Origin of the sequence: Guptibacillus hwajinpoensis, assembly GCF_020171785.1 — a bacterium.
GTDB lineage: Bacteria > Bacillota > Bacilli > Bacillales > Guptibacillaceae > Guptibacillus > Guptibacillus sedimenti.
Genome location: NZ_JAIVAE010000009.1, coordinates 1 through 115,343, shown reverse-complemented (window position 1 = coordinate 115,343; position 115,343 = coordinate 1). Strand labels below are relative to the sequence as shown.

At 39.8% G+C, this 115,343-nt stretch carries 116 protein-coding genes and 3 other annotated features (1 of these 119 running past the window's edge); of the genes, 22 read left to right on the top strand and 94 right to left on the bottom strand.

Translation table 11 applies throughout. The annotated features are described in order from the left end of the window. From rpmI to LCL91_RS14260, 21 genes are all read right to left on the bottom strand, one after another. Positions 1-48 carry the beginning of a 50S ribosomal protein L35 gene (gene rpmI / locus LCL91_RS14360; RefSeq protein WP_048312400.1) on the bottom strand. The gene continues 153 nt to the left of window position 1, outside the view, so the window shows 48 of its 201 coding nt (coding positions 1-48); its start codon is at positions 46-48; its stop codon lies off the left edge, out of view. 22 nt (positions 49-70) lie between these two features. After that, on the bottom strand, positions 71-574 hold the full coding sequence (infC, locus tag LCL91_RS14355; protein ID WP_159783652.1) for a translation initiation factor IF-3: 504 nt from the start codon (positions 572-574) through the stop codon (positions 71-73). 89 nt (positions 575-663) lie between these two features. Then, positions 664-784: a sequence feature (ribosomal protein L20 leader region), on the bottom strand. Positions 785-961: 177 nt separating this feature from the next. Then, on the bottom strand, positions 962-2,899 hold the full coding sequence (thrS, locus tag LCL91_RS14350) for a threonine--tRNA ligase (protein ID WP_224883385.1): 1,938 nt from the start codon (positions 2,897-2,899) through the stop codon (positions 962-964). A 42-nt stretch (positions 2,900-2,941) separates the two neighbouring features. Then, positions 2,942-3,156 (bottom strand) — a binding site (T-box leader). 56 nt (positions 3,157-3,212) lie between these two features. Beyond that, the gene (locus LCL91_RS14345) at positions 3,213-4,049 is read right to left on the bottom strand and encodes a putative sporulation protein YtxC (RefSeq protein ID WP_224883383.1); all 837 of its coding nucleotides are present in this window, start codon (positions 4,047-4,049) and stop codon (positions 3,213-3,215) included. 96 nt (positions 4,050-4,145) lie between these two features. Continuing rightward, positions 4,146-5,078, bottom strand: coding sequence for a primosomal protein DnaI (dnaI, locus tag LCL91_RS14340; RefSeq protein WP_224883380.1), 933 nt, complete (start codon positions 5,076-5,078; stop codon positions 4,146-4,148). 15 nt (positions 5,079-5,093) lie between these two features. Then, a complete protein-coding gene (locus LCL91_RS14335; protein ID WP_224883378.1) occupies positions 5,094-6,446 on the bottom strand; it encodes a replication initiation and membrane attachment family protein in 1,353 nt (450 codons plus the stop codon). A 132-nt stretch (positions 6,447-6,578) separates the two neighbouring features. Then, positions 6,579-7,037 (bottom strand): transcriptional regulator NrdR, encoded by a 459-nt coding sequence (gene nrdR / locus LCL91_RS14330; RefSeq protein WP_098444492.1) that lies wholly within the window; start codon positions 7,035-7,037, stop codon positions 6,579-6,581. 74 nt (positions 7,038-7,111) lie between these two features. Next, a complete protein-coding gene (locus tag LCL91_RS14325; protein ID WP_224883376.1) occupies positions 7,112-7,501 on the bottom strand; it encodes a cytosolic protein in 390 nt (129 codons plus the stop codon). A gap of 151 nt (positions 7,502-7,652) precedes the next feature. Beyond that, complete coding sequence (gene speD, locus LCL91_RS14320) at positions 7,653-8,042, bottom strand: adenosylmethionine decarboxylase (RefSeq protein WP_098444494.1); 390 nt, start codon at positions 8,040-8,042, stop codon at positions 7,653-7,655. Between the two features lie 360 nt (positions 8,043-8,402). Continuing rightward, positions 8,403-9,431, bottom strand: a complete 1,029-nt coding sequence (locus LCL91_RS14315) for a glyceraldehyde-3-phosphate dehydrogenase (protein ID WP_224883374.1) — start codon at positions 9,429-9,431, stop codon at positions 8,403-8,405. Between the two features lie 173 nt (positions 9,432-9,604). After that, entirely contained in the window at positions 9,605-10,198 is a 594-nt protein-coding gene (gene coaE / locus LCL91_RS14310; protein ID WP_224883372.1) for a dephospho-CoA kinase, read from the bottom strand. A 16-nt stretch (positions 10,199-10,214) separates the two neighbouring features. Beyond that, positions 10,215-10,847, bottom strand: coding sequence for a sporulation membrane protein YtaF (ytaF, locus tag LCL91_RS14305; protein ID WP_098444497.1), 633 nt, complete (start codon positions 10,845-10,847; stop codon positions 10,215-10,217). A gap of 65 nt (positions 10,848-10,912) precedes the next feature. Then, a complete protein-coding gene (mutM, locus tag LCL91_RS14300) occupies positions 10,913-11,743 on the bottom strand; it encodes a DNA-formamidopyrimidine glycosylase (RefSeq protein ID WP_224883370.1) in 831 nt (276 codons plus the stop codon). 20 nt (positions 11,744-11,763) lie between these two features. Further along, complete coding sequence (gene polA / locus LCL91_RS14295; RefSeq protein ID WP_224883368.1) at positions 11,764-14,391, bottom strand: DNA polymerase I; 2,628 nt, start codon at positions 14,389-14,391, stop codon at positions 11,764-11,766. A gap of 275 nt (positions 14,392-14,666) precedes the next feature. Then, a complete protein-coding gene (pnpS, locus tag LCL91_RS14290) occupies positions 14,667-16,085 on the bottom strand; it encodes a two-component system histidine kinase PnpS (RefSeq protein WP_224883366.1) in 1,419 nt (472 codons plus the stop codon). Next, complete coding sequence (locus LCL91_RS14285) at positions 16,082-16,801, bottom strand: response regulator transcription factor (protein ID WP_160918593.1); 720 nt, start codon at positions 16,799-16,801, stop codon at positions 16,082-16,084. The genes pnpS and LCL91_RS14285 overlap by 4 nt, the downstream gene beginning before the upstream one ends. A 193-nt stretch (positions 16,802-16,994) precedes the next feature. Further along, positions 16,995-17,474 carry a MaoC family dehydratase gene (locus LCL91_RS14280; RefSeq protein WP_224883364.1) on the bottom strand — a complete coding sequence of 160 codons (480 nt, stop codon included), beginning with the start codon at positions 17,472-17,474 and terminating at the stop codon, positions 16,995-16,997. A gap of 74 nt (positions 17,475-17,548) precedes the next feature. Next, positions 17,549-18,487 (bottom strand): malate dehydrogenase, encoded by a 939-nt coding sequence (gene mdh / locus LCL91_RS14275; RefSeq protein WP_098444503.1) that lies wholly within the window; start codon positions 18,485-18,487, stop codon positions 17,549-17,551. Between the two features lie 44 nt (positions 18,488-18,531). Next, a complete protein-coding gene (gene icd / locus LCL91_RS14270; RefSeq protein WP_224883362.1) occupies positions 18,532-19,803 on the bottom strand; it encodes an NADP-dependent isocitrate dehydrogenase in 1,272 nt (423 codons plus the stop codon). Positions 19,804-19,865: 62 nt separating this feature from the next. Further along, positions 19,866-20,981, bottom strand: coding sequence for a citrate synthase (citZ, locus tag LCL91_RS14265; protein ID WP_224883360.1), 1,116 nt, complete (start codon positions 20,979-20,981; stop codon positions 19,866-19,868). A 252-nt stretch (positions 20,982-21,233) separates the two neighbouring features. Next, positions 21,234-21,701, bottom strand: coding sequence for a DUF441 domain-containing protein (locus tag LCL91_RS14260; protein ID WP_255640046.1), 468 nt, complete (start codon positions 21,699-21,701; stop codon positions 21,234-21,236). Between the two features lie 140 nt (positions 21,702-21,841). On the opposite strand from LCL91_RS14260, the gene ytvI reads away from it, so the two are divergent. Beyond that, complete coding sequence (gene ytvI, locus LCL91_RS14255; protein ID WP_224883358.1) at positions 21,842-22,960, top strand: sporulation integral membrane protein YtvI; 1,119 nt, start codon at positions 21,842-21,844, stop codon at positions 22,958-22,960. A gap of 133 nt (positions 22,961-23,093) precedes the next feature. On the opposite strand, the gene LCL91_RS14250 is transcribed toward ytvI, so the two are convergent. The 11 genes from LCL91_RS14250 to LCL91_RS14200 all read right to left on the bottom strand — a co-directional run bounded on the left by LCL91_RS14250 (position 23,094) and on the right by LCL91_RS14200 (position 35,671). After that, entirely contained in the window at positions 23,094-23,390 is a 297-nt protein-coding gene (locus LCL91_RS14250; RefSeq protein WP_159783689.1) for a putative quinol monooxygenase, read from the bottom strand. Between the two features lie 27 nt (positions 23,391-23,417). Continuing rightward, positions 23,418-24,053, bottom strand: a complete 636-nt coding sequence (locus tag LCL91_RS14245) for a nitroreductase family protein (protein ID WP_224883356.1) — start codon at positions 24,051-24,053, stop codon at positions 23,418-23,420. 27 nt (positions 24,054-24,080) lie between these two features. Beyond that, positions 24,081-24,515: a MarR family winged helix-turn-helix transcriptional regulator gene (locus tag LCL91_RS14240; protein ID WP_224883354.1), complete on the bottom strand. Its 435-nt coding sequence runs from the start codon at positions 24,513-24,515 to the stop codon at positions 24,081-24,083. A 261-nt stretch (positions 24,516-24,776) separates the two neighbouring features. After that, the gene (locus LCL91_RS14235) at positions 24,777-25,169 is read right to left on the bottom strand and encodes an FxsA family protein (protein WP_098444509.1); all 393 of its coding nucleotides are present in this window, start codon (positions 25,167-25,169) and stop codon (positions 24,777-24,779) included. Between the two features lie 179 nt (positions 25,170-25,348). Beyond that, positions 25,349-27,103 carry a pyruvate kinase gene (gene pyk, locus LCL91_RS14230; RefSeq protein WP_098444510.1) on the bottom strand — a complete coding sequence of 585 codons (1,755 nt, stop codon included), beginning with the start codon at positions 27,101-27,103 and terminating at the stop codon, positions 25,349-25,351. Between the two features lie 118 nt (positions 27,104-27,221). Next, positions 27,222-28,181, bottom strand: a complete 960-nt coding sequence (gene pfkA, locus LCL91_RS14225) for a 6-phosphofructokinase (protein ID WP_098444511.1) — start codon at positions 28,179-28,181, stop codon at positions 27,222-27,224. A gap of 115 nt (positions 28,182-28,296) precedes the next feature. Beyond that, positions 28,297-29,274 carry an acetyl-CoA carboxylase carboxyl transferase subunit alpha gene (accA, locus tag LCL91_RS14220; protein ID WP_224883351.1) on the bottom strand — a complete coding sequence of 326 codons (978 nt, stop codon included), beginning with the start codon at positions 29,272-29,274 and terminating at the stop codon, positions 28,297-28,299. Further along, positions 29,274-30,131 (bottom strand): acetyl-CoA carboxylase, carboxyltransferase subunit beta, encoded by an 858-nt coding sequence (gene accD / locus LCL91_RS14215; RefSeq protein WP_165997077.1) that lies wholly within the window; start codon positions 30,129-30,131, stop codon positions 29,274-29,276. Before accD ends, accA begins: the two co-directional genes overlap by 1 nt. A gap of 31 nt (positions 30,132-30,162) precedes the next feature. Then, positions 30,163-30,810, bottom strand: coding sequence for a FadR/GntR family transcriptional regulator (locus LCL91_RS14210; RefSeq protein ID WP_224883349.1), 648 nt, complete (start codon positions 30,808-30,810; stop codon positions 30,163-30,165). Positions 30,811-30,950: 140 nt separating this feature from the next. Next, positions 30,951-32,189, bottom strand: coding sequence for an NAD(P)-dependent malic enzyme (locus tag LCL91_RS14205; RefSeq protein WP_425589686.1), 1,239 nt, complete (start codon positions 32,187-32,189; stop codon positions 30,951-30,953). Positions 32,190-32,320: 131 nt separating this feature from the next. Further along, complete coding sequence (locus LCL91_RS14200) at positions 32,321-35,671, bottom strand: DNA polymerase III subunit alpha (protein WP_224883345.1); 3,351 nt, start codon at positions 35,669-35,671, stop codon at positions 32,321-32,323. 176 nt (positions 35,672-35,847) lie between these two features. On the opposite strand from LCL91_RS14200, the gene LCL91_RS14195 reads away from it, so the two are divergent. From LCL91_RS14195 to LCL91_RS14185, 3 genes are all read left to right on the top strand, one after another. Next, positions 35,848-36,213 (top strand): YtrH family sporulation protein, encoded by a 366-nt coding sequence (locus LCL91_RS14195; protein ID WP_224883343.1) that lies wholly within the window; start codon positions 35,848-35,850, stop codon positions 36,211-36,213. Then, positions 36,210-36,716 (top strand): sporulation membrane protein YtrI, encoded by a 507-nt coding sequence (gene ytrI, locus LCL91_RS14190; protein WP_224883342.1) that lies wholly within the window; start codon positions 36,210-36,212, stop codon positions 36,714-36,716. The genes LCL91_RS14195 and ytrI overlap by 4 nt, the downstream gene beginning before the upstream one ends. A gap of 96 nt (positions 36,717-36,812) precedes the next feature. Further along, the gene (locus LCL91_RS14185) at positions 36,813-37,004 is read left to right on the top strand and encodes a hypothetical protein (protein ID WP_224883341.1); all 192 of its coding nucleotides are present in this window, start codon (positions 36,813-36,815) and stop codon (positions 37,002-37,004) included. 53 nt (positions 37,005-37,057) lie between these two features. On the opposite strand, the gene LCL91_RS14180 is transcribed toward LCL91_RS14185, so the two are convergent. After that, the gene (locus tag LCL91_RS14180) at positions 37,058-37,993 is read right to left on the bottom strand and encodes a DHH family phosphoesterase (RefSeq protein ID WP_224883340.1); all 936 of its coding nucleotides are present in this window, start codon (positions 37,991-37,993) and stop codon (positions 37,058-37,060) included. Between the two features lie 108 nt (positions 37,994-38,101). Here LCL91_RS14180 and LCL91_RS14175 point away from each other — a divergent pair, with 108 nt between their 5' ends. Beyond that, entirely contained in the window at positions 38,102-38,407 is a 306-nt protein-coding gene (locus tag LCL91_RS14175) for a YtpI family protein (protein ID WP_098444520.1), read from the top strand. A 50-nt stretch (positions 38,408-38,457) separates the two neighbouring features. Here LCL91_RS14175 and LCL91_RS14170 read toward each other — a convergent pair whose 3' ends face one another. The 13 genes from LCL91_RS14170 to LCL91_RS14110 form a co-directional block, all read right to left on the bottom strand. Continuing rightward, a complete protein-coding gene (locus LCL91_RS14170) occupies positions 38,458-39,768 on the bottom strand; it encodes a DRTGG domain-containing protein (RefSeq protein WP_098444521.1) in 1,311 nt (436 codons plus the stop codon). 107 nt (positions 39,769-39,875) lie between these two features. After that, positions 39,876-40,112 (bottom strand): hypothetical protein, encoded by a 237-nt coding sequence (locus tag LCL91_RS14165; RefSeq protein WP_224883339.1) that lies wholly within the window; start codon positions 40,110-40,112, stop codon positions 39,876-39,878. Positions 40,113-40,216: 104 nt separating this feature from the next. Next, on the bottom strand, positions 40,217-40,897 hold the full coding sequence (locus LCL91_RS14160) for a metal-dependent hydrolase (RefSeq protein ID WP_224883338.1): 681 nt from the start codon (positions 40,895-40,897) through the stop codon (positions 40,217-40,219). A 98-nt stretch (positions 40,898-40,995) separates the two neighbouring features. After that, on the bottom strand, positions 40,996-42,540 hold the full coding sequence (locus tag LCL91_RS14155; RefSeq protein WP_224883337.1) for a polyamine aminopropyltransferase: 1,545 nt from the start codon (positions 42,538-42,540) through the stop codon (positions 40,996-40,998). A gap of 30 nt (positions 42,541-42,570) precedes the next feature. Then, a complete protein-coding gene (locus LCL91_RS14150; RefSeq protein ID WP_224883336.1) occupies positions 42,571-42,966 on the bottom strand; it encodes a DUF350 domain-containing protein in 396 nt (131 codons plus the stop codon). Between the two features lie 19 nt (positions 42,967-42,985). Beyond that, a complete protein-coding gene (locus tag LCL91_RS14145; RefSeq protein WP_224883335.1) occupies positions 42,986-43,546 on the bottom strand; it encodes a DUF4247 domain-containing protein in 561 nt (186 codons plus the stop codon). A 26-nt stretch (positions 43,547-43,572) separates the two neighbouring features. Continuing rightward, positions 43,573-44,244, bottom strand: coding sequence for a PspA/IM30 family protein (locus tag LCL91_RS14140; RefSeq protein WP_224883333.1), 672 nt, complete (start codon positions 44,242-44,244; stop codon positions 43,573-43,575). Between the two features lie 14 nt (positions 44,245-44,258). Beyond that, positions 44,259-44,765, bottom strand: a complete 507-nt coding sequence (locus LCL91_RS14135; RefSeq protein WP_224883331.1) for a DUF4178 domain-containing protein — start codon at positions 44,763-44,765, stop codon at positions 44,259-44,261. Positions 44,766-44,820: 55 nt separating this feature from the next. Next, entirely contained in the window at positions 44,821-45,285 is a 465-nt protein-coding gene (locus LCL91_RS14130) for a DUF3939 domain-containing protein (RefSeq protein WP_224883329.1), read from the bottom strand. A gap of 132 nt (positions 45,286-45,417) precedes the next feature. Continuing rightward, complete coding sequence (ald, locus tag LCL91_RS14125; RefSeq protein ID WP_224883327.1) at positions 45,418-46,536, bottom strand: alanine dehydrogenase; 1,119 nt, start codon at positions 46,534-46,536, stop codon at positions 45,418-45,420. 123 nt (positions 46,537-46,659) lie between these two features. Then, entirely contained in the window at positions 46,660-46,998 is a 339-nt protein-coding gene (locus tag LCL91_RS14120) for a fluoride efflux transporter FluC (protein WP_224883325.1), read from the bottom strand. 2 nt (positions 46,999-47,000) lie between these two features. Then, the gene (locus tag LCL91_RS14115; protein ID WP_224883323.1) at positions 47,001-47,369 is read right to left on the bottom strand and encodes a fluoride efflux transporter FluC; all 369 of its coding nucleotides are present in this window, start codon (positions 47,367-47,369) and stop codon (positions 47,001-47,003) included. A gap of 56 nt (positions 47,370-47,425) precedes the next feature. Then, on the bottom strand, positions 47,426-47,800 hold the full coding sequence (locus tag LCL91_RS14110; RefSeq protein ID WP_098444533.1) for a hypothetical protein: 375 nt from the start codon (positions 47,798-47,800) through the stop codon (positions 47,426-47,428). A gap of 125 nt (positions 47,801-47,925) precedes the next feature. Between LCL91_RS14110 and LCL91_RS14105 the strand changes: the two genes are divergently transcribed. Beyond that, positions 47,926-49,254, top strand: coding sequence for a purine-cytosine permease family protein (locus LCL91_RS14105; protein WP_224883322.1), 1,329 nt, complete (start codon positions 47,926-47,928; stop codon positions 49,252-49,254). A 44-nt stretch (positions 49,255-49,298) separates the two neighbouring features. Here the strand turns inward: LCL91_RS14105 and LCL91_RS14100 are convergent, their stop codons facing one another. From LCL91_RS14100 to sppA, 10 genes are all read right to left on the bottom strand, one after another. Further along, positions 49,299-49,457, bottom strand: a complete 159-nt coding sequence (locus LCL91_RS14100) for a hypothetical protein (protein WP_179886258.1) — start codon at positions 49,455-49,457, stop codon at positions 49,299-49,301. Between the two features lie 157 nt (positions 49,458-49,614). Beyond that, on the bottom strand, positions 49,615-50,121 hold the full coding sequence (locus LCL91_RS14095; protein WP_224883321.1) for a MogA/MoaB family molybdenum cofactor biosynthesis protein: 507 nt from the start codon (positions 50,119-50,121) through the stop codon (positions 49,615-49,617). Beyond that, the gene (locus tag LCL91_RS14090) at positions 50,111-50,962 is read right to left on the bottom strand and encodes an EcsC family protein (protein WP_224883507.1); all 852 of its coding nucleotides are present in this window, start codon (positions 50,960-50,962) and stop codon (positions 50,111-50,113) included. The genes LCL91_RS14095 and LCL91_RS14090 overlap by 11 nt, the downstream gene beginning before the upstream one ends. A gap of 117 nt (positions 50,963-51,079) precedes the next feature. After that, a complete protein-coding gene (locus tag LCL91_RS14085; protein ID WP_224883320.1) occupies positions 51,080-52,267 on the bottom strand; it encodes an acetate kinase in 1,188 nt (395 codons plus the stop codon). Positions 52,268-52,442: 175 nt separating this feature from the next. Next, positions 52,443-53,435 (bottom strand): class I SAM-dependent methyltransferase, encoded by a 993-nt coding sequence (locus LCL91_RS14080; RefSeq protein ID WP_224883319.1) that lies wholly within the window; start codon positions 53,433-53,435, stop codon positions 52,443-52,445. A 174-nt stretch (positions 53,436-53,609) separates the two neighbouring features. Next, positions 53,610-54,107 carry a thiol peroxidase gene (gene tpx, locus LCL91_RS14075; protein ID WP_098444539.1) on the bottom strand — a complete coding sequence of 166 codons (498 nt, stop codon included), beginning with the start codon at positions 54,105-54,107 and terminating at the stop codon, positions 53,610-53,612. A 116-nt stretch (positions 54,108-54,223) separates the two neighbouring features. Then, complete coding sequence (gene ytfJ / locus LCL91_RS14070; protein WP_224883318.1) at positions 54,224-54,769, bottom strand: GerW family sporulation protein; 546 nt, start codon at positions 54,767-54,769, stop codon at positions 54,224-54,226. Between the two features lie 28 nt (positions 54,770-54,797). Next, a complete protein-coding gene (locus LCL91_RS14065; protein WP_224883317.1) occupies positions 54,798-55,397 on the bottom strand; it encodes a DUF2953 domain-containing protein in 600 nt (199 codons plus the stop codon). Positions 55,398-55,495: 98 nt separating this feature from the next. Beyond that, positions 55,496-55,969, bottom strand: coding sequence for an RDD family protein (locus LCL91_RS14060; RefSeq protein ID WP_224883316.1), 474 nt, complete (start codon positions 55,967-55,969; stop codon positions 55,496-55,498). Positions 55,970-55,982: 13 nt separating this feature from the next. Then, complete coding sequence (gene sppA / locus LCL91_RS14055; protein WP_224883315.1) at positions 55,983-56,978, bottom strand: signal peptide peptidase SppA; 996 nt, start codon at positions 56,976-56,978, stop codon at positions 55,983-55,985. Positions 56,979-57,261: 283 nt separating this feature from the next. Between sppA and LCL91_RS14050 the strand changes: the two genes are divergently transcribed. Continuing rightward, positions 57,262-58,059, top strand: coding sequence for an NAD kinase (locus LCL91_RS14050; protein WP_224883313.1), 798 nt, complete (start codon positions 57,262-57,264; stop codon positions 58,057-58,059). A gap of 59 nt (positions 58,060-58,118) precedes the next feature. Here the strand turns inward: LCL91_RS14050 and LCL91_RS14045 are convergent, their stop codons facing one another. Next, complete coding sequence (locus LCL91_RS14045; protein ID WP_224883310.1) at positions 58,119-59,711, bottom strand: amidohydrolase; 1,593 nt, start codon at positions 59,709-59,711, stop codon at positions 58,119-58,121. 166 nt (positions 59,712-59,877) lie between these two features. Between LCL91_RS14045 and LCL91_RS14040 the strand changes: the two genes are divergently transcribed. Next, positions 59,878-60,945: an undecaprenyldiphospho-muramoylpentapeptide beta-N-acetylglucosaminyltransferase gene (locus tag LCL91_RS14040; RefSeq protein ID WP_224883308.1), complete on the top strand. Its 1,068-nt coding sequence runs from the start codon at positions 59,878-59,880 to the stop codon at positions 60,943-60,945. A 63-nt stretch (positions 60,946-61,008) separates the two neighbouring features. Here LCL91_RS14040 and mbcS read toward each other — a convergent pair whose 3' ends face one another. The 4 genes from mbcS to LCL91_RS14020 all read right to left on the bottom strand — a co-directional run bounded on the left by mbcS (position 61,009) and on the right by LCL91_RS14020 (position 65,376). Further along, on the bottom strand, positions 61,009-62,586 hold the full coding sequence (gene mbcS, locus LCL91_RS14035; RefSeq protein WP_224883306.1) for an acyl-CoA synthetase MbcS: 1,578 nt from the start codon (positions 62,584-62,586) through the stop codon (positions 61,009-61,011). A 164-nt stretch (positions 62,587-62,750) separates the two neighbouring features. Then, positions 62,751-62,945 (bottom strand): alpha/beta-type small acid-soluble spore protein, encoded by a 195-nt coding sequence (locus LCL91_RS14030; RefSeq protein WP_224593098.1) that lies wholly within the window; start codon positions 62,943-62,945, stop codon positions 62,751-62,753. Positions 62,946-63,034: 89 nt separating this feature from the next. Then, complete coding sequence (gene thiI / locus LCL91_RS14025) at positions 63,035-64,231, bottom strand: tRNA uracil 4-sulfurtransferase ThiI (RefSeq protein ID WP_224883303.1); 1,197 nt, start codon at positions 64,229-64,231, stop codon at positions 63,035-63,037. Between the two features lie 5 nt (positions 64,232-64,236). Next, positions 64,237-65,376, bottom strand: coding sequence for a cysteine desulfurase family protein (locus tag LCL91_RS14020; protein WP_224883301.1), 1,140 nt, complete (start codon positions 65,374-65,376; stop codon positions 64,237-64,239). Positions 65,377-65,658: 282 nt separating this feature from the next. Between LCL91_RS14020 and brnQ the strand changes: the two genes are divergently transcribed. Next, the gene (brnQ, locus tag LCL91_RS14015) at positions 65,659-66,978 is read left to right on the top strand and encodes a branched-chain amino acid transport system II carrier protein (RefSeq protein ID WP_224883299.1); all 1,320 of its coding nucleotides are present in this window, start codon (positions 65,659-65,661) and stop codon (positions 66,976-66,978) included. Positions 66,979-67,091: 113 nt separating this feature from the next. Here the strand turns inward: brnQ and ezrA are convergent, their stop codons facing one another. Next, positions 67,092-68,789 carry a septation ring formation regulator EzrA gene (gene ezrA, locus LCL91_RS14010; protein ID WP_224883297.1) on the bottom strand — a complete coding sequence of 566 codons (1,698 nt, stop codon included), beginning with the start codon at positions 68,787-68,789 and terminating at the stop codon, positions 67,092-67,094. A 223-nt stretch (positions 68,790-69,012) separates the two neighbouring features. Between ezrA and hisJ the strand changes: the two genes are divergently transcribed. Continuing rightward, positions 69,013-69,846, top strand: coding sequence for a histidinol-phosphatase HisJ (hisJ, locus tag LCL91_RS14005; protein ID WP_224883293.1), 834 nt, complete (start codon positions 69,013-69,015; stop codon positions 69,844-69,846). On the opposite strand, the gene refZ is transcribed toward hisJ, so the two are convergent. Further along, positions 69,833-70,486, bottom strand: a complete 654-nt coding sequence (refZ, locus tag LCL91_RS14000; RefSeq protein ID WP_224883291.1) for a forespore capture DNA-binding protein RefZ — start codon at positions 70,484-70,486, stop codon at positions 69,833-69,835. The genes hisJ and refZ overlap by 14 nt on opposite strands. Before the next feature lie 150 nt (positions 70,487-70,636). Between refZ and LCL91_RS13995 the strand changes: the two genes are divergently transcribed. After that, positions 70,637-71,122: a GAF domain-containing protein gene (locus LCL91_RS13995; RefSeq protein ID WP_098444554.1), complete on the top strand. Its 486-nt coding sequence runs from the start codon at positions 70,637-70,639 to the stop codon at positions 71,120-71,122. An 80-nt stretch (positions 71,123-71,202) separates the two neighbouring features. Here the strand turns inward: LCL91_RS13995 and megL are convergent, their stop codons facing one another. Further along, the gene (gene megL, locus LCL91_RS13990; protein WP_224883289.1) at positions 71,203-72,384 is read right to left on the bottom strand and encodes a methionine gamma-lyase; all 1,182 of its coding nucleotides are present in this window, start codon (positions 72,382-72,384) and stop codon (positions 71,203-71,205) included. A gap of 345 nt (positions 72,385-72,729) precedes the next feature. Between megL and rpsD the strand changes: the two genes are divergently transcribed. Beyond that, positions 72,730-73,332, top strand: a complete 603-nt coding sequence (gene rpsD, locus LCL91_RS13985) for a 30S ribosomal protein S4 (RefSeq protein ID WP_136948553.1) — start codon at positions 72,730-72,732, stop codon at positions 73,330-73,332. A gap of 108 nt (positions 73,333-73,440) precedes the next feature. Here rpsD and tyrS read toward each other — a convergent pair whose 3' ends face one another. Next, positions 73,441-74,706, bottom strand: coding sequence for a tyrosine--tRNA ligase (tyrS, locus tag LCL91_RS13980; RefSeq protein ID WP_224883287.1), 1,266 nt, complete (start codon positions 74,704-74,706; stop codon positions 73,441-73,443). Positions 74,707-74,781: 75 nt separating this feature from the next. Beyond that, positions 74,782-75,004, bottom strand: a binding site (T-box leader). Between the two features lie 140 nt (positions 75,005-75,144). Between tyrS and LCL91_RS13975 the strand changes: the two genes are divergently transcribed. Next, positions 75,145-78,276 (top strand): transglycosylase domain-containing protein, encoded by a 3,132-nt coding sequence (locus tag LCL91_RS13975; RefSeq protein ID WP_224883285.1) that lies wholly within the window; start codon positions 75,145-75,147, stop codon positions 78,274-78,276. A 43-nt stretch (positions 78,277-78,319) separates the two neighbouring features. Here LCL91_RS13975 and acsA read toward each other — a convergent pair whose 3' ends face one another. Continuing rightward, positions 78,320-80,035 (bottom strand): acetate--CoA ligase, encoded by a 1,716-nt coding sequence (acsA, locus tag LCL91_RS13970; protein ID WP_224883282.1) that lies wholly within the window; start codon positions 80,033-80,035, stop codon positions 78,320-78,322. 165 nt (positions 80,036-80,200) lie between these two features. On the opposite strand from acsA, the gene LCL91_RS13965 reads away from it, so the two are divergent. Genes LCL91_RS13965 through LCL91_RS13955 form a run of 3 tightly spaced genes read left to right on the top strand, consistent with a single transcriptional unit; the run spans position 80,201 to position 82,651 of the window. Beyond that, positions 80,201-80,833, top strand: a complete 633-nt coding sequence (locus LCL91_RS13965) for a GNAT family N-acetyltransferase (RefSeq protein WP_224883280.1) — start codon at positions 80,201-80,203, stop codon at positions 80,831-80,833. A gap of 22 nt (positions 80,834-80,855) precedes the next feature. Continuing rightward, on the top strand, positions 80,856-81,503 hold the full coding sequence (locus tag LCL91_RS13960; RefSeq protein ID WP_224883278.1) for an acetoin utilization AcuB family protein: 648 nt from the start codon (positions 80,856-80,858) through the stop codon (positions 81,501-81,503). Beyond that, positions 81,500-82,651 (top strand): acetoin utilization protein AcuC, encoded by a 1,152-nt coding sequence (locus LCL91_RS13955; RefSeq protein WP_224883276.1) that lies wholly within the window; start codon positions 81,500-81,502, stop codon positions 82,649-82,651. The genes LCL91_RS13960 and LCL91_RS13955 overlap by 4 nt, the downstream gene beginning before the upstream one ends. 25 nt (positions 82,652-82,676) lie before the next feature. Here the strand turns inward: LCL91_RS13955 and ccpA are convergent, their stop codons facing one another. The 12 genes from ccpA to LCL91_RS13895 all read right to left on the bottom strand — a co-directional run bounded on the left by ccpA (position 82,677) and on the right by LCL91_RS13895 (position 95,394). Further along, a complete protein-coding gene (ccpA, locus tag LCL91_RS13950; RefSeq protein ID WP_224883274.1) occupies positions 82,677-83,687 on the bottom strand; it encodes a catabolite control protein A in 1,011 nt (336 codons plus the stop codon). A gap of 337 nt (positions 83,688-84,024) precedes the next feature. Continuing rightward, complete coding sequence (locus LCL91_RS13945; RefSeq protein ID WP_098444563.1) at positions 84,025-85,125, bottom strand: bifunctional 3-deoxy-7-phosphoheptulonate synthase/chorismate mutase; 1,101 nt, start codon at positions 85,123-85,125, stop codon at positions 84,025-84,027. A gap of 142 nt (positions 85,126-85,267) precedes the next feature. Further along, positions 85,268-85,603 (bottom strand): bacillithiol system redox-active protein YtxJ, encoded by a 336-nt coding sequence (gene ytxJ / locus LCL91_RS13940; protein WP_224883272.1) that lies wholly within the window; start codon positions 85,601-85,603, stop codon positions 85,268-85,270. Between the two features lie 104 nt (positions 85,604-85,707). Continuing rightward, entirely contained in the window at positions 85,708-86,124 is a 417-nt protein-coding gene (locus tag LCL91_RS13935) for a YtxH domain-containing protein (RefSeq protein WP_224883270.1), read from the bottom strand. A 12-nt stretch (positions 86,125-86,136) separates the two neighbouring features. Beyond that, positions 86,137-86,580, bottom strand: a complete 444-nt coding sequence (locus LCL91_RS13930; protein WP_098444566.1) for a DUF948 domain-containing protein — start codon at positions 86,578-86,580, stop codon at positions 86,137-86,139. Between the two features lie 234 nt (positions 86,581-86,814). Continuing rightward, positions 86,815-88,119, bottom strand: coding sequence for a UDP-N-acetylmuramate--L-alanine ligase (murC, locus tag LCL91_RS13925; protein WP_224883269.1), 1,305 nt, complete (start codon positions 88,117-88,119; stop codon positions 86,815-86,817). 195 nt (positions 88,120-88,314) lie between these two features. Beyond that, complete coding sequence (locus LCL91_RS13920) at positions 88,315-89,412, bottom strand: nicotinate phosphoribosyltransferase (protein WP_224883268.1); 1,098 nt, start codon at positions 89,410-89,412, stop codon at positions 88,315-88,317. 145 nt (positions 89,413-89,557) lie between these two features. Then, positions 89,558-92,317 (bottom strand): DNA translocase FtsK, encoded by a 2,760-nt coding sequence (locus tag LCL91_RS13915; RefSeq protein WP_224883267.1) that lies wholly within the window; start codon positions 92,315-92,317, stop codon positions 89,558-89,560. 195 nt (positions 92,318-92,512) lie between these two features. After that, on the bottom strand, positions 92,513-93,121 hold the full coding sequence (gene ytpR / locus LCL91_RS13910; RefSeq protein WP_224883266.1) for a YtpR family tRNA-binding protein: 609 nt from the start codon (positions 93,119-93,121) through the stop codon (positions 92,513-92,515). Between the two features lie 27 nt (positions 93,122-93,148). Continuing rightward, positions 93,149-93,946, bottom strand: a complete 798-nt coding sequence (locus LCL91_RS13905) for a DUF1444 domain-containing protein (RefSeq protein ID WP_224883265.1) — start codon at positions 93,944-93,946, stop codon at positions 93,149-93,151. Between the two features lie 103 nt (positions 93,947-94,049). Beyond that, positions 94,050-94,364, bottom strand: coding sequence for a thioredoxin family protein (locus LCL91_RS13900; RefSeq protein WP_160918542.1), 315 nt, complete (start codon positions 94,362-94,364; stop codon positions 94,050-94,052). 16 nt (positions 94,365-94,380) lie between these two features. Further along, a complete protein-coding gene (locus LCL91_RS13895; protein WP_224883263.1) occupies positions 94,381-95,394 on the bottom strand; it encodes a PTS transporter subunit IIC in 1,014 nt (337 codons plus the stop codon). A gap of 169 nt (positions 95,395-95,563) precedes the next feature. On the opposite strand from LCL91_RS13895, the gene LCL91_RS13890 reads away from it, so the two are divergent. Further along, a complete protein-coding gene (locus LCL91_RS13890) occupies positions 95,564-96,010 on the top strand; it encodes a YtoQ family protein (RefSeq protein ID WP_224883261.1) in 447 nt (148 codons plus the stop codon). On the opposite strand, the gene LCL91_RS13885 is transcribed toward LCL91_RS13890, so the two are convergent. Further along, positions 96,007-96,510: a DUF84 family protein gene (locus LCL91_RS13885; protein ID WP_224883259.1), complete on the bottom strand. Its 504-nt coding sequence runs from the start codon at positions 96,508-96,510 to the stop codon at positions 96,007-96,009. The two genes, LCL91_RS13890 and LCL91_RS13885, sit on opposite strands and share 4 nt — an antisense overlap. A gap of 67 nt (positions 96,511-96,577) precedes the next feature. Further along, positions 96,578-97,645, bottom strand: coding sequence for a M42 family metallopeptidase (locus tag LCL91_RS13880; RefSeq protein WP_224883257.1), 1,068 nt, complete (start codon positions 97,643-97,645; stop codon positions 96,578-96,580). A gap of 163 nt (positions 97,646-97,808) precedes the next feature. Between LCL91_RS13880 and LCL91_RS13875 the strand changes: the two genes are divergently transcribed. Beyond that, entirely contained in the window at positions 97,809-98,123 is a 315-nt protein-coding gene (locus LCL91_RS13875) for a PepSY domain-containing protein (protein ID WP_224883255.1), read from the top strand. 78 nt (positions 98,124-98,201) lie between these two features. Here the strand turns inward: LCL91_RS13875 and LCL91_RS13870 are convergent, their stop codons facing one another. From LCL91_RS13870 to trmB, 7 genes are all read right to left on the bottom strand, one after another. After that, a complete protein-coding gene (locus tag LCL91_RS13870) occupies positions 98,202-98,741 on the bottom strand; it encodes a hypothetical protein (RefSeq protein ID WP_224883253.1) in 540 nt (179 codons plus the stop codon). A gap of 192 nt (positions 98,742-98,933) precedes the next feature. Further along, a complete protein-coding gene (gene proC / locus LCL91_RS13865; protein WP_224883251.1) occupies positions 98,934-99,776 on the bottom strand; it encodes a pyrroline-5-carboxylate reductase in 843 nt (280 codons plus the stop codon). A gap of 316 nt (positions 99,777-100,092) precedes the next feature. Beyond that, a complete protein-coding gene (locus tag LCL91_RS13860; RefSeq protein WP_224883248.1) occupies positions 100,093-102,000 on the bottom strand; it encodes a PTS fructose transporter subunit IIABC in 1,908 nt (635 codons plus the stop codon). Next, on the bottom strand, positions 101,997-102,929 hold the full coding sequence (gene pfkB / locus LCL91_RS13855) for a 1-phosphofructokinase (protein ID WP_224883246.1): 933 nt from the start codon (positions 102,927-102,929) through the stop codon (positions 101,997-101,999). Before pfkB ends, LCL91_RS13860 begins: the two co-directional genes overlap by 4 nt. After that, complete coding sequence (locus LCL91_RS13850; protein ID WP_224883244.1) at positions 102,926-103,678, bottom strand: DeoR/GlpR family DNA-binding transcription regulator; 753 nt, start codon at positions 103,676-103,678, stop codon at positions 102,926-102,928. Before LCL91_RS13850 ends, pfkB begins: the two co-directional genes overlap by 4 nt. A 196-nt stretch (positions 103,679-103,874) precedes the next feature. Further along, entirely contained in the window at positions 103,875-104,717 is an 843-nt protein-coding gene (locus LCL91_RS13845; RefSeq protein WP_224883243.1) for a YtnP family quorum-quenching lactonase, read from the bottom strand. A 91-nt stretch (positions 104,718-104,808) separates the two neighbouring features. Continuing rightward, positions 104,809-105,450 carry a tRNA (guanosine(46)-N7)-methyltransferase TrmB gene (gene trmB, locus LCL91_RS13840; protein WP_224883242.1) on the bottom strand — a complete coding sequence of 214 codons (642 nt, stop codon included), beginning with the start codon at positions 105,448-105,450 and terminating at the stop codon, positions 104,809-104,811. Positions 105,451-105,625: 175 nt separating this feature from the next. Here trmB and cydS point away from each other — a divergent pair, with 175 nt between their 5' ends. Both cydS and LCL91_RS13835 read left to right on the top strand, forming a co-directional pair. Further along, complete coding sequence (gene cydS, locus LCL91_RS22335; RefSeq protein ID WP_373560766.1) at positions 105,626-105,721, top strand: cytochrome bd oxidase small subunit CydS; 96 nt, start codon at positions 105,626-105,628, stop codon at positions 105,719-105,721. 102 nt (positions 105,722-105,823) lie between these two features. Beyond that, positions 105,824-106,102, top strand: a complete 279-nt coding sequence (locus tag LCL91_RS13835) for a YtzH-like family protein (RefSeq protein WP_224883241.1) — start codon at positions 105,824-105,826, stop codon at positions 106,100-106,102. On the opposite strand, the gene LCL91_RS13830 is transcribed toward LCL91_RS13835, so the two are convergent. The 5 genes from LCL91_RS13830 to thpR form a co-directional block, all read right to left on the bottom strand. Beyond that, positions 106,083-106,883 carry a phosphotransferase family protein gene (locus LCL91_RS13830; protein ID WP_224883240.1) on the bottom strand — a complete coding sequence of 267 codons (801 nt, stop codon included), beginning with the start codon at positions 106,881-106,883 and terminating at the stop codon, positions 106,083-106,085. The two genes, LCL91_RS13835 and LCL91_RS13830, sit on opposite strands and share 20 nt — an antisense overlap. A gap of 133 nt (positions 106,884-107,016) precedes the next feature. Then, complete coding sequence (gene pulA / locus LCL91_RS13825) at positions 107,017-109,158, bottom strand: type I pullulanase (RefSeq protein WP_224883239.1); 2,142 nt, start codon at positions 109,156-109,158, stop codon at positions 107,017-107,019. 94 nt (positions 109,159-109,252) lie between these two features. Next, positions 109,253-109,939 (bottom strand): LrgB family protein, encoded by a 687-nt coding sequence (locus tag LCL91_RS13820; RefSeq protein ID WP_224883238.1) that lies wholly within the window; start codon positions 109,937-109,939, stop codon positions 109,253-109,255. Continuing rightward, on the bottom strand, positions 109,936-110,316 hold the full coding sequence (locus LCL91_RS13815; RefSeq protein ID WP_224883235.1) for a CidA/LrgA family protein: 381 nt from the start codon (positions 110,314-110,316) through the stop codon (positions 109,936-109,938). The genes LCL91_RS13820 and LCL91_RS13815 overlap by 4 nt, the downstream gene beginning before the upstream one ends. Continuing rightward, positions 110,300-110,845, bottom strand: a complete 546-nt coding sequence (gene thpR, locus LCL91_RS13810) for an RNA 2',3'-cyclic phosphodiesterase (protein WP_224883233.1) — start codon at positions 110,843-110,845, stop codon at positions 110,300-110,302. Before thpR ends, LCL91_RS13815 begins: the two co-directional genes overlap by 17 nt. 223 nt (positions 110,846-111,068) lie before the next feature. Between thpR and cysK the strand changes: the two genes are divergently transcribed. Further along, positions 111,069-111,998 carry a cysteine synthase A gene (gene cysK / locus LCL91_RS13805; RefSeq protein WP_224883231.1) on the top strand — a complete coding sequence of 310 codons (930 nt, stop codon included), beginning with the start codon at positions 111,069-111,071 and terminating at the stop codon, positions 111,996-111,998. Between the two features lie 74 nt (positions 111,999-112,072). Here the strand turns inward: cysK and pepV are convergent, their stop codons facing one another. Beyond that, positions 112,073-113,482: a dipeptidase PepV gene (pepV, locus tag LCL91_RS13800; RefSeq protein WP_224883228.1), complete on the bottom strand. Its 1,410-nt coding sequence runs from the start codon at positions 113,480-113,482 to the stop codon at positions 112,073-112,075. 1 nt (position 113,483) lies between these two features. Then, on the bottom strand, positions 113,484-114,494 hold the full coding sequence (locus LCL91_RS13795) for a potassium channel family protein (RefSeq protein WP_224883226.1): 1,011 nt from the start codon (positions 114,492-114,494) through the stop codon (positions 113,484-113,486). A gap of 411 nt (positions 114,495-114,905) precedes the next feature. Between LCL91_RS13795 and LCL91_RS13790 the strand changes: the two genes are divergently transcribed. Then, entirely contained in the window at positions 114,906-115,145 is a 240-nt protein-coding gene (locus LCL91_RS13790; protein WP_098444594.1) for a DeoR family transcriptional regulator, read from the top strand. The last annotated feature ends 198 nt before the right edge of the window (positions 115,146-115,343 follow it).

Sequence of the window (115,343 nt, the reverse complement as noted above, 5' to 3'; positions counted from 1 at the left end):
TTTCTTAAACCGTTTTGAAGCTCCACGGTGAGATTTCATTTTTGGCATGAGTGAGTTCCTCCTTCAAGAATTACTTTTCTGCGATAGGTGCCAAGATTAGGAACATGCTGCGTCCTTCCATTTTTGGTTTGGACTCAACAGTTGCAATATCTTTGCAATCTTCTGCTAGGTGCTCAAGCACCTTTTTACCGATATCAGAGTGTGTAATCATACGTCCGCGGAAACGGATCGATGCTTTCACTTTGTCACCTTTTTCAAGAAACTTGCGTGCATTACGAAGTTTCGTATTGAAGTCGTGTTCTTCAATATTCGGGCTCAAGCGAACTTCTTTAACGGTAATAATCTTTTGTTTCTTACGCGCTTCTTTCTCTTTCTTCTGCTGCTCATAGCGGAACTTTCCGTAGTCCATAATGCGACAAACAGGAGGTTTCGCGTTTGGAGCAACCATCACAAGATCAAGATTTGCATTACGAGCCATATCTAATGCCTCATTTTTGGATTTCACACCAATTTGGTTTCCGTCTGCACCAACTAGACGTACTTCCCGAGCACGAATGCCCTCATTGACGTTCATATCTCTACTAATAATCAGCCACCTCCATGGTTATTGTTCGATGATGATCATCTCACATGATGTCATTAAATGGTTTATATCCGGTTCAAAGCATAAAAAAAGCGTCGGCGCATACGACACCCACACATTACACAATTATAAGAACAGTGTACCTGCAAACTACCATTACGGCGTCAATCAGGTGAGAAGCGGGCGCTTCTGCTTGCTTTGTTTCCGATATTTAATTACCTAAGACAGTATACCATGCTGACCAAATTTATGTCAAGGTGATAAGATTCGTTCGAAGTGCACTTGATTATCATAACGAATCTTTTTCATTGTGACAAGTGTTTTTTGTGAATTTGTTTTATCTTATAAAATAAAGCCGGCATTTACGCCGGCTTTTCGTTACTTTTTGTCTTTAATTTCGTCTTCTATTCGAGCAGTAAATTCGTTTAGAGAAACAGTCTCAGAATCCTGCTGGCTGTAGCGACGAACATTAACCGCTTCACCTTCAACTTCTTTATCCCCTACTACGAGCATATAAGGGATTTTCTGCATTTGTGCTTCACGAATTTTGTACCCAATCTTTTCGTTGCGTTCGTCTACTTCCACTCGAATTCCAGCGCGTTGAAGTTTTTTCTGAACACTCTTCGCATATTCCAGGTGTACTTCCGAAACAGGAATAATTTCGGCCTGAATTGGAGCAAGCCATGTTGGAAACGCCCCTTTATATTCTTCAATCAAGAATGCTACAAAGCGTTCCATTGTAGAAACGACACCTCGGTGAATAACAACTGGACGATGATGGTTACCATCTTCACCGATGTAAGAAAGGTCAAATCGCTCTGGAAGTAGGAAGTCAAGTTGAACAGTCGAAAGAGTTTCCTCTTTACCTAGAGCTGTTTTCACCTGAACATCCAATTTTGGACCATAAAATGCCGCTTCACCTTCTGCTTCTATATATTCGACGTTAAGGTCATCCATTGCTTCTTTCAGCATTTTTTGTGCTTTTTCCCACATTTCGTCATTGTCAATATACTTTTTCTTATCAGCTGGGTCACGATAAGAAAGACGGAATGAATAATCACTAATATTGAAGTCTTTATAAACTTCCTGAATCAGCTCGACAACTTCAATAAATTCTTGCTTAATCTGATCTGGACGACAGAAAATATGAGCATCATTTAACGTCATTGAACGTACGCGCTGAAGTCCTGCTAGGGCACCAGACATTTCATAGCGATGCATTGTTCCTAGCTCAGCCACACGATACGGAAGACTGCGGTAGCTTTTCAGATCATTTTTGTAAATCATCATATGGTGGGGACAGTTCATTGGACGAAGAACCAATTCTTCTGTTTCATCCATTTTCATTGGTGGATACATATCGTCTTGGTAGTGATCCCAATGACCACTTGTTTTATAAAGCTCCACGTTCGCAAGGTGAGGTGTATAAACATGGTTATAACCAAGACGTTCCTCGAGATCAACAATGTATCGTTCAATCGTACGGCGAATCGTCGCTCCTCTTGGCAACCAGATTGGGAGCCCTTGTCCAACTTCTTGAGAAATCGTAAATAGCTTCAGCTCTTTACCAAGTTTACGGTGATCGCGCTCTTTCGCTTCTTCTAAAAGACGAAGGTACTCTTCAACCTGGGACTGCTTCGGAAATGCTGTACCATAAATGCGTTGTAGCATTTGATTTTCGCTATCTCCACGCCAGTACGCACCTGCAATCGATAGTAGTTTAAAGGCTTTGATCTTACTAGTTGAAGGAACATGTGGCCCACGACAAAGATCAAAGAATTCGCCTTGTTCATAAATTGTCACCTGTTCATCGTCAGGTATCGCTTCAAGCAATTCTAACTTAAGATCATCGCCAATTTCCTTAAACATTTTCTCTGCTTCAGCACGACTGACAACAATACGCTTCACTTCAAGATTTTCATTAATAATTTTTTTCATTTCTTTTTCGATTTTCGGAAGATCTTCAGGTGTAATGGATACAGGGCAATCAATATCGTAATAGAATCCACTATCAATGACTGGGCCAACGCCAAGTTTCACATCACTATAGAGACGTTTAATCGCTTGAGCCATTAAATGAGCCGTACTATGGCGAAGAACTTCCAGTCCGTCTTCACTTTCTTGTGTTACGATTTCAATCGATGCATCTTCTTCAATTTCACGACGCAAATCGAAAAGAACGCCATTCACCTTTCCTGCAAGAGCTTTTTTCTTTAAGCCCGGACTAATTGAGCTTGCAATCTCTTCAGTTGTTGTTCCTTTATTAAATTCTTTCACAGAACCATCTGGGAACGTAATCTTTACCATTTCAGCCATGCTTCTTCACTCCTTTTTGCATATAAAAAAACACTCATCCCAAAAAGGGACGAGTGTTTTATCTCGTGGTTCCACCCTGCTTCCCATATAGAGAAATCCTATACGGCTCAGATTGCTGTAACGTAGCAGAAACGCTACCCTATTTCCAGGGCAGAGTTCAAAGGTGGTAAGAATGCTTGTCTCGCTAGGAAGTTCACACCAATCCTTCCCTCTCTTAAAGCAGACAGAACATCTCATGTCCTTATCGTAACAATAACGTATATGCGTGTATGTAGGTATTATAAGTAGTGTACTTATGAAAATCAAGCTTATTTTAATGATTGCCAGAAAAAAAGTTTTTAACCCGTGACAACGAAAAAAAACATAGTCGTTCTTCAAAAACATTACGAATGGTTTGAGCCAACCCTTCTTCCGTGTCTTCTGTATATAAATAAATTTCTTTAGGAGCAAGAATCAGAAGCGGCAAAAGTATTTCAGAATCTATTTCTTCCAAAGAAAGTCCATTTGGAATGTTATCAAGTGTTTCATGAATCCCATTAAGCTTACGACCACTTAGATCATATAATTGGTAGCGACCATCAAAAACAAGCACAACTTTTTCTTGGAGAGCCTCTCTTGATTTAAGAAGAAGCCTTAATGCTTCAATAAAATTCTGATATTCTTGCTCAAGTTTATACTCGTCAATCGCTTCGCCAATTAGCTCAGTTAACAGAGCTCGATAAGGACCGGTTCGAAACCGTAAATAAGAGTCAAATAAGATCGTTCCGCCCTGTTCAATACAAGAAAACGTTGATCGATGCAATAAATCAACCCGCTTTGTGTAGCGATCAGAGCGAGGGAGTTCTTCTTTGTCTCCCTCTCCAATACTTTTTGCAATTGCTGTAATTTCGCCAATTTCATCTTTATCGTGATAGTAATATTTTGTTGTTAATATTTGTTTCATCCATCGCTTCTCATAGATGGTGCTAACACAGCGGACGATGCATTTGGAGATGTGATAACACAACTTGGCATTATATGGTTCCACTTGTACAGAGAGCGTTAATTCCTCTTCATTAACGGAGACTTTTTGTTGAACGTCCCTATCCTTTATCAAATGTTCATAAACAAATTGAAAATCTTCTTTTTGATCAAATGTTATTGAAACCAATATATTCCCCCCTGTCCACCTTCTTACTAAAATCTATATGGCTCCAGATTGGAAATGATGTATAGAACAATAAAAAAGCCTTCCCTGAGGAAGACTTTAGACTCGTCTATTTTTCCCCTGTAAAAAGACTGGGGTGGTAAAATGCTTTATTCTTTCCATGATTCGCTTCGCTTTTGTTTCTTCAATTCCACTTTTATGAGAGTAAGCGAGATGCTCCTCTAACAAGGAATAATCTAGATTAGAAGAATAAAGGGTTGGTAATCCTTCTGTCATGCGATATTGGAGCAGAGCACCAAGTATGTCATCCCGTACCCAACTCGAAATATTTTCAGCCCCAATATCATCAAGGATTAATAAAGGAGTCTCTTTTAAGTAATTTAGCTTTTCATCAATCGATTGATCTTGTATGGCACTCTTCATTTGTCGAAAGAAATCAGGCGTATAAATAAACTGCGAACGAACGCCTTTTTCCTTCGCTAACTGATTTGCAATTGCCCCTAGAATAAATGTTTTGCCAACACCAAAACCACCATGAATATAGAGCCCTTTCTTCGTTTCACCCGGAACAAAGTCCTCGACGTATTGAATAGCTGTGCCAATCGCTTCAATTCGCACAGGATCTTCATCATCCAAATCCGCAAATGTCGCTTCAAGAATTTCTTTTGGAATATAGTAGCTCTGAATCATTTCATTACGCTTCTTATTTTTATCTTCTTCAATCCTTGTTGGACAGCGGTTATAACGAATATCGATGACTGAACGGTTAAGAAATAACTCCGGCTCGTATCCTTGCATCATATTAATACAGTTGGAGAGCCCCGGGCACCCCTCACACCGTTTAGACTGAGTCGTAAATTCATACAACCTTGCAAGACTTCGATCAATCATTTTTTCATCGACTTCATCTTGTTCCTCAATAAATGCTTGAATATCTTTATCTGCCATGATCGCTTTTTTCATCTCTTGATATTGCTGTTGGAACTTCTTGTTACCCGGCATTTTATTAAACGATTCTTGGATGGACTCCATACGTTTCACCCCGCTTTATTTTTTGTATTTGCTTAGCATTTTTTTGAGCTGATCTTGTTTTTCTGAGCGTTCTTCATGAGACATATCCGGTTCTTTTTGATCCGATATCCATTCAGGAACTTTGTCTTTTCGAGCTGAAGAACTTCCTTTTCCTCGAGAGGCTGGACTCGCCTTTTTCTTGGGCTGCTGAAGTTCTTTTATGGCAAGATCCATCGCTTCTCTCACTGTCTTTACCCTGGCTCTTGCCCAGTGACTCGCAAATTTTTCAACGTAGTTTTTCGAGAGTTTTTTATCCTGTGTTTCAATAATAAAATCAAGAAGAACGTTCATTACACCAGGAGTTAGCTTTTGTTCATCCATAATGCGCTCGACAAGTTTCATATCTGCTTCTGATGGCTTACCGCCTTCTGCTGCACGTTGAAGAATATCATAAGGTGTCATTTGCTCATAACGCTGAGCGGCCTTCTCCTCTTCCGTTACAGGCGCTTTTGTATGGAATTCTTGCAGTGCAGCAGGCTGTCGCCTATATTGAAGCGCAGGTACCTTCCCTCGATTTTCAAGAGCAAACCAGCTGCTTACTTCTTTTCGGAGAAGATCATCTGATAGCTCATCGTGATGAATGGCCGCCTGTTCCACGATTCGCCCCATTTCATAAGGCTCAATCTTATAGACAAAAGCCAGTCGCTCAATTGTTTTCTTAACCGAATCAGTAAACATTTTCTCTGTTACAATCATATCAGAAATGTGCTGTTTCATCACATCAAAGTCAAATTCAGATGAAGTGAAAACAAGACCCTTATTATCATTTCGACTTGCGATCTCTCGAACATCATCTTCTTCCTCATAACTTGTCGTCATCTCAGAAGGATGCAGGGAATCGTAAACTTCGTTAAACGAAGCAGTCATATCCTTATACTCTGACAAATCTGGCTTTTCAACAGAGAAATACTTCTTTAAATCCTGGTATCGATTACGCCCTAATCGATTGAACAAATAAATATTTAAAACACCGTCATTAAAAAAACGATCAGGTGTTAGCGGTGGCTGAAGCTCGTAAGTAAAGTGTCTCGGATCTTCTCCGTTTTTGAGGAATGTTTTTAATAAGCCGATCCCCTCTAGCTTTCGTCGTTCTTCAAGTAGTTTTTTTGTATCCCATCTCATCATCAGTAATAAATGATGATGAGTCATTTTTGTAACAAGACTGTCCTGTTGCTCATGGGCGCTCCACATCGTCATATAGAGACTGTAGGCCCCCGCACCAATTAGAGGCTGGTATAACAGGGTAAGGACATTCCTATCATAATCATGCAATAACCCGAACGCCTCAATTTGAAGCGTGTCAACAGGAAGGAGTTCTTTCCAATGCATATGCTTCACCTTTATATTCCTTCATAGATTTTTCTAACTAACTGATAGCCTGAGACATAGCAAGGCCTTGACTCATCATGGCATTTGTCTTATTAACGTACAAAAAAAGAGCTTACACTAAGCTCCTTTTCCTTACTCTGCTCTGTTAATTAATTCTTTAAGCTCACGAATAAAAACATTGATATCTTTAAACTGACGATAAACGGAAGCAAATCGAACGTAAGCCACTTCGTCAACTTTTGCCAGTTGATCCATCACAAGCTCACCGACAGTATCACTACTGATCTCGGATGCTCCCTGATTACGAAGGTCCCGTTCTATTTCATTTACGATGGTTTCAAGTTTTTCAAGTGGCACGGGTCTTTTCTCGCAGGCTTTAATTAAACCTCTGAGAATTTTTTCCCGGCTAAACTCTTCCCTAGCTCCATCTTTTTTCACGACAATAAGCGGTATTTCTTCAACTGTTTCAAACGTTGTAAATCGATAGGTACACGATTCACATTCGCGGCGCCTGCGTATCGATCGGCCTTCATGAACCGGTCTGGAGTCAAGCACTCTTGTACCATTATGATTGCAGTTGGGACAGCGCATTAGATCATCTCCACTAAACGAACAAGATTTCTATCTCTTATTTTAGCATAAAATGTGCGACGACACACATCCTACTATATTTGCTCTGAAATGCCTGTTCCAATCAACGTTAGCTTTTTCTTCAAATCTGAATAAATCGTTTCAATTACTTTTTTGCTAAAACCGAAATCTACTGGTAAAGGAGTCTCAGTCGAAACGGAAAAATCTACCGCTGTTTTATAAGCGCGCACCGTTACGACGGTTACGACGATTAACGCTTTTTTAGGTCCCTTTACTTGAAATACAAACTCTCCACGTTCGGGTGAATTGGTCACGATTTCGCCTTTGTAGTGTTTTTGAAGAATTGCTTTCGCTTCTGTAAAAGCCTGTTCTTTTGTCGCTTTAAAATAATGCGTTTTCAATGCATCAATATGATGTCTTTCCCCTGTTTCAGAACGATTGCTGAAAAAATCTTTTATACCCACCCCAGGTCCTCCTCTATTTTTTTTAAGAATAGCAATAAATAACTGATAAATCAATGAGATCGACCGGTATTACATGGATGTGATGTCGACATCATCCCACAAAGAATATAAAAAAGGGTGCCAGAGGAGGCACCCTTCAATCGCTGTATTATTATGAAGTAAACGCAGACTGTTCTTCTCTCACTTTTGGTTTTACAGGTCCCATGCCTCGTGGAAGTTCGATGTTCTCACGCGTATCCGCTCCAAGTGCATCCGCAATGTAGTTTGCAGCTACGTTTGGATCAAGATCACCACAAGTATACACATCAATACTTGCGTAACCATGTTCCGGGAAACTGTGAATTGTTAAATGTGATTCAGAAATAATCACAACACCACTTACACCCTGAGGTGCAAATTTATGAAATGCTACTTCTCGAACCTCAGCACCAGACTTAAGAGCAGCTTCAACAAACGTTTCTTCAATAAATTTCATGTTGTTTAATTTTTCAGTGTCACAGCCCCATAGTTCAGCAATGACGTGACGTCCCATTGTATCCATAGCAAAATTCCCCCTTTATTTTTACTCATGCCTAAAGCATGCGGTATTGAAAATCCACCACGGGGGAAAGTTAGTCCGATGAGGTCCTAACCCTTTAAGTAGTTTTCAATGCCAAATTGCTATAAAAGAAGTTCACGAAAAATAGTATAAGGCTTTTATTTTTTTTTTGCAAGAATAAATTAAATGCTTATTTTGCTTTTGTATCCTCAACCTCAAAAATACAGTGTACTTGCTACTTATTCCGCGATAATTAAAACATGTCCAAAACTGTCGAGACTTATCCTTTATTTCAAAAGTTGTCATGAGTGATCCAAATCAAAAAAGAAGCGGGAGACGTTCTCCCACTTCTTTCCTTTTCACCTATACGCTTACTTTCAACCTTTCGGGAATTCTTTCCCCAACATACTTCGCCATGTCAACGACTCGACAAGAATATCCCCACTCATTGTCATACCAAGCAAGTACCTTTACTTTTTTATTTTCAACGACCATTGTCGATAGACCATCTACTATAGAAGAATGAGCATTACCATTGTAGTCAATTGAGACTAATGGTTCATCAGAGTAAGCAAGAATACCTCTTAGGGGCCCTTCAGAAGCAGCTTTTAAAGCATCATTAACTTCATCAATGGTCACTTCTTTCTTAAGATCAACCACAAGGTCGACTAATGACACATTTGGTGTCGGTACGCGAAGCGACATTCCGTTAAGTTTCCCTTCTAAATGAGGCAATACTTTTGAAATCGCTTTAGCTGCACCTGTCGACGTTGGGATAATTGATTGGCCACAGGCACGTGCTCTTCTTAAATCTTTATGCGGATTATCGATGTTTTTCTGATCATTCGTATATGCATGAACTGTTGTCATCATACCCGAAACAATTCCAAAGGACTTATCAAGCACTTGAACAACAGGAGCCAGACAATTGGTTGTACAAGATGCATTTGATAAAACATGATGTTTCTGATCATTGTATTCGCTTTCATTAATGCCCATCACAATTGTAAGATCTTCATTCTTACCAGGTGCTGTAATGATTACTTTCGTTGCTCCTGCATCAATATGATAACCAGCTTCTTCCTTCGTACGAAACTTGCCGGTAGCTTCAATCACAATGTCGATTCCCATCTCTTTCCATGGAAGAGTTTTTGGATCACGATTATTTAAAACAACCACTTTTTTATTGTTAATCTTTATCCCATTCTCAATTGGTGTAACCTCTCCATCAAATGTACCGTGAATGCTATCATATTTAATTAAATGGCTGAGCGTTTCTGGCGGATAGCTAGCATTAATTGCTACAACTTCCAAACTATCTTCCATTATTGCCTTTCTAAATACCATTCGCCCAATTCTTCCAAAGCCATTAATTGCTACTCTTGATTTCATTCAGCGTTCCTCCCGCCACATATGTGTTATACTTATTTCCCCTATCACAAAATTAGTATAACATATAATATGCAAATGAAAAGATTAATTTACACTATTTTTGTAGAACGTCTTTCTCTAAGCGCATGACGATTAAAAAACAAAAAACACGTCGTTTTCAGACGTGTTTTTGTTTATATTATTCCCCATTTTTTTAGAATGTTGGTAAGTTGTTCTTCCGTTTCTTCACGTGTTCCCGTGTTATCAATCACATCATCAGCCAGTTCTTTCTTTTCTTCAATAGGCATTTGCGATTGGATACGATCGAAAGCCTCTTCTTCCGAACTCCCATCCCTTTCAACTAATCTCGATAGCTGAGTTTTTGCATCGACATAAACGAGAAGGGTTTGATCAACCATATGAGTTAGCTGACTTTCGAATAAAAGCGGAATATCGAAAACAATATGCGCGCTTCCCTGTTCTTTTAGAGCTGCTGCTTGATCAAGCATTCCTTTCCGAATTGCAGGATGAAGAATACGATTTAATACTTTACGCTTTTCCTCATCTTTAAAAATGACAGCTCCTAACTTCTTCCGATCAAGCCCGCCATCTTCTGCTTTCATGTCATCTCCAAATAATCGAAAGATGTCTTGAAGTGCTGGCTCACCAGGTTCAACTACTTTTCTTGCCATGACGTCTGCATCAATGATTGGTAGGTCATAGCGGCGAATCATCTCTGCTACAGTACTTTTTCCACTAGCGATTCCACCGGTAAGTCCAATATCCATCGTTCTCCTCCTTTCACTACATTCTAAGGAATCCTAAGATAATGAGTAGGCATCCCGGTAAAAGTGATAGTTTATCCATCCATTTAATGTTTGAAGTAAGGTTTCCGAACTTTAATCCTAAGAGCAAAAACAGCGAACTCATACAAGCAATCAATAGTGACGTTTCAATAGGAGGAAAACCAACCATTGACGCACCTATGCCTGCTCCAAACGCATCAAGAGACAATGCAGCACCGAGCATAATTGCTTCAATACCTGTAATTGTACCAGAATCATCAAAGTCTGCCGTTGTCGGTTTTCTCAAAATGCTGATAACCACCCCAAGTGAGCGTATTTCATAATGAAGAAGAATTCGCTCAGAAACCGTTTTTTCAACCTCTTTGTTGTTACGAATCATTTGATATAATACCCATCCACCTAGCGCAATAAGAATGCCGCCACCAATTCGCTGAGCTACTATATCTGAAATCCATAACTGTAAAAGTGAGCCAAACCCCATTGCGATTAACATGGAGATCGCCGAACAAATCGAAATAATAAGAATCGACTTAAAAGGAATTTTCATCCTTCTGAGGCCATACGTTAAGCCAACTCCAAATCCATCTACACTTACGGCAAATGCTAAGAAAAAAAGAGAAACCCAGTACATAGGCGAGCTCCTTCCATACTAAAATCTTAAATAGTATATGAAAGGAGCCCATCCAACGCTACGAATCACTCATTTACTTGACAGGTTGGGCAAAATGTTGTTCCTCTTCCCCCTACAACAATTTTCTCTAGCTCACTTTGACAGTTTTTACATCCCTGGCCGACGCGTCCATAGACAAAGAGATTATCCTGATAAGTGCCTACTTTTCCCTGACTATTAACATAGGAACGGATTGTACTACCACCTTTATTCACAGCATCAGATAACGTATGAACGATCTGTTCTCTAAGTGTTTCAATTTCTCTGTTTGTAAGCGTCGACGCGATTCGCTCAGGGTGTATTCTAGCTTTAAACAGCGCTTCATCGACATAAATATTCCCCAGTCCAACAACGAGGGTTTGATCTAACAACACTGTTTTAACTTTTCGAGACGTTTTCTGAAACCCTGTTTGTAATACTTCAGAGGTAAATTGTTCTGAAAACGGTTCATGTCCCAGCTGCACGAGTGGCAACTCATTTTCTTCTAATCCAATAGGGAAAAGATGCATTGTACCAAACTTCCGCACATCATGATAACGAAGCTCCGTTCCATCTTCGAACGTAAAAAACACATGGGTATGATGATCAAATTCTTCATCGATAGCAGATAATTTATATTTTCCTTCCATACGAAGGTGAGAGACGATTACATCGTCTTCAAGTATCAGTTTTAAAAACTTTCCTCTTCTTTCAACACCTGTGAAAGTCTGACCAATCACTTTCATTTTGAAGGCTTCAACATCATCTGGTTTTTTAATGATTTTTGGCCACTTTACAACAACATTTGTGACCTTCTTCCCTACAACCAAACCTTCTAAAGTTCGTTTAACCGTTTCTACTTCTGGTAATTCAGGCATATTTCCCTCTCCTTTGATGCCTACTTCGCATCATACCAGGTGGAGCCATACTCATAATCAACTTTCAGTGGGACGTCCAGTTTGATTGCAGATTCCATTACTTCAGGTACGATACGTTTTAACGTTTCAATCTCATCTTGTGGTGCCTCAAAAATCAATTCATCATGTACTTGAAGCAACATACGTGTTTCTAACTTTTCTTCTTTTAAGCGTGTCTCCATTTGAACCATGGCGAGCTTAATAATATCCGCAGCCGTTCCCTGTATTGGTGTGTTCATCGCTGTTCTTTCAGCGAAACCGCGCTGATTGAAATTCCGTGAATTAATTTCGGGTAGATACCTTCTTCTCTGTAACATCGTTGAGACATATCCGTCTTCTTTCGCTTTTGTGACAACGTCTTCCATATAGTTTTTTACGCCTGGAAAGCTTTCTAAATAGCGGTCAATAAATTCACCCGCTTCTTTTCTCGAAACGTCGATACTTTGTGACAAGCCATAATCACTAATGCCATACACAATTCCAAAGTTAACAGCCTTTGCATGTCTGCGCATATTCGACGTAACATCTTCTTTGTCTACATTAAAAACGTTCATCGCTGTTTTTGTATGAATGTCTTCATCGTGCTGGAAAGCCTCAATCAAATTCTTATCTTGCGCGATATGTGCAAGAACGCGTAGCTCAATTTGAGAATAATCTGCTGCAAACATCACCCAGTCTTTTTGAGATGGAATAAATGCTTTTCTGATTTTGCGGCCTTCTTCAAGACGAATAGGGATATTCTGCAAATTTGGATCCGTTGAACTAAGTCTACCGGTTTGAGTAAGTGCTTGATTAAACCTTGTGTGTATTTTACCTGTATCTGAATAGATTACTTTTAACAAACCTTCAACGTAAGTCGAATTTAATTTCCCTAGCTGACGATAAAGAAGAATTTCAGGAATGATCTCGTGCTTACTTTCAAGCTTTTCTAACACGTCTGCAGAGGTGGAGTATCCCGTTTTTGTTTTCTTAATAACCGGAAGCTCCAACTTTTCAAACAGGACTTCACCAAGCTGTTTAGGCGAGTTAATATTAAATTCAGTTCCCGCGAGTTCAAAAACCTTTGCTTCGATCTTACTCAATTTTTCATTTAACTCTTCGCCCATTTTTTCTAGGAAGTTAGTATCCACAGAAACACCTTTTGTTTCCATTTCACCTAGCACAAGCGTCAGAGGCATTTCTAGGTCATGGAACAGTTCATACTGCTCATTGTGCTTCAACTGTTCTTCAAGCTTCTCTTTTAACTGATAGACGGCATAGGCTTTTCGAACAAGGTGATCCGAAAACTCTTCTACTTCAGGAAGTTTACGTTTCGCGCCTTTTCCATAGATGCTCTCATCAGAAGAAACAATAGAAAAGCCCTCTCGTCTCGAAATAGCAGATAGATCATGCGTCGATTCAGATGGGTTTAAGAGATAAGAAGCAATTACTAAATCAAACGTAATCCCTTCTAATGAAATGTCCTTCCAACCTAAAGCTACAACGGCTCTTTTCGCATCAAATACCCATTTTTTCTGAGTGCCATCTTCCAAAAAGTCGCGGAACAATTGAGACTGTAACGCTAAATCTGTTGGAATGAAATAATTTCCGTTTTCATTTACAAGTGAGATTCCTTGAATCTCTGCATTGTGGTAATTTTCTTCCATCACTTCGACAATCATCGCAGAAGGACTAACGAGATGCTTAGCTTCTATCTCGTTGATCGTCTCAAAATCTAAATCGTCGATTTTCTCGTCTTCTACTTCTGTCCCCCCGATTCGATTAAGTAGAGACTTAAATCCAAGTTCACTAAACAGTGTAGCGACTGCTTCATGATCATAACCGCTGTAGCCTAAATCAGTTATCCCTAGTTCAAGTGGCGTTTCTTTAAAAATTGTTACAAGCTCTTTGCTCATCATCGCCTGCTCTTGATTTTCTTCCAATTTTTCTTTTAGCTTTTTACCAGAAACATCGTCAAGCGATTCAAAAACGGCATCCACTGTGCCAAATTGTTTTAATAATTTAAGAGCCGTTTTCTCCCCAACACCAGGAACACCTGGAATATTGTCAGAGTTATCACCCATAAGCGCCTTCATATCAATAATTTGATCGGGGCTAAGGCCGTATTTTTCACGAAGAAAGGCCGGGTCATATGTATCGATGTCAGTTATTCCTTTTTTCGTTAAGGCTACATGAACGTTATCTGAAACAAGTTGGAGAAGATCCTTGTCTCCCGAATAGATTTTCACTTCCCAATCTTCTTTACTCGCAAGATCCGATACGGTTCCGATGATATCATCTGCTTCATAATTCTTAATTTCATATCGCTTAATTTGAAATGCGTCCAGCACTTCACGTATAACAGGGAACTGTTCGCTTAATTCTGAAGGGGTTTTCTGTCGCCCGCCTTTATACTCTGTATACGTTTTATGGCGAAACGTTGTTTTACCGGCATCAAACGCAACGAGCATATGTGTTGGCGACTCATTTTCTATAATTTTCAGCAACATCGTTGTAAATCCTAGTACGGCATTTGTATAGACACCTTTATCATTATTTAACAACGGCAATGCAAAAAACGCACGGTAGGCAATGCTGTTTCCATCAATTAAAACTAACTTGTTCTTCAATAGGAAGTCCTCCATTTCATTCATTATGCATTTTATCGATCACTGTACATCCCAAAAGACGCCTGCTCCATATATTTTACCACGATGGTAAAAAGAATGAAAAACAAGCGTCCAACTGATACATCCGGTTTTGCTAATGATATTGAAAGACAAAAAAAGAGAGACGAGAAAATCTCGTCTCTAAAATGTGCTCTCGTCATGATGAAGGGGTCAATTGTTACTTTACAGAAATAATTTAAAGAACATATAAACAGACTGTAAAGAAATCGTAAAGATTAATATTGCCTCTCTTTATTTAACGTGATAACAAAAGTTGTCCCTTCACCAGGTTGACTGTTAACTGCGATGTGACCCTGATGAGCTTCGACGAGGTGTTTCACTATAGCAAGTCCAAGACCAGTCCCACCAGAATTTCTACTTCTTGCACGATCTACTCTGTAAAAGCGTTCAAAGATTCGGGGAAGCTCTTCTTGTCGTATTCCAATACCATTATCCGATATCGTAAACTGAACAGCATCTTTTTCCTCGTTAACGAAAATCGTAACGCTCCCTTCTTCAGGAGTATACGTAATACTATTGGCAATTAAATTAAGAAACACCTGTTTTAAACGGTTTGCATCTCCTTTAATTTGAAGATCCCCATTATAGGTAATTTCAACTTCAATGCCTTTCTTATCTGCTTTACTTTTTGTCATTAAGAGACAATCATCAATCACTTCTCTTAAATCGACATCTTGCCAATTTAACGCAAAATGCTTTTGTTCCATCTTTGATAGGTCGAGAAGATCCTGAATGAGGCTCTGAAGACGATCACTTTCATTTAAAATTATTGTAAGAAAACGAGTGCGAAAAGCTTTATTTTCCATAGCTCCATCAAGTAATGTCTCTGCAAAGCCTTTCAACGAAGTGACAGGCGTCTTTAACTCATGAGATACATTTGCTACAAAATCCTTTCGCATTTGTTCGAGCTTTTTCAACTCTGTAATATCGTGGAAAACAAGAACAACACCTTTTAGCTTTTCATCATGGTTAAGGATCGGCGCACCTGAGACGTCAAAGTGACGCATTTCAATTCCAACCTGCAACTCAACTTGCTTCCGAACAGTTTGCTCAACAAGTAGCGTCTCTTCCACTAATCGAATGATTTCCCTATACGGAAGTGCTTCATAATAGAGCAAATCTAAGTATTCTTCGGTTTTGATATGAAACGTTTCTTTATAAAAACGATTAACAAGGTTAATATGACCTTTTGTATCAATCAAAATTAGGCCACTATCCATATTTTCAATTAATGTCATCAACCGGTTTTGCTGAATTTCATAAGAATTTGTCATGTTTTGTAAATTGCGTGCGAGAATGTTTAAGGCATGACTAAGTTGCCCCGTCTCATCCAGCTTATATTCATAAGTTCGTGCTTTAAAATTCCCAGAAGCAAGCTCATTGGCAACATTCAAGGCACCCTCTAAAGGTTTTGTTAACTGATTTGAGATGCGAAGACTAAGGTAAACATTAATGAAAAAAGCCCCTGTAAATGAAAGAATTAAGGTTAGCCACATATTTGACAAAGCCTCTTCACTAGCATTATCGAATAGAATGCCTTCAAATAAATTACCTATGAAAACAACTAAGATTGAAAAGACAAGAAAAAGAATAACGAATTGAGCATTCAGAAAACGTGAGCGGAACCGCTTCATTTAACAGAAGGCTCCTCTAACTTATAGCCAAGGCCTCTAATTGTTTTAATGTATTCAGGTTTACGCGTATTTTGTTCAATTTTTTCTCTTAAATGACTAACATGGACATCTACAATCCGGGTATCACCAACAAAATCATAATTCCAAACGGCACTCAAAAGCTGTTCTCTCGTAAGAACACGACCTTTATGACGTACAAGATACACTAATAATTCAAATTCTTTAGGAGTAACCTCCATTATTTCCCCCTGGAAAAATGATTCGTAATTATTTGGATAAACCTCTAATTCACCCACCTGGATTTTCTCTGATTCTTCCATCTGGTTAGCTACTTTCGATTCTTCAAGCTGTTTTACCCGCCTAAGAATCGCCTTAACACGCGCAACGACTTCTCTAGGACTAAACGGCTTTGTCATATAATCATCAGCACCCAGTTCGAGACCAAGTACTTTATCAAATTCATCATCTTTGGCAGTCAGCATTAAAACAGGCGTATGAATGTGGCGTTGTCTCAATTCTTTACACACCTCTAACCCATCCATTTCAGGTAGCATAAGATCAAGAATAATGCAATTTGGCTTCTCAGCCTCAACTACTTTCAATGCTTCTGCACCATCTTCAGCTGTCACAACATCATAACCAGCTTGTTCCAGATTAAATTGAAGCAATGTTAAAATCGACATTTCGTCGTCTACAACTAGTATCTTTTGAGCCATCGTAAAATCCCCCTAACGAATTTCCCCATTCATCAATGCCGATGCCAGGCTTTTCTTTTATTTTAGCCTGAATACCCTCATCATACTATTATTTTCATAAAGGCAAAAGAAAAACTTGACTTTTTTAGCAGTATGAAGCGCTTTTATCAAAAACAAATGTAAAATGTGAAAAAAAAAGAGCCTTATTCAGGCTCTAAAAATTCTCGAAGGATGTTGACTTTGTTAATGGTTTTGCAGGATATGGGGGGCAGACAGTAAACAAACCGTCTAAGATAGCTTCTCCTGATTCATTCATGCCCTTAACGTTTATTTCAACTTCATGTTCTTTTGTAAAGACATTCATAACTTCAAACTGAAAATGAAGTGTCTCATAATGATGGACGGGATTCTCGAAAATGACTTCCTGCTTTTTAATACTACTTCCAGGCCCAGGCAAATACTTAGATATAGCACCTGTTACGATAGCAAGAAGCATAATTTGCGGGACAATCGGTTTTTTGAAAGGTGTCATCGAAGCATAATCATGCTGAATGAAAAGAGGATTATTGTCATTTGACAGCCCGAGATATAAAAGAAGGTCCCGATCCTCTATTTTTTCTGTCACCTCAAGCTTTTCACCTACTGACATTTCATCGATCATTCGTCCAAGTTTACGTTTTTTTCCTAGTAACATCGCTAATCCTCCTTTTGAAAGCGTTTTCTTCTTGTTTTAAAAAGAGATCCGGTTCTCACACCGGATCTACGTTGTTACCCTAATACCGTCATTACTTTACGAACGGAATCAGCTGATTTATCTAGCTCTTTCTTCTCTTCATTTGTTAAATCAAGTTCAATGATTTCTTCAATACCGCCACCGCCAAGAATTGTCGGTACACCGAGGTAAAGCCCGTCATAACCATACTCGCCTTCGAGATAGGCGATTGTTGGAAGAACACGACGCTGATCTTTAAGGATCGCCTCTACCATCTCAACAAGTGATGCAGCAGGAGCATAGTATGCACTACCATTTCCTAGAAGACTTACAATTTCGCCGCCACCTTTGCGCGTTCGTTCTACAATTTCAGCAAGGCGTTCTTCAGAAATAAGGCTCTGAAGTGGAATACCACCAGCAAACGAATAGCGAACAAGTGGAACCATATCATCACCATGCCCACCGAGGACGAACCCTGTAATATCTTTAACGGAAAGGTTCAACTCTTCAGCAATAAATGAACGGAATCGGGCAGAATCGAGAATTCCCGACTGGCCAATGACGCGATTTTTAGGAAGCCCAGACTCCTTAAACACCGTATAAGTCATGGCATCAACAGGATTTGTTAACACAACAATGGTCGTTTCAGGAGAATATTTTACAATATCCTGAGTCACACTTTTCATAATTTTCGCATTTGTATTCACAAGATCGTCCCGGCTCATTCCTGGTTTTCTTGCAATACCAGCCGTAATCACAACAATATCTGAACCTGCTGTATCTTCATAATTTGATGTACCGGTTATTTTAGAATCAAAACCCTGAACGGGGCTTGCTTCAAACATATCAAGTGCTTTCCCTTTTGTTGGGCCCTCCTGATTTGGGATATCAACAAGTACAACGTCAGCAAGTTCTTTTTGGGCTAAAAGAAAAGCTGTTGTTGCCCCAGTAAAACCTGCACCAATTACGGAAACTTTTTTACGTTTCACTGTCATTTAAATGCCACTCCTTTCATACAAGGAAAAATAGTGATTTTATTTTAGTCCATATTATTGATGAGTTCATCACCAAATTCAGATGTTTTCACTTCTGTTGCACCCTCCATAAGACGTGCGAAGTCATAAGTAACAACTTTATTCGCAATTGTTTTTTCCATAGAATCAAGTACAAGCTTCGCAGCTTCATTCCATCCGATATGCTCAAGCATAAGGACTCCTGAAAGAATAACGGAGGAAGGGTTTACTTTATCAAGACCAGCGTATTTCGGCGCCGTTCCATGTGTTGCTTCAAAAATAGCGTGTCCAGTTTCGTAGTTAATGTTTGCTCCAGGAGCAATTCCAATTCCACCAACCTGAGCTGCTAGAGCATCAGAAACATAGTCACCGTTCAAGTTCATTGTAGCAACTACGTCAAACTCAGCTGGACGAGTTAGAATTTGTTGCAAGAAGATATCTGCAATGGCATCTTTAACAATTAGCTTGCCTTCGCTTTCTGCCTTGGACTGCGCTTCGTTCGCAGCATCTTTTCCTTTTTCTTCAACGATGCGATCGTATTCAGACCAAGTGAAAACTTTGTCTCCAAACTCTTGCTCTGCTACTTCGTAACCCCAGTTTTTGAAAGCTCCTTCAGTAAATTTCATAATATTCCCTTTATGAACGAGCGTTACATTTCTGCGCCCCTCATCAATTGCGTACTGAATAGCTGCACGAACCAAGCGCTTAGTACCTTCTTCTGAAACAGGCTTAATACCAATACCAGATGTTTCAGGGAAGCGGATATTTTTTGCACCCATTTCATCTTGAAGGAATGAAATGATTTTCTTGACTTCATCAGTACCCTTTTGGAATTCGATTCCTGCATAAATATCTTCTGTATTTTCGCGAAAAATAACCATATCGGTATCCTCAGGACGCTTTACAGGCGAAGGAACGCCTTTAAAATAACGAACTGGACGAAGACAAGTAAATAAATCTAGCTCTTGTCGTAGGGCAACATTCAGCGAACGAATGCCTCCCCCAACTGGTGTAGTGAGTGGTCCTTTGATTGCAATTATGTATTCACGAATCGCATCAAGCGTATCTGCAGGGAGCCATTCACCTGTTTTATCAAATGCTTTCTGACCTGCATATACTTCTTTCCATACGATTTTTTTCTTACCACCATAAGCTTTATCAACTGCGCCTTCTAATACTTTCGAAGCCGCCGCCCAAATATCAGGTCCCGTTCCGTCCCCTTCAATGTATGGAATAATTGCATGATCTGGAACGTTTAGTACACCATTATTTACGGTAATTTTCTCTCCATTAGCCATTTTATATTCCTCCTAGTGAATGATAAGCATTGAATAAAAGGGAAGAAACCTTCCCTTTTTTATTATCTATTTTCTACTTTTACATACGTTTGATTTGTGGCGCCTACGTATTCAGCACGCGGGCGGATTAAACGGTTATTGCTATACTGCTCAAGAATATGAGCAATCCAACCGGATACACGACTGACCGCAAATAGCGGTGTGAACAAATCGTGATCAATCCCAAGACTATGGTAAACAGAAGCCGAATAAAAATCGACATTAGGTGGGAGACCCTTTTCACTTGTCACGATTTCTTCCATTTTCGTCGACATCTCGTACCACTTTGTTTCTCCAGTAAGTTCTGTTAGCTTGCGAGACATTTCACGCAAATGCTTTGCACGAGGATCACCAGTTTTGTATACGCGATGTCCAAAGCCCATGATCTTTTCTTTGTTTTCAAACGCATTTTGCAAATATGGTTCTACGTTATCAACGCGATCGATTTCACTTAACATAGCCATAACGCGTTCGTTTGCTCCACCATGAAGTGGTCCTTTCAGTGCCCCAATTGCAGCTGTTACGCCTGAATACATATCTGAAAGTGTTGCAACACATACGCGGGCAGTAAATGTTGATGCATTTAGCTCATGATCGGCATGGAGCACTAGCGCTTTATTGATCGCTGTAACAGCAACTTCTTCTGGAAGTTCTCCTGTTAACGTATATAAGAAGTTTGCAGCAAAGCTAAGATCTTTCTTAGGCTCTACTGGAGCTTTCCCTTCACGAATACGTGAAAAAGCGGTTACAACAGTTGGGATTTTTGCTTGAAGACGGATCGCTTTACGGTAATTCGCCTCTTCGCTCATATCGTCTGCTTCCTCATCATACAGTGCAAGTGTAGAAACTGCGGTACGAAGAGCCGCCATCGGATGCACCTTATCAATTGGATACGATTTCATTTGATTCACAATCTCTTCAGGAATCGAAGCGTTACTAGCAAATTCTGCTGTAAATTCCTCAAGTTCATTCTTATTAGGAAGTTTATCGTTCCATAATAGATAGATTACTTCTTCAAAACTAGCATTTTCAGCGAGGTCATCGATATTATACCCTCTGTATGTTAAGACATCATTTACAATAGAACTAATCGATGATGTTGTTGCAACTACGCCTTCTAATCCGCGAGTAGTCGTCATACGTCTCCCTCTCCTTTTCCATATTATTGGCTCTAATATTTTCTAAAAATTCTGCTTTGATAACGCTTTTAAAACGCTCCAAAAAAATAAGAACCTATGTACAAGATGGTGCGTCAGTTCTCATTATAAACAATTCTCCGATATTTGTGAATGAATATGCATAATTTCGTCGATTCCTTTTTTTCTCAAATGTTTGAAAAATGATAATAAAGAAGCGAATCACGAAAACGTTATGCCCCTCTGAGCAGACGTTCAGGTGAAAAATTCAACAACCTTCATCGCCATATAAGCAATGCCCGCTCCAATCAATGGACCAACGGCAATTCCTTGAAAAACAGCTACAGCAAGAATTGTACCAAATACAAGCGCTGTCGTAATATGCGGATCATTTTGCAGTAAAATAATCCCTTTTGAAGCGATAATCGCAACAAAGATACCAGCTCCCATTGCAATCCATGCATAAGAAGATTTAACTGCTTCACCAAGTTGCTTAAAACCTATTTCTCCATTTGCAATTGGTACCAGCACTGCAATCGTAATGATTGTTACTCCCCAGGAGATTCCTTTTGATTGAAAGATCGGAAAGACTTTATCACCAAGTCCCACCGTTTTCACAATCACCAAGACCGCTACGGCAATAATGAGCGAGCTATTTTTCGCAATAAGCGCGATTGCAAGTAAAATAAGTAGAAAAATAGTAGGTTGAGAAAAAATTGACATAACGCTCCCTCTTTCACATTAGCAAGAACTCTTTTAGCATAACAAACTTTTGGAAAATAAGCACGAAACTGGTTTACTACAATTGCTTGTTTTAAAGCAAGCAGTGTAAAATATAGGAAAGGGATCCTAGGAGGGTTGAAATGAATTGGAAATATATACATAGAGTTTTACGGTTTTTCCTTGTAATCTTTCTTATTATTCTTTCCTTAATTGCCTTTTATTATATTTGGCATCTCGCTTACCCTTTTGTAATTGCTCTACTTCTTGCTTTTTTAATCAATCCAATGGTCGACTTACTAGAAAGAAGAGGAAAAATTCCAAGACCCTTTGCTGTAGCTCTCTCCATTTTATTTCTAATTGGGGTGCTAGCAGCTTTTATTGCCCTGCTCGTAAATGAGCTTGTCCAGGGCATCGTTTATATCGCTAGCGTATTACCAGGAAACTTTCAAGAAATCGTTCGTTTCGTAGAAGAACTCTTCGTGTCACATGTTATGCCGCTTTACAATCAATTAGAGGACTTGTTTAAAGATTTAAATAAAGATCAGCAAACAACTGTTCTTGACAATATTCAATCAATCGGAACAACTGTTACTACTGCTGTAACAGATATTCTTCAATCTCTCGTTGAAGGAATACGTTCGATTATCGTTAGTTTACCAACTATTTTAACTGTGCTTGTCTTCTCGATGTTGGCTACTTTTTTTATCAGTAAAGACTGGTATAAATTCATTAATTGGCTTAAAAAGAAAGTGCGTAGTGATATCCAAAGAAGTATTGGTACGGTCTATGTTGATTTAAGACGGGCTTTGTTTGGCTTTCTTAAGGCGCAGCTTACGCTGATCTCCATGACGGCTGTTATCGTCCTTATCGGTCTATTTATTTTGAGAGTTGATTATGCGATCACAATTGCGATTATTATTGGCCTAGTAGATCTCTTACCTTACCTTGGGACTGGAGCAATTTTTGTACCGTGGATGATCTATTCTTTTTTAACCGGCAATTATGCTCTAACAATTGGACTTTCTATTCTTTACGGAGTCGTCGTCATCCAACGCCAGGTTATGGAGCCAAAAGTCCTATCTTCTAATATAGGTCTTGATCCCCTCGCAACATTAATTGCGTTATTCGTAGGCTTTCAACTATTTGGATTCATCGGTCTGATTATCGGGCCAGTTCTTCTCGTTGTTCTTAAAACACTTTATCAAGCGAATGTTTTTAAAGATATTTGGGGTTATATAAAAGGGACATCCTGTAAATAGCGCAAACAAGGTTATAAATCAACAAAGCGTATTGAAGGCAAAAAGCATAAAAAAAACCATAGGAGCAACTGTTCATTTGTACGTTGCTCCTATGGTTTAATTTGTTACATCCTTGAACCTTTCAGCTCAACCATTATTTTTGTACTTCAGTAGCGTCATACACTTTAACGTCTAATGGGGCCACCAAATATTCTGGCGCTTTTCCAACAAATGCTTGGAAATGAGCACTTTGATTGTGCTTTTCAACTGCAGCCATGTCTTCATAAGCTTCAATCATTTTATAAGTGCTCTCTTTTTCAATTTCTTTCGTCAACGTATATGAAAGATTTCCTTCTTCTTTTCTAGCTTCTTCAATAAGAGTAGCTACTTCGTTAAGAAACGCTTCTTCCTTAGCCGGGTTAATTTGTAATCCTGCATGAATAATAATCATTTGTTACATCCTCTTTTCAATGTTTTTTTATTTCCACTCTGTAATTGATTCAACAGGTAAGCGAACAGATTTGTATCCTTCGTTTGCTGCTTTACCAATTGAAATCAGCATCACTGGATAGTAACGCTCTTTATCCATACCGTATGCTTCAGCGATCTGATCTTTCTCATATCCACCAATTGGATTTGTATCATATCCGTGTGCTCGAGCCGCTAACATCAATTGCATGGACACTAATCCACCGTCAATGATATTCATTTCTCTAAATTGCTCAGTTGACATACCTTCTAACAACCCTTTTATCGCTGGAAGTTGTTGATCTCTTACTTCTGCAGGCATATACCCTTTTTGTACAGCAGTGTCATAAATTTCATCAGCATAGTCGAGGCTGTTCATATCTACAAATACCGCAATAACAGCTGCAGACGTTTCAACTTGTGATTGATTAAATTTAGCAAGTGGGCCTAAAGTTGTTTTTCCCTCTTCGCTATCGATAACGACAAAACGCCATGGTTGAAGATTAACTGAAGATGGCGCCAACGTAGCTTCCGTTAATATTTCCGTCATCTCTTCTTTCGTAATTTTGACTGATGGATCGTAATGGCGAATTGAGCGTCGTCCTGTAATAATTTCATTAAAATCATTTATTTTGGTAGCATTCATCGTAAAATCTCCTTATGTCATTTCTTGTTAGTATTGAATTTCTTCAATGTTGTTTTGAATACGGCTTAGCATGTCCGATAATTCGGTTTGTTCCTTCTCACTAAAGTCTTTTAACACTTTCCGAATGAACTCTTCTTTCTCTATTCGAAAAGAAGCAATTTTCTCTCTACCTTCTTCTGTTAACCTTACAAAGGTAAAGCGGTTATCATCCGGACTCTTGCGTCGAGTAACCATTTCTTTTACCTCAAGCTGCTTTAAATGTCTTGTGACAGCAGCACTATCAATATTCACTTCTTTCTGCAAAGCTGTTTGGCTAATCTCCTCAACCTCAAACAATTTATGCAGGATCTCTAAGCGAGACTGACTGATGCCGGTACATCTTTCGAATTTCGGGCTCATTTGTTTGTATATATTATTTAACTGGTATAATATTTTACCTTCATCTGTGCAAGAAGCTTTCAACGCATCCTCTCCCTTCAATCAATTGATGGGTCAATCATTGACTCATCAACTAATATACTAGCTGTATTCCTGAATGTCAACTCGAAAACACTAACTATTGATAGATCAATCATTGACTACTCAATTAAATTAGCACACGAATGGTTTTTATATCAACTAACCGCTCACTACTCGCACTAAAACAGGAGCTTGAATGTAGACTCAAGCTCCTTAAAGACATGTTTTCTATGATGATTATATAAGGCATAGAGCACAATTTTCTTACCTTCTAATAAACATAAACTGTCCATTATTCATTCGACGTTCAAGGAATTTCTTAATCCATCTCTTAAATGGTTTTCTAGTTGCCGGTATAAGAAGCAAAAAGCCGACTGCATCTGTAATAAATCCCGGTGTGAGTAGAACGACACCACCTACAAGTATACACAAACCATCTAGAATAGCTTCACCGGGCATTTGACCAGTCTGCATTTGTCTGTTCACCTTCTGGATCGTCTCTGCTCCTTCTTTACGGGCAAGCCAGGCCCCGAGGATTCCGGTACCTATAATCAATAATACTGTTGGAATAAGCCCCAGTGTTCTTCCTGACAGAAGTAACAAAGCGATTTCTAGAGCCGGTACGATGATAATAAAAAGCAACAAAATACGAAACATGACATAGCTCCCTCAATTATAATCGGGAAAGTGTCCCGTTATCCCTATTATACGTGTTTTTCAATTTTTTTCGAACTCAATTGCCTCATTCGTTCATTATAAAGAATACCCACTAGAGGTTTTGGAGTATGGAAAAAGGCTGTCGATTTACTCGACAGCCTTTAAAGCTTACAACATACTTATAGGATACTTGCTTTCCCGTTGTAAATAATTCCTGTTGTTGCATCTAATGTTACTTGTTGACCCTCTTCAAATAGCTCAGTAGCATTCTCAAGACCAACGACTACCGGCAGCCCAAGACTTAAGCCGACAACAGCAGCATGGCACGTAAGACCGCCTTCTTCTGTAATAAGTCCAGCTGCTTTTTCTAATGCAGGAACCATATCTTTATCAGAAGCAATCGTCACAAGGATTGTGTTAGCATCTGCTTTTTGAATCGCTTCTTCAGCAGTTTTTGCAATCGCAATGCGTCCTGAAGTAGATGTTTTGCCAATACCCTGTGCTTTTGCAAGAATATCACCGATCACGTGAACTTTCATCAAGTTTGTTGTACCAGATTCTCCAACCGGTACACCCGCTGTAATAACAACAGTATCTCCGTGATTAACAATACCAGATTGGATTGAAGCGTCTACAGCCACTTCTAGCATTTCATCCGTAGTCGAGACTTTATGTCCTTCTTGTGCGTGAACGCCCCATACAAGAGCAAGCTTGCGGCATACGCTAGCAGTATTCGTTACAGCAACAATTGGTGCCTTCGGACGATATTTAGAAATCATACGAGCTGTATGACCGCTTTCTGTAGCTGTAATGATAGCAGGCACATTTAAGTTATAAGCTGTGTGTGCAACAGATTCACTGATCGCATTTGTAGTATTTGTTTCGGTTTCTTTACTTCTTACAGAAAGAAGATCACGGTAGTTTAGTGATTTTTCAGTGTATGATGCAATGTTATGCATCGTTTGTACAGCTTCGATTGGATATGATCCAGCTGCTGTTTCACCTGAAAGCATGATCGCATCTGTGCCATCTAGGATTGCATTGGCAACATCACTTGCTTCCGCACGTGTTGGGCGTGGATTACGCTGCATAGAATCAAGCATTTGTGTTGCTGTAATTACTGGTTTACCAAGTGCATTACATTTCTTAATAAGCTGTTTTTGTACTAGAGGCACTTCTTCAGCTGGAATTTCAACACCAAGATCACCACGTGCAACCATTAAGCCGTCAGAGATCTCAAGAATAGAATCGATATTATCGACACCTTCACGGTTCTCAATTTTAGGGATGATTTGAATATCAGTTGCTTTATGCTTCTCAAGAAGTTTACGAATGTCAAGAACATCGGATACACGACGAACGAATGACGCAGCAATAAAGTCTACACCTTGCTCAATACCGAATTCGATATCTGCAGCATCCTTATCCGTAATACCAGGAAGGTTAACACTTACGTTCGGTACGTTAACACCTTTTTTATTTTTCAACGTTCCATTATTTAGAACCTCAGTATAAAGTTCATTCTTTTCGATTTGTTTTACTTCGAGTTCAATTAATCCATCGTCAAGTAGAATTTTAGATCCTACGTGAACATCGTTAACAAGTTCGGGATACGTAACAGAAATCTTTTCTGTTGTACCTAGAACTTCTTCCATAGATACGATAAGCTGTTGACCTGCTTCAAGATCGATACCGCCATTTTCCATATTATTCGTACGGATTTCTGGGCCTTTCGTATCTAAAAGAATCGCTACGTTTTTACCTAGCTTCTCAGCCACTGAACGTATTGATTTAATACGGTTACCGTGTTCTTCGAAATCACCGTGTGAGAAATTCAAACGAGCAACGTTCATTCCTGCATTAATCAATTTCTCTAATGTTTGTTCATTTTCACTTGCTGGTCCTATCGTACAGACAATCTTAGTTTTGCGCATGGGTCTGTCTCCTCCTAAAAGCTATGCTTCAATTAGTTTTCTTCATAACAGAAATGTTATGTATTTTTTCAGGCATTACGATACACCCCTTACCTATGAAGGGGTGCCCCGCATATTGCTAAATGGATAGCTCTTTTGCAAGCTGACACATTTTCTGGTTCACTTCGTGTGGAAGTGCAAGAGCTTCGTTAATATCCAAATCAACAATTTGGTTGTTTTGAATGCCAACAGTTCTTCCTTCTGCTCCCTCAAGAAGAAGTTCGACTGCACGTGCTCCAAGACGACTTGCTAGAACACGGTCAGCTGCTGTTGGTGAACCACCACGCTGAACATGGCCAAGAACCGTTACACGCGTTTCCATGTTCATTTCTTCTTGAATTTGCTTTCCAATTTCTACGCCGCTTCCAACACCTTCCGCAACCACGATAATGCTGTGGCGCTTCCCTCGATCATGTCCACGCTTGAGACGACTTAGAATGTCCGACATCTCGAACTTCTCCTCAGGGATAAGAATTGATTCAGCTCCATCAGCAAGTCCTGACCATAAAGCGATATCCCCAGCGTCGCGTCCCATTACTTCAATCACATATGTACGCTCATGAGAAGTCGCCGTGTCACGGATTTTGTCAATTGCTTGAATAACAGTATTCAATGCCGTGTCAAAGCCGATTGTGAAATCCGTTCCAGGGATATCATTATCGATTGTTCCCGGAATTCCAATCGTTGGGAAACCATGACCAGTCAATTTCTGAGCACCTCGGTAAGAACCGTCTCCACCAATAACGACTAGTCCTTCAATACCAAACTTCTTTAAGTTTTCAACACCTTTAAGCTGTCCTTCAAGTGTCTTGAACTCTGGACAACGTGCAGAATAAAGCATCGTTCCTCCACGATGAATGATATCTGCTACAGAGCCGATTTCCATTTTCTCTATATTTCCATTCATTAACCCGGTATACCCGTGGTAGATCCCGTAAACTTCAATATCATGGTAAATTGCTTTTCGAACAACAGCACGAATAGCTGCGTTCATTCCTGGTGAGTCTCCTCCGCTGGTAAGTACACCAATACGTTTCATAACTGTTCACCTCATTAGTTCTTTGTGTTATTAAAATATCAAATACAGCCCCTTAATACAATAGCAAAGGTACATCGCAAAAAAGTGCTTTCTCTTTTGCGAGAAAGCACTTTCCTTATTTCAAGCCAATGGTATCGGTTACAAACGTATATTGTCCAATATTTCTGTATTTTTCATAGCGATGATCCACCAACTCTTCTTTGGTAAGTTGTGTCAATTCTTTGAGAGATTTAGTTAGTGCGCTCTGAATAGCTTTTGACTGTTCTTCCACATTACGATGCGCTCCACCTTTTACTTCAGGGATAATCTCATCAATGACATTTAACTCTTTCAAATCTGGTGCTGTAATCTTCATTGTATCTGCCGCTTGTTGTGCCAAACTTGAATCTTTCCACAAAAGAGCCGCAGCACCTTCAGGGGAAATAACGGAATACCACGAATTTTCGAGCATGTGCACATGGTTACCTACACCAATGGCAAGTGCTCCCCCACTCGCGCCTTCCCCAATAACAATGCAGATAATTGGAACTGTTAATCCAGCCATCTCAATCAGGTTCCTAGCAATCGCTTCACTCTGGCCCCGTTCTTCTGCAGCTTTACCAGGAAATGCCCCTTTCGTGTCTAGTAAGAAAATAACCGGACGCTGAAATTTTTCAGCTTGCTTCATCAATCGAAGCGCTTTCCGATACCCTTCCGGATGTGGCATCCCAAAGTTTCTTCTAAGATTTTCTTTTGTGTCTTTACCGCGCTGATGACCAATAACTGTTACAGGATTGCCTTCAAACGTAGCGATCCCCCCTACAATGGCTTCATCGTCTCCAAACAGACGGTCACCATGCAATTCAAGAAAATCATCAAAAATACGATCGATGTAATCTGATGTCGTTGGTCGCTCAGGGTGTCTTGCTAATTGAACACGGTTCCACGCGGTTAAATTCTCGTAAATTTCACTTTCCATTTTAGAAAGTCGTTTTTCAAGTCGTGAAACTTCATCAGTAAGGTCCACTTTCTTCTCTTCCATAAAAGAATGAAGCTCTTTGATTTTATCTTCTAACTCTTGAAGCGGTCGTTCAAAATCAAGCCTTTGCCCCATTATTTCTCACCTCTATTTCCATGAATCATTAAAACTTGGCTAAGTGTTTTCTTCATATCAGCTCTATGAATAACACGGTCCAATTGACCATGATGTAACAAAAACTCAGCTGTTTGAAAATCCTCTGGAAGATCTTCACGAATCGTTTGCTCAATAATTCTTCGCCCAGCAAATCCAATTAAAGCCTTAGGTTCAGCGAAATTAAAGTCACCTACAGAAGCAAAACTCGCAGAAACTCCGCCAGTTGTTGGATGCGTCATAATAGATATGAACAATCCACCATCGTTGCTAAAGCGTTTAAGAGCTACGCTGGATTTCGCCATTTGCATTAAACTAAGTACACCCTCCTGCATTCTAGCTCCCCCGGAGGCTGTAAAAATGATGAAAGGAATTTTTTCTTTATGTGCATGTTCAATCGCTCTTGTGATTTTTTCTCCTACCACAGACCCCATGCTACCCATTCGAAAACGTGCATCCATCACAGCAATAGCTGTTCGGTAACCATCAATCGTTCCTTCACCTGTTACCACCGCTTCGTTCAATGAAGATTTCTTTTGATCCTTTTCCAAGCGTTCAACATAACCAGGGAAAGAGAGAGGATTCTCAGAAATCATCTCTGCGTCCAGTTCTCTAAATGAACCTTGATCAAGTGTATTTTTTAAGCGTTCAGGAGCAGACATCTGGTGATGATAGCCACATTTCACGCAAACCTTATGGGATTTTTCAAGTTCTTTCGTATAAATAATACTTTTGCACCCTGGGCACTTTGTCATAATGCCTTCAGGGACATCTTGTTTTATTTTATCTGAAGGAACTGTCGCATACTTTTTTTTCTTGTTGAACAAATCCTTTAACAATGTTGACCATTCCTTTCACTTATCCTAATGGCTATTCTTCCGTTTTTTTCATTTCATACTTATCCAAAAGATTAATTGCTGCTTCTTGATTTCGAGAAGCGAGCGCTTGAATCATTGCCTCATAATAATGAGTTGGACGAAATGTCAATTGATGCCATATTGTCTGGTGATAATCCGCAAGCTCTGACCATAAGCGCATAAGCAAGTGATTATGTGTGGATGAAACAATGACACGGAAGAAGGCAGTATCAAACTCAGTCGAAAAAATGTCTCGATCTGAAGAGTTGTCCTTATGTTCCATCATAGTTCTTAATCGATCAATATATTCATCTGAAATCCGTTCACAAGCCACTCTTAGTATATCTTTTTCGATTAATTTCCTCGTTTCAAGCAAATCTTCTTTCGACTTGGTATCTTTTAAAATGAAAGATGCAATCACTTCTACAAGCCGATGATCTCTAGCATTGGCGATAAAAGTCCCTTCACCGCGTCGCGTTTCAATAAGACCTAGCATTTCCATTGATCTTAACGCTTCCCTTATAGAAGATCTTCCGGCATTTAAGCGATCAGAAAGCTCCCTTTCCGAAGGGAGCTTATCACCGGTTTGTAAACCATCATTATAGATAATCGCCTTTATCTTCTGAAGAATATTCTGATAGACTTTCCCCTGGGTTGTCATTGGAAGTCAACACCCTTTCTTAGCTCTAAGAACAGGAGAACGTTAGAATAACCCGGCTTTTCACCAGGTATTCTTACAATACAATCCGCACTCATACGTAAAATGCAAGAAAAAAGTGAGAAAGTCAAGCTCTTCCCCACTTATTCATTATCTGCTTCAATGATTGCAAGAGAACGCGTTTTTTCTTTCACAGCTTCCGGATCAACATTTATTCGAGCTACTCCGGTTTCCATAGCAGCTTTCGCTACGCTTGCAGCAACTGCAGGTGCCACACGCGGATCAAATGGAGCAGGAATCACGTAATCTGCATTTAGATCTTCCTCAGCAACTAACTCTGCAATGGCTTGTACAGCAGCTACTTTCATATCTTCGTTAATGTGAGTTGCGCGAACATCAAGAGCACCTCTAAAGATACCAGGAAATGCAAGCACGTTATTAATTTGATTTGGGAAATCTGAACGGCCTGTACCAATCACTTTAGCTCCCGCTTCTCTCGCATCGTCAGGCATGATTTCAGGATTTGGGTTCGCCATAGCAAAAATGGTAGGATCCTCATTCATTGACTCCACCATTTCTTTTGTCAATGCGCCTTCAACGGACACCCCAATAAAAACATCTGTATTCACAATCACTTCTTTCAGGGATCCTTCAGCTTTATCACGATTTGTATATTTAGCTACTTCCGCTTTTACATCATTCATTCCGTAAGAACGACCTTCGTAAATAGCCCCTTTTGAATCACACATAATAATGTCTTTTACGCCGAAACGATTTAAAAGTTTAATAATGGCAATGCCCGCTGCTCCTGCACCATTAATAACAACTTTAATTTCACTCATCTTTTTACCTGATAGTTTCAGAGCATTAACTAATCCCGCTACGGTTACAATTGCTGTACCATGTTGATCATCATGAAAGATCGGAATATTTGTTTCTTTTTTTAGTCTTTCTTCGATGACAAAGCAGTTTGGAGCAGCAATATCTTCGAGATTTATTCCACCAAAAGTAGGTTCCATTAACTTAACAGTTTGCACGATTTGATCGACATCTGTTGTGTTTAAGCAAATTGGAAAGGCATCAACCCCGGCAAAACTCTTGAAAAGAACCGCCTTTCCTTCCATTACGGGAAGAGCAGCTTCAGGGCCAATATTTCCAAGACCGAGTACGGCAGTACCGTCTGATACAACCGCCACCATGTTGCCTTTCATTGTATATTCATATACTTTATTCTTATCATCATAAATTTCTTTACACGGCTCTGCTACACCAGGTGAATAAGCCAGGCTTAAATCAGTGGCATTACGAACAGGTACTTTTGATTTTGATTCTAACTTTCCTTGCCTTACTCTGTGAATATGTAGGGCTTCTTCTCTTGTAATGGACAATCATTCCACTCTCCTTTTTTCAGAAGCATTAGACTATGTTTAACAATTTCCCTAGGACATTTGGGCAGTGGTCAGACCACTCTATTTTCCCCATTATAACAAATCACCATTTGCTGTAAAGATTTTCATCGCGGCTTTTTTACGACGTTGCGTTCACCAAGTAATTTTTTCAACGTGTGAACACAGTCTGGATCAGGGTTCACTAGCCATCCTTCACCTAATTTAACTGTTTTATCTGTTTTACTATAATATATAACAACCTCTGTATCACCTGAATGTTGATGAAGCACTTTCTTCACTTCACTTAAGACGCTTTCGTGATGCGGTTCAATTTTAAGAAACAAAGTTTGTTTTGCTTTTTTAGGCTTAATATCCGCTAACTTCATGACCCTTGATATAATGATATTCGTCTGATCATTTCTCTTTTGTCCCACCCCATCAACATATAGAAATTCTCCTTTAGTCAACAGGCCCTCCATTTTCTCCCAGACGTCAGGAAAGGCTACTCCTTCAATTTCTCCTGTTTCATCACCAAGTGTTAGAAAGGCCATCATTTGACCTTTTTTCGTTCGAATACTTCGCACCTTCAATACCTCTACGGCCAACCTAAGCGGGGCACGATCCTCAGCCTCTATCGCATCTTTCGTAACGTTCCTTACATAACCTTTTAATTTATCCAAATAAGGATCAAGCGGATGAGCGGTTAAGTAAAAACCAATCGCTTCTTTTTCAAAAGCGAGCATTTCCGCTTCATCAAAAGGGGGGACGCTTTCGTAAGCTGGTTCCGTTTCGCCATCTTGGAAGAAGCCTTCCTGACCCCTTTGTTCAGAACCGTAATTCATCGCCCCTTCTAATGATGCAAGCATAGAAGAACGACTTACCCCAAACTCATCCATTGCCCCTGCAAATATAAGTGATTCAAGAGCGCGCTTGTTCACCACTTTCAGCGAAATCCTCGTACATAGATCAAAAAGACTTTTGTAAGGATGCGTTCTTTTTTGCACGATCTCTTCAATCGCATTTCTTCCGACATTTTTTACCGGTAGAAGTCCGAATCGAATGGCATTCTTCTCCACCGTGAACGTTTCCTGACTACTATTAATCGATGGAGGTTGAACTATCATGCCTTTTTGTTTCGCTTCAGCTAAATACGTCGCAAGTCGATCCTGGTTTCCAACGGCAGAGTTCAGAAGACTTGAAAAGAAATAGCGCGAATAGTTTGCTTTTAAATAAGCGAGCTGGTAAGCAATGACACTATAAGCAACCGCATGACTTCTGTTAAAGCCATAATCTGCAAACCGAACAATGTACTCATATACTTTAAGAGCTGTATCTTTCGGATATCCCTTCTCAAGACATCCCCTCACAAAGTGCTCTCTTTCTGACTCAAGAACTTCACGCTTCTTTTTAGATACAGCTCTCCTCAATAGATCAGCTTCTCCCAGAGAAAAACCAGCTAACTTAGAAGCAATTTGCATAATTTGTTCTTGATACACAATAACCCCATACGTTGATTCAAGAATAGGCTCAAGGTCATGGTGGAGATATTCAATTGTCCTTTCTTTGTGCTTCCCAGAAATAAAAAGAGGAATATTCTCCATCGGTCCCGGACGATAAAGTGCATTAACTGCGACAATATCTTCAAACTCAGTTGGCTTTAGCTTTCTAAGTACTTGACGCATTCCATCAGATTCAAGTTGAAATACACCAGTCGTATCGGCTTTTTGTAGTAGAGAGAAAGTAGCTTCATCATCCATTGGTAGCGTTGAAAGAGAAGGCCTTTGACCCGTTTCGTCTTCAATGTCATTTAATATACCTTCAATTAAGGTTAAATTCCGAAGTCCCAGGAAATCCATCTTCAATAAACCAATCTCTTCTAAATCATTCATCGGAAATTGGGTTAAGTTAATGTGATGACCACCAAGCAAAGGAACATGATGCGTCAGAGGCTCTGCTGAAATCACCACTCCAGCAGCATGAGTGGACGTATGTCGTGGCAGCCCCTCAATTGTACTAGCTATCTCAAATACGCGTTTCCCTTCTTCGGATGAAGAGACGAGATTACTAAGAACCTTCGACTCTTTTTTCGCCTGATTTAACGTCAAACCGGGTCGTGAGGGGATTGCTTTAGACATGGCATCAAGAAGCTTGTTGTCTACCTCTAATACTCGTCCCACGTCTCGAATGGCAGCCTTTGCTGCAAGCGTTCCAAACGTAACTATTTGAGCGACTCGATCATGACCATATTTCTCATGTACATAATCAATCACTTCATCTCGTCTAACGTCAGGAAAATCTATATCAATATCAGGCATGGTGACGCGCTCTGGATTCAAGAATCGCTCAAATAAAAGATTGTGTTTAATAGGGTCCACATCTGTTATCTTCAATAAGTAAGCAACAAGAGAACCTGCTGCAGACCCTCGACCTGGACCAGTAATCATTTGATGCTCATGCGCGTATTTCATGAAGTCCCAAACAATTAGAAAATAATCATTGAAACCCATTTTGTTAATAACAGAAAGTTCGTAATTCAATCGTTCAGTGACGCGTTCATCCTCACATGAATAGCGCTCAGAAAGATTATCGAAACAAATTTTCTTTAAATAGTCAAAAGCCGTTCCTTCATCAGGTACCGGATAAAGAGGCAAATGTGTTTGATTAAAATTTAATTCGACATTGCACTTTGCCGCAATATCAGTTGTATTTATAAGAGCTGTCTCATACCCTCTAAATCGCTGCGTCATTTCTTCCGGAGGTGCTAAATAGTACTCATGGTTAGGTAGCGCAACGAGATTTTTGTCTTCAAACCGCTGCCCTGCGTCTATACACCTCAAACAATCATGCGCTTCTCCATCTTCCCGGTTAATATAATGCGCAGCATTTGTCACCGTTAAAGGAAGATTGACCTTGTTCGCAAACGTCGAGAGCAATAAGTTGAGTTGCCTTTCTTCTCGTAACGAATGATCTTGCATTTCAAGATAAAACCCTTCCTTGAAGATACGCTGATACTCCATCGCCATTTCAAATGCGGTCGTTTCTTCACCATGTAAAAGTTCCTGTCCGATCTTGCTTAAAATAGACCCTGAAAGAGCGATAAGCCCGCTTGCGTTTTTAACTAAATCTTCTTTTTCTATGTAAGGGATATTACCTGTTGCACACTGCATGTGTGTGCTGATCTTTAATAAATTATCGTACCCAACTTTATTAACAGCCAGTAAAACAAGATGGTCGAATTGATCGCGCGTATGAAGAGCAGTACGGTTTCCCACGCGGACATCCAGGCCAATGATCGGTTTTATGCCCTTTGCTTTACATGCTTTGTAGAAAGGGATTGTTCCAAACATGGTTCCTTTATCCGTTAGAGCAAGCGACTGATACCCTTTTTGTTTTGCTGATTCTATCAACGCTTCAATACGACTCGGACTGTCTAGAAGACTATATTCACTGTAGACACGAAGATGCACGAATTCCATAGTTTATCCCACTCTCAATTTGCTGTTATCCTCTATTATAGATACTTCAAGCTTCTCAAACAAACATTATCAAGCATAACATTCTCTCATGGTTGCATAGGCTGTACTAAATGCAATCATTTGCTCCGCTTTAAATACGCCAAGTTATTTTTCGTTCATTTATAAGAAGATCCTAAATGAAACTGATTAGAAAGAAGGAATCAAAAATGGAGAGAGTAACGCTCGTTACCTTGATTATTGCTTTTTTTGTAGCCTTTGGAGTGATTGTTGGAGGTTCTCTCATCGGAGGTATTGGAGCTTTTCTCTCTGGTGAACCTCCGCTACATTGGATGTTTATTGTGGCACAACGATTAAAAATCTGGGCGATCGCAGCAGCGATTGGAGGTACTTTCGACACAATCAATAATATGGAAAGAAGTTTTCTCAGCGGTTCACCAGACGAAATCATGCGTCAGTTTTTATGGATATTCTGTGCGCTCGGTGGCGCCCAAGCTGGAATGGAAATTATTAACTGGCTAACACAGGAACGCTCCACGTTATGAGAGTCCCCCCTCTTTATTCTAGAAAGGGCTGGCAGCGATTTCTAGCCGGTCTTTGTGTAGGGGTGATTTTTGGTTGGCTCTTCTTTCTTATGCTTTTTGGTATCATGTACGAAAAGCAGATTACGACAATCAAAGAGCAAAAAATTGAAATTTCTGATCTAAGCATGCAGAATCAAACCCTGCTCGACGATAAAGAAAATTACAATAGCACCGATATTGAGAAAACACTGCTTGTAAAAAAAATTGACGTAGCTTTTGAAAAAGATAAGGAATTACCGCTTAACTCCTTAACCCGCCATGAGCTCAAAAAAGAAATTCAAAGTGAATTGAATGATCTTCTCAACAAAGATCTTGGAGCGATATCGAGGACAAGAAGCTTTATCATCTCGTCCCTCGAAAATAAAACGTTAATCATTGATGACGTAAAATATGGATTTGAAGTAAAACAATTTATTCTCTGGACAACAGTCGAGGTAGAACTTGCAATCAAGCTCGTCCAATAGCGAAAATAGATCTATTTTGTGACCTTTTGTCAGACAAGTCGCAATTTTCACAAGCGTAGTATATGATAAGAGTATAGAAATTGTGGAGGTGGCGCGATGGTTATTGATCGCAAACAAATCGCGAGAGCAAAAATCGCTGATCTAATGAATGGACGATCCGCTTACGCAGAGTCCCATGAAATGACTGCCCTTATTAAAAAGGAGCTGCAATCACTTAACATCGACGTGCACGAAGACGTGACAAGCTTTGGTTCATGGTTTATTCCTAAATCACACGATCAGATGTAAACAAGGAAGACCGGAAATCCCTTTAAAAAGGAGATACCGGTCTTTTTTATGACTTACTCGTTGCACACCTTTTCAAGTTCAGCAAGAACCTCGTCCGCTTCTTCCCATGTATACACTGTGGCACCCGCAGCCATTGGATGTCCACCTCCGTTAAACTGTGCTGCGATTTGATTTACAACAGGACCTTTCGAACGAAGGCGAACGCGAATTTGGTCTGCCTCCTCAATAAAGAATACCCACGCTTTTAATCCCGCTACATTGGAGAAACTATTTACTAGCTGGGATGCTTCGCTAGCGGTTACTCCGTATGAAGCAACGGTTTCTTTTGTGATTTTCATCCATCCTGCACCCGTTTCTGATGTTTCAAAATGTTGCAGAACATAGCCATTTAAACGGGCAATATGCTGCTCTGTCCTGTATAGTTCTTTATAAAGAAAGCCCGTGTCAACACCAAACTTTAAAAGCTCTCCAGCATACATAAAGGTACGTTGAGTCGTATTAGAAAACATAAAACGCCCAGTATCCCCTACAATTCCTGCATACAGAAGAAAAGCTCCTTTTTCGGATAGCTCGTATCCTCGGTCCTTTGCTGTTAAATATAAATCAACAATCATTTCACTTACAGAACTTGAAGAGGTATCTACCCATAGAAGATCACCGTAAGGATCTTCGTTCGGATGATGATCAATTTTAATGAGAAGCTTGCCATTTCGATAGCGCTCATCACTTACACGCGGCTGGTTAGCCGTATCACAAACAATGACAAGGGCATCTTCATAAGTCTCATTTGATATCTTGTCCATTCGATTTAGAAATGTGAGTGAAGGTTCTTCTTCACCGACAGTATAGACCTTCTTCTTAGGAAAAGAAGTTCGAATAAGCTCAGCAAGACCGCCTTGTGATCCTAATGCATCAGGATCTGGACGCACGTGGCGATGAATAATAATCGTTTCATATTGTTCAATAGCATCTAGTATTTTTTCTTTCATGAAGCTTCTCCTTTCGACTGCGTTCCTAATTGTTATTGTTCTGACATAGATTTTCCCTATCATCTTCTATACAATAGAAAAGAACCTTGAATATGGAGGAAAGCAGCCATGCCTATCTTTGTTATTTTTATTGTTTTTTCAATTGTTTTCTATTTGTTCTACAAAGTGAAAGCTGTACGTCATAGCGGTGTAGCAACGACACAGTGGCTTCATTCAAAAGCAAGTATTGCATTAGGACTGTTCCTTATCTTTTTTGCGATTAATTCACTCACTGTTTCTTTATCAACTGTAACGTTTATCGTCGCTGCTGTCTTTATTTTACTCGGCCTTGCAAACGTTGTAGTCGGCTACAAAAAATACCGTCACTACCTTCCTTTTGCCATTGAAGAGGCAAATATGATGAAGCAAAATTAAGCACGATATGAATAATGAAAATGAAACCGCCACATTCGTTGGCGGTTTTTTTATCGATCGATAAGCTGCGCCATCATGAGCGCCTTGCCTACAACTGACCCTTCATGATAAATTTCAACATCGACCTTCCCAAATTTACGTGAGACCTCGAGTACTTTAGGAACAATTTCAATTGTATGATCGATTTGAACGGGTTTTATAAAATAAAGCGTAATATTTTCAACAACCAAATCACCTTTTTTGTATTTCTTTAATACTCGGCTACCAGCTTCGGTTACAAGGGTAGTCACTACCCCATATGATAAAGTTCCAAGTAGGCTTGTCATTTGTGGCGTTATTTCACAGCTGTACCGACTTTCTGATGGTGTTGACACATCTTTAATTTGACTCGTAATCAGGTCATCAAACGTTTCACCGATTTGAGGCTGTTGCTGAATCATTTGAAGCGCTTTTAACACATCTTGTCTACTAATAATCCCTATCAGTCGGTGGTATTGATCGAGAACGGGCAGCATTTCGATTCCTTCCCAAATCATTGTATGGGCAGCAGATGCAACCGATGTTTGTTCATTTACTGTCAAAGGATGTTTCGTCATTACTTTTGAGATTGGTGTTTCGTTACGCTCTCCAAGAATATCTTTTGAAGTCACAATACCCTGCACTTTCATATTGGGGTCCACAACAGGATAACGACTATGGAGCGTTTTCTCATTTAACTCGTGCCAGCGACCTACGTTTTCCGTCGTAACCAGAAAACTTGTTTTCGTAAGTGGCGTTAAGATATCACTAACTAAAGCAATTTCCTTTTTGATCAACCGGTCATATATCGCTCGATTAATCATGGTGGCTACTGTAAAGGAATCGTAGGATGTTGAAATAATCGGTAAATCATAGGCATCTGCCATTTTTTTCACATCGTCCTGCGCGTCAAATCCACCCGTAATCAAAACGGCGGCGCCTGCTTCAAGTGCAATTTTGTGAACATTGTCTCGATTACCTACGATGAGTAAACTCCCAGGATCAACATAGCGCATCATTGCTTCCAATTTCATCGCTCCGATAACGAACTTGTGAAGGGTTTTATGTAGGCCGTTTCTCCCTCCAAGCACTTGTCCATCCACTACGTTCACCACTTCAGCATAAGTGAGTTTTTCAATGTTTTCTTTTTCTTTTTTTGTAATTCGGATTGTGCCCACACGTTCAATTGTGCTGACCGTACCTTTATTTTCAGCATCCTTGATCGCTCGATAGGCTGTCCCTTCACTCACTTTCAGCTCTCTTGCAATTTGACGCACAGATATTTTACTTCCCACTTCTAGCGTCTCAATATATTCGAGAATCTGTTCATGTTTCGTTGTCAATTTCTTTCACCATACTTTCTACGTTCACATCTGTATCAGTAGATATGCTACTTCTGTTATAGTGGTGTTTGAATTGACTTCATTATACATAACTCATCCCTATAACTTCAACGACTGTATTGTTTTTTTCTTAAATCAACTGGTAAATCCTCTTCTGTTATAAACTGAGTTTCTCTTCTCCCAAAGAACAAGCCAGCAAGATTTCCACCAAGCGCCATGACAGCAAAGAGAAGCCAGAGACTAAAGAAAGCACCTTCAAGCGTTAAATCAATTTGAAAACGTGGTACAGCATCATACATTAAAAACAAAATACACAACACAGATAAAAACAATCGTTGTTTCACACCAATTCCCCCCTACAGCCTTTCTAAAAGGATATGTTTGAATTGGCTAATTTAATACGCTTATCCAACACAAAACCGATGCAGTGCATCGGTTTTGTGTTGGATTATAATTCGATTGTTTCGCCTGATTGTAAAACTTTACCTCTCGTTCCTTTAAGGCTATCTGCAAACGCCTCACCATCTTGTTCAATAAGTGGAAATGTATTGTAGTGAATTGGGACAGTTACATCTGCGTTAATCCATTTCGCAGCAACAGCAGCGTCCTCTGGTCCCATTGTAAAATTATCACCAATCGGTAAGAACGCAAGATCAATCGACTTCTCAGACAATAGCTTCATATCTGAAAAGAGTCCTGTATCACCAGCGTGATAAACCGTTTTTCCTTCTGCACTAAACAGAATACCTGATGGCATGCCCGTGTAAATAATTTGCTGATTTTCTTCTTCTGTATAGCTTGAGCCATGGAATGCTTGCGTTAACTTCACCTTACCAAATTCAAATTCGTGAGCGCCACCAATTGCCATAGGATGAGCATTAACCCCTTTAAATTCAAGGTATGTAGCCAATTCAAATGGAGCTACGACTAAAGCATCATTTCGTTTCGCAATATCAACTGTATCTCCGACGTGATCATTATGTCCGTGTGTCAATAAAATAACGTCGCACTTCACTTCGCTAGCGTCTAACTTACATTGTCCATTACCTGAAATAAAAGGATCAATTAAAATTTTTGCTTTTTCCGTAACAATCTCAACAACTGAATGACCATGAAATGTAACTTTCATTTGGTATCGCTCCTTTAACGGTTGGAATTTTCAACCTCCATGAAAAATATAGAAGGATTGACTCTAGTCAGTAAATTCCCTTTGAGTAATGATCTAAACTAGTAATACAACCATGCTCGTTCGTATTTTTCGATTAGATGAGGTTGAATAAGTGTATTCGGTTCAAATCGAACCTCTTTCCCTTCTTTCATCATCTGTTGATCTTCATCTTTCCCAAACACGCTAAGGGAAGGAATCATCTCACTTGATAGAAATTTGGTTTTTACAGTAAGCTTTAGCTTCTCTGGATCGACCGGCTCTCTTGTAGCCATCACAAAACCCCAGTCTCCGAAACTTGGGATATCGACGTGGTAATTGGAAGTGATTAAACCAGTCTCTGCGATCGTGCGATCAATTGTCCAATAAGCTTCTCTTGCAAACAATGGACTTGTTGCTTGTACCATTAACGCTCCGTTGATTTCCAAATGATTACGTAACAACGAATAGAATTCCCACGTATACAATTTGTTTAACGATTCATTATTTGGATCAGGAAGATCAGCAATAATTACATCAAACGTTTTTTGTTCTTCCTTAATGTATTGAAAAGCATCTTCATTACGTATTTGGACACGTTTATCTTCAAGTGCATGCTTATTTAATTCCGTCAATAAGTGATGTTCTTTCGCAAGTGTCACCATTTCAGGATCTAAATCCACTACTGTTATCGATTTCACGCGATCATATTTTAAAAGCTCTCGAACAGCTAGTCCATCTCCGCCTCCCAGTAATAATACATTTTCAGCATTTTGAACTGTCGCCATCGGGATGTGAACGAGCGTTTCATGGTATCGATGTTCATCACTTGAACTAAACTGAAGCTGTCCGTTCAAAAAAAGTCTAAGATCTCCCTGTTCCCTCGTTAAGGTGATTTTTTGATAAGAAGTTTCTTCCGAATAAATAATTGGATCTTTGTATAAACGCTGCTCAAAAGAGAAAGCCATTTCCTCACCGAAAATTGTACCGACAACCATTAGTAAGAACAAAAGGATTGCTATTCCAATATAAACAGCTTGATAAACGATCTCTTTTCGAAATGAATAAATCATCCAAAATGCCACAAGAATGTTCACGAGAGCGACAAGGAAAGCTGATTTTACAAGCCCAAATTCTGGTCGAAGGTAAAAGGCAAATAATAGCCCCCCTACAAGCCCTCCTGCATAGTCAGAAAAGAGCACTCTTGCTGTACTTTTATTCATTTCTACACCAATTTCATTCGCTTTTCGGATCAAAATTGGTAGTTCAAGGCCCGTTAATCCGCCTACAATAAGAATGGTCGTATAGAGTACAATAGTAGTTGCTTCTTCTCCTGCAATTGCCATAATTCCAAACACAGTAAAACTAGAAAATCCACCTATCACACCAATAAGAAGTTCTATCGCAATAAATCTTGTAATCAAGTTTTTTACAACTTTTTCACTCAGGGATGCGCCAATCCCCATTCCAGTCAGAAAGAGCGAAATGGTTAACGTATATTGCTTTACACCATCACCTAGTATGTATGATCCTAGAGCGCCGAACAGCACTTCAAAAATAATTCCGCAGATCGATACAATTCCTGAAGCCCAGTACAACTGACTGCTTTTACTAAACGTCCTGCTCATGACTTTCACCTTCAGCTGTTCATTTCTTTTTTACGTGATTGATGCTCCTACTACTAATGCTAGACCAATGGAAACGCACATGGAGAGTACACCTACTGATACAACACCTTCACTAAGCTTTTGTTCCACTGAGAAACGCCTTGTAAGAAAATCAAAGATATAATAAGCCACCAATTGAAGAACCACGCCATAAGCCCCCCATATGACTGTATCGAGAACATCTGAACTATGATAAATAGCGAAAGCTAAGATAAGACAAATTCCAATAATCTTACCACCTATGGATAGCGCAACTGCCGTATTTCCGTTTTCAACTTGTTCCCAATCCTTGTATTTTGTCGTAATCAATTCAAAAATTATTAATCCAACAACTACAACAACAATCGCTGCAATAAAATAAATAAATGTTAATAAAAATGGTCCCATTAAGATGATCCTCCTTCAATTATTTCCCTGTTCCCGGACCGCCACCGCGACTCGATCCTCGAAAAGACGGAATCGTTGTCGGTCCTTTATATGTACCACCCGTGGCGCCATATCCTCCATAACAATTCCCGGTTGCGTTCAAACAGCGGTTTTTTTGTTTTTTCCCCCAGTCATCTACATCTAGTATTTCATCTAGAATATAATAAGCTAGTAACCCATCAAAGAAATTAGGTTGGTAGTTATCTCGTACAAATCCAACTGTAGCGACTTCGACGAGGGTATTCGATGCGTCATCATTTTCTTGCAACGTTACGATATAGTCATCATAAACGAGAATTTGTTTGCCTTCTTTTAATTCACTGACTTCATTCGGCTTTATTTGTTCCTGTAAGTAGGAGGCAACAGTAGGGATATCTTCCTCAGCATTGTAAACCTTTGAGACATCGCTTGAATCCACGCTGCTTTCAACGACATCTTCAAGCTGATAGCGATCTTCGACGATTTCTTGAATATCCTTCGTAATCCCACATGCCGATAAGAGCAGAATGAATGCTGTCAGTAATCCAGTGAGCCATTTCATTCTTCCACCCCATTTAAGGGGAAAGCTTATTCTTTCCCCATTTTTTTCTTAAGCTCTGCCAATTCATCATCGATACCGTCATTTTTGTCAAGTGCATCAAGCTCATCATCAAGAGAGCGACTTTTCGAACGCATATCTTCACTTGTCTCAGCTTCAGCTTCGTACTGAAGAACTTTTTCCTCCATCCGTTCAAAACCACGTTTCGAATCATCACCGCCAATATCAGACATGGCACGATTTATCTTCGTTTTCGTTTTGGCTGACTCTGCACGAGCCTTTAGACTATCTTTCTTCAGCTGCATTTGACGATACTCTTCTTTCATCTCATCTAACTTTGAACGAAGAGAATCTGCATCAGTCTTGGCTCTTTCATAAGATGTCTTCAGTGTTTCCGCTTTTGCTTCATGATCTTTTTTGTCTTGAAGCGCTCTTCTGGCTAAATCATCATTGTCAGATTCCAATGCTTTCATCGCTTGATCCTGGCGCTTTGAAACCATTGCGTTCGCATCGTCCCATTTCTTTTTCAACATTTTCTCATTCGATATTTGTTTCGCTACTGCTGTTTCAGCATCTCGAATATCTGCTTCCATATCCCTCATAAACTGTTCTAGCATCTTTACCGGATCTTCCGCCTTATCTAGTGCAGCATTTAATTCAGAAGACATGATCGTTTTAACTCGTTTGAACATATTAAACATTTGCTATCATCCTCTCATTTACTTCCAGCAAGAATTTTAATCTCATATTCTTCAATAGCATACCCTTTGCTTACTTCTACTTCAGAACCCCAAATTTCTATTGATAGAAAGTTTGTTTCATCTTCATTTGAAAAATCGTGGTATTCTACTTCCTGCCCATTTAAATTACTACCACGCCCAGTCCCTAACACTTTTGCTCGACCATGTTCTTCTCTATAATACGTAACATCGTCTATGGTTAGCTTTTCTGGTATGGGTCTTGCCAGCTTTTCCTTCACATTACGATAAATGCCTAGCTCAAGTTCGTCATCCATTTCGGCACTTAGCCATACCGAGGATGCTCCCGATTTCAGCTGGTAGGCGTACCACTTATAGCCATTATCCTGATACGTCAGTGATCCCACAACTTCATAATCTTCTAGATCATAAGTGACGATATCACCAACTTGAATTGAAAAAACGGTCCTTTCTTTAATCGTGTTTTCTTCCTTCTTTCCGAATAATTTTGATAAAAAACTCATACCCTCGCCTCCCATCCTCAAAGCTTTATACGAATCATCGCTATAAAAGTTCCGGTTATTTTTCTGGTTTTCGATGAGAAACCATTCCCTCTTGCTCAGTATAATAGAAATCCAGTGGGGGTCGTTCTGTTAAGAGAGCTTTCTTTTCCAGTTTAAAAAAGCTGATTTTCTGAAAAGGATCTCCTTCGATGACTGGAGCTTCTTTCTCAGAATGAATGTATGAGTCCACAGCTCTCTGAACTGTATCAATCCAAAATGGAATATGGCGGTGTTGTTCTTCAAAAAGTTCAAACGTCTCTTTCGACATATAAAATGGTTTAGACGGAATACCTCCAAGGTGAGATATAAGAAAAGAAGCATCGAGTTCATTGTTATCTTTTACAAGAACTTTTAACGAAATACCATCACGTTTCTTTTCTGCGAATTTACCGACCGCCTGCCGTATTTCATGAAGGCTTGCTTCTATCATCGTAGGGTGATCCACTTTGCGGTTTTCATTCTTTTTCCTCCAAAATGCCATGTTTTCACCTCCCCATACACAGTTCCGTATTGAATGAAGAAAATCCTCTTCTATATTCACTCTTCTTATAATAACGAGCCGTCATTCAAGGCGTAAAAAAATAAAGCAGCTACTAGCTGCTTTATACTTCTTTTACTTTTCAAGAAGTGAACGCGCACTTTTATAATCAAGCTGCTGTGCTTCAGCTACTGCTTCATACGTTACAAAACCATGCATCGTGTTAATCCCCTTTAACAAAGGTTCATTTTCAAGACAGGCTTTCTTGTATCCTTTATTCGCAAGCTGAACCGCATAAGGAACAGTCACATTTGTTAAGGCAATCGTGGATGTACGTGGCACAGCGCCTGGCATATTGGCTACAGCGTAATGCACAACACCGTGCTTCGTATAGGTTGGATTATCATGAGTTGTGATGCGATCCGTTGTTTCGAATATACCTCCCTGATCAATTGCAACATCAACGATGACGGAACCGGGCTTCATTTCTTTAATCATCTCTTCCGTTACGAGTTTTGGCGCCTTTGCTCCTGGAATAAGAACAGCACCGATAACAAGATCTGATTCTTTCACCGCTTCTATTATATTTAGTGGATTGGACATCATCGTATTTATTTCAGTTCCAAAAATATCATCAAGCTGTCGCATTCTTTCTGGGCTTAAATCCATAATCGTTACGTCTGCTCCAAGTCCCATTGCAATTTTAGCTGCATTCGTTCCTACAACTCCGCCGCCAATGACAGTAACTTTCCCTCTCTTTACCCCCGGGACGCCACCTAATAGAATGCCAAGTCCACCTTTGGGTTTCTCAAGAAATTGAGCACCGATCTGTGCAGCCATCCGGCCGGCCACTTCACTCATAGGAGTTAGAAGAGGTAACGAGCCATTTGATAGCTGAACCGTTTCATACGCAATGCCAATCACTTTTTTTTCGACAAGCGCTCGTGTCAGCTCAGACTCCGCAGCTAGGTGTAAATATGTAAACAAAATTAGCCCCTCACGAAAATAGCCATATTCCTGAGGAAGCGGCTCTTTTACTTTCATAACCATTTCCTTCGACCACGCTTCTGCGGCCGTTTCAACAAGATGAGCGCCAGCTTCGAGATACTGCTCATCTCCAAAACCAGAACCCACCCCCGCCCCTTTTTCGATATATACTTCATGGCCGAAGTTCTTTAAACTTAATACGCCAGCAGGTGTCATCGCTACTCGGTTCTCATTGTTTTTCACTTCTACAGGAATGCCAATATGCATGCATACTCCTCCTTCGTCTCTCTTTGGTCCGTATAAAATCACCTAACCATTCTAAAAAGTTACCAAAATAATCCAAAAGACGATTCTCTATAACGCAACAACATAAGTCTATTTTCTTAATCTTCACACTATTATCATATACCCCACAGTGACCATTAACAACCCGCTAATTAAGCTAACAACGATGTAAACAACCGAGAGCCAAAGCTTAGTTGCAGCTAGCTCAAATGCTTCGTACATAAATGTCGAAAAGGTCGTAAACGCTCCGAGAAAACCTGTTGAGATCCCCGGCCCCCAATCTCCCGCTCCAAACGCCATCCCCATTAAGAAACTTCCTAATAGATTTACTAAAAGAGTTGCTAGTGGGAAATGAAATTGATTAAAGCGGTTTACGCCTAGTGCTGTGACATAACGAAGCCATGCCCCAACTCCGCCACCAATAGCAATCATTAACCAATCCATCCTTAGTCCCACCCCACTTTTTTCGCTAAGGAAACCCCTATGATGACGCTTAAGATTCCAGCTAGAATACTACCGCCACCATACAAAGCTAATCCCCAAAAGTGTCCATCTCTTATGTAAACGAACAAATCGAGAGAGTATGTGGAAAAGGTTGTAAATGATCCTAACAAACCAGTCGCAATAAATTTTTTCACTGAATCTGAAAGGCGAGGGTTCGTACTTACAAATTGATAGAAAAAACCTAGAAGAATGGAGCCGACGATATTGACAATAAAAGTAGCGATCGGACTGCCATTCATCACTGTACCAATCCCCCCTCTAACAGAGGCTCCAATGGCTCCACCAGCTATGACAGCAAAACTATTTTTCACTTGAATGCGGCTCCTTTCTCGTCTTTCCTCATCTTATCGAAACCGCTATTCAAAGTCTACTGATCGTTTTCATCCCATACCCAGGTGTATAACCTTCCGCTCGCATCCATCCACTTTAATTCAAATCTTTCTGCGTTTTGATAACCAAAGCTGTCCATTTTTTTCACAAGTTCTTCTACTCTTGCAATTTCGGTTACTTCTAGATGTTGAAACAAAGCTTCGACTTCCTTTTTTGCACGCTCTCCTTTTTCAACAACATTTCCGTTCTCAACTTCAAATTCATTCGGACTAGAGAACTCCCATTCATGTTCAATTCCATTAGAGACAACCATACATTTAAATGAAAAACTGTTCTGAAGTGTAGAAGCTTCCGCTCGAATTGTAAACAGGCATAAGTAAACAGCAAAAGTTATGATCGTAAGTTTCCTCATTATTCATCACCTCCTCCTTATGCTGACTGAAAGTGATGAATATTATTCCTAAACGTATGATTAGAATTGCTTCCGCTTAAAATCACAACTAAAATAAAACTATATTTGTTGTAAAAGGAGAGTCTATGAGCAGTTTACCGAAATCATCTAATTCTATTCAAATTGAACGATATGGACTTGAATCCGTTCCAGAAACGTCGCGTACGACTCGCTGGTACGAATATACTATGATTCAAATGGCTGTATCCGTGAATGCGGGGAATTTCCTTGTGCCTGCTCTTGCCGTTCTCGAAGGAGGACTTAGCTTCGTTTGGGCTGTGCTTGCAACCGTATTCGGAGCAACTGTCGCTTTTCTATTTGTCTCATTCCTATCCTTTCCAGGAGCAAGACGCGGAATCCCCTCTCAATATGCAGTGCGAGCATTTGTTGGTGTAAAAGGAGCCCAATACTTTGCTTCACCAGTTAGAACCATCACGTCACTATACTGGTTTTCCGTTCAAACCATAGGCGGTACTTATATGGTCGTTGAGTTAATGAAGCGCGCTTTTTCAATAAAGCTTCTGTTTCTGCCGACGTCACTGGTACTTGCTACTATAATGGCGTTACTTGCGTTAGTCGGTTTTGATGCGGTAAAAAAAGTAACCAAGTATTTTCTTCCCCTTTTATTTGCTGGAGGCGTTGCGATGTTCTTTGTTTATTTCACTACTTCTATAAACGGCAGCAGCTACTCATCCGTTATCTCATTTCATGAAGAACCAAACAGATCATTCTTTTTCTTCGCTAGCCTTGCATTTGTTCAGTATGTATCTGGAGTTAGCAGCTCTTCCGACATGGCAAGATACGCCAAATCTCCTCAGCATGCATTCTGGGGCATATTTTCTGGAAATACCTTCGGGTTTACATTAACCGCACTTCTCGGTGCCTATACCGCTACAGTAGCAGGAACGTGGAATCCTTTTTTAATCACAAGTCAACAGACGCAATCTACTCTTCTGTTAATCCTGATCTTTGCATCCGCACTCTGTTCAATGATCATGATCAACATCAGCAATGCGTACACAGGAGGATATAGCCTTCTAAACACGTTTCCGTCTCTCGGACGAGTGAAAAGTGCCCTTTTATTAGGTTTCGCCGCTGTAGCGTTAAGTGCATTTCCAGCCTTTGTGGATGAAGCGGAATCGTTTATTTCTTTGCTCGGTGCTTTTGTTATTCCTTTATCTGCCGTAATTGTGACTGATTTTATGGTAATAAAAAAAGGAAGCTTCACATCTGCCATGCTTGAGACTTTATCAGAAAGAACATTAAATCGATCAGGATTCCTCGCCATTTTATTGGGTGTTTTATTCTATCTTTTGCTACCTACTGATTATTCACCAGGATTTTTATCTTTTCTATTAACAAGCATACTGTACCTTTCGTTCCACCGTTTTAAGAAAAGAAGTTTCACTGAATAGTACCATAAAAAAGTTCATGCTCACGGCATGAACTTTTTTCCTTATTAATAATAACTTTTCCGATCAGCTTTACGAGGAAGCTTTTTTGCTTCTTTTTGTTCTTCCTCATCGATCACACCACTCTGATACGATTCACTTAACTGTTGGTGAACAGCCATTTCACCACTTTCATCATAAATCAATTCCTTCTTCTTATCAGTCATCACGTAGCCTCCTGTCGTTTCAGTCTTGCTTTCGTATTCTTTCCAACAACAGGACGGTTTACTTATTGATTGAGGATTAATTCAAAACAAGTGAGGAAATTTATAACAAAAGATATCTTATGTATCGAGTCTGAGTGCAATTAGAAGGAATAAGCAGTTATTTACGAAGCTCTCGCACAATGTGAGGAAGCTCTGGGATTAACAACTTAGACATCGCTAATTTCACAGCACCTGAAGAACCTGGCATAGCAAAGATGGCCGTTTCCTTCGTGACCCCTCCAATGGCTCTGCTTAGCATAGCTGGGGTGCCAATGTCATCTGTATAGCTAATCATACGAAACAGCTCACCAAACCCAGCTAGCTCCTTCTCAAGCACTCCTTCAACAACTTCATAGGTGACATCTCTTTTAGAAATGCCCGTTCCTCCATTTAATAAAACAGCATCCACATCACTAGCAGCAATCCCTCGCTGAATGGCCGTCCAAATTTCCTCTTGATCATCTTTTACAATGGTGCGCTCGATTACCTTATGACCTTTTTCTTCTAGTAGAGAGGAAATGATTTGTCCGCTTTTATCTGTTTCGTTTGTTCTTGTGTCACTGACAGTGATAATCAAACAATAAATAACTGCCGGCGCACTGGATTTATGTTCACTAAAGCTCATTTCCATACTCCTCTCTAAGTTCATTTAGAAAACGTTTCTCATAGAACTTATGAGCAATTTCACTGACAGACCGTGTAAATCGATAGTTCACGGCTGCTCCAATCGCTATGCCAAGAATCGGAATTCCTTGAATCATTTTTTTCCGTAACATCATTAGTACCGTACCTTTTATCATTTGCTTCATCGGACCCTGTAACCAGTTGGCATCAGCAATTCCTTCAGGACCTTCATAAAAATATGGATGTGCCTGCTCTTGCTTTACCTCCTGCTCTAATTCTCGCCAGGCTCGCTCTTGTAAACCTTTAGGAAGAGTAGCCATGTGGAAAACTTTAAGGGCTATCATCATTTCAGAAGGGTAATTGACAGGGTAACCATAAGTCATCGCGATAAGCTGTACCGTTCTTAGGTTAATGGCAAGCACCGCTGGTAAATCAAGACCTAATAATAAAAAACTTCCCGTACCAGCAAGTCCCCCTTGCGCAAATGAAACCATTCGCTGTCGCGCAATTTGTTGATCAGCAATATAGACAAGCTGATCAACAGACAAGTTCTTCATATCCTGGATTTGTTCGATCTCTGGATGAAACAAGCGTGCATCAGTTAAGAGTCGATGACTGGCATCGACCTGAGATTGTGAATTTTGTATAAGCGAATGCATATGAAAAAGCGCTGAGTCCATTACAGCATACAAACGAGTTTTAGCTTTAGAATCCAGCTGATTGAGCTGGTGGTTATACAACTTGTGAAATGTTCGCTCTATGTCAGTTGCTTCATGTGCAAAATGCTCTTCTTCCCATAAATGAATAACCGACATTCTTTTTTGTTCTCTTTTTGTCCACACCAATTGAAACCGCTCCCTTCAACCCCTTTCCTATATTGTATCTTTTCCCTTCAAAAACTTCCAACAAAGGTGAAAAAAGGACACACAAAAAAAAGCACCCTTTTCGGGTGCTTTGATTTATTTAGAAAGTCGAACAGTATCTCGCGCAATCACGACTTCTTCATTTGTTGGAATAATCATAACTTTTACAGGTGAGTGAGGATAGTTAATGAATGCTTCTTTCCCTTTCACCTTGTTTAAAGCTGGATCCCAATAAACGCCCATAAATTCAAGGCCACGTAACACACGTGCACGAACCGCATCACTATTTTCACCGATACCTGCTGTGAAAATAATAGCGTCTAGTCCTGACATGCGTGCTGCATAAGACCCAATGTATTTATGAATACGAGAAGTAAATACTTCTAGTGCTAATTCAGCACGTTCATTTCCAGCTTCTGCTTTACTAGTGATATCGCGAAGATCACTTGAGAAACCAGACACTCCAAGAAGACCACTTTTCTTATTCAATGTATTCATAACTTCTTCTGCTGTTTGACCAGTCTTGTCCATAATAAATGGAATCAAAGCAGGGTCAATGTTACCTGAACGAGTTCCCATTGTTACACCAGCTAGTGGAGTGAAGCCCATTGATGTATCAATTGACTTTCCGCCTTGAATAGCTGCAATACTCGCACCGTTACCAAGGTGGCAAGAAAGGAGACGCAATTGATCAAGCGGGCGACCAAGCATCTCTGCCGCTCTCTCTGATACATACTGGTGAGAAGTACCGTGGAAGCCGTACTTACGAATTCCATAATCTTTATAATAATCGTAAGGGAGACTATATAGGAACGACTGCTCAGGCATAGACTGATGGAAAGCTGTATCAAATACGGCTACAGATGGAACATCTGGTAGAATTTCACGGAATGCACGAATCCCAACAAGGTGAGCAGGGTTATGCAATGGAGCGAGTTCTGATACTTCTTCAATGCTAGCTAGTACATCATCCGTAATCAATGCAGAGTCATCAAATTTCTCACCACCATGAACCACACGGTGTCCAACACCTTCAATTTCATCGTAAGAAGAAATGATTGAGAAGCTAATCAGCTTATCTAGAAGCATTTTAACCGCAACTCCATGATCAGGAATATCAGTAATTTCTTCTTTCTTTTCACCGTTCACTTCTATTGTAAAAATGGCGTCATCAAGGCCGATTCTCTCCACGAGTCCTTTAGTGATAACAGTTTCTTCCGGCATATTTAATAGTTGAAACTTCAACGAAGAACTACCGGCGTTGATTGCGATTATTTTCGCCATATGTGACAGCTCCTTTAATTCAATAAAATTAGAATACGACACGAAAATAGAAGGGTAAGACCCTTCTATCTTTAGCACTCTTATTATTTAAACATCGACCATTACTTTATTCAAGATGAAAACCGCTTACATTCAAGTATTCCGCCAATTCAGATTTGTAAACGTTTCACTTCTGTTAAGAAAGCTGTGAAAACCAACCATTGATTTGTTGCATCATGTTCAGCATTGCTTCACGATTTGAGAACGACGGAAGTTTCGCCATCATCACTTGCTTAGGTTTTAACGTGTGTTCCCCTTTTTTCTGAGTAACCAGGATACTTTTTGCCTGTGATTCATTGGCAAACAAGCTAGTTGGCAACTGAATAATGCCATGAATAACAGACCGATCGTTGAGCAAATTTCTTACTTGCTTTGCACCATCATCTCCAAAGAGAAAGTTTGGGATCATAAAGAAAAGCATACCGGAGTCTTCCGTCATGTTTAAACTTTGTTCGATCAAGAGATGATGAACATAAGACATGCCCTCTTCCGCTTTCAACTCATATTTCGCAGCTGCCTCTTCGTGTGGGTAATATCCGACAGGTAAATCTGTCACTACAGTATTTACTTGAGGAATGTAGAGTGGCTTCACACTATCCTGATGAAGAAATTCCACCTGATGCTTTTGCAAGTTAGCATTAACAAATCCAAGGTGCAAGAGTAGATCGTCGGGTTCTACACCATACGCTTCTACGTTCTCTCCATCCAATTGATTGAGGACTGACGTTAGCAAATTCCCTGTACCAACAGCAGGATCAAGAATCTTCATATGATCAAGATTTAGAACCTCTTTATATTTTTTCACAAGATACCCAATTAAATGCGCCACGCTATCTGGTGTCATTGCATGGTGAGGTTGAATACCTTTTTTCATTCCTTTAAGCAGGGCCAGTTGAATACCTTTCCGCACTGTCTCCTGTTCCGCTCCATCAAGACTACAAGCGTCATACAGATTTTTAAGGCGTACAACCGTATCAGCATCTAGTTCTTCTTGAAGGACTTTATTTTCAAATATATTTAAACCTGTCTCGACCAGCGCTTCAAGATAAGACATCTCTAACTTATTTTGAATAACAAGTGTTGATTCATCTAACACGTTATATAAATTTTCTACAGTTAACTCAGACATTAATTGGCCTCCTATCAGTTCGTCCCTATTGTAAACAGTCTTGACTTCTTTCGCAACAATGATAGATGTGAAACCCACGTCTTCTCTGCATGAAACTAGCTAAAACGCGATCACCTAACGTGCAAAAAAGGACCTCGATGAAGTCATCGAAGTCCTTTATTCGTAGGAGATGTATTATTCCGCTTGTTTTGCAGCATTTAGAGCCGCATCATAATCAGGATGATTCGTAGCTTCACTCACGTACTCCGTGTGCACAACCTCACCGTTACGATTCACAACAAACACAGCTCTTGCTAGCAAACGCAGTTCCTGCATAGCTACGCCAAATGCTTTACCAAATGAAAGATCTCGATGATCTGATAAGGTAATCGCATCCTCAATACCAGCCGCACCACACCAGCGTTTTTGAGCAAATGGAAGATCGGCACTAATGGTTAATACTTTTACGTTGTTAAGTTTTGCGGCCTCTTCATTGAATTTACGTGTTTGAGCATCACAAACACCTGTATCAAGAGATGGTACAACACTAATAAGACGAGTACCTGGATAATCTTCAAGCGTCTTTTCAGATAGATCATTTGCAAGCACAGTAAAATCAGGAGCCTTGTCACCAACTTTTACTTCTTCACCTAAAAGCGTCATTGGCGTTTCTTTAAATGTAATGTTAGCCATGTTCATACCTCCTTTATAATTGGTCGTATGTACGACTAACTTCATCATATAGGTGTAACCAGTAGATTTCAAGAAATCAGCAGCTACAAAAAAAAGCTACCTCATAATAAAGTAGCTTAAAAATCGAGATCTTGCTTATTGTCATCTTGATGTCTTTGCTGTCCTCGGAAGAGATGTTTGGATTGAGAGCTTTGTCTTGATGATCCTGAACCGTTCTGATGACTTTGTTGACCTTGTTGATTCTTTTGGTGCTTATTTCCATTCGAGTTCTGATTCATATTTTGAAGGATGTTTTGTACCTTTTCAATAGCCTGTGGTGCAAGGTCAAGTAGTCTCTCGTAAAGATGTGTTGTATTGTCCAGATGAATCATTTTTATATCCCCTGCACGGACGATTAGAAAAGCAATAGGGGTAATGGAAACTCCTCCACCACTTCCGCCGCCAAATGGCTCCCCTTTACTTTGGCCCTGCTGGTTGGACTGTTGTTTCAACATGAATTCACTACCACCAGCAGCAAATCCAAATCCAACCTTTGAAACCGTCAAAATAACACTCCCATCTGGAGTTTCGACCGGATCACCAATAATGGTGTTTACATCAATCATATCTTTCAAATTTTCCATTGCCGTTTGCATTAATCCTTCAATTGGATGTTCAGACATGTGTTTTCCTCCTTCACTTACTAAACCGCTAAGCCTCCTGCAACTTTTTCTGAGACTTCATCAATTTAATTACCGCGATCATAGCATGCCCCAGTTTGAACGTAATCATGCATTTCATATATGTTTGAATTGTTTTATTTTCATAGATTGGCGTGACAATAAGTTGAGGAATTGTATGAAGGTTTGAGTAGTGAGATAGAAGCGTAAAAATTGCTACCTTCGCGTTCATTACAATTTCAGCAAAGACAGCTGTACTGGCAGCATTCCCCGCACCGAAATTGGTTTCCCATTGAACATTTTTAAAACGTACTCGTTTCAAGAAAAATAAGAACGACTTCCTGGCACGAAATGCTTTTTTTAATACCTGAACCAATTCCCTCGTTTCCCCTTTAAGCCCTTTTTCTTTCTTCTTCTTTTTGACAGTTTCTTCCCCCTCTTCAAATAACTCGATTAAGGGAATAGTCGTTTCATAGACGACAAGTCCAAAAAGCGCTCTCACAGCTATCTGAAGTTCCTCCACCGTTGAAGAATGTTCCATAATCACCGTTACTCTTACAGTCGAAAAAATAATAAGAGGTAAGGATGTGATGATTAAGAGTAAAAGAATAGCAGCGATCGCAATAATCACTAAACATCTCTCTCCTTTTATTTTTTTGTAAGAGACCAAAAAAATTAGAGTATAAAATAAACCTGCCCAAAATGGGCAGGTTTATTCAATAGGAGATTTTATTTTTCATGTACAACAGTCGTCTCAGCAAACAAATCATGAATGCCCTGTTTCTTTTTGGTGAAGGCCACGACAAGAAAACCTACAAATAAAATCGTCTTGCTTATAAATCGACCAATACCTTCTCTAAAAATAACCGTTCCCCAGGTTAACTTCGTCTTATTAAGGGACGCTACCTTTAATCCGAAAAGCATTTTCCCAAGTGTCTGAGACAAAAATTTTGTCATTAAAATAAAATACATATAATAAACAATTCCTGTTAGAATGGCCTGTAAAGGTAAAATGGCCGGTTCTGTTGCTGGTAAGTCAAATCCTCTGATTAGAGGTGTGATCAGAATGCCATTCAAACTTGCTACCACAATAACGTCAACTAAATATGCCCAAAAACGCATCCAGAAGCCCGCATAACGTGCGTGCCTCGCTTCTGTGTCTACCGATGCGGGAGGGGCAGTCATACTCATTGTTTCCTCCATTCTGCCTGCCTCCTTATTCAGAATATATATACATTAACTCAGGGGATTGCGGCGTTGATAGAAGCTGCTGAATGCCTAAAAGATCTTTGTCGGGCCCCATGAGTTTTGCAGCTGTCATTTCAAATAATGAATTAAAACCAAGGTTTTGCTTATATTGAACAACTTGTAGTTTGTTATCCCCAAGATCTTTCTTCATTCCTTCAATTGTATCTTCTAAATTACCAAGATCATCTACAAGGTTTACTTCTTTCGCTTGTCTTCCATCGTATATTCTACCGTCAGCAAGTTCACGGACTTTACTTTCATCTATTCCTCTACCTTCACTCACGACTCGAACAAACTGATCATATGAGTTATCAATCATTGATTGTAAAATCTCTCGCTCTTCTTCAGTCATTTCTCGGCTCGGTGACATGATATCTTTATGAGGACCGCTCTTAATCGTCTCCCACTTCACACCAACTTTTTCAGCTAATTCTGCATAATTCATTGATTGCATGATTACTCCAATTGAACCTGTAATTGTAGAAGGACTTGCTACAATTTTATCTGTCGGAGCAGAAATGTAATAACCTGCAGAAGCTGTCATACTTCCCATTGAAGCGTAGATCGGTTTATCCGTTTTTTCTTTGATCTCCAAAAGTTTATCGTGAATCTCTTCACTTTCTACAACACCACCGCCTGGCGTATTCAGCCTTAAGATAATTCCTTTGACGCTCTTATCTTCCGCAGCATGCTCTAACCGTTTCATAAATATATCGTGGTTGTATCCTGCCTGCGGTAGGAAGCTAGTATTCGTTCCTGTATCTTGAATAACACCTTCCACATTAAGAACGGCGATTTTATTCGAGCTGCTCCCTTCTTCAATAACTGTCTCAGCAAATTGGTCTGTCGTATTCATTTCTTCTTGCCACCCGCCAAATGCAAGACTTGAAACAAAATTAAAACCAAGTGATACGATGATGAGAACTACTGTAATACCTAATGCAATCCATCGTTTTCCATTCATAGTAAGCCTCCTCTATATCCTGATGCTATCTTATGTACGATGAGACCAAGTTATTGGTTTCATATTTTTGAGAATACCATACAAAATAAGGAAGCGCACTTCATAAATGTACGGAAACAGATTTAGTACAATTCGATTGGATAGAATAAGTACTGTTCTTCTCACACCATTTTAAAATCGTTCTAACGCCTTCTAAAGGGAATTAAATTCAATTTTTTCTTTTTTCTAAAAAGAGAGAGTGTTAAAGTAAAAAGGACTAACAGTTGGACAAGGAGGAATTCAAATGCCAAATCGACGTAATTTGTTTTTTTTCTACAAGCAGACAAAAGAAATCCTGGAAAAAGTAGAACCTTTGAAGGCACTTGCAGAAAAAAATGATTTTCATATTGTAGAAACTCCTGAAGAGGCGAGCATTATCGCTAGTATCGGGGGAGACGGAGCTTTTCTTCAAGCGGTTAGAAAAACAGGCTTTCGTGAAGATTGTCTCTATGTCGGTATTTCTACGGGTGAGCTAGGGTTTTATTGTGATTTCCATATCGACAACATCCAAAATATGGTGGATGACATTTTATCAGAAGGTATTGAAGTACGGCGTTATCCGACAATAGAAGTAATGGTAAACAACGAATCCTCTTTCTATTGCTTGAATGAATGCACCATTCGATCATCAATTATTAAAACACTTGCTATGGAAGTATACGTAGAAGATTTTCACTTTGAAACGTTTCGGGGAGATGGCCTCATTGTTTCCACTCCAACAGGAAGTACGGCATATAATAAATCCGTTAATGGTGCTGTGGTAGATCCTAAACTTGCTTGTATGCAAGTAAGCGAACTTGCATCACTTAACAATAATCATTACCGGACGCTTGGCTCTCCATTTTTATTAAGTGATGAGAGAACGCTTACGCTTCAAGTCATTCAAGATGGCAATGACTATCCAGTTATCGGTATCGATAATGAAGCGATGAGCATACAACATGCTAAAGAAATTCAAATCCATATCCCAGAAAAACGCATCAAAACTGTTAAGCTTAAGAACAATTCTTTTTGGCATAAAGTGCAAAGAAGTTTTCTTTAAGGAAAAGCGCCGCAAACTATGCGGCGCTTTTGTATTGGTTTAAAGGTGAATAAGACAAATTAGATTTTTTCATACACAACCGTTTCATCCACAACTGTCATGACCGGTTTTGTTTCAAGTATAAGGTCCGGCTCACAGTGAAAAATATCACGATCTAAAACTGTAAAATCCGCAACAAAGTTCTCTTTAATCATACCTCTCTCATGCTCTCTTCCAATAGCAAACGCACTACCTTTTGTAAAAAGAGAGACACTCTCAAACACCGACAATTTTTGTTCAGGATAATACCCACTATGAGATTCTTCAGGTCGTTTCCGTGTAACAGCTGCATGAATACCTAGTAATGGATTGACAGGTTCAATTGGCGCATCTGATCCACCTGCAATGGGAACTCCACTTTCAAGAAGGGTTTTCCACGCAAAGGACATTCCCATTCTATCTTCTCCAAGACGTTCAATTACCCACGGAAAGTCTGAAGCGACAAATCTTGGCTGGATATCGAGAATAACTGAAAGTTCTTTTAATCGCTTTAACAAATCTTCGCGCATTACTTGCGTATGAATTAGACGATCTCTCAACCCGAATGGAGCAGGGTACTGTTCAATGGCTTCAATGGCATATTCAAGAGCTAGATCACCAATGACATGAATGGCCACCGGCATGTCATGCGACCTCGCTTTCTTCACAAGTTCTGTCAGCCCTTCAATGCTGTGAATGGCAACTCCTGATGTGTCAGGGGAATCATTGTATGGATGGCTTAACAATGCCGTACGTCCTCCCAGCGCCCCATCAGCAAAGATCTTCATTGCACCAAGTTCAACATAGTTCGTTCCATCGCCAAAGCCCAGCCCCTGTTTTCGCATATCTTCGATAACTCCGTGATGAACGAGTAGATTCGCTCTGAATTTGCGCTGACCATTGATCACATTCAAAAAGGTTTCGTACGTACGCGTAAATCCACCGTAATAGTTTAAATCTTCACTATGACCACCTGTCACTCCTTGTGCAACAAGATCATCTACTGAACACGAGAGCGCTTTTTCGAGAAACTCGATGCTTGCCTCAGGCATCGCATTCTTAACTAATTCCTGTGCACGGTCAAGTAAATATCCAGTTGCTCTCCCGTTACTATCACGCATAATCACGCCACCTTCAGGGTCAGGCGTATCATCCGTAATCCCCGCAAGGTCGAGCGCAATAGAGTTAGCAAGAATTGCATGTCGACATACTCTTGTTAGCATCATCGGATGATTAGGCGCAATCTCATCCAATTCGTCACGATGAAAGATTTTTCGATCCTGAAAGTTGTTTTCATTCCAACCTTCTCCAATCACCCACTCAAATGAGGCAATTTCATCTACTTTTTTTTCAAGGAGACGTTTCATTTCTTCAGCAGAAAGAGCTTCCGATAAATCAAGGCGAAGAAGCTTTTCCCCGTGCCCAATCATATGAAGATGACTATCGACAAATCCAGGAATCATCACATTCCCTTTCAAATCATACTGTGCCGTCATTTCTTTTCCGAACATTGAGGTAAGTTCTGATTTAGACCCGACCTTTTTTATTCGGCCATTTTCTGTATAAACAGCTTCTACTGTTTCTTTTTCATGTTCAAGCGTATAGATCTTTCCACCAAACCAAAGCGTTCCCACTGATGTTCTCCCCTTTTATGCGATTTGTGAGCTTATTGTATCATTCCTATTATAAACTGTGAATCTTCTGGTTTTTCTTCAAACTCTTGGTTGATTTTTCAATCATGATACAATAAGAATATCTAAAAGAAAGTGCAAGACAATTGTTGAAGGTGAGGAAATCACGTTGAAGAAGAAGATTTTATTTACAGGCGGTGGATCAGCCGGACACGTTACCGTTAATTTAGCTCTTATCCCCCGTTTCTTAGAAGAAGATTGGGATATCCATTATATCGGATCTGAAAAAGGGATTGAACGTCAGCTTATTGAACCTGTTAAAGGCGTTACGTATCATCACGTTGCAACCGGAAAGTTAAGAAGATACTTTGACTGGAATAACTTTAAAGATCCTTTTAAAGTCATTAAAGGCGTCGGAGAAGCTTTCTCCATCATTAAACGAGAAAAACCATCTGTTATTTTCTCAAAAGGTGGATTTGTTTCTGTCCCTGTAGTCATTGCAGGAAAAATGAATGGCGTACCTGTCATTATTCATGAATCTGATTTAACTCCTGGGCTTGCTAACAAAGTAGCGATTCCTTTCGCCTCAAAAGTGTGCACCACTTTTCCGGAAACTGTAAAACATCTTCCTGAGAATAAAGCAGAATACATTGGGGCGGTTGTCCGAGATGAATTAAAAAGCGGGAACCGATCAAAAGGACTCTCGTTCGCTGAATTTAGTGGCACAAAACCAGTAATGCTTATTATGGGAGGTAGTCTAGGAGCAAAGCGGATCAACGAATCGGTTCGTAACCAGCTCGATCAGTTGCTACAAACTTTCGATATCCTTCACCTTACAGGTAAAGGGCAGGTTGATGAGTCACTTCAAATGAAAGGTTACAAACAATTTGAATATGTAACAGATGAACTTCCTGATCTATTAGCAATGGCCGACTTAATCGTTTCTAGGGCTGGATCGAATTCAATTTTTGAATTTCTTGCGCTTAAGAAACCAATGCTTCTCATTCCACTATCGAGAGCAGCGAGTAGAGGTGACCAAATCTTAAATGCTCAATCATTTCAAAAATCGGGCTATGCTAACGTTTTGTTAGAAGAAGATTTAACTGACGCTTCTTTCTTACGATTAGTACGCGAAACTTATGAGAAACGGTCAACTTACTTAAAAGCAATGGAGCAAGATAATGCCGGAGATCAAGCGAATAAAATCGAGTCATTGATTAAAAGCATCGCAAATTAAAAAGAAGAGGACCAAAAAAATGGTCCTCTTCTTTTATATACCTATAAGATCTGATGTCTTATTTTATGAAGCTCCCTGCGTTTCTTTTTGACGAAGTTCAATTCTTCTTATCTTTCCGGACGTTGTCTTTGGAAGTTCTTCAATAAATTCAATTTTTCGAGGGTATTTATACGGAGCCGTCAACTCTTTCACGTGATCTTGAAGCTCTCGAGTTAGCGCATCTCCTGCCTGACTCGCATCTTTTAATACAATGTAAGCTTTGACGATATTCCCTCTTACTTCATCTGGACTTGCCACAACAGCGCATTCTTGAACGGCTGGATGTTTCACGAGAGCATCTTCTACTTCAAAAGGTCCAATCGTATAGCCGGAACTAATGATGATGTCATCCCCTCTGCCCTCAAACCAGAAATAGCCATCTTCATCTTTAGATGCTTTATCCCCTGTTAAATAATAATCTCCTCTGTATGCCATTTGTGTGCGCTCTTGATCTTGATAGTACTTTTTGAAGAGAGCTGGCACATCTTTATGCACGGCAATATCGCCAACTTCCCCAATTTGAACCGGTTCTCCCTCTTCATTGATAATTTCTACCTGGTTGCCTGGGGTTGGTTTCCCCATCGATCCTGGTTTTACTTCCATTCCTTTTAAAATACCAACAAGCAACGTATTTTCCGTTTGACCATAGCCGTCTCTTACATCGATGTTAAAATACTTTCTGAACGTGTCAATCACTTCCCGGTTAAGTGGCTCTCCTGCTGAGACTGCACTTCGAAGAGCAGGTAACTGATAGCGATCCAAACCATCCACTTTGGCCATTAATCGGTATTCTGTTGGCGTACAACATAGCACATTAATATCATATTGAGAAAGAAAACCTAAATACGCTTCAGGATCAAATTTACCGCTGTATAAGAATCCTGTAGCTCCACTACCTAATGTAGCAACAAATGGACTCCAGATCCACTTTTGCCAGCCAGGCCCTGCAGTTGCCCATACTTGATCACCTTCCTGAATATCAAGCCAGGAGGAAGAAGATGTTCTTAGGTGAGCATAGGCCCACCCATGGCTATGCACCACACCTTTCGGGTTTCCAGTCGTACCTGAAGTATAGGAAAGAAATGCCATATCATCACGCATTGTTTTCACGCCTTCAAAAGAAGCGCTTTCATTTTCGGATTTTTGAAGTAGGGAAATCCAGCCTTCCTTCTCCTCTCCTACACTAAACTTCCATTTTAGTGAGGGTGCATCTGCCTCTACACCTGCAAACGCTTCAGTCAGTTGTGATTCACAGATAACCGCCTTCGCTTCTGAATGATTGATTCGATAAACCAAATCCTTCTTTCGCAGCATTTCCGAGGAGGGAATAACAACAAGACCTGCTTTTAAACAGGCAATGTAGACAGCGTATGTATCAATTAGTCTAGGCATCATAATAAGAACGCGATCCTGGGGTGCTAACCCTTCATTTGTTAAAGCGCCAGCAATGCGGTTCGCCATTTCAAATAAACGCTTATATGTGATTTCTTGCTCTTGACCTTGATCGCTTCGCCATTTTAAAGCAACCTTGTCTTCGTTAGAAATAAAGCGCTCCATTTCGCTTGTTAAATTATAATGATCTGGTGCAATTAAGTCTTGCATAGTGTGCCTCCTCTATTATGTAATAGTTATATTATACACAAAAATGAGAAAGTTTTGAATCTATTCACATATTACGGTAGCGACAATTATAACTTCACTGAGGATGAACCAACTAAAAAAAGAGGAAGATGCACACGCATCTTCCTCCAAGCCAATTTATTCAATTATTTGGAGTATCCTCCGAACTGCTGTTCAGACTGCTGTACAAGACGTTTTGTAATCTCGCCACCAACTGAACCATTTGAACGTGAAGTTGAGTCAGGTCCAAGATTTACACCAAATTCAGAAGCAATTTCATATTTCATTTGATCTAAAGCTTGTTGTACACCAGGTACCACAAGTTTGTTTGTGTTTGCCATAAGTTATTCACCTCCTTGCCCATATCATGTGATAGACAAGAAGGTGCTATTCTCAATAACTTATGGCATTGGGGTAAAATGTTGGAAGTCTAAAGCAATTCATCAAAAGAATCGTCTTTTTCTTTAATGAGGATCGTTTCAACACCATTTACCGCTTCCTCAACAAGTTCCTCAATTGGCAAGTATTGTTCAAATTTATTCGCATGCTCACGTTTCGGCTTTGTTTTTGGAGCTTCAGGCAAGAATACCGTACAACAGTCTTCGTAAGGGCGAATCGAGATGTCATACAAATCAATCGCTCTTGAAATTCTCATAATTTCAATTTTATCCATCGAAATAAGCGGTCTTAATACCGGGTAGTTTGTTACCTCGTTAATCGTATTCATACTCTGAATTGTTTGACTCGCAACCTGGCCAAGACTTTCTCCTGTTGCAATGGCCAAAGCATTATTTTTCTCAGCAAGTTTTTCTGTAATGCGCATCATCATTCTTCTCATAATCGTCATGCTATAGTTATCTGGCATTTCCTTTTGAATCGCTTTTTGCGTATTTGTAAACGGAACAATGTGAAGGCGAATATCTCCACCATAACGGGACAGAACTTTTACAAGATCCTCCACTTTTTGTCTCGAACGTTCACTTGTAAAAGGAGGACTGTGAAAATGAACAGCTTCAACTTTTACGCCTCGTTTCATAGTAAGATAGCCTGCAACAGGACTATCAATGCCCCCAGACAGCATTAGCATCACTTTATTGTCTTGTACAGTTGGCAATCCACCTGCGCCTTCGGAATTATTGCAGCTAAGATAAGCGCCATCTTGCTTCACTTCTACTTTCAATTCCATATCAGGATGGTGTACATCAACAGTCAATTTCTCTGTGTTACTTAAAACATATCCTCCAATATCGCGGTTCATATCCTGCGATCGGTGCGGAAACTGTTTGAATGGCCTTCTAACCGTTACCTTAAACGTCATACTTTCGTTGCCCATTTGATCTTTCACTAGCTGTAAGGCTTTTTCTTTAATCAAATCAATATCGTGGTCTGTCTTTATAGCCACACTTAAAGAATGAATCCCAAAAATTGTTTTAAGTTTCATTAAAATTGGTTCTGGGTCCTCGTCATTTAGTTTCACAATCATTCGATCAAAAGATTGATGTACTTCAATTGCCGGATAATCCGCCAATACTTGCTTCACTCTTTTTTTCAAAGATGTAATAAAGCCTTTTCTGTTTTTTCCTTTTAGAGAAATTTCACCGTAGCGAAGGATGATGTGATCATACATAGCTATTACCTCATTACTTGTTTTAGTTTTGGTACTTCAGTTTGCAGTTCGTTTAGAAATATATCAATTTGCTCTTTAGTCGTTTCAAAAGAAAGACTAATTCGAATAGCAGATCTTGCACGTATCGTAGTTAAACCAATTGCCGCTAATACATGGCTTATTTCAGCCGTTTTTGATGAACATGCGGAACGCGTAGAAACATAAATTTCTTTTTCCTCGAGCGCATGAATTAATACTTCAGGTTTAATACCAGGAACTGAAAAATTCACAATATGTGGAGCACCAGACATTGAACTATTTAGCTCAATTCCCTCGATTATTGATAGCTCTGCAAACACATGCGTTCTTAAAGTTTCGAGCATTCGTTTTTGTGTTTTTGCTCTATTTAAATACAAGCGGAGAGCCTTTGCCATCGCAACAATTCCCGGGCCATTTTCCGTACCGGAGCGAATTTCCCTTTCCTGTCCTCCACCAGAGAGGAGGGGAAGCAAAGTGATCTTCTCTCGTTTAATTAATAAACCATTTCCTTTAAGACCGTGAAATTTATGAGCTGAGTACGAAACCAAATCGGCCTGAACATCATTGAAATCAAGTGGTACTTTTCCAATCCCCTGGACATCATCAATATGAAAAAGAGCACGTGATTTCTGCTTAATCAGATGTCCGATTTCTTTAATAGGTTGAATTGAGCCCAGTTCATTATTCACATGCATAATGGAAACAAGAATGGTATCAGGAGTGAGTGCATTTTTTAGCTCATCTAAAGATACCTTCCCATCTTGATCAACTGACAAATAGGTTACTGAAAATCCTAATAATTCAAGTTGTCGAAATGCTTCTAAGGTAGAGGCATGTTCAATGCAACTAGTTATCAGATGCTTCCCCTGGTTCATGTACTGAAATGCTGTTCCTTTGATAGCGAGATTATTACTTTCTGTTCCACCTGAAGTAAATATAACTTCATTTATTTTAACGTGCAGTAACTCTGCAATGCTTGACCTTGCTTGCCGAAGCAACCTTTCAGCCTCTCCTCCTTTTCGGTGAAGAGAAGAAGGATTTGCAAAAAACTTTTCAGACGCTGTACGAAAAGCATCGAGCGCTTCGTTATACGGCTTCGTAGTAGCACTATTATCCAAATAAATCATATTATGACACCTTCAGTCATCTTTTATTTCCAACTAATAATCTTACCATAGGTTAATGTAATTACCAAATCAACTATTCTATCTTGATGAGAAGGAACAATCGGATTAAAACCTTTTCACCTATGGTTGATATTACCAAAGTCGTTTCATTCCATATGCGCACAGAAGGAAAATAGTCAGAATAATTAATCATTAAAAGAAACGTTATGATTCGTCGATTAATTGTGTTAATATGAAGTCCGAAAATTAGGACATGTTAAACAGTTGATTCAGGAGGCAATTATGAAACTTAAATTATCGAATAAAGACACATTGACGATCGGATTAATGCTATTTGCGCTCTTCTTAGGAGCCGGAAATATGATCTTTCCTCCAGCGCTTGGAAACTCTGCAGGTGAAAACATTTGGACCGCCACAGCTGGCTTCCTTATTACAGGTGTCGGCTTACCACTTCTTGGCGTAACTGCTATTGGATTAACAGGTGGAAGCTTAAGGGATATCGCATCGAAAGTACATCCGCTATTTGGACTTATTTTCACTGCCATTCTCTACCTTGCAATCGGCCCATTCTTCGGAATACCGCGCACGGGTACTGTAGCTTTCGAGATCGGCGTTGTGCCATTTCTAAATGACTCTACAAACGTAAATGGATTGCCTTTATTTCTCTATACTCTTATTTTCTTCGGGTTAACATTCTGGTTATCATTGAACCCGACAAGGTTAGTGGATCGAGTCGGCAAAATACTAACCCCACTTTTAATTTTAGTTTTAGGTAGTCTTATTATTGGAGCATTTACAAATCCTCCTGGACCTTTATCTACGCCTTCACCTGATTATAGGAGCGGCGTGTTCTTTAAAGGCTTTATCGAAGGATATCTTACAATGGACGCAATTGCTGCCCTTGTATTCGGAATCGTTGTGATACAAGCTGTCAACGATAAAGGTGTCTCTGATCGCAAAAATGTTTCAATTGCTGTACTAAAAGCGGGCATTCTTGCAGCGATTGGATTAACGGCCATTTATCTTTCATTAGCGTATATCGGTGCAACAAGCACGAACCTTGTTGGATCCGCAAATAACGGAGGAGCAATATTATCGAGTATTGCTAGCTACTTATTTGGCTCATTAGGAACACTTTTGCTTGGAGCTGCGATTACCTTCGCCTGCTTAACCACATCTGTAGGGCTCGTAACCGCCTGCGGAGAATATTTTTCTAAAACATATCCAAAGCTTTCCTACAAAACCGTTATTCTAGTCGTTACACTATTTAGTACATTCGTTGCGAATCTAGGTCTTACACAGCTTATTACGTTTACTTTACCAGTTTTAATCGCCATTTATCCGATCGCTATTGTTTTAATTTTTCTAACGTTTATTGATAATGCTTTTTCAATTCACCACTATGTTTATAGGGGAGCGATTATCTTAACAGTCTTCATTAGCGTGCCAAATGCTCTAGAAGGAGCGGGAATCACTTTGCCGGGTATGAGTGTCATGCAAACACTGCCGCTTTATAGCGAAGGCGTAGGATGGATTATCCCAGCCATTGGAGGCGCTGTGATTGGCCTCTTACTCTCCAGAACAACTAAACAAGCGTCGTAATTCAAGAACGCAGGCTATCCGCCTGCGTTCTTTCTCTTTTGTTAAATGATCATTCACTGAAATGAACCAAAAGGGAGATCTTTCCACAAAAAGAGCTCTCCTCGAAAGGAGAGCTACGATTTAACAGGTTCTCTTACATCATTTTTCAGAGTTTGAAGCACCTGTGGATCTACTTTTTCAATTGCAGCTTCAGCTGTAGATAGGGCATCATCATACTCATATTGTCTAAAGTGATCTTCTGCTTTTTGTAGCAATTCATCCACACTTCGATGCTTCCCACGATAACGATTCCCAAACTGGATCAAACGTTCTGTTAAGATAGCGTCATCGACAAGTTTCTTTGTAATTTCCGTGCTGTGCTCAACCGCACGTTCCGCGTCAGCTAACACTTCATTAATTTGATAGATATCAAGCGGTACGTCTGAAAGGCGTTCACTTAATTCGATAATAATGTCTTCAGCTAGTTCATAGCCATCAAGATAAGACTCAGGTATACCTGGTAAATTACTTAATTTCATCATTCTTCTAGATTCGATTAACTTCCGCTTCAGATCTTTAATTGTATCAAGTGCTTTAAGCTCATCTCGCCTAAGCATGTGCAAGTTTTCTTTTTGAATCTGCATTTCATGACCAATCGTTGCAAGGTCTTCTTTTAGAGAAAACACTGACTCAGCAAGACTCGTATACGCTTGTTGATTACCATCTACCGCTTCACGAACAGCATTAAAGCGAATATGCATATCTGAAATTTTCAGTTCGATATCTTTTATCATGTTTAGTTCTTGTTCTTCTAACCGATAGCTTAGTTGCACAACGTTCGTTTCTTCCTGTAAATCCTGAAGATAAGAATTTGTTTTGAACAATTCATGTTCAATCTCTTCTACTTTTTCAGTAACGAGGTGCCTTGCATCTACCTCTGCTTCTAATTGGTCATATAGTCCTTCAATACTTCTTCGTACCGAATCGATCTCAGTTTTCATTTCTTGAACTTCAGTCTTCTCGATGGCAGATTCAAAACGTACGAGGTCTGATTCTACCTGTTCGATGTGATCCTGAATTTCCAAATGATCCAGAACATAACCTTCAGATGCCATCGCAGAAGTACCATCTTCAAGCTCTTTCAATTGAGCAGGTATTTGCGTATGAACTAACGCGATTAATTCGGGTGTTACAGTAATTTTATCCTGAACAGCTGCTAACCGCTCTTGAATTTCCATAAGTACACTTCTTGCCTCAAGGTAATTCCCTTCTTCTGTCAGCTGTTCATAATGCTTAAGATTCTGCTTTAGCTCATCAAGCTCTGCATCAAGCGTTGGATAAGCCTTTCCAAGCGAACGGTTCTGAGATAATAGCCGTTGCTTAGCTTCCCTAAACACTTCTTGGACAGAAATAATGTCCGTTCGGTTTTGCTCTTCACTTGAAACAAGTTCATTGATATCTTCCAACATTAATTCAATTCGCTTTTCAATTTGCTCTAACCGTTCGCGCGTTTCAACGAGAGTCGAGTTCGCTTTTCGAAAGCGATACTTCTCCGCAGCTTCTTCTGTATCCATGAGCTGTTCTTCTAGATTAGGAAGTTTAACGGCAACAATTTCGTCCCATTCTTCACGCCACTTCTCAAATTTCTCTTCCGTTTGCCCTGACATTGTTAATCCCTTTACTTTCGAGATCTCATCAGTTACAGGTCTATTCAATATATCAATCTTCCATTCTTCTAGACGATCGATCTCATTGTATATTTTTCTTCTAGCAAAAGTGCCATATAATATGACGGCAACCAGTAAAATAATCGCAATGACAATATACTCCAACGGAAGCACCCCTTCTTCCACATCATCAATTTATATATACATGCTAATTAAGCAGGCTAAATCATCAGATATAGATCTTTTATAAACAAATATGTAGGAAATTCATTAATGTTTTTATGATACCATGTAATTACCTCTTTGACTAAATAAATTCAATATTCGACAGCTAAAATCCTTGATTATATTATAAACTTTTTCATTACTTGAAAGAAGGTGCTTTAGAATGAATATTTCATATGATGGACACATCCACTCTCCTTTTTGCCCACACGGCTCCAGTGATCAATTTGAAGAGTACGTAGAAGCAGCAATACAAGCAGGTTATAAAGGAATGACTTTTACAGAACACGCCCCCCTCCCTAACACCTTTACTGATCCTGTACCAGACAAAGACAGCGGGATGAAATGGGGAGACGTTCATCGTTACTTTAATTCCATTCAACAACTGAAAGAAAAGTATAAGGGTGTAATTGAAATTAATAGCGGACTTGAAGTTGATTATATTGAGGGTTATGAGGAAGAAACTAGACAATTACTTGATTCAGTTGGTCCACTTCTAGATGACGCCATTCTTTCCGTCCACTTTATTAAACACGGCGATTTCTATACATGCTTGGACTATAGCCCAGAAGCATTTAATGACTTGATCCAAGCGTTAGGTTCGGTTGAAATGGTTCATAAAAAATATTATGAAACTGTGCTAAAGTCCGTTAAATCCGAATTAGGAACTTACAAGCCTACTCGTATTGGCCATATGACACTTGCAAATAAATTCCAGAAAAAATATCCAGTTAAAAATGATTTTCAAAGCGAAATAGCTACTATTCTTATTGCGATTAAAGATCACAACTATTCTCTTGATTACAATGGTGCTGGTACAGTGAAACCACTTTGCGAAGAACCCTATCCAAGCGATCAAGTCGTCAAAGAAGCGCTAAAACGAGAAATCCCTCTCGTCTATGGCTCAGATGCCCATAGTGCAAAAGGGATTGGTCAGGGAGCAGATCGGCTGATCACTCATGTGCTCCAAAAGCCAAATAGAATCAACCATTCATAACAAGCGGGCGCTCGCCCCACTTCTTCTCTTTACAAACAGTTAACTGAATCCACTGATATAACTGCTTGTTATATTTTTCAATAAAATAACGTTCATTCGGTTGAATATGATGCACTTCGAGAATATATTGTGGGTGTAAAAAAGGCATCGAAAGCATCCCTTTCATTTGCATCACAATATAATCAATGGGTTGAGGGCGAAACTCTTTTCTCGCAAAACCCACTTCTAAAATCCTAGTGAAATAATACTTTTCTTTCGCCAGATAAGTGGTCATAATTTCACGAACAAGAACAGAATCGAATGTGATCTCTCGGTGAACAAATCGAGCTAACTGTCTATTCAAATACTGATATTCCATCACACGCTCAATTGCTTCAATAAGACATGTTTTTGCTGAGTGCCCTTCAAGCTGTTGATATGCAGCTTCAATCTCTTTTACATATCCTTCAAGAAAAGAAGTCATTAAAAACTCAGCTAATCCTTTTTTACCGTTAAAGTAATAAGAGATTAGCGCAACGTTCACCTCTGCTTTACTCGCAATATCACGAACTGAAGTACCGTGGAATCCTTTGGTGTTAAAGAGTTGAATGGCGGCCTGGATGACACTTCGCTTCGATCCTGTATCTCGCTCCTGTTTCACTAGGAACCACCTCCAATTAGTTCGTTCTTAGTAACTCATTCGTTAATTGGTCCTCCATTCCTTTAATAATCGTGCGACAAAATATGTGTGTTCCTCAACAAGATTTGATATGATTATCATAATTTCGAGTTAAGGAAGAGGTGTTTTGACATGTTTGAGGTCGAATCCTATTCAGGTAAAAGAGAAAAAGACTATCAAATGGTAATTAAACAATTAAGAGCACTGCTAGATGGCGAGACGAATCAGCTAGCCAACCTTGCAAATGCTTCTGCATTATTAAATCAGTTTTTATCAGATGTGAACTGGGTAGGTTTTTATTTATACGAAAAAGAAACCGATCAACTTGTTCTCGGTCCATTTCAGGGGCTACCCGCTTGTGTCAGAATTCAGAATGGAAAAGGCGTATGCGGCACCGCATCCAAGGAAGGCAAAACAATGAGAATTGAGAATGTCCATGAGTTCCCAGGACATATTGCCTGTGACGCTGCGTCTCAATCTGAAATTGTAGTGCCTATTTTTACAAATGGGGCACTTCTTGGCGTTCTTGATATTGACAGCCCAGAAGTTGGACGCTTTGATGAAGTGGACCAAGAGTATTTAGAAAAATTCACACTAGCATTGCAAGACTACCTTTAAGACCAAGTTTAATCTTCATCTATAAGAACTTTAAGTAGTGATAAAAACCGTCCAATGGAGACCTCCATTGGACGGTTTTTTTATTTTTCAAGCGCTTGTTCGATATCCCTCCAAATGTCTTCCCATGCTTCAAGTCCAATCGAAAGACGAATAAGCGATTCACTAATGCCCATCCGTTTTCGCTCTTCTTCAGGAACCACTGCATGTGTCATCGTCGCTGGATGTTGAATAAGCGTTTCAGCATCTCCAAGACTAACTGCAATTTTTATCATTCTTAGCCGATTCATAAAATTTTGTGCTTCTAGTTTACCACCATTTATTTCAAAGCTAATTAATCCTCCCGGGCTTTTCATTTGCTTTTGTGCAATTAGAAAAGAGGGCGATTCCTCTCTTCCTGGATACATCACATTCGTTACTGATGGATGCTCGATTAACTTTTGAACGATTTTATGAGCATTTGAGCAGTGACGATCCATCCGAATTGGGAGAGTCTTCAATCCCCGAAGGAGTAACCATGCATCAAACGGTGATAGAATTCCTCCGATATCTTTTTGTGTACTCTTTGCAATGGCAGTAATTGTCTCCTTATCACTTACAACCAGTCCCGCCACGACATCCCCATGACCTCCGATATACTTCGTAGCGCTGTGCAAAACAATATCACAACCAAATTCTAGAGGGCGTTGTAGATAAGGCGTAGAAAATGTATTATCTACTACAACCGTGATTCCTTTTTTCTTTGCTACTGAAGAAATCATTTCAAGATCAATTAATTTCAATGTTGGATTTATGGGCGTCTCTATATAGATAACCGTTGTATTTGGGCGAATAGCTTGTTGTATTTCTTCAAATGAATCAAGTGGAAGCAAGTCATGCTCGATCGCAAACTTCTCTTCTAACATTTTAAGTAATCCAAACGTGCACCCGTACACTCCTTCAGAACAAAGGATATGATCTCCCGACTTTACAAGATACATAAGAACAGCAGAAACAGCTGCCATGCCTGAACCAAAAGCTAAACCACCCTCCGCATTCTCAAGAGAAGCAATTCTCTCTTCCAACATTCGAACAGTAGGATTTCCAAGTCTTGAATAAATGTAGCCAGGCTCTTCACCAGCAAACCTTCTTTCACCAGCTTCTGCTGTTTCAAATGTAAAAGTGGATGTTTGATAGATCGGTGATGCTAAACTATTATGATGAGATTTAGAATCATATCCATCATGAATTGTTTTTGTCTCAAAACGTTGCTCTCCCAAAGTCATAACCCCCTGTTATAAAATCACACATTACACTTCCATTGTAAGCGTTTTCAATTATAAGGTGAAGAGGGAATTATCTTCTTCAATCGATCATTGACATCTTCTTATCCGTCTAATCCTTACTATAGTTGACATCTCCATCCGAAAGAGTTACAATTGCATTTGTGTAAAATAAGAATGGGCAGCAGCGTGACGGGCTGCGATTTCATTGTGTTCCTTTTAATAGGTACGCCGCGTACCCTCCGGCTGTCGAGGTGAAGGCGTGTGAAAACACAATGTGCGCAAACCGGAATCACGACACTGTTTTTATTTTATACCAATAATAATGGTATAAAGGAGGAGCTAATTATGGCTCGTTATACAGGACCAAGTTGGAAAATTTCTCGTCGTCTTGGTATTTCTCTAAGTGGTACAGGTAAAGAATTGGAAAAGCGTCCTTACGCTCCAGGTCAACACGGACCTAACCAGCGTAGAAAGCTTTCTGAATATGGACTTCAGCTTCAAGAGAAGCAAAAGCTTCGTCACATGTACGGCATGACTGAGCGTCAATTCCGTCGTCTTTTCGATGATGCTGGTAAAATGAAAGGTGTTCACGGTGAGAACTTCATGATTCTTCTTGAAGCTCGTCTTGATAACCTTGTTTATCGTCTAGGTCTAGCTCGCACTCGCCGTCAGGCTCGTCAGCTAGTTAACCACGGCCACATCACTGTCGATGGCAAACGCGTTGATATTCCTTCTTACCGCGTAGCGACTGGTCAAGTGATCAGCGTTCGTGAGAAGTCTAACAACCTTGACATCATCAAAGAAGCAATCGAAGTAAACAACTTCGTTCCAGAATACCTTACTTTCGATGCAGATAAGCTTGAAGGTACGTTCTCTCGTCTTCCTGAGCGTTCTGAACTTCCTGCTGAAATCACTGAAGCTCTTATCGTTGAGTACTACTCTCGTTAAGCTGTTTCAACTCCCCGGAATTTGTTCCGGGGGTTTTTTTTATGTTCAAAAGCAACATTGGTTTATACAAAAAAGAGACGCTCCTATCGAGCATCTCTCTATTAACAATTAATAGGTGAGAAGGAAGTATTTCTTTTTTCCTCTTCGAATAATCACGTATTGATTTTCAATTTGATCTCTTTCTGAAATCACCTTGTCTATTTCCTTACAGCGTTCGCCATTAATATAAACGGCGCCATTCTTCACATCTTCTCTTGCCTGACGCTTAGAAGATGAAATTCCAGCTTCTACAAGCAAGTCAATTAATCCTTTTTCTTGATCTTCTACTTGATAGGATGGCACATCTTTAAACCCTAAACGGATTTCTTCAGCTGTTAATTGCTTAATATCTCCACTAAAAAGAGCTTGCGAAATATTGATCGCCTGCTGAAGCTTTTCTTCTCCATGTACGAGCTTTGTTACATTTTCAGCAAGTGTACGGTGTGCTTCTCTTTTTTCTGGAGATTCTAAATGCTTCGACTCAATTTCTTTAATCTCTTCGATACTTAAGAATGTAAAGTAATTTAGGAACTTTACCACATCGCGATCATCTGTATTAATCCAGAACTGATAGAATTCATAAGGAGATGTTTTATCAGCATCTAACCAGATTGCGCCACCTTCTGACTTACCAAACTTGGAGCCGTCACTTTTCGTAACAAGCGGAAACGTTGCACCGTATGCTTTCGTCGATTCTTCGCTTCCTTCTTCTTTACGAATTAATTCAAGACCAGCCGTGATATTTCCCCACTGATCACTACCCCCAATTTGCAAGCGACAATTTTCTTTACGATAAAGTTGAAGGAAGTCATATGATTGAAGAATCATGTAAGTAAACTCGGTAAAAGAAATTCCAGCTTCGAGACGTGATGTAACCGAATCTTTCGCAAGCATGTAGTTTAAACCAAAGTTCTTTCCTACATCGCGAAGAAATGGAATCACATTCAATTCGCCGATCCAATCAAAGTTATTTACAGCTTTTGCAGCATTCGCTTCTGTACCAAAATCTAAAAAGCGCGCTAGTTGCCCCTGTAATTTATTGGTCCACTCTTTTACAATATCTTCGGAATTTAACGTACGCTCATTCGAACGGCCACTTGGGTCCCCAATAAGTCCGGTTGCCCCACCAACAAGCGCAATCGGCGTATGCCCTGCAAGCTGAAATCTACGAAGCGCAAGGACTGGCAACAAATGTCCAATATGAAGACTATCAGCTGTTGGATCAAATCCTGAATAAAGCGCAATTCGGTTGTTAGACAACTCTTTTTCAAGACCTTCTCTATCGGTCACCTGATTTAACAGGCCTCTTGCTTCTAATTCATCTAAAATGTGCATGTCATCGACTCCCTTTGTTAATCGTGTAGTATTTCCGTTTAAAAGTTTTTAAAACATAAAAAAACCCATCCCTAAAAAAGGGACGAGTTTGATCGCGGTACCACCCTTGTTGAAGAAAGCATACTTTCTTCCACTCAGTCAGAATAACGGTCTGAACCGTCTAATGCTACACAGACGTTGTCTTTCCCATTAGAAGCTCATGGAGGTAATTCACATTTTCCTTTATGCTAGTTCTCACCGACCACCAGCTCTCTGAAAAAGGGAGAAAAACGCTACTTTGTCCAATCAAAGCATGTCGTTCATTAAAAAACACTATTTAAATTAATATCACAAACGGAAAACCATGTCAATTCTAAGCCTACTGAAATCCCTACCAGTTTATACAAATCTCGACGACATATGCTATAATAAATAGGATTAATTTGAGGGGGTATAGGAATGCGAGAGCTTTTTTCTACTATCAGGCAGAAGTGGAACGCGTTCATTGATAGATTACAAGAATACAACATATTATCCGGCTCCAGAATTGCCTATAAAGTTATTTGGAATCTTTTTCTGATCTTTATAGTAATTGGTCTTATGGGCACATTTTTCGCCGGTGGCGTTGGTGCTGGATATTTTGCATCGCTTGTAAAAGATGAACCGATTCGCTCTTACGATGAGATGAAGAGTGACGTTTATAACTACGAAGAAACCAGCGAGGTCTACTTTGCTGGAGACGTATTTCTTGGAAACTTCCGTTCTGATATTGAGCGAAAAGAAGTTGAGTTAAAAGACGTTTCTCCTCTTCTACAAAAGGCGGTCATTTCCACAGAAGATGAATACTTTTACGATCATGATGGCATTGTTCCTAAAGCAATCGGGCGAGCTGTACTGCAAGAAGTTACAAATTCAGAAGACCGCAGTGGTGGGAGCACCCTCACGCAACAGCTTGTTAAAAACCAAATTTTAACGAGAGAAGTTTCATTTGAACGAAAAGCAAAAGAAATGTTGCTCGCGCTTCGATTGGAAAACTTCTTTAATAAAGAAGAAATTCTAGAAGCATACCTTAACATTGTTCCTTACGGACGTAATGCTTCTGGTAATAATATCGCAGGCGTTCAAGCAGCGTCACAAGGCATATTCGGCGTCAATGCTAGTGATTTAAACTTGCCACAAGCTGCTTTTATTGCAGGTATTCCCAAAAACCCTTATACATACACCCCTTTTACAAACTCGGGTGAGAAAAAGGAAGATCTTTCAGCTGGAATCGACCGGATGGAATTTGTTCTTTATCGCATGTATCAAGAAGAAACGATTACCGAAGATGAGTACAACAAGGCCCTTGAATACGATATTGAAAAAAACCTAACTAAATCTTCCCCTTCGCCAGTTGAGAAATACCCATACCTTACATTTGAGATTGAAGATCGTGCGAAACGCGTTCTTGCCGAGCAGATCGCTGATGAAGAAGGATATGATGGAGAGAAGCTTGCGAAGAGTGTGGACTATTATAACCAAATAACTTATGACGCTAATGTTACTGGAAGATCTGCCACAGAAATAGCTAAGAAAATGGATTTAAAATGGGAAGAAGTTCAAGAAAATTCCGATGTCTTCATCGAATTTATGAGCAATGCTGAGAAGGAACTCCGAAAAAATGGATACAAAATTTACACAACAATAGACAAAGATATTTATGAATCTATGAATGCAGCCAGAGATAAAGTTTTAGAAAATGGAAGCTACTTTCAAAGTTCGAAAACAATTTCCGTGCAAAACTCCCAGACAGGAGAACTCGAAAACAAAGAATTCCCCATGCAAGTGGGTAGTATCTTAATCGAAAATGAAACTGGAAAGATTCTTTCTTTCGTTGGTGGGAGAGATTTTGCAGAAGAAGAACTTAACCATGCTACTGGGGCTTATCGTTCAAATGGTTCTACGATGAAACCATTGCTTGACTATGCTCCTGCAATGGAAGTAGGAAAAGTTCAGCCTGGCTACATTGTGCCAGATTTACCGATCAAAGAGGGATATAATCCTGGTAACTATTCATCGAATTACCATGGTCTTGTTACAGCCCGAAAAGCATTGGAAAGATCATACAACGTTCCTGCAGTTCGTATTTACAATAAAATGAACCCTGTTGAAGCAACAGACTATTTAGTGAAAATGGGCTTTAGTACAATGACACTTGATGACAGAACAAACCCATCGATGGCCATAGGAGCACTTCAACGTGGCGTAAGTGTAGAAGAAAACACCAATGCTTTTGGTACATTTGCTAATGGTGGGAAATTTGTCGATGCATACTTAATTGATAAAATAGTTGACCGAGACGGAAACACAATTTTTGAACAAAAGCCAGAACCAGTCGAAGTTTTTAGCCCTCAAACAGCGTATCTAACGATTGATATGATGCGTGACGTAGTTAATCAAGGGACAGCCCAAGACATTCCAAACAAACTGAAATTCTCTTCTGATTGGGCTGGAAAAACTGGTACAGGACAAGACTATTATGATGCATGGTTTGTAGCAGTTAATCCTAATGTTTCACTAGGTGTATGGACTGGATACGATAAACAAATCAGTATGGATAGTCAATATGCCAATAGAAATAAAAACTTATGGGCATTATTTGCTAATGCTGCTTATGATAAAAAACCAGAAATAATGGACCCAGAAGAACCTTTCAAAATGCCAACCGGTATTGTAAAACGTTCTTTCTGTGGGATTTCAGGGAAGCTTGCATCTGACCTTTGTCAGAAAGCTGGTCTTGTCCAAACTGACCTATTTAACGCTAAATACGTACCGACTGAAGTGGATGACAGCCTCACTGAAGGACGTTACGTAGTAATGAATGGTAATACGTATCAAGCGCTTAGCTCCACTCCAGAAGAGTTCGTGTCCAGCGGAGTGATGATTAAAGAAGATTACTTCTCCGGAGTCGATCTTGCATCACTTCTACCATCTGAATTTAGGAACCTGAATATTGTTTCCGAAGGCACTATTGCTTCGGAAAATGGAAAAAAACCAGGCGCAGTTGGCGGCCTTTCAATTAATGGATCAACATTAAATTGGAGTGCCTCAGGTGAAAGTGATATCGTTGGATACCGCATATACCGAGCTTCGAACGGGAGCAGTTCCTTTACGAAGCTGGGAAGTATAAAATCTTCTGATGGTAGCTCATTCAACATCCCTTCTGGTTCTTATGCTTATTACGTTACAGCGGTTGATGTAGCTGGTAACGAATCAGGAGCTTCTGCTAAAGTAACAAGTGGAGATTGGTCTGAAAAGCCTGAACCTAAAGAGAAACCTGAACCAAAGCCTGAATCAGACGAAGGCAATGATCAAACTTCCGAAAACAGTAACACGGAGAATGAGGAAACTACAGAGGATGAAGAAGATGAATCAAGTAATCCAGAAGATTCCTCTTCAAACGAAGATGGTGCTAATACTGAAAATAGTGATAGTACAGAAGAAAATGAGAACAGTAACAACTCCAATAATAGTAGCAATACCAATTCTAACGGGGCAAATAGCGAAAATAACGCTAATAGTTCCACTAATACAAGCAATAATACGGAATAAAAAACAGCCTGTAGCAAACTTTGCTACAGGCTGTTTTTGTTCTTTAATCTTCCATCGTTGACAAATCTCCAGTAGGTAAATCAAGCTCCCACGCCTTTAGCACACGACGCATAATTTTACCACTTCTTGTTTTCGGAAGTTTATCTCTAAATTCAATTTCTCGAGGTGCTGCATGAGCAGCGAGACCTTTTTTCACAAAGTTACGAATCTCCTCCATAAGCTCATCAGATGGCTCATGTCCATCTCTCAATGCAATAAAGGCTTTAATGATTTCCCCTCGAACAGGATCTGGTTTACCAATAACACCTGCTTCAGCAACAGCCCTGTGTTCAACTAGTTTACTTTCAACTTCAAACGGACCGACTCTTTCACCTGAAGTCATAATCACATCATCCACACGCCCCTGGAACCAGAAGTAGCCATCTTCATCTTTATAAGCTGAATCGCCAGATACGTACCAGTCTCCTTTTAAGAAATAACTTTCATATTTCTCAGGACGATTCCAGATTGCCCGCATCATCGATGGCCAGCCTTTCTTAATCGCTAGGTTCCCCATTCGATTAGCTGGTAGTTCATTCCCTTGATCATCGACGATCGCCGCGTGCACGCCTGGAATCGGTTTACCCATTGATCCTGGCTTTATTTCCATAGATGGGTAATTGCTAATTAGCTGCGCGCCCGTTTCCGTCATCCACCAGTTGTCATGAATGCGAAGATCAAGTACTTGATTTCCCCACTTAATAACCTCTGGATTCAACGGTTCTCCGACACTTAAAACATGGCGTAGAGATGAAAGATCAAATTTCTTAACAATCTCATCTCCCGCTCCCATAAGCATACGGAATGCGGTAGGTGCACTATACCATACAGTTACTTCATATTTTTCGATCGTTCCGTACCAATCTTCTGGACTAAAGCGACCGCCACGAATGACGTTCGATGTTCCAGCGAGCCATGGAGCAAAAATACCATAAGATGTTCCGGTTACCCAACCAGGATCGGCTGTACACCAATAGACATCATCTTCTTTTAGATCAAGTACCCATTTCGCTGTTTGATAGTGTTGGACCATCGCATTATGAACATGAAGAACGCCTTTTGGCTTACCTGTGGACCCTGATGTATAATGAAGAATCATACCATCTTCACGGTCAACCCATTCTATTTTCAACTTCTTATCTGCTGACTTAAAATGCTTATAAAAATCAATATATGGTCCTTCTTCTTTTACGTTTTCTCCCACTAACACAACGCTTTCAAGGTTCGGAAGCTCATCAACTGGTATGCGTTCGAGTAATTCAGGAGTTGTGACGAGTACTTTTGCTTCACTATCCTCAAGCCGATCTCTCACCGCACCTTCCATAAAAGCTTCAAAAAGCGGTCCAGCAATCGCACCAAGTTTAAGCGTTCCCAAAAGAATGAAGTATAGCTCTGGAGATCTTGGCATGAATATAAAGACCCGGTCCCCTTTTTCAACATTCACTTTTTTTAGTACGTTTCCAGCTTTGTTACTCATTGATTTCATTTCACTATACGTATACTTCTCATCGCGTGTTGGGTCAGAAAAATAAAGGGCTACTTTGTTTTTACGATCGGACTCAGCGTGCCTATCGATTGCTTCGTAGGCCATATTAACATTCCCTGTTTCACTCCAAGCAAATGTTTTCTCCACGTCTTTCCAATCAAAATTCTCGTATGTAGCTTCATAGTCCTGTAAATTATGATTACCCAATGTAGCAGAAAGCGGTTTCAATTCCATAAGTAATCTCCTCCTTCTCCTTCATGTCTTTCCCTGTTAGTATAACATAAATTCCTAATTTTTTAACAAATGACAAAACTTCAAAAAATAACGTTGAAACCCCTTACATTCACCTCGTTTCATGTATAATAAGAATTGAGACCATTATTAAAAGGTGGTGACTAGATGAAACATCATAAGACGTATAATGCAATTGAGTGGAATACGCCACATGGAAAACTAATTATTGAAGGCCCGATCACCCCCGATCGCCTTGCATCCTATCATTTACATAAAGATCTTGTCGCATTTCGTCCCCCTGAGCAGCAGCATAAAGCCCTAGTTGAAATAGCTGGACTTCCTGAAGGACGGATTATTGTAGCGAGAGAACGAGAAACAATAGTAGGCTATGTTACATTTCTTTATCCCGATCCTCTTGAACGCTGGTCAGAAGGGAAAATGGAAGATTTAATTGAATTAGGAGCGATTGAGGTTATTCCAAAATATCGCAATGCTAAAGTAGGCAAAAGCCTCCTTAAAACTTCCTTTATGGACGATGCTATGAACGATTACATTGTGATTACGACCGAATATTATTGGCATTGGGATCTTAAAGGAACTGGATTATCTGTATGGGATTACCGTAAAGTCATGGAGAAAATGATGAATGCTGGAGGATTGGAATGGTATGCCACGGACGATCCAGAAATTAGCTCTCATCCAGCAAATTGTTTAATGGCACGAATTGGGACGAGGATTAACCAGGACTCTATTCAAGCTTTTGATCGTCTCCGATTTCATAACCGCTTCATGTATTAAGTTTGCAAAGGAGTGAGTCAAGTTGGTCATAGAAGAAATTATGAATCGAAATGTTTTTTCACTTGAAGAGAATCAAACCATTGCAGATGCAATTAAACTAATGAGAGAAAAAAATATTCGTCACCTTCCGATCGTAAATAGCGCAGGAGAGCTGGCTGGTATTGTTTCAGATCGAGATATTAAAGATGCTAGTCCATCTATTCTTGACTCAAGTCCGAACAAAGAAGTGTTACAATCACATCTTTCCTCTATTATGAAGAAAGATGTGATTACAGCTCACCCACTAGATTTCGTTGAAGAGATCTCGACAATTTTTTACGAACAGCGCATTAGTTCCATTCCCATTGTTGATAACCGAAAAGTAATCGGTATGGTAACTGAGACAGACATGTTACATACGCTTATCCTATTGACAGGTGCACATCAGCCGAGTTCACATATTGAAGTTCAGGTAGCTAACGTTTCTGGACAACTTGCCGATATCACACAAATCATTAAAAAGCGTAATGTTAACATCATTAGTGTGCTTGTTTATCCATGTAGTCACGATGAAAAATACAAAAATATCGTTTTTCGCATTCAGACAATGAATCCAACTTCGGTTATCAAAGATATCAAAAAGGAAGGTTATGAGGTTCTTTGGCCGAGCATGCCGGGTGTTCAAAGATGACGTGCGATTCTGTTTTTGTTTACTCCTCAGATTATCTAAACTATAAATTTAGTGATGATCACCCTTTCAATCATATTCGTGTTAAACTCACTCAGGACCTTCTTACTGAAATGAAGGCTCTAAACGATTCAGATGTAATTGCGCCTCGAATAGCAACAGATGATGAAATTGCTCTAATCCACGACCCAGCGTATATCGACGCAGTGAAAAAAGCTGGGAAAGGAAGTTTAGCTTCGTCCATCGCAGCGAACTATGGGCTAGGTACTGAAGATACGCCCATCTTTTCAAATATGCATGAAGCGAGTGCTCTCATAGTTGGTGGTACGCTAACAGCTGTTGATGCCGTTATGACCGGAAAATCTGATCATGCGCTCAATGTAGGCGGTGGACTGCATCATGGATTTAGAGGAAAAGCATCTGGCTTTTGTATTTATAATGATAGCTCCATTGCTATTGAATATATGAAGAAGAAATACGGTGCAAAAGTGCTTTATGTCGATACGGACGCTCATCATGGTGATGGGGTTCAATGGGCTTTCTATGACGATCCTGAAGTTTGCACCCTATCGATTCATGAAACTGGTCGCTATTTATTCCCTGGAACAGGAAACATTAATGAAAAAGGACAGGGAAAAGGATATGGATTTTCCTTTAATGTTCCAATTGATGCATTTACTGAGGATGAATCATTCCAAGAAGTTTATGAAGCCTCTTTTCGAAAAGTAATCGACTTTTTTAAACCAGATGTGATTTTAACTCAAAATGGAGCTGATGCCCATTACTATGATCCCTTAACACATCTTTCTGTTTCGATGAAAAGCTATGAATTTATTCCAAAGTTAGCTCATCAGCTTGCACACGAATATTGTGATGGTAAGTGGATTGCTGTTGGTGGAGGGGGATATGATATTTGGCGGGTAGTACCAAGAGCGTGGTCAAGGATTTGGCTTGAAATGAAAGGGCTATCAATAACGGGAAGATTACCACAACAGTGGTTAGATCGATGGAATGCCCGTTCTCCCCTTACACTTCCTGAAAATTGGCATGATAAGCCTGATTTATATGAGCCTATTCCAAGAAAACAAGAGATTACAGAGAAGAATAAACTCACTTGTGAGCGAGCGCTTTATCAAATTACGAATCAATAGAAAAAACGAGCCACAGGCTCGTTTTTTATTCTTCGTTATGAATTGTAGAATTGCGATGTTGCAAACGGTGTGGCAATACAACAGTTTGCTCTTCCACTGTTTCTTTATTCATTAATTTCGTTAGTAGACGCATCGCAACAGCACCGATATCGTACATTGGTTGAACTACTGTAGAAAGCGTTGGACGAACCATGGTCGCAAGCCTAGTGTTATCAAATCCGACTACTTCAAAATCTTCCGGTACATTATATCCATTATCTTGCGCTGCATGAATAACGCCAAGAGCCATTTCATCTGTACCTGCGAAAATGGCAGTAGGTTTCTCGTCTAGCTCTAAGAATCCTTCCATCGCTTCAATACCAGAATCGTACGTATAGTCACCTATCGCTACACAGTTTTCATCAACCGCCATTCCTGCATCTTCAAGAGCTGTGCGGTACCCAAGAAATTTCTCTTCGCCATTAATTGGATCTTCCAAAGGTCCACTAACAAGACCAATTTTTTTATGACCTTTTTCAATAAAGCTAGCGACAAGCTCAAAAGCGGCCTTCTGATAATTAATATTAACGGAAGGAATTTCTTGACTCTTTTCAAGCGTTGCAGCTAGCACAATTGGTACGGGGGAGCGCTTAAATTCTTCTACATGCTCTTCGGTAATTTTACCGCCCATGAAAACAATCCCATCCACTTGTTTACCAAGCATCGTATTAAGCAAATGAATTTCTTTTTCTTTATTTTGATCTGAATTGCTCAAAATAATGTTGTATTTATACATTGTCGCAATGTCTTCAATACCACGAGCAAGCTCAGCAAAGAAAATACTAGAAATATCAGGGATAATAACGCCTACAGTAGTCGTTTTCTTACTAGCAAGTCCCCTTGCGACCGCATTTGGTCGATATCCTAGTCTTTCAATGGCTTCTAATACTTTTTTTCTGGTGGCAGGCTTTACGTTAGGATTGCCATTAACAACCCTTGATACAGTTGCCATCGATACTCCTGCTTCTTTCGCTACGTCATAAATCGTTGTATTCACGATGATCCTCCTTCATGCTCTTACGGACTTTAATTTACTTAATGATACGATACTATCCGTTTGACTGCAAACCAAATCCTTATATCGACTAACACTAATCCGTTGTTATGCTCCATGCAAAATTGGCTACATTTGGTATGTAGGATATTTCACAAGTAGATACTGTATTAAAGATAGCATATTTAACGCTTTTTTGCTTCATATAAGCATAAATTTCATACATAAAATGATAACACTATGCTATTTGTCTTGATTATTACATATGATAACACTCTTCTGCTCTTTTATTCCCAACCTATCCCACTTATTGAAATAGATACAACAAAAAACCTTCTACTTAAATAGTAGAAGGCGTAACTTTTGCTGGATTAAATAATCCACTAGCTTTTAGATCTTCAACAAATTGTTCGTACTGTGGAATATCTAACTGTTGAGCAGCATCTGAAAGCGCCACTGCAGGATCAGGATGAACCTCAACCATAATACCATCGGCACCGATCGCAAGGCCTGCTTTTGCTGCTGGGAATAATAGATCTTTACGTCCAGTTGAATGCGTTACATCAACTAGAACCGGTAAATGAGTTTCCTGCTTAAGAATCGGTACAGCTGTAATATCTAACGTGTTTCGTGTTGCTTTTTCATATGTTCTAATGCCTCTTTCGCAAAGCATCACTTGCGTATTTCCGTTTGAAACAATGTACTCTGCAGCATTAATGAATTCCTGAATGGTAGCAGATAAACCTCTCTTAAGTAGTACAGGCTTATCAACAGAACCTGCTGCTTTAAGCAATTCAAAGTTCTGCATATTACGTGCTCCAATTTGAATAACATCAACGTACTTTACTGCTGTTTCAATATCTGCTGGATTAACGATTTCACTTACAACTGCAAGATCGTACTCATCAGCAACTTGCTTAAGAATCTTTAACCCTTCTTCGCCAAGTCCCTGGAAATCGTATGGTGATGTACGTGGCTTGAAAGCACCACCACGAAGCATTTTAAATCCTTGCTTCTTAACAGCTTTTGCCACTTCTGCAACTTGCTCATAGCTTTCAACAGCACATGGTCCTGAAATAAGAACTTGCCCGCCGTCTCCAACTTTTTCGCCTCTAATATCAATGACTGTGTTATCGGGCTGGCGTTTTCTTGAAACTAACAGCGCTTTACGGTGATCATCTTCCTGTAGCTCAAGGCTTGCCTTAAAAATTTCCTTGAAAATATGCTGAAGAGTGGAATTATCAAACGGCCCACCATTTTTCTCTGTAAGCTTATCAAGCATCTTACGCTCTCGGACAGGATCAAAACGATTAATCCCCTGTGCTTTCTTTACTCTACCTATCTCTTTCGCCACTTCAGCACGCTCATTAATTAAATCAAGCAGCTGTAGGTTAATCTCGTCTAATTTCTCTCTCAACTCATCAATTTGGATATTAGCCATAATATCTCCACTCCTATCTGTTTAAGTGATTAGGGTTATTATATACGATGAAAAATAAAATGTCACTACTTTTCTTTTAATTCTTAAACGCTTTTAAGCATTAAACTATGTTAGTAAAAAATAAACGGCTTTATGAAGCCGTTTATTTTAGAAATTGCTTTGCAGCATCGGTCAAAGAAGTATAAGTAATTCTCCAATGGGAGTCATTCCAAACCACTTCGCCTCCATTAAATACAAGCGCTTGAGGCGACTGATGCTTCACTCCGAACGTATCCGCAATTTCAGTCGATAATGGGCGTGATTCTTGCACATTTAAATAATATACTTCTTCCGCCACATCTTCAGAGAACTTTTCAAATTCTTCAAATGCTTGAGCACTTATTGGACACGTAGTACTATTTTTAAATACGATAAATTGTGAATGATCCTCTTTAACCCGCTTAAAATCATCAGAGGTTGTTAGTTTTGTAATTGGCATCAAACTCTCTCCTTTCAAATAGCTATAGTTCCATTATAAAGAATTCATTACAAAATGAAAAAGAAGAAGCACTAAGCTTCTTCTTTTCATTTTGTAATTTTCACTTATGGCTTCGTAGGGTTTTCCATTGAAGCTGGTTCTTCTTCGGAAAAGTGATCATTAAGATCCTGCTGGAAGCTCTCTACATCTGCATCTGCTTGAGTATGAAGGGCTTCGTTTTCTTCAGATTCCAGATTACGATCTTTAATCTTTGAAACAAGGTTGTTTGACTGATCAGATACTTGTTTGTAGATAGTTGAAGATTTTTCTTTCGCACGATTAGCAAAGTCCGTGCTACGCTCTACTGCAGAGTCACGGAATTGTGACGTTTTTTCTTTTACTGCTCCTGCTTGTTGGTTAAGATCGCTTCTAAGCTCTTTACCAGATTTAGGTGCTGAAAGTAGTGCGGCAGCAGCCCCTACAATTCCACCGATTAGTGAACCAATGATAAAATCTTTTGTATTAATGTTGTTGTCAGACATTTAAATTACCTCCTATGATTTTGAATCAACATATTGATCAGTTGCTTTCTTTTTCACTTGCCATTTTTGCCAAATTTGCATAGCAGCATTTCCCCACTGAACCACTTTTGTAACTTGCTCAGATTGACGTTCAGCTTCATCGGTAACTTTACCGGTAATATTTTTTAGAGAATGATTCATTTTTCCAAGTGATGTTCCAACTTCTTTCACTTGCACAAAGACTGTGTCCAGAGCTTCAGATTTACCCTGAATATCCTCGGCAAGTAAATTTGTCTTATGTAGCAGTGCTGTGGTTTCGGTTGTTAAACCATTCATTTGTTTTTCAAGACTATCAAGTGTTTTTGCTGTGTTACTTAGCGTATCTTTCAAAGATTTCAATGTTTGCGCTACGAAATAAACTAAAACTGCAAATGCAATCGCAATAATAGCAACGCTTAAGTAAAGAATAATCTCCATGTACTGGCACCTCCCTTTTCTCCATCTGTTCCCTTCATTGGACTTTAGTAAACACAAGTTTGTCATTTCACATATGAGTGAAAAATGAGTCTACTTTACTACCCTACACCATAATAAATTCGTTACAAGTTTCATTATTCCTTTTTTATTTTTTTTTATAACACAATCTCCTTGATCTACTAAGCAAATTTGTGTATTTAAGCAAAAAAAGAAAAGGCATAAGAGCCTTTTCTTTTAGATAGATGCTTTTTCTGTTTCATAAGCTGCTTGATACTTTTGAATATCGCCAGCTCCCATGAAAAGAAGGACGCCACTTTCATGCTCATTTAATTGCTGAATGGATTCTTCTGAGATCATATGCGCATTTGGAATTTTTTCAATCAGCTGATCAATCGATAATTGACCCGCATCTTCTCGTGCTGAACCAAAGATATCGCATAAATAAACAACGTCTGCTTCTTTTAAAACATCCGCGAATTCATTTAAAAACGTTTTTGTTCTCGTAAAAGTGTGAGGCTGGAAAATGGCCACTACTTCACGATTCGGGTATTTCTGATGAGCAGATTCAATTGTCGCTTTAATTTCAGTTGGATGATGGGCGTAATCGTCAATGAGGATTTGGCCCTCGACTACCTTTTCAGTAAATCTTCGCTTAACCCCTTTGAAATTTGCTAGTTGAGCCGCCACGATATCCCCTGAAAGATTTTCATAGTGACAGAGCGCTACGACAGATAAAGCGTTTAACACGTTGTGTTTCCCAAACATTGGAATCTGGAACGTGCGGTAATAATCATCACGAACATGAACGTCAAAGGTAGTACCGTTCTCATCTATTTTAATATTTGTCGCTTGAAAATCATTCTGATCATCAAAGCCATAGAAGACAACTGGCACTTTTGTTTGAATCTGCTGCAAGTAAGAGTCATCACCATATGCAATAATGCCTTTCTTTACAAGCATAGCCATTTCTTGAAATGCCGAAAATACATCATCCACATCTGTAAAATAATCTGGATGGTCAAAATCAATATTCGTCATAATTGCATAATCAGGTTGATATGATAAGAAGTGACGACGGTATTCACATGCTTCAAAAACAAAATATTGGCTATCTTTCACTCCGCTACCAGTGCCATCTCCGATAAGATACGATGTTGGTTCTGCTGCTCCAACCACGTGAGATAACAAACCAGTGGTGGATGTCTTACCATGAGAACCAGTTACAGCAATACTAGTGAACTTTTGAATAAAGTCGCCAAGAAATTTATGGTAACGATAGACAGGAAGGTTCATTTCTCTTGCTCGCACTAACTCTTCATGCTGATCATCAAATGCATTACCAGCAATAATCGTCATGTTTTCTTTAATGTTTTCTTCTCCAAATGGAAGAATAGTAATCCCTTTTTGCTCTAAAGCCTCCTGTGTAAAGAATCTCTTCTCTACGTCTGAACCCTGTACACTGTATCCAATGTCGCTAAGGATTTGTGCAAGAGCGCTCATCCCGGATCCCTTAATGCCAACAAAGTGATATATAGTCATTTCAGAACCTCCACACTTTCATTTCTTCTCCGCTTAACCTTTTTTTAGTATATGATGTTATTACAAGTATGCGCTGCATTTCTTTTCAATACTACATTATAGCAGAAAGAGAGACAGGTCTACAATAAATTTCATGAAACTAAATTGGTCCTACGGGCGCAAAAAAGACAGGACTGTGTTCCTGTCTCCTATTGCTTATTCAACACGCTCTAAACGTGGATTATGTCGATATTTTCTGCCAGCTTTCGCTTCGGGTTCATCATCAAGAATCACATTATCTCCAGTAAACCCAATATCCACTTTAAGCAAACTGCTACCTACACCATAAATATCAACAGGAACATTCTGAGATTCGAACGTTCTGATTCTTTCTTCAGTAAATCCTCCGCTAACGACAATTTTGACATGATTAAATCCTTCATGATCAAGGGCTTCTCTTAGAGCAAAGATTAATTCAGCATTTACCCCTCTTGGATCAAATGTTCCTAAAACGTCAGGGTTTCTCCAGAAATACTGATCAACCATTGTACGGGAAGTATCGACTCGAACACCTTTTAATGTGTCACCAAATTCCCTTGCCACTTTCAATGAGTCTGTGATGACGTCATTGTTGTAATCCACCAGCGCAATTAATTCATCTTCAGGATATTTCGCATAGTAGGCTTTCGAAGCTTCAACCACATCACCTTTGAACAATTGAATAAGAGCGTGTGGCATTGTCCCCATACCTCTTTTACCCCACCATTCATTCATCGCATGCGTTGCCTGAGCAGTAGAACCGCCAATATGGGATGCGTATCCATCACCAGCTTGTTGCGTATAGTGGTCATCACGATCGCCCATAAAAATAACTGGTTTTTGTATCCCTGATGATCGAGCTGCTTTTACTACATGATAAACATTCGTCGCTACTGATGTTCTTCTGCCCAGAATACCATCAATAATTCCTTCTAGGAAACCAAAGTTTTGATAAGGTCCTTTAATTTTCAGTACCGTTTCAAACGGAGAAATTTTATCTCCATCTTTAAGAGAATCAATTTCAAGTGAATCAGGATCCTTTGCAAATGTTTTAATCAGAGCAATTGCTTCATCTGAACCACAAAGAACGGCATCGTGCTTTTGAAAAAACTGCATCGTCACAATATTATCTGGTTTAAACTCTTCCACAATTTCGCATGTTTTAAGAAAGTAAACTGCGGAAAACCAGCCTTCACCTACGCGTTCATCAAATTTAAACGTGCGGTTTGTAAGTCTTTTTATTTTCCCTTGCATTTTAAGTTCAATTTCTTTCATAATGGGGCTCCTTCAAGTAGTTTCGTCATTCGAATGTGAGCTCTCTATGTTCAACCATTCACTTATCTGACTATAATTTAACATTAGCTTAACACTATTTATCATATAGAACCAGGCTACATAAAACAAGTAAAAAAGATATGCACTAGACGTGCATATCTTTTGAGAATGCTTCTTCAAAATCAGCTTTACTCATTAAAATACTTCGTGGCTTACTTCCCATTGCTTCAGAAACCAACCCGCGCTCTTCCATCATCTCAATGAGTCTTGCTGCGCGGTTGAATCCAATTCTAAAACGACGCTGCAGAGCAGAAGATGAAGCTTGACCTTGTTCAAGTGCCCACATACATGCCTCCTCAAACAAATCATCCTCTAGATCATCATACTGCTGCTTTTTCATTAAATCTTCTTTCTTAATTAAGTAGTTAGGCTTCCTTTGTTTACGTACAAATGAAGTCACTCGCTCAATTTCTTCATCTGATACAAAGTTTCCTTGCAAACGGACAGGTTTTGATGAGCCATTCTCTAGACAAAGCATGTCGCCTTTTCCAAGTAGCTTCTCCGCCCCACTCGTATCTAGGATAGTTCTTGAATCAATCTGAGATGATACTGAGAAAGCAATTCGAGTTGGAATGTTTGCTTTTATTAACCCTGTAATAACATCAACTGATGGCCTTTGGGTTGCAACTAACAGATGAATCCCACACGCTCTTGCTTTTTGAGCAATGCGACAAATAGCATCTTCTACATCTTGGGGAGATACCATCATTAAATCAGCTAGTTCATCGATCACGATAACAATGTAAGGTAGTTTATGCTGAGGCTCACCGTGGTTAATCGCTCGCTCGTTGTAGCGCTTTATATCACGTACACCTGCAGCTGCAAATTTTTCATATCGCTCTTCCATTTCATCGACTGCCCACTTCAGTGCAGTAGTCGCTTCTTTTACGTCATTAATTACTGGAGTAACCAGGTGTGGAAGACCGTTATATGGTGCAAGCTCAACCATTTTTGGATCAATTAGCATCATTTTCACATCGTTAGGATTTGCTTTAAGTAACAAGCTAACTAATATAGAGTTGATACATACACTTTTACCTGATCCCGTAGCGCCAGCAATAAGACCATGTGGCATTTTCTGTATGTCTGTTATTTTTGCTTCCCCAGCTATATCAAAACCAAGTGCAGCATTTAATAAAGAACCTTCCGTTTGAAAAGCTCCGCTTCGTACAATTTCACGAATAAAGACCGGCTTACTCGTAGGATTTGGAACTTCAATTCCAATGGCATTTTTCCCAGGAATAGGTGCCTCCATCCGGATGTCTCGTGCAGCTAGACTAAGTTTAATATCATCGCTTAAATTCGTAATTTTGTTCACCTTAACACCAGGACTTGGCTGAACTTCAAAACGAGTAACCGTTGGGCCCATCGTCGCTCCAACAACTTTTGCCTGAACGTTAAAATTGGCAAGAGTTGATTCTAATAACTCCCGCTGTTCTTCAAGCCACTGATCATCACTACCTTCATTTCGTGGAGGAATATCTAGAAGCGATATCGGAGGAAGTTTATAATCAGCACCAGTTACGGGCTTTTTCGTTACATGACGACGATCGTTCGCTAACATCATCACATTATAAGGCACCTGAGGTTTAGGACGACTTTCCTCTTTTCGACCTTGTTTATGAGATTGATCTTGAACAGACATGATTGGTTCCGGCGTTTCTTGTTCTTGTTCCACTTCTTGCTCTAACATACTATCTTTACTCTGCGTCAACTCTTGCTGCTGTTCCGAAACATTGTGCTCAGGTACTCGTTCTTCCTCGAAGGCTGGCTCCTTCAGGCTTGCCAATTCTTCATCATTTCCCTGAGCATGTTCATGCGTACCCGATTGGTTGAAACTAATAGAGTCATCCGCTTCTAAGACTTCATTTTCAGATCCACTTATGATAGGTTCTTCGTTGATTACTTCATTGATCTCTTCATTAATCTCAGCTTCAATTACTTCATCTTGTTCATTTACTGTTTCGTTTCCCTCTATAGCGTCATTGTAAATGCGGGAACTTTCTTGGACGTCACTCATTAGAGACTCATCGAGAAATAGGTTCTCCTCTTCCATCTTATGATCGTGGGATATATCACTTTGCACTCCAAAACCTGTCTTCTTGTCTTCTTCTCGCATAACCGTCTCCTGCTGATCAACAGGCATTTTTTCTACAGATGTTAACGCTTCTTCGTTCATTTGAGGAGATTCTTGATCACTGTGCACGTTTTCTAAGCGAGAGACCGTACTCTCCTCTTCAGTTAAAGAAAAAGGCACTGGTTCTTGGATAAGTTTGTCGATTACATCACTTTTGTCAAGAGACGTATATCGCGGATTAGGATTCGACTTCTTGGCTGCATCCTCCATTTTTTCAGCAACGGGACGTTTACTAAACCCATAAATGGGCGAAGGGATTTCGGATGGTTTAAAATTGACTCCAGAAAATTTCTTATTAGCTACTGGCTCCGATTTATCCGATACCCCATCTCTCATTACTTTCCTTGCATTACCTTCTTTTTTGGACGGGGCTAACTTCTCATTCTTTTTTTCTGGCCTAGTCCTATTTGAGGTCCCCTGCTCTTTTTTCGGATAATTTGACTCTTTTCTATTTTCTTTTTTTGTTTGGTTATTTGACTGATCAGGAATTAATGGAAAACGGAAATTTCCCTCTCTGGGATATTGATGAACAATTCTAGCTTCATTTTTTCGATTCGCACTCTCCATCCGCCCGATGGAATGTTTTCGATCCGTACGTTCTTTTAAAGATTTCGTTTCTTTTGCCTCATTATCTCTCTGTCCAGTCTCCTCTTCCTCTTCAATATCAAATAGCTTACTCCATACTTTCTTAAACCAATTATTATCCAATTACAATCACCTTTTCTAATTAAGCCCTTTTAGATCGCGCTATTCTTCTATTTTATCGGAAAATCCCCTATCATTGTAAGGCTGTTTCTAAAATCTTTCGTAAAAAAAAGTAGTTCTTCGTCTAAAACAGTAAAAATAAGTTCAATATACCCTATACCCGATTTATACGAAAGAAAAAACCTACTAGAAAATTTTCTAGTAGGCTTTGAATTCAGAACCAACTTCATAATCATCCGGAAGGATAAGAATCCCTTTTTCTTTCGGAGCATCTGGTAAATCAAGCTCTTTAGCAGAACAAATCATACCAGTTGATTCAATTCCACGTAAACTCGCATCTTTAATAATCATACCTGATGGCATCACAGCGCCAACTTTCGCTACAACGACCTTTTGGCCCTGGTCAACATTTGGAGCACCACAAACAATTTGAAGTCTCTCTTCTCCAACATTCACCTGACAAACATTCAATTTATCGGCATTTGGATGTTTTTCCATTTCTTCTACATAACCAACGACAAATTTAGGAGAAGGATCATAGACGAGTTCATCTTGAAAACTACTCTCTTTAATGGCATGATTGACTGCTGTTACAAGCTCTTCATTTTCGTCTACAACACCATTGCTTGATAGCTCATGAATGGAAGAAAAATGAAAAACATTATAGCCAATTGTTTGGTTTGTTTCTTTACTATAGATTCGGGCAACATTGTCGTTACGCTCAACAGCCTTATCTTCTCTTTCTGTACTGCCTAAAGTAACAATTAAAGTATCTCCAACGCCTTCTTTATTGTAAAACATATTCATTATACTGTACTCCTTTTTCAACAGTGATTATTTTTTAGGTTTGTTTTTAGCCATAATAAAGATTGGTTCTAACTTTCCATCTTCATACATGAACGGTAGACCGGTTACGGGAACTAGTCCACTTGAAAAGAAGTGCATGGTTAACTGAGCAAGAGCATCGTATCCACGTTCATTCTCAATATCGGCGAATACTAAAACATCTTGATGAGGAACGGCTACGGCCAATTCACCCTTCGCTTTTTTAGCCATTCGTTCGAGTAAAGTATCATTTAAGATCCGACTTGCATCGTAGCCATCGTTCGTATTCAAGAAGTAGAACGTATTACCGGCGACTGTATCTGATTTCACTTCGGTCGATAACCCTCTTAAATTAAACAACGAAACCTCGTGCAACGCTTCCTTTGTCCAACCTTCTTTCTCTAGCCATTCTTGATCAATGAGTCGATAGGAGTTCCCGAGATCAAGCGCATAATAAATCCGCGTTTCAGCAGTATGCTCTTCAAATACAAACGGAACCCCGCTTTCTGTCTCAGATGCAAATGAACCAGAGCGAATAACTGGAAAAATTTGATTTTCCTTACCTGTTAATTCGTGCTTTTCTTTCATTACCTTGAGCGTCTCCTCAACGTGATGGACCACTTCTTCAAGGGCCTTCTCACCACGTTCTTCATACTTAGCAGCGAGTCCTTTAAGTCCAAGACTCATTCCTTTTCCTGTGGAACGGTCTTCTACTCTTAGTTTTTCTTCTTTTTGATTGTATGTAAGCTCGCGATCTTCTTGCTGAAGCCGTTTTTCGAGCAATTTTTTCAGATCTTTTGGTTCCATATTTTCACCACCCTATACGAAGATGTCACCTTATCATACCATGAAACGAACGAATTAAAAAACAAAGCTATGCGACGCATAGCTTTGTTCCATGGATCGTTCGTTATTTCACACTTGTAAGAAATTCTTCTATTTCTTCTTTACTTTTTCGCATCTTACTTACAAAGCGTCCAGTTTCTTCTCCATCTTTAAATGCAACAAAGCTCGGAATACCAAAGATGTCCATTTCCTGACATAGCTCAATATGATCGTCACGATCAACGTAATAAAAATCCATCTCGCTATATTCTTTTTCTAGCTCTGGTAGAAATGGTTCAATCACTCGGCAATCCGGGCACCAATCTGCAGAAAAAAGAAGTACCGATTTCCCTTCTTTAATTGCTTCTAAATATTCTTCATGTTTTTCAAATTTCTTCATGATGAACCTCCTTGTTTCAATCTGTTTGTATCTTCATATCTCCAGGACGAATAAGTCCTTTTTTCCTCATTACTTCGGATATTAACAGACTTATTATGGCTGGTCCAATAAAATGCAACATAACAATCGCTAGCCAAATGTCGCCACCAGTCCCCATCACGTTAAACGTCATAATTTGTCCAACGAAGCCACTTGTTCCCATTCCAGCACCGGAAGAATTATTTAACAAAGAAAGCCAACCACTTCCAATTGGAGCAAGGATGGCACCAGCTACCGTTGGTGGAAGCAAAATCCACGGATTACGCACAATATTTGCAACCTGAAGCATCGAAGTACCAATTCCCTGGGCAATTAACCCTCCTACCCCGTTTTCGCGATAGCTACTTACAGCAAAGCCGATCATCTGAGCGGCACAGCCGATCGTCGCTGCCCCAGCTGCAATGCCCTCTAATCCAAGCATGATGGCAATTGCAGCACTTGAAATAGGCGCAGTAAGAGCAAGTCCCATAAGCACTGCAACAATAATCCCCATAATAATCGGTCGTTGCTCCGTTGCCCACATGATCAGAGACCCGAAATTAGTAAGGACTGACTGAATCCCCGGTCCAATGAGAGCCGCCGTTCCGTAACCAGCAAAAATTGTTATTAACGGCGTCACAATAATGTCTAACTTAGTTGACTTCGAAACAAGCTTTCCTGCTTCAGAAGCCACAATGGCGGCAACGTAACTACCAGCAGGACCACCAAGTCCGGCTCCAGCTGCACCTGCAAGTATAGCTGCAAACAATACGAGTGGAGGTGCTCCTAAACCATAGGCAACCGCGACCCCAATGGCTGGCCCCATTAAGCTCATTGCGAGTTCTCCCATTGGGATTAAAAAAGAAAGCGTAGAAACTTGCTCACCAATTGTTTTAAGAATTAAGCCAATAATTAACGATGAAAAGAGGCCAAGCGCCATATAGCTAAGCGCGGTTATAAAATACACACGCGGAGAAAGCGTAATGTTTTTCTGATGTAAAAAATCTTTCATCTGTTTCTCCTTTCAAATGGATTATCTTGTCTTAGTATACACATATTTCTTCCACCAACTTCATGAATAGGTTAAACGGTCAAACTTTTCCCCCTAATCTATTTACTGGGAATAACTGAAAAAACCATGCTACAATAATGGCGTAAACATTTTAAAGGAGGCACTACTGATGGAATTGACGGTTTATCTGGCTGGACAAATTCACGATGATTGGCGAAATGAACTGAAAGAAAACGCTATTAAAATGGAATTGCCTATTCAATTTGTTGGACCTATGGAAAGTCATGATCGTTCAGACAACATTGGCGAAGAAATTAAAGGCGAACAACCTAATAAAATTCTAAAGGATGAAGCTGCTTCTGAAATCAACAACCTGCGAACTCACGTTTTACTTCATAAATCAGACGTAGTCATTGCACTTTTTGGTGAGAATTATAAACAGTGGAACAGTGCGATGGATGCCGCTACGGCGATCGCTCTTCAGAAACCACTTATTCTGATTCGCCCTGAATCCCTTCATCACCCACTAAAAGAACTTTCAAACAAAGCTCAAGTTACTGTTGAAAACACAGACCAGGCTTTAAAAGCATTATCTTATATTTTCGAAACGAATTAACGCATTTGAAATTGGTATTGACCGATAAGTAGAGATACAAGATGGTCGTACATGTCGGTTCTTGAGACGGTGCCGTTGGTAAAAATCCCAATGGCGCCTTCTTTTTTGCTTACGTCCGCTCGACTAGCATACTCGGAAATAACAGGACCTAATTCATTTCCTTCCTCCAGCATTTTTTTAATATGATCAGGAAGTGGAAACCTTGCTCCACCTGCAATTACTTCTATGCCATTTTTATCAACAAGAGCTCCCCAATTGCAAACGTATAATTTCTCTTCAATAATCTGAACTCCACCTTCAAGACCGATCCCTATTTCGCTCTGACTTATTGCCAATGCAGCTCTCGCCCGTTGTTTCGCTCCAAGAAGCGTTTCTTCGTCTCCCCATGGTTGATCGGCAACACCAGAATCCACATCCACCCCTATGACCTCACCGACAAAATGGTTTCTCACTGCGTTTATTTTCACCGGGTTCGTAGATCCAACTACTAAATGATTCACACAACATCCCTCCATCTACTTGATAAAAAGTGCTCATAAGAAAAGGAGCCTCTTCGGCCCCTTGTACTTACACGTTGCTTTTAATACTATCTACCGTTGCCTGATCTGTTGATTTCACTAATTTTATAATTAATTCTTTTGCAGCGGCATAATCATCGATGTGAATCATTGAAGAAGAGGTATGAATATATCTTGAGCAAATTCCTACTACTGCGGAAGGAACCCCATTATTGGACAGATGAACACGCCCGGCATCCGTTCCTCCTTGAGAGATAAAATACTGATAAGGAATTTCATTACTTTCAGCCGTATCCAAGATAAAATCTCTTAAACCTTGGTGGGTCACCATCGAGCGATCATAGATCCGTAGAAGTGCTCCTTTACCAAGCTGACCAAATTCATTCTTATCTCCAGTCATATCATTCGCCGGACTTGCATCCAGTGCATAGAAAATATCCGGGTTTATCATATTTGCTGCGGTTTGTGCACCTCTTAAGCCCACTTCTTCTTGAACCGTAGCCCCAGAATACAACTCATTCGGTACCTCTTCATTTTGAAGTTCTTTCAATAGTTCTATCGCTAAACCTACCCCGTAACGATTATCCCAAGCTTTTGCCATGATTTTCTTCTCATTAGCCATGGGGGTGAAAGGGCATACCGGGACGATTTGCTGTCCTGGCTTAACGCCAATACGTTCGGCATCTTCCTTGTTGTCAGCACCAATATCGATAAGCATGTTTTTAATTGCCATTGGCTTATTACGAGTCGCATCATCAAGTAAATGCGGTGGGATTGATCCAATCACACCAGGAATTGGGCCGTTCTTTGTCATGACCTGGACACGCTGAGCAAGAAGAACTTGACTCCACCAACCTCCAAGGGTTTGAAAACGCAACATGCCATTTTCAGTAATGGATGTTACCATAAATCCAACTTCATCCATATGACCAGCGACCATGACACGTGGCCCATCGTTTCGTTTAACCCCAAAAACACTTCCAAGATTATCTTGGATAATTTCATCTGTGTACTTATTAATTTCACTTTTTACGAATTTTCTAACATCATGCTCAAAACCGGGTGCACCTTGTAGTTCCGTTAATGTTTTAAAAAGCGTCAACGTTTCTTTATTCATATGTATCCCCTTCCATCGTTCGTCTCCTCCTATTGTATCGAATCTGGTTGCTTGTTGCTAGTGTCGTGGATTTTCGATAGAAACATTTGGTCCAAGTGAGAAATTCAGATATACTATAGATGGAAAACAAATTGCCCACTTGAAGAAGGGAGATTCGTAAGCAATGAGAACAAAGGATTTGTTAATTGGAGCACTAATTGGTGCAGGAGCCGCAGCCATTACAGTGTCTACAATCGCTTCAAAAAAAACGTATATTTCACCTGAAAAAGCGTTAAAAGCAGTTAAGGGTGCTGTAAAACCCGTCTATACGGTTAAAGGGTCATGGATTCATATGAAAACGGATTCAGTAGAGAAATTCAATCTTCCTTATACTGTTTATGCAGGAGGCTTAACCTGCGAAAAAGAAGGTGATCTTCAGCAGCTTGATTTTATGGTGGATGCAGAAACAGGTACATTAGTGGAATTACAGGCTCAGTAAAAAATCACTATTTACAAGCATTATACTAGAAATCCCCGTGCACAAGGCACGGGGATTTTGCTGTCTTATTTGGGTCAATTAAAAAGTAGTATTCGTGTCGTAAACGTTATTTTGCAATTTAAAACGAAGTGTTGAATACTTATTTTTAGTCCATAAGTAAGCAAGAAGGATTGGACCAACAAGCATAATCGCACTTAGGAAAAGAATGACGCTCATGTGAAGGTGTTCACCTGTAACATCTGCGTGACTATCTTTATATTCCTTCGCTTTTTCAATATCCAATACTTTGGAATCTGGGATGATTGCATTGGCTTCTGTATCATAGAAAAGGACCTGTGTATGATCTTCAAAGAAAATGTTGTCACGAACTGTTGTAAACTCTACTAGCATCATTGAGACTTTGCTAAATTCCTTATCTGCTGAGCTGTCCACTTCAAGATTTTCTGCGTCTACAACTTTAAGAGAACCTTTGTCATAGTCATAGTGTTCTTCCCCAAGATAACTAGCTACGCCCTTCTTTACTTCATCACTAACATCCGCTTCAGCATGTACTGCTGTTCCCGCGAAAGGAAATGCGATTAAAAATACAGCAAGAAGTGCAAAAATTCCTTTTTTCATCATTTTTCCTCCTCTATCAAACAAATTATCCAATTCTTATCATATCATATTCCATCTATTATTCTACTAACATTTTGTAGAAAAAGACATCCAATAGGAGGAAATGAGGGACAGATCATCCAACCGCGTTTAAATTACGTTTACCCTTTACGATTCATTTCATAACAAAAAAGAACCGGTATGCACCGGTTCTTACTGAGTTACTGGTTTTTTATTGAATTGAGTACTAATTTCTTTTGAGCGTGTAGCTGCATTTTCAACCGCTGCTACAAAAGCTTCTCCGCCACCATTATCATACAAAGCTTCAAGACCAGCTTGAGTAGTTCCATTTGGTGAAGTTACTTTTTTTCTTAGTGCGGAAGGCGAATCTTCAGATTGCTCTGCCATCATTCCGGCACCTAGTACCGTTTGAACAGCCATTTTTCGAGCAGTTTCTGTTTCAATACCACCTTCAATGGCAGCTTTCTCAAGACTCTCTATTATATAATAAATATAAGCGGGCCCGCTTCCTGCAACGCCTGTAAATACGTCCATTTGCTCTTCTTCGATAACCACTGTCTCACCAATAGAACGTATTAGCGCGCGAGCAATTGTAACCTGCTCATCACTTACATGTGTGCCTGCTGCTAAAGCAGAAATAGATTTCCCAATCATACTTGATGTGTTTGGCATAACGCGGATGACTGGTTGTTCTCCATCCAGTTGCTCCTCAATATAGGAGGATGGTACGCCCGCTAGAACAGATAAGAGAAGTTGATCATTCGTGATAAAGTTCTCGATCCCTTCTAGTGCACGTTCAACATCTTTAGGCTTCATTGCAAGGATTACAACATCAGCCTCACGAACGGCGAATTCTATGCTTTGCGTCGCCAATACGCCGTGGTTTTCCATTAGCTCCTGACGACGTTGTTCATTACTTCTGTTTGTCATAATAATACGTTCAGGTTCAATAGTACCTGACTCAATCATTCCTGCAGCCATTGCCTCTGCCATTGAACCCGCTCCGATAAACGTTACGGTTTTATTTTCTAGCATGATTGCCTCCTTTGGATTTCCGAAAAATCATCTACGGTCATTTATACTAACACTGCATCATTAGACCTTCAACCTTTTAGCCATAAGAAATAAGCATAAGCGCAAGAAACTAAGTGAAAACGTTATCATTTAAATCTCATGGGAAACTGTATGAATGAGATGGACATATATCGGTTCTCACGCTCTCTCATCCCTTCTAATCGGCACTATATTTTTAACATAAAGTGGAAAACCAAGCTACTACACCAACTTTTCAAATGCCCCGTTATTTCATAAATAAGAAAAAGAGACTCCCATACGGAGCCTCTTTCACTTATTATGCTTGTACTTGTGGTTTAGATTTTTTTAGTATACCAACCATCAAAGCTGTGATAATTGTACCAATGACGATAGCTAGGATATAGAGAAGAATATGAGTTAATGAGATGTTATTCACAGACCAGATAACAAACGCTCCGCCATGCGGTGCTGGTAAAGCTATATTAAACAACATTGTTAATGCGCCTGCTACAGATGACCCAACAATAATAGAAGGAATTACTCGTCCTGGATCTGCTGCTGCAAATGGTATTGCTCCTTCTGTAATGAAGGAAGCCCCCATCACATAAGCGACTTTGCCTGCTTCACGCTCAGTTTTGTTGAAGCGATTTTTAAATAGCGTTGTTGCAAGAGCAAGCCCAAGTGGTGGCGTCATACCTCCTGCCATGATTGCTGCATGATACGTTAGATTACCTGCATCAATCATCGCAATACCGAATGTAAATGCTGCTTTATTGATTGGACCACCCATATCAACTGCCATCATACCACCAAGAATTAAGCCTAGTAGAAGCTTATTCGTCGTACCCATTCCACTTAACCAATTTTCTAGCCCTGTGTTTAAAGCTCCTACAGGTTCAATTACAACATACAACATAATGATTCCTGTGATAAAGATACCAAACAAAGGATATAGAAGAACCGGCTTTAACCCTTCTAGGGATTGTGGAAGTCCAGAGAAAAGCTTTTTCAAAAGAAGAACAGCGTAACCAGCAAGGAAACCTGCAATAAGTCCACCTAGAAAACCAGCGCCGTTTGTAGAAGCCATTAAACCACCAACGAGACCAGGAGCAAGACCAGGACGATCGGCAATACTCATTGCGATAAATCCTGCGAGGACTGGAATCATAAGAGCAAAGGCATTTCCACCACCAATGGTGCTTAGTGCTGCTGCAAATGCATTGTAACTTGGATCATCTGGATTTGCAGCGTTAATACCGAAGATAAATGAAAGGGCTATCAAAATACCTCCACCAACAACGAGCGGTAGCATATTCGAAACACCGTTCATTAAATGTTTATAGAATGCGGACTGCTTTCCTTTTCTTTCGTTTTTCTTCTCACTGATTTGATCTTCGTATGATCCAGAAGATTTATAAACCGGAGCATCACCGTTTGCTGCTTGCTTTAGTAAATCAGCCGGCTTTCGGATGGCTTCTGCTACTGGAACTTCGATTACTTTCTTTCCTTTAAATCGATCCATTTCTACTTTTGTATCTGCCGCAACAATAATACCTGGTGCCTTTTCAATCTCTTCGTCAGTTAGACGATTTTTCACGCCCCCTGATCCATTTGTTTCAACTTTAACACTATAGCCCATTTCAGATGCTTTCGCTTTCAGTGCATCCGCAGCCATATAAGTGTGGGCAATACCCGTAGGACATGCTGTAACTGCTAATATTTTCCCAGTAACTTCAGTTGTTTCTTCCACTTCATCTTCATCAGCATTTTCTTCTTCTTTCTGATCAAATGCTTGCAACACCTCTTCTTCCGTTCTCGCTTCAAGAAGCCCTTTACGGAATTCGTTATCCATTAAGAATGAAGATAGTCTTGATAGCGCTTCTAGATGCGTTTGGTTTGCACCTTCAGTCGCAGCAATCATAAAGAACAGGTGCGCCGGCTGACCGTCAAGAGACTGATAATCGATACCCGCATTAGAACGTCCAAACACAATCGCTGGTGCCTTTACTGCTGCTGTTTTGGCATGAGGAATGGCTATACCTTCTCCAATACCAGTCGTACTCTCTTTCTCACGCGCATGTATCGCTTTTTTGAACGCGTTAAGGTCCTGTAATTTGCCTGCTCTCTCTAGTTTTTCAGATAGCTCATTAATAACACGATCTTTCGAATCCGCTTCAAGGTTTAGAATCATTGTTTCTTTTGTTAATAATTCTGTGATTCTCATATTCCCCGACCTCCCATATCATCATAAGTCTTAACCGTAATTTGTTTTCTTAACTCTTGAACTTCTTCTGCTGTACAGAAACCAGTTGAAAATGCGCTCGCGCTTCCTGCAGCGATCCCCGATTGGAATGCTTCTTTCAAGTTTTCAGTTTCGATGTATTTACTAAGAAAACCAGCTACTACTGAATCCCCTGCTCCAACTGAATTCTGTACTTTACCGATTGGAACGTTGCCAAAAAGAACATCTTCAGCTGTAACCAATACAGCTCCATCCCCTGCTAATGAAACAATCACGTTTTTTGCGCCCATTTCTTGAACTTTCTTACCGTATTTGACCGCTTCCGCTACTGAAGTAATGTCAACATCAAATATATCGCCTAGTTCATGGTGGTTCGGTTTTACTAGAAACGGTTTTGCTTTTACTACTTCTTTTAATGCTTCTCCTTTAGTATCAACAATCGCCTGTACGCCATCTGGTAGGGTCTGAAGAATTCGAGAATAGATTGTTTGATCAACACTCGAGGGAACGCTACCTGCCATAACAACAATATCCCCTGCAACAGTTTGCGAAAGTTGAGTAAATAATTGTTCAATATCACTTTCAGTTATTTCTGGAGATAAACCATTAATTTCTGTTTCTTCTCCATTTTTTAACTTAATGTTAATGCGCGTATCTCCATTTACATGAATAAAGTTAGGATGAAGAGCTTCCTCTTTCAGTGACTGTTCAATGAACTGACCTGTAAATCCGCCAACAAACCCTAATGCTGTTGATTCATGTCCAAGGCGTTTTAGAACTTTCGTCACATTAACACCTTTTCCCCCTGCGATCTTCATCTCTTCGTCTACCGTATTAACGAGTCCAGTTTTAAGGTTCTCCAGTCGTACAATATAGTCGACTGATGGATTTAACGTAATTGTATAGATCATATCTTCACCACTTCTACTGTTGTATGTTTGCTTACCTGATCATAATTTGTTTCAGGATGCTCATTTGTAATTATCGTACACGCTTCAATATCTGCAACCTTACTAAAAGCTGCTTCACCAATTTTCGAATAATCAGCTAGAATATAGGCATCGCGTGAAAGTCTAATCGCTGCTTGTTTAATGATGGCTTCATCTGGGTCTGCCGTTGTATAGCCTAACGATTCATGAATACCATTAATCCCGATAAAACACTTATCGAAACGATACGTTTCAATACTTTCAAGTGCCTTAACTCCGGTCATCGCCCCTGTTCTTGATTTAAACTTCCCACCAATAACATAAGTTGTTATACCTTCTGCTAGAAGGCTTTCAATAACCTGGTAACCATTTGTAACAACAATGACTTGTTTATGTTGTAAGAAAGGAGCCATCTTTTGCGTCGTTGTCCCTGCATCAAGGAAAATGCAGTCACCGTCTTTAACCAATTCAGCTGCATAAGATGCAATTTTCTCTTTTTCTGCCATGTTCTGCGTGGATTTTTCACCAAGTGATGGTTCAGTTCCCTTTGAACGAAAAAGTGATGCGCCCCCATGAATTCGTTTTAACTGATTTTCTTCTTCGAGTTGAACAAGATCACGACGAATTGTTGAAACTGATGCGCCGGTTGCTTCACTTAACTCATGAACAGTTGCTGTTTCCTTTTCTTTAAGAACTTGTAAAATGATGAAATGACGTTCAGCATTTAACAAATCATCACCTACTTTCTACTCATAGTATAATGAAAGCACTTTCATAAGTCAATCATTTTCGTTCAATTTTATTCAAAAACATTCAAAAGTGTTCAAACGCAGTCAAATAACGCAGCTCTTCAACATCTCAATTCTCGTTTTCCATTCACCTGGACTTAAAAAAGGAAGACTGCCCGTTCGGCAGTCTTCCTTAAAATCAGCTATTTCGTTTTACTTCATGCGTTATTTCAAAAGAATCGTTCCATTTAAGAGCACGGTAACGAGCATCGTGATAAAAAATAAACCAGGCGTCTTGAGATACGGCCTCAGTAATCCACTTTTCTTTCGCATAGATGGAGGTCATTGGATAATCATCATATGCCAGAACCCAAAGAGGGTTTTTGTGTGCGTGAGTTGGCATGAGGTCTGCCATGTGGATGAGATACTCGTCCCCTTCTTCCAGCGTGATAATCGCATGACCATCACTATGTCCACCAGTATGGTACAAATTTAAACCAGGAAGCACTTCATAGGCTTCTTTATATGTTTGGACCTGATGTTGAATCGCTTCCCAGTTCTCTTTCCAATATGTATTTTTCGAACGAATGTTAGGTTCTCTCATTTCATTCCATTCTACTTCTGAGACGTAAATAACGGCATTCGGAAAAGTTGACTTATACTCATTTCCATCCGGTTCAGTTAAGCCACTTGCATGATCGAAATGCAGGTGAGTCATAAGGATTATGTCAATGTCCTCCGCTGACAACGATAGCTCTTCAAGAGAAGCATGAATGTCAGACTCTTCCTCAACACCATAGTTCCTTCTTTGCTTCTCGGTCAACTTCCCTTTCCCAATCCCTGATTCAATTAAGATCTTTTTGCCTTGCCATTGAAGCAACAGCGGATCGGTTCGAAGCTCGATTTGGTTTTTCTCATTTACAGGGTATTTCTTGCTCCAGAGCGGTTTTGGCACAACTCCAAACATCGCGCCACCATCCATATGAGTAACCCCACCTCTAAGCCACGTAATTAATAGTGTACCTACTTGTAACTGTTCCATTACAAAACCCCTTTCTACGATTATGTCTATCTTCTCACTAAAAGAAATCGCTTTCAATGAGAATCAAAAAAAAAGAGTCGCGCTAAGCGACTCAAATTCTGAATTTTGCTTCACACCGATAAATCCGGCTTCCTTTTGATGAAAACTTTTCTTCATACTCAGTCTTCACATTATCTTCCATACCACTTTGATGCAAATCAAGGCTTACATGATTTAACGTCATGCCGTATGCAGAAAAACTGTGAAGGGAATATTCAAATAAGCCCTGATTATCTGTCTTAAAATGAACTTCGCCTTTCGGGCTCATCACAACACGATACAAATCTAAAAACGTTTTATAGGTAAGTCTTCTTTTTTCATGGCGATTTTTTGGCCAAGGATCTGAAAAATTCAAATAAATGCGGCTTACTTCATTTTCTTCAAAAAGCGATTGAAGATCTTGTGCGTTTTCATTCAGCAAGCGAACATTCGGCACATCTTCTACGATTAACTTTTCTAAAGCAGACACCATAACACTTGACGATAATTCTAAACCAATGTAATTCACATCAGGATTCTGTTTCGCCATGCCAATTATAAATTGCCCTTTCCCCGTTCCGACTTCTAGATGAATGGGGTTGTTATTTTGAAAGACGTCTTTCCAGTTCCCTTTTCTTTCGGAAGGGGTGGTGGGTACGAATTGTGGATGCTCTGCAAACATTTCTTCTGCCCAGGGTTTATTTCGTTGACGCATATGTTCACTTCCTTATAGTCTAATTACCGTTTTTACACAATCGACATTTTACCATGAAATCATAAGAATAGAAAGGTGGTGGAAAGGGTATGAAATAGTAGTCAAATTGTAAAAAATGATGTGGTGAAACTCCCTACATTTCAGTTATGATATGGAGAGAGAGGAGGGTGAAGAAGTGGAACACTTTCTTATCATGTGGGCACCATGGATTGTGATCATTGTTTCCATTGTTGCGCTTTTCGGATGGGGTGCAAAAGGCGATACAAAATAATAAGCCATAACACGGAGAAATCCGTGTTTTTTCGTATAGCGATAGCATAATTCCTCCTTACATGCACACGCTATTTAGTAGTACAAATAAGGAGGAAAATTCATGCCACTCTCACATCGAGATCAGCTTTTTATTCTGGCTGACATTCTTAAGAACCATCATATCGATTGCACAGGAACATCTTCGGAATGTGAGCAAGTTCAACGTTTGGCAACAGCTTTACAGCAAAACGAAGGTATTGCGCCAGAGATTAAGCAGGTACTTGGTCAGATTCAACAATATAGCGCTACTGGAGCAACAGAATCCAATTTATTAAACCATATAGAAACCCACCAGCCTTATCTTAGCCAGTGGGTTGATACTATTGATCGGTATCAATAAGTCGATAGTGGTTTAAATTCTCTAGGTCTTTTTTCCAGAATTCAACTTCCCCGTTTAATCCTTTAAGATCATACCAATAGATAGACAAGAGTGTCTGCGCTACCACATACCAGTACATGCGGTGGCGCAGGCTTTTTGTATTTTCCAATCCGTAATGAGTGAGCCATTCTTCCCACTCCTCTTTCGGAAGGTACCAGTAAAGCAGCATTCCTATATCTAATGCAGGATCTGCCACAACCGCTCCGTCCCAATCAATTAAATAGAGATTCCCTTCCTCACTAAACATCCAATTATTATGATTGACATCACAATGACAAACAACCTTTTCCACGTTCTCAAGATCATTTTTATTAGCAGCCAGATAAGATAGGGCTCGAATCACTTCAACGTCTTTTCGATGATGATTCTCAAACTTTTGTAATAAATCTTGATAAATGACGTCTGGTGAAAGAGGTTTTTTCCCGAGACGATTTAGCATCCTTCGAAGTTCTGAAGAACGATGAATTTTATAAAGCATTTGTGCCACTCGCGGCTGCTTCATTTCATGGGACTTCAGTTCTCTCCCCGGCAACCACTTTTGGGCTGTAATAACGTCTCCATTCTCAAGTCGCTTGGTCCAGAGAAGTTTCGGTACAATTCCTTCCGCCGACAAAACAGCCAGAAAAGGCGAGGAGTTCCGTTTTAGGAATAATTTCTCGTCTCCATATTGAGCTAAGTATGCTTCGCCTGTCGCTCCGCCAGCGGGCGTAACCTGCCAGCCTTCGCCTAAAATGTTATCCAACAATTTCACCTTCGATTTCCGTTAGTTTGTAGATTCTGGAAGTTTTGCGTTTTTAGCGGTTTTTTCTCCGGACCTAGCTAAAAACCGTCTACGAATAAAAAATTATAACACACGTTGACGAAATCTTCATGTGTTAATCATTTGTTATTAAAATAATTGTGTTAAATGGCGTTACTGAAAGCAATTTATCTGATGTTTTTCTAATTGGTTCAACGCTTGCTACTTCTCCATCGGCAAGAATCCATTTCTCACCATCACCGATATCGATAATATCGTCATGGAAACCACCGTTATGAATGACGACAATGGATTCAGACGAGTGCTGTTGATGAATGCGATATGCAAGGATTGGACCTGGTGAATCGATAAAGGAAATCCGGTTCATCTCATGTCGTTCAGCCATTCGAAACGCATCAAAATGTTTTCTAATTGAAATTAACCCTCGAATATACTTAACATTTCCTTGGACAGCTCTCATTCTCTGCCAATCAAAGCGATTTATTTTATCAGGTGATTTATAGCTATCTTCCACTCCATTCTTTGTGCGGAAAAATTCCTGTCCAGCATGAATGAATGGAATGCCCTGTGAAAGAATAGTGATGGCCGTCGCTAGACGATGCATACGCTGCTTAGTTTCCTCACTCACTCCTGGGTGACTCCTGTTTAAGCGATCCCAAAGCGTATGGTTATCGTGACATTCGACATAATTAATGGACTGAGATGCTGTAATAAATTTATCCTCAACACTCCCCATTATACACTTCTTTACCTCTTCTTTAACTGAAAAGTTTCCATTTGCAAAGCCAGTGGAGCGTGTATCAAATAACTTTCCTTTAACAGAATCACGGAAATGGTCGTTAAAATAGCCAATTCTAGGGGTTTCTCGAGCATTGCCACTCATTGCTTTTCGATGGTCAGGTAGAATGGTGTTCATGTGCCAGCCTTCACCAAACACTAGAATCGTTGGATCTATGCAATCAAGGGCATAGCGTACTTCGTTCATCGTTTCTTTATCATGAATTCCCATTAAGTCAAAGCGAAAACCATCAATACCATATTCTTTTGCCCAGTAAACAACCGAATCGACAATTAATTTCCTCATCATTCTTCTTTCAGAAGCTGTATCGTTTCCTACCCCCGTTCCATTCGAGGGTTTTCCCCCATGATCAAACCGAAAATAGTAGCCAGGTACAATTTTTTCTAATGGGGATGCATGAAGTTGATAAACGTGATTAAAAACGACATCCATTATAACCCTTAACCCTTTTTCATGAAGATTTTGAATCATTTCTTTCACTTCTCGTATGCGGGTGTAAGGTTCATGAGAGTTAAGTGAATAGCTACCTTCTGGAACAAAATAATGAATTGGATCATATCCCCAATTATAGGATGGAGGGACTTTCATTTCATCGACACTACCGAAATCCTGAATAGGAAGAAGTTCTACATGCGTAACCCCGAGCCATTTTATATAGTTAATCCCTGCTGGAATGCCATCTTTATCAGGCGGTTCTTCTGTAAATGCCTTATACTTCCCTCTATTTTTCAATCCACTTTTGGCTTGAACACTAAAGTCTCTAACGTGTAATTCGTATATGATCGCGTCAGAAGGCTTCGCAAAAGAAGGTTTACTGAAAGGGTTCCACCCCTCTGGATTCGTATGGGAAGGATTGATCACCATTCCAAATTTGCAGTTTGAAGTAGCTGCTCTTGCATAGGGATCAATGGTTTCTCGACATTCACCATTAACATTCACACTGTAAGTATAGAGTGCCCCTTCTGAAACCTCAGCTGATGATCCTTCAAACACACCACGCTCTTGCTTCAACATTGGCAACTCTTTTATCTTTTGGAACGTATCATTATAGATGTTAACGATAACTTCGGTTGCTGTAGGTGCCCAAACTCGAAACACCGTCCCATTTTCAGTTAATAGGGCTCCCAATTCACCATCATAATAATAGCGGTCATCAAACATTTCTGTTCTAACAACTTTTCCTGTAAAAACAAGACTGGTCTCACCACTTGAATGAATGAGATAGTAATTATTCCCCGGCATGTACTCTCGATCAACTTGTAATGAAATTAATCTCTTTTTACCCATTTTTGAGTTTTCTTTTACTTCAAACGGAATGTCTAAATGGCCATCAGTAAGGGTGTAGGCATCCTTAACATCTAACGAGATATTAGCCATTACCGTAATGGTATGAAAGTCATCCCAATATGCTGTAAAAGCCTGGCTCACTTTTTTGTATGCAGAATAATCTCGTATCATATGAATCCCATCCTTTGCAGAGATGCTTACAACCTTTTTCCATTACCTATCTTATTTTCGAAAATTCATTTTGACATTTGTTTCATAAAAAAAATTAGGAAATCCATTTTAATAAAAGCGGTCCAAGAAGCGAAACGCACAGGGCACATAAACTTAAACCTATCGAACTTATTGCAGCTTCTCGCTCGCCATATTCGAGTGCCTTTGCTGTACCTATCGCATGTGATGCACCGCCGAAAGCCATACCGATTCCAAGAAAGTTCGATATGCCCAGAAGTTGGAACAACCAAGGACCAGTTACGGCTCCACCTATTCCTGCAATCATTACGAATATAACAGCAAATGCTGGTTGTCCACCAGTCATGCTAGCTACTTCCATCGCTACAGGAGTGGTTACGTTTTTAGAAATAATTGTCGACACAATCATTTCGTTGTATCCGCTCACGACTGCTAACCAATATCCAGACAATATTCCTAGAAGACTTGCTGTTACAACTGTTGCAAAAATTTCAACTTTAAACTTATTTAATAATTTTCTCTGCTTATATAGAGGAAAAGCAAGTGCGACGATAGCAGGACCTAGCAACGCGTCGATCCATTGACCTCCACTGAAATAAGTATCATACGAAACATCAAATGACGTTAAAACCACTACCAGAACCACCGTACACGTTAATACAGGGATCATAAAAGGGTATGGTAATAACTGATAGAGTCGGCGGAAAACAACGTATAACAACAATGTGATAAATAACCAAAAAAACATTTGCAGTAGCATCATCTATCCCACTCCTTTCGATTAGCCAGAAACTGACCAAGTAGCCCCGTCGCCCCCATTACAATCCACGTACTGACGAGAACGATTGGAACTAACCAGAGACTCTTCCCGCTAAAGAAGTCGAGATGTTGCATGATGCCGACTGTGACTGGTACAAATAATAACGGTAAATGATTTAATAATGCGGATGCCCCCTGGGAAATCCATTGAATCGGAATCCATTTTAGATAAAGCCCGATTAGAAGAATTAGCATCCCTACAACACTACCGGGAACAGGGAGTGCTAATGTTTTTTGAAGATAGCCCCCCACTAGATAAAAACCAAACAAGAAACCAATTTGTAATGAAATAATAAGGTATTTATTAATTCGTGAACTCATAAGTTGCAACACCTTTATACCTTGGGGTTTCATCGGGTGTTACTCGATATAACTTCACACTCGATACTTCCTGACTTTCACGTTTAAGTGTTGGCCAATTTGGTTTTATTTCTTTAGTAGGGTCATACCATTTCTTTGCAAGTGTCACGTGTGGGGAGTATTCCCTTTTTTTCAGTGAAAATCCTGCAAGTTGACACAATTGGATTACTTCTTGATGGAGCTTTTCCAATTGGTTCGTGCGTATCACCTCTGCATAAAGTACACGGGGTCGACTTTCGGAACCAAAATAATGTAACCCCTCCACTTCTAAATTAAAAGGTCGCATGACCCTGGCTACCTTCTGTAAACCTTCATGTAAATCTGACAGTTGCCTTTCATCCGCTCCGCCTAAAAAAGCCACCGTAATATGAAAATCTTCAGGATAAACGATATGCTTAAAAAATCCTAAATGAGTCTTCATTTGAATCTCTTGAAGTGTCTTTCTAAGATGTGGTTGGATGGGGAGGGCAATAAAGTAGTGAGTATTCAACATGTCCACTCCTTCTATCCTTTTTCTATTCTATCAAACAATCTGAATAATCTTTTATTTTTTTACTCATAAGCTTGATTTTATTACGAAAGATTTATCTTTTGCTATAATGGGGAACAGTATTAGAAAATATCGTTTAACGGGAGTCATCATCTCCACACTTTCTATACTGACCAATTAATATGAAAATGACCCTTAACTTGTATGAAAAGGATGTGCTTACATGATCTATGAAAATATGGCCGATCTTATTGGAGATACGCCCCTCCTCAAATTAAATCGAGTCCCGAATCCAAATGGCGCAAAAATATACGCAAAGCTGGAATACTTTAACCCAAGTCGGAGCGTAAAGGATCGCGCAGCGTATAGTATGATTGCTAAAGCAGAAGAAGATGGCTTACTTAAAGCAGGCTCCACAATTATTGAGCCAACTTCGGGCAACACCGGCATTGGACTTGCCATGAACGCCGCCGCTAAAGGGTATCCTGCTATTATTGTCATGCCTGATAACGCAACACAAGAACGTATTAAACTTCTTAAAGCATACGGTGCAAAAGTTGTTCTCACACCATCTTCTGAGAAAATGCCTGGTGCAATTAACAAAGCGAAAGAAATTGCCGAAACCATTAAAGGTAGCTTTATCCCAATGCAATTCGAAAATGCGGCAAATCCAGACGCACATCGTACTTCAACAGCGCTTGAAATTGTAGAAGCAATGAAGCAACTTGGCGTCACTCCTGCAGCCTTTATTTCAACAGCCGGAACGGGCGGAACTGTTACCGGGACAGGTGAAGTCTTAAAAGAACATTTTCCCGATCTTACCGTGCACGTGGTTGAACCTGAGGGATCACCCGTTTTATCTGGCGGTAAACCCGGAAAACATAAGCTCGTAGGAACAAGCCCTGGATTCATACCTGATATCCTCAACACCTCGGTCTATGATGAAATTATCAAAATTACTGATGAGCAAGCCTATGAAGTAACGCGTAAATTAGCTAGGGAAGAGGGATTACTTGTAGGTCCATCTTCAGGAGCTGCAGTCTATGCGGCGATGCAAGTTGCTGAGCGTTTATCACCGAACCAGGTTGTTGTTACAATGACATGTGATTCTGGCGAACGTTATTTATCAAGTGATTTATTCAGTTCTCTATAGAATCTCAAAAAAGACAGCACATTTGAATAGTAATTAGTCAGCGCCATGCCGTTAACGGCATGGCGCTCATTCTATTATTTTGCGAGTTCATAAATCGCTTCAGCATAAATCGCTGCCGCTTTTAATAAATCCTCGATATCCACATATTCATCTTTTTGATGTGCTAATTGAGGCTTTCCTTCAAAAAGAGCTCCAAATGCTACCCCCGCATTTAGAGAGCGGGCATACGTCCCCCCACCTATCGATAGAAGCTTAGCTTCTTTGCCAGTTTGCTTTTCATAAACGTGTTGAAGCTTTTGAATAAGCTCATGATCCTGTGGCACATGATGCGGTGTCATATGATCAACCACTTTCATCTCCACTGACATTGGACCGGTGACCTTTTCAAACGTTTGTTTCACATGATCAAACTGACATGTTACTGGATAGCGAAGATTGATGCCAATTCGTCCCTGTTGGCTCGCTTGATACTCGAAAGTACCTGCATTCATCGTCAATGACCCTGTAATGTTATCTTTGAAAGAGACCCCAAGGCGCTCCCCAGTAAAATCATCCTGTAACCATTTGGTGATAAAGTTAATGTAGGCAGATCCGTTTTGATCAAGCGACAGCCCTTCCAGAAATTCCGCTAAACGAAACGCTGCGTTGACACCTTCTTGAGGAGCAGACCCATGAACGGATACGCCATGTATTTCCAGCGTTAATTGCTTATCCAGTGTCGCTATACCTTTAATGTTTTTATCATTTAAAAATAGCTCAAATGCCTTTTTGACGTCAAGCAATTGATCTTCACTACTCTGACATTTTGCTATTGCATGATCTGGAACCATATTCAAACGCTGTCCAGAATGAAAAGAGTAAAGAACGAACGTTTCCTCCCTTTCTTCATTAAAAGGAAAAATCCATTCAAAGTCAGCAATCCCTTTTTCAGCGTGAATAATTGGGAAGACCGCATCAGGTGCAAAGCCCATTGTTGGCATTTCTTCATGGATAAAATAGGTATCGACACATCGCCAAGAGCTTTCTTCATCTGTACCAACGATCATGCGAACTCGCTTTGAAAGCGCTGGATAAAGTTCCTTAACGATATTCATTGCCCAGTAAGCCGCAATCGTCGGTCCCTTGTCATCAATCGCTCCTCTTGCATACATCTTTCCTTCTCGGACATCAGGAGTAAACGGAGGGGTTGTCCAATCATTTCCCGCTGGCACAACATCAACGTGGCACAAGATACCAATTATTTCTTCACCCTGTCCAAACTCTAAATGTCCTGCTACCTGTTCAACATTCTTTGTTTGATAGCCATCACGCTTCCCTAGATTAAGCATATAATCAAGCGCCTTTTTCACTTCAGAACCGAAGGGAGCATCCTCTGTAGCATTCTCTTCATCTAAAACACTCTCAATTTTTAATAGACCTTCCAAGTCATTCATTAACGATTGTTTTCGATTAAGCACTTCTTCCTTCCAATTTACATCATTCAATTTATTTAACCCCTTTTATTTTTTCATATACTTCGTGATCACAAATGACAAAGAGTTTTGCCCTCTCCGGAATCGACTCATCCAGTCGCCGATTAATATCCATCCGCTCCCCATCAGCTATAAGCGTAGCTCCTTGTTGCAATAGACTCTGAAACGCATCCCGATATGTACCCCACTCTTGCTGTACACCGATTTCATATAAGTTATCGCCATGCCCCCTACTTAGCAGCTGCGAGTACACACCTGATATTCCTTTTGTAAAAGCGGATCGAACAGCCATGCGAGATACAGCTTCATGTGAAAGAACGAACTCATCAACCTGAACATGTGTAAAGTTCTTTATATGCTCCTCCTTCATTACTTCAACCGTTGTATGTATATCGGTTGAAAGTCGTTCAATTGAGCTAGCAATGATGAGTGACTTTCCATCAGCAAGAAGAGCATCATGTATCGTATCATCCGAAAAGATAAGAACTGCTTTCGCATTCATAATATCAGCTTTGTTAAGCGTGGCTTCTTCTGCAGCATCACCTTGTATATAGTGAATATTCTCTTCAATTAATGGAGCTTTTGTTAACTTGTCAATAATGACAATCTCACATTGATCAGAATCCATAATTTCCGAGACCGCGTATGCAGCTTTTTGTGACCATCCAATAATGACGATATGATCGTTTCCTTGATAGGGCATTTTCCCTTCCTCCTTTCGCTTTTTAATCTCTGAAAAGCCATCAACAAACTTTCCAATAACAACTCCAATTAATCCAATACCGACAATATAGAGAAACATCGCATACATTCTTCCAGCGATCGTGGTAGGAAAGAAGTCTCCATATCCTACAGTTGTTACAGTTGTCATCACCCACCAGAGTGAATCGAATAGAGATGGAAACGTCTCTGGTTCAATGAGCCGCATGATCACTGTACTAACGGCAACTAGGATGAAAGCGACAGCTAGCATAAAACGATTGTTTAATTTAATGGCATTTTTTATAAAAATGCGAAATAACATATGTTTCTCCCTCCTCTCCTAGTATTCGTACTTTAAGAATAGCAAAGGAATGTTCGTTAAGGAAGATTAAGCCAAACGAAATGAAATTTTTTGCCGAAATAACAGAATTATTGTAAAATAAACTTTAAAGAGGGGGTGTAAGTTGGCCCAAAAGAGGGAAATGGCAGTAGGAGTGGAATTAAATAATAATGCCAATCAATCGCTTATCTTATGAAAGTGGTACGACCTATTCGTCAATACACCAAGTTGGGGAACCCAACACATCCAGAAATCACTTCCAGTCTTAATCGGAGCAAATAGCCAAACTTTCATGAAAAATCGAAGGAATATGTAGAAATTAAGTATATCTTAACGTTTCCTTCATATGGTTTTAATAGTTACGTTTTATGCTAGGGATAAGGCATTGATTACATGTTAGGGAGTGGTTCTTTGAGTATTACTTCAACTGATCGTATGATGACCCGTATCAAGTCCATCTATTTATTTATTAGCAAGCATGGTACTGTCAGCACAAATGAGTTAGTTGAAGAGTTTGGGATTACCCAGCGAACAGTTCAAAGAGATTTAAATGTACTGGCCTACAATGAATTAGTCAAAAGCCCAAACCGAGGATTCTGGACAATAACAAGCAAGAGAGTTAAAGTTGGATAATAGGCTCCACCGGGCTTTTCGTCGATCCAATCTGACGAAAGCCTTTATTTAGTTTGAAAGCATTGCTTTTTAACTCATTAGAAAGAGGCTGGGACATAACTAGCCTGAAATCGATAAAAAGGTTCCGTTCATCGTTTTTGATGAACGGAACCTTTTTTGTTTGGTTATTCCTAAGATTATTGGATCACTCCGCACTCA

Coding starts and splice junctions, on each gene's coding strand:
- infC (WP_159783652.1), bottom strand. CDS start 574: ATGAACGTCAATGAGGGCATTCGTGCTCGGGAAGTACGTCTAGTTGGT.
- thrS (WP_224883385.1), bottom strand. CDS start 2,899: ATGGCTGAAATGGTAAAGATTACGTTCCCAGATGGTTCTGTGAAAGAA.
- dnaI (WP_224883380.1), bottom strand. CDS start 5,078: ATGGAGTCCATCCAAGAATCGTTTAATAAAATGCCGGGTAACAAGAAG.
- LCL91_RS14335 (WP_224883378.1), bottom strand. CDS start 6,446: ATGCATTGGAAAGAACTCCTTCCTGTTGACACGCTTCAAATTGAGGCG.
- nrdR (WP_098444492.1), bottom strand. CDS start 7,037: ATGCGCTGTCCCAACTGCAATCATAATGGTACAAGAGTGCTTGACTCC.
- speD (WP_098444494.1), bottom strand. CDS start 8,042: ATGGATACAATGGGACGTCACGTCATTGCTGAACTATGGGGCTGTGAC.
- LCL91_RS14315 (WP_224883374.1), bottom strand. CDS start 9,431: ATGAAATCAAGAGTAGCAATTAATGGCTTTGGAAGAATTGGGCGAATG.
- coaE (WP_224883372.1), bottom strand. CDS start 10,198: ATGGATATTGGACTTACCGGTGGAATCGCTAGTGGAAAAAGTACTGTA.
- ytaF (WP_098444497.1), bottom strand. CDS start 10,847: ATGTACTGGGTTTCTCTTTTTTTCTTAGCATTTGCCGTAAGTGTAGAT.
- mutM (WP_224883370.1), bottom strand. CDS start 11,743: ATGCCTGAATTACCAGAAGTAGAAACGGTTAAACGAACTTTAGAAGGT.
- pnpS (WP_224883366.1), bottom strand. CDS start 16,085: ATGAAGCGGTTCCGCTCACGTTTTCTGAATGCTCAATTCGTTATTCTT.
- LCL91_RS14285 (WP_160918593.1), bottom strand. CDS start 16,801: ATGGCTCAAAAGATACTAGTTGTAGACGACGAAATGTCGATTTTAACA.
- LCL91_RS14280 (WP_224883364.1), bottom strand. CDS start 17,474: ATGTTACTAGGAAAAAAACGTAAACTTGGACGAATGATCGATGAAATG.
- mdh (WP_098444503.1), bottom strand. CDS start 18,487: ATGACAGTGAAACGTAAAAAAGTTTCCGTAATTGGTGCAGGTTTTACT.
- icd (WP_224883362.1), bottom strand. CDS start 19,803: ATGGCTAATGGAGAGAAAATTACCGTAAATAATGGTGTACTAAACGTT.
- citZ (WP_224883360.1), bottom strand. CDS start 20,981: ATGACGACTACTCGCGGATTAGAAGGCGTAGTTGCAACAACATCATCG.
- LCL91_RS14260 (WP_255640046.1), bottom strand. CDS start 21,701: ATGTCAATTTTTTCTCAACCTACTATTTTTCTACTTATTTTACTTGCA.
- ytvI (WP_224883358.1), top strand. CDS start 21,842: ATGAATTGGAAATATATACATAGAGTTTTACGGTTTTTCCTTGTAATC.
- LCL91_RS14250 (WP_159783689.1), bottom strand. CDS start 23,390: ATGATTATTATTCATGCAGGATTACAAATTAACCCGGCTAAGGAAGAA.
- LCL91_RS14245 (WP_224883356.1), bottom strand. CDS start 24,053: ATGAATGCTACCAAAATAAATGATTTTAATGAAATTATTACAGGACGA.
- LCL91_RS14235 (WP_098444509.1), bottom strand. CDS start 25,169: ATGTTTCGTATTTTGTTGCTTTTTATTATCATCGTACCGGCTCTAGAA.
- pyk (WP_098444510.1), bottom strand. CDS start 27,103: ATGCGCAAAACTAAGATTGTCTGTACGATAGGACCAGCAAGTGAAAAT.
- pfkA (WP_098444511.1), bottom strand. CDS start 28,181: ATGAAACGTATTGGTGTACTTACCAGCGGAGGAGACTCACCAGGAATG.
- accA (WP_224883351.1), bottom strand. CDS start 29,274: ATGGGGCAAAGGCTTGATTTTGAACGACCGCTTCAAGAGTTAGAAGAT.
- LCL91_RS14210 (WP_224883349.1), bottom strand. CDS start 30,810: ATGACAACCCAGGGGAAAGTCTATCAGAATATTCTTCAGAAGATAAAG.
- LCL91_RS14200 (WP_224883345.1), bottom strand. CDS start 35,671: ATGGAATTCGTGCATCTTCGTGTCTACAGTGAATATAGTCTTCTAGAC.
- LCL91_RS14195 (WP_224883343.1), top strand. CDS start 35,848: ATGAAACTGATTAGAAAGAAGGAATCAAAAATGGAGAGAGTAACGCTC.
- ytrI (WP_224883342.1), top strand. CDS start 36,210: ATGAGAGTCCCCCCTCTTTATTCTAGAAAGGGCTGGCAGCGATTTCTA.
- LCL91_RS14185 (WP_224883341.1), top strand. CDS start 36,813: ATGGTTATTGATCGCAAACAAATCGCGAGAGCAAAAATCGCTGATCTA.
- LCL91_RS14180 (WP_224883340.1), bottom strand. CDS start 37,993: ATGAAAGAAAAAATACTAGATGCTATTGAACAATATGAAACGATTATT.
- LCL91_RS14175 (WP_098444520.1), top strand. CDS start 38,102: ATGCCTATCTTTGTTATTTTTATTGTTTTTTCAATTGTTTTCTATTTG.
- LCL91_RS14160 (WP_224883338.1), bottom strand. CDS start 40,897: ATGAAAGTTACATTTCATGGTCATTCAGTTGTTGAGATTGTTACGGAA.
- LCL91_RS14155 (WP_224883337.1), bottom strand. CDS start 42,540: ATGAGCAGGACGTTTAGTAAAAGCAGTCAGTTGTACTGGGCTTCAGGA.
- LCL91_RS14150 (WP_224883336.1), bottom strand. CDS start 42,966: ATGGGACCATTTTTATTAACATTTATTTATTTTATTGCAGCGATTGTT.
- LCL91_RS14145 (WP_224883335.1), bottom strand. CDS start 43,546: ATGAAATGGCTCACTGGATTACTGACAGCATTCATTCTGCTCTTATCG.
- LCL91_RS14140 (WP_224883333.1), bottom strand. CDS start 44,244: ATGTTTAATATGTTCAAACGAGTTAAAACGATCATGTCTTCTGAATTA.
- LCL91_RS14135 (WP_224883331.1), bottom strand. CDS start 44,765: ATGAGTTTTTTATCAAAATTATTCGGAAAGAAGGAAGAAAACACGATT.
- LCL91_RS14130 (WP_224883329.1), bottom strand. CDS start 45,285: ATGGCATTTTGGAGGAAAAAGAATGAAAACCGCAAAGTGGATCACCCT.
- ald (WP_224883327.1), bottom strand. CDS start 46,536: ATGCATATTGGCATTCCTGTAGAAGTGAAAAACAATGAGAACCGAGTA.
- LCL91_RS14120 (WP_224883325.1), bottom strand. CDS start 46,998: ATGGATTGGTTAATGATTGCTATTGGTGGCGGAGTTGGGGCATGGCTT.
- LCL91_RS14110 (WP_098444533.1), bottom strand. CDS start 47,800: ATGAGGAAACTTACGATCATAACTTTTGCTGTTTACTTATGCCTGTTT.
- LCL91_RS14105 (WP_224883322.1), top strand. CDS start 47,926: ATGAGCAGTTTACCGAAATCATCTAATTCTATTCAAATTGAACGATAT.
- LCL91_RS14100 (WP_179886258.1), bottom strand. CDS start 49,457: ATGACTGATAAGAAGAAGGAATTGATTTATGATGAAAGTGGTGAAATG.
- LCL91_RS14095 (WP_224883321.1), bottom strand. CDS start 50,121: ATGAGCTTTAGTGAACATAAATCCAGTGCGCCGGCAGTTATTTATTGT.
- LCL91_RS14085 (WP_224883320.1), bottom strand. CDS start 52,267: ATGGCGAAAATAATCGCAATCAACGCCGGTAGTTCTTCGTTGAAGTTT.
- LCL91_RS14080 (WP_224883319.1), bottom strand. CDS start 53,435: ATGTCTGAGTTAACTGTAGAAAATTTATATAACGTGTTAGATGAATCA.
- tpx (WP_098444539.1), bottom strand. CDS start 54,107: ATGGCTAACATTACATTTAAAGAAACGCCAATGACGCTTTTAGGTGAA.
- ytfJ (WP_224883318.1), bottom strand. CDS start 54,769: ATGTCTGAACATCCAATTGAAGGATTAATGCAAACGGCAATGGAAAAT.
- LCL91_RS14060 (WP_224883316.1), bottom strand. CDS start 55,969: ATGGAGGAAACAATGAGTATGACTGCCCCTCCCGCATCGGTAGACACA.
- sppA (WP_224883315.1), bottom strand. CDS start 56,978: ATGAATGGAAAACGATGGATTGCATTAGGTATTACAGTAGTTCTCATC.
- LCL91_RS14050 (WP_224883313.1), top strand. CDS start 57,262: ATGCCAAATCGACGTAATTTGTTTTTTTTCTACAAGCAGACAAAAGAA.
- mbcS (WP_224883306.1), bottom strand. CDS start 62,586: ATGCAAGACTTAATTGCACCAGATCATTATAATTTAACAAGCGAAATG.
- LCL91_RS14030 (WP_224593098.1), bottom strand. CDS start 62,945: ATGGCAAACACAAACAAACTTGTGGTACCTGGTGTACAACAAGCTTTA.
- thiI (WP_224883303.1), bottom strand. CDS start 64,231: ATGTATGATCACATCATCCTTCGCTACGGTGAAATTTCTCTAAAAGGA.
- LCL91_RS14020 (WP_224883301.1), bottom strand. CDS start 65,376: ATGATTTATTTGGATAATAGTGCTACTACGAAGCCGTATAACGAAGCG.
- brnQ (WP_224883299.1), top strand. CDS start 65,659: ATGAAACTTAAATTATCGAATAAAGACACATTGACGATCGGATTAATG.
- hisJ (WP_224883293.1), top strand. CDS start 69,013: ATGAATATTTCATATGATGGACACATCCACTCTCCTTTTTGCCCACAC.
- LCL91_RS13995 (WP_098444554.1), top strand. CDS start 70,637: ATGTTTGAGGTCGAATCCTATTCAGGTAAAAGAGAAAAAGACTATCAA.
- megL (WP_224883289.1), bottom strand. CDS start 72,384: ATGACTTTGGGAGAGCAACGTTTTGAGACAAAAACAATTCATGATGGA.
- rpsD (WP_136948553.1), top strand. CDS start 72,730: ATGGCTCGTTATACAGGACCAAGTTGGAAAATTTCTCGTCGTCTTGGT.
- tyrS (WP_224883287.1), bottom strand. CDS start 74,706: ATGCACATTTTAGATGAATTAGAAGCAAGAGGCCTGTTAAATCAGGTG.
- LCL91_RS13975 (WP_224883285.1), top strand. CDS start 75,145: ATGCGAGAGCTTTTTTCTACTATCAGGCAGAAGTGGAACGCGTTCATT.
- acsA (WP_224883282.1), bottom strand. CDS start 80,035: ATGGAATTGAAACCGCTTTCTGCTACATTGGGTAATCATAATTTACAG.
- LCL91_RS13965 (WP_224883280.1), top strand. CDS start 80,201: ATGAAACATCATAAGACGTATAATGCAATTGAGTGGAATACGCCACAT.
- LCL91_RS13955 (WP_224883276.1), top strand. CDS start 81,500: ATGACGTGCGATTCTGTTTTTGTTTACTCCTCAGATTATCTAAACTAT.
- LCL91_RS13945 (WP_098444563.1), bottom strand. CDS start 85,125: ATGGCTAATATCCAAATTGATGAGTTGAGAGAGAAATTAGACGAGATT.
- ytxJ (WP_224883272.1), bottom strand. CDS start 85,603: ATGCCAATTACAAAACTAACAACCTCTGATGATTTTAAGCGGGTTAAA.
- LCL91_RS13935 (WP_224883270.1), bottom strand. CDS start 86,124: ATGTCTGACAACAACATTAATACAAAAGATTTTATCATTGGTTCACTA.
- LCL91_RS13930 (WP_098444566.1), bottom strand. CDS start 86,580: ATGGAGATTATTCTTTACTTAAGCGTTGCTATTATTGCGATTGCATTT.
- murC (WP_224883269.1), bottom strand. CDS start 88,119: ATGACTATATATCACTTTGTTGGCATTAAGGGATCCGGGATGAGCGCT.
- LCL91_RS13920 (WP_224883268.1), bottom strand. CDS start 89,412: ATGAAAGAAATTGAACTTAAAATGCAAGGGAAAATAAAAAGACTTACA.
- ytpR (WP_224883266.1), bottom strand. CDS start 93,121: ATGAATATGTTTTACAATAAAGAAGGCGTTGGAGATACTTTAATTGTT.
- LCL91_RS13905 (WP_224883265.1), bottom strand. CDS start 93,946: ATGGAACCAAAAGATCTGAAAAAATTGCTCGAAAAACGGCTTCAGCAA.
- LCL91_RS13900 (WP_160918542.1), bottom strand. CDS start 94,364: ATGAAGAAATTTGAAAAACATGAAGAATATTTAGAAGCAATTAAAGAA.
- LCL91_RS13895 (WP_224883263.1), bottom strand. CDS start 95,394: ATGAAAGATTTTTTACATCAGAAAAACATTACGCTTTCTCCGCGTGTG.
- LCL91_RS13890 (WP_224883261.1), top strand. CDS start 95,564: ATGGAATTGACGGTTTATCTGGCTGGACAAATTCACGATGATTGGCGA.
- LCL91_RS13880 (WP_224883257.1), bottom strand. CDS start 97,645: ATGAATAAAGAAACGTTGACGCTTTTTAAAACATTAACGGAACTACAA.
- LCL91_RS13875 (WP_224883255.1), top strand. CDS start 97,809: ATGAGAACAAAGGATTTGTTAATTGGAGCACTAATTGGTGCAGGAGCC.
- LCL91_RS13870 (WP_224883253.1), bottom strand. CDS start 98,741: ATGAAAAAAGGAATTTTTGCACTTCTTGCTGTATTTTTAATCGCATTT.
- proC (WP_224883251.1), bottom strand. CDS start 99,776: ATGCTAGAAAATAAAACCGTAACGTTTATCGGAGCGGGTTCAATGGCA.
- LCL91_RS13860 (WP_224883248.1), bottom strand. CDS start 102,000: ATGAGAATCACAGAATTATTAACAAAAGAAACAATGATTCTAAACCTT.
- pfkB (WP_224883246.1), bottom strand. CDS start 102,929: ATGATCTATACAATTACGTTAAATCCATCAGTCGACTATATTGTACGA.
- LCL91_RS13845 (WP_224883243.1), bottom strand. CDS start 104,717: ATGGAACAGTTACAAGTAGGTACACTATTAATTACGTGGCTTAGAGGT.
- trmB (WP_224883242.1), bottom strand. CDS start 105,450: ATGCGTCAACGAAATAAACCCTGGGCAGAAGAAATGTTTGCAGAGCAT.
- LCL91_RS13835 (WP_224883241.1), top strand. CDS start 105,824: ATGCCACTCTCACATCGAGATCAGCTTTTTATTCTGGCTGACATTCTT.
- pulA (WP_224883239.1), bottom strand. CDS start 109,158: ATGATACGAGATTATTCTGCATACAAAAAAGTGAGCCAGGCTTTTACA.
- LCL91_RS13820 (WP_224883238.1), bottom strand. CDS start 109,939: ATGATGCTACTGCAAATGTTTTTTTGGTTATTTATCACATTGTTGTTA.
- LCL91_RS13815 (WP_224883235.1), bottom strand. CDS start 110,316: ATGAGTTCACGAATTAATAAATACCTTATTATTTCATTACAAATTGGT.
- cysK (WP_224883231.1), top strand. CDS start 111,069: ATGATCTATGAAAATATGGCCGATCTTATTGGAGATACGCCCCTCCTC.
- LCL91_RS13795 (WP_224883226.1), bottom strand. CDS start 114,494: ATGTTATTTCGCATTTTTATAAAAAATGCCATTAAATTAAACAATCGT.
- LCL91_RS13790 (WP_098444594.1), top strand. CDS start 114,906: ATGTTAGGGAGTGGTTCTTTGAGTATTACTTCAACTGATCGTATGATG.